This window comes from Saccharomonospora cyanea NA-134, assembly GCF_000244975.1.
GTDB classification, from domain to species: Bacteria; Actinomycetota; Actinomycetes; order Mycobacteriales; family Pseudonocardiaceae; genus Saccharomonospora; species Saccharomonospora cyanea.
This window is the reverse complement of record NZ_CM001440.1, coordinates 1,573,775-1,686,211: the sequence shown is the minus strand read 5'-3', so window position 1 is coordinate 1,686,211 and position 112,437 is coordinate 1,573,775. Positions and strand designations below refer to the sequence as shown.

Here is a 112,437-nt window from a genome sequence, read left to right as displayed (position 1 = left end):
GTGCTGCTCGTCGTGTTCCTGGAGTCACAACGGCAGGAGATCGTCGATGTCAGCTACGGGAGGTCGCCGTCGTCGGCCGACAAGGTCGTGGAGGGCGAAGCCGGTGAGCTGAACGAGGCCACCGTGCCCTCGGTCGAGGAGATGACCGAGATGGTCGCGGCCGAACCGGTCGTCCGATTGCCGGGCTCGGTCGCGTGGTGGGACGAGGAGGTCGTGCGCGAGGCGATCGGCGACGCCGACGTGCGCATCCTCGTGGCGCCGCCGGGACTGGACGAGGACGAGCGGCGCCGGATACGCGAGGTCGAGAACGCGACGATCACCGTCGTCGGCACCACGGTCGGTGGTGGGATACTCCAGGCCGCCGCCGACACGGTTCCCGAGTGGCGTGCCCAGTTCGCTTCCGGTGACGTCACGTCCTTGCTGGTGACGATGATCAGCCACCTCCAGGAGCGGGAGTCGCCGGAGGTGACCGACGCGTTCCGCTGGCGGGAGCCGACCGAGGCCGAGCTCGACGCCGTCGCCACCGATCTGCGCGCCGACGGGGTGCACGTCGCGGAGGGCGCGACGCTGGAGAACGTGCCGGAGAAGTCGTCGGCGACGGCCTTCCCGGACGCGGGCGCGCTCTACGTGGCGTTGCCGCAGCAGCCGTTCGGTGAACCGGTTCCCCGGTACGGCCCGGCGCTGACCCGGCTCTTCCCCGACAGGCCCGTCGTGGTGATGTACGGCTCGTGGATCGAGTACGACGGTCCGAACGCGACGGACTTCGTCGAGCTGGTGCACGCCATCTTCTACTCCCAGCTCGGTGATCGGCTCAGCACCTACGACTACCCCCAGGACAACATCCTGAACGCGTGGCTGAACCGCGTCACCGACGTCCGCTACGCGGGTCTGTTCGACCGGCCGCTCCCCTACCTGCCGTTCGATCCGCTGAAGGTGACGATGCCCGCGCTGCCGTGGCTGTTCGCGGCCTGTGTGGTGGGTTTCCTCGCCCTGTCGGTGCGGCCGCTGAGGCGCGCCAGGTCGGCGCCCGAACCGGGGCACCACGCCCGCCTCGCGGGGCTCACCGCGCTGGCCATCGAGGTGTCGGGGTTGACCACCGAGCAGAGTGACCCTTCGCTGACACGCGGCATCGGCAAGCTGCGGGCGGCCACCGAGGCACTGGACTCCGACCTGCCCGGGGAGCAGGTGCGCGCCCTGCTCGACGACGCCGAGAGCGAACTCGACGAGACCGCCCGGCTGCTCGGCCGCACCGACTACCGTCCGTTCAACTACCTCGAGGGCAGGCTCGGATGAAACGGCTCGGCCGATTCTTCAGCACGTTGTTCGGGATGGCCGTGCTCGGTTGCACCGTGCTCGCGGGGTGGGCGCTGTGGACGGGCGGGTTGTTCGAGGGGGCGGTCGCGAAGGAGTTGCGCGGATCCTCCGTGTACGTCGCGCCCGGTGTCGAACTCGACGAGGCCGCCGCGGAACGGGTCGTCGGTAACCGCAGGCTCGCCGTGGCCTTCCTGGAACCGGGGGCCGACCTGCGGGAGGTCTGCGACGACATCGGCCACGCCGCGAACGGCACCGTGGTGGTGCCGCTCAGCGCGGCGGAGGACGACTACGACCGCTACCCGTGCACCCGGACGACCGACGACATCGGCACCGGCGTGGTCATCGAGACGACGATCGTCAACGGCATCGACCAGTTCCTCGACAAGCCGATCGAGGCGCTGAAGGTCATGGCGGTGAACTACGACCAGCTCGTCAAGGCGGGGCTGGTCCCCGACGGTGCGCGCACGATCAGCCCGTCCCTGCCCCGCTACCTGGTGGCCGCGGCCGCGATCGGTGCCGTGGTGGCCGGGTCCGCGTTGCTCTACTTCGGAGCACGCAGGGCGGGCAAGCTGGAGGCGGCGCGCCGGGAGAGGCTGGACGCGGCGGGCGACGCGCGCAGTGTGCTGAGCGCCGGCGCGGCGGTGTTGGCCCAGCAGATCATCGATCTCGACGGCCGGTACGCGCGGCTGAGCCGCGGCCGGAAGGCCGGAGTGGCCACCAGCGAGCAGCGGCAGTTCCTGAACAAGTACCGCAGGCTGGTGGCCGACTACACCGAGCTGTTGACCGAGATCACGACCGCCGACGAGGACCGGGCGGCCGAACTCGCCGACAGGGTCGAGGCGCTGAGCGACCGGGGCCGGGCACTGGCCAGGATCGCGGCCGAGGCGGAGGCGAACTAGGGTCCGCGCCCGCCGTCTCCCGGCGACGCGATCGTCGTCACCGGGAGACCCGTCGAGCCGACTCGCACCCCGCGCGGGTTCCGTCGCCCCGGCGGACGGCGGGACACCGCGAACCGGGCACCCCTCAGGGTGTGCCTCCCGCGGGTGCGTTGTGGACGGTGAGGTGCAACGTCGATCCGGCGGCACCCGTCCGCACCTCCACCCGGCCGGGCGGCGCGCTGGAGTCGATCGCCGGGTAGTCGTCGCTGGAGACCCGCAGCACCAGGCGGTGTCCCGCGGGCAGCCGGTAGTGCGTCGGCCGGATGTGCACGTCCAGGTCGTAGACCCGCCCCGGTTCCACCGGGGAGAGGCCGGTGTGCGTGTCGCGGTGGCTGGCTTTGAGCCAGCCTTCGGTGATCCTGGTGCTGGTGCCGTCGGGTGCCTGGTCGTAGAGCACCGCCGCGAGGTGCCCGTCCTCGGCCCCGAAGGACACCCTGATGCGTGCGCTCGCGTCCCCGGCGAGTACCAGGTCCCGGCGCAGCGGTGAGGTGCCGAACACCAGTCGTTCATCGCCTTGCGGGGGCTCCGGCTCGGTGTTGACGTCGAAGGTGGCCGTGCCGGGACGTCCCACCGCCCGGCTCAGAGCCCCGTCCGTTCCGAGCCGCAGGGTCAGCTCGCGGGCGTCGCGTGGGGGCCACTGCTCGAACTGCTGCCAGCCGTGGCCCGCGCCGGGTCCCGGTACCTCGTACGAGGTGACGTGCGTGGCCGGCAGTGGGGCGTCGGGGTCCTGCGCCAGCCAGTGGTCCCACCAGGCGAGGTAGGCGCCCCTACCGATGTCGGCGTGCTGGCCCTCCGGGTAGCCGTGCTCCCACGGGCCCGAGATCAGCCACACGTTGTCGGGCCGGGCCCGGTAGTTCTTCACCATGCCGTCCCGGTAGCGGTCGTACCAGCCGTTGATCTCGAGCGTGGGGATGGTGAGCCGGTTCCAGCGGGACATGACACTGCGGTCGCGCCAGAAGTCGTCGTAGAGCGGGTGCTCCGCGTAGGTTCGGAGGGTGTCGGGTGCCACCTGCCGCTGCCAGTCGCGGATGCGGGCGGAGTAGATCCCACCGTGGTAGATGGTGTCTGCGTACCAGTCGTGAATGCCGTTCATCGGGATGATCGCCTCAAGGTGCGGCGGCTGGTTCACCGCGACCAGCAGCGCGCTGTGACCTCCGTAGCTGACACCCATCTGGCCGATGCGTCCGGTCGACGCGGGGTGCGCGGCGAGCCACTCGACGACGTCGTAGTTGTCCCGCTGTTCCTGGGGGCCGAACGGGTCCAGCGAGCCCGGTGATTCGCCCGAGCCACGGGCCTGGCACACGAGTGCGTTGTAGCCCCGGCGGACGAAGTAGGCCGCACCCTCGCCGAAGGTTTCCGCGTTGTCGGCGTAGGCGGTGTACTCGTAGACGATGCCGGGGAACCGCCCTGCCGCCGGTCGTGTCGTCGTGTCCCCCGGCCGGTACAGCCGGCACACCACGTGGCTGCCGTCGCGCAGCGGCACGTCCACGTCCTCGCGCACCACCTGGTACTCCGGTGGGCGGTCGTAGGAGAAGAAGGGGTCGTCCGGGAGTGCGGCGGGGGAAGGGGCGGCAGGCTGCGGTGCGGCCCTGGCCACCGGGGCCATCGGGGCCACCACGGACACCGTCACCGTCAGTGCCGTGAGGATGCTCGCGACGCGGGCGAGAGCGCGACGCGGTCGGGGCAGGGGGTGAGCACGTCCTCGGTGAGCTGAGCTCATTCCGGCCTCTCCTTCGGTGGTGGGTCAGATCGTCAGTTCCAACGTGAGCAGGTGGTAGCTGAGCGTCTTGCCGTGTCCGTCGAGGACGGTGGAGCCGGTGACACCGCCCGCGAGGACACCGGGGATCGCGAACACCAGAGCGGGAAGCCGCGGCAGCACGGTGCGGGTCACCGGACCGGTGACGGCGGTGCCGAAATGCCGCGCCACGACATCCTCCGTGAGGTGGGTGACCAGCAGGTCGACGTCGGCCGGGCGACGCGGGAACACCGACAGCATCAGCGCGTCACCCTTGTCTCCTGCGCGGACGTCGGCGAGGTCGTCGAGCAACACGGTGGACATCACGTCTCCAGCAGGTGAGCGGAGGGGGTCACGAGACGGCGCGGCAACAGGCATGAGCGGACGACGACGGTCTCGCGCTTGGACCTGGTGGCGCCGCCACCCGCCGCGGGGCCGTTGGTGTAGAGCGACTCCACCTCCCAGCCGATCACCTCGGCGTGGTCGGGGTCGGGGACCCGGGCGGACACCCGGAGGCGCACCTCGAACGGCCGGGTGTCGGCCGCGAGCCCGCGGAACGCCGCGCCCGCGCCGATGTACTCGACCCGGATCGCGCTTTCGTCGACTCCGTGCACCCGGACGAGCCGCTCGCGCACGATGTCGGCGGCCAGGCGGGCACGGTCCAGAGCGCGGGGGCCCGCGTAGCTGATCTGTCCTTCCCCCAGCCAGCCTCCCCGGAATCCGAGGGTGACCTTGAGCTGGTCCGGCCGGGGCCGCCCGGTGGCGCCCGCCACCCGCACCCGGTGCTCGCCGATGTCGGTGAAGGTCACCCCGGAGAAGTCCGCGACCACGTCGGGAGTGAGGTACGCGGTGGGATCGTCCACTTCGTACAGCAGTTGCTCGGCGCAGGTCCGGGTGTCCAACCGGCCACCGGTGCCCGCCAGCTTGCGGAGTTCGGCGGTGCCGTCCGCGGCGACGTCGGCGAACGGGAAGCCGAGGCGGGCCAGGTCCGGGACCGGTTTCGTGACGGGGTCGGCGAAGTAGCCGCCGGTGAGTTGTCCCGCGCACTCCAGCAGGTGTCCCACCGCGGTGCCCGCACCGAGCAGTTCCCAGTCGTCGGTGTCCCAGCCATGCGTGTGCAGCAGGGGCCCCAGGAACAGAGCCGGGTCGGCCAGCCGCCCGGTCACGACCACGTCGGCACCCTGGTCGAGGGCCTCCACGACGGGTGCCGCGCCCAGGTAGGCGTTGGCCGAGATCAGTTCCTCGGGGCAGGCGGACAACGGCGCGGCGGTCTCCCACACCACGGGGTCGACCCGGCGCACGGTGTCGAGCACGTCGTCACCGCCGACGACCGCGATCCGGGCTGGCACGCCGAGTTCGGTGGCGACGCGAGCGGCGAGCTCGCCCGCCGCCTCCGGGTTCGCGGCCCCGGAGTTGGTGACCACCCTGGTGCCGCCGCGAGCGGTGTGGGGCAGGACCGCACGTAGCCGCGCTCCCAGCAACGGGTCGTAGCCCGTGCTCGGATCGCCCAGCCTGCGAGCGTGTGCGGCGGCGACGGTCCGCTCGCCGAGGCACTCGAAGACCAGGAAGTCCAGCTCGCCCCGGCGGGCCAGGTCCACGGCCGGGTCGATCCTGTCCCCTGCGAATCCGGCTCCGGCGCCCAGGCGCACCGTCCCGCTGCTCATGCCGCCCACAGGGGAACCGCCCCGGTCGCGACGGCGACGAGCAGCATCACGATGCTGACCAGCCAGGCCCAGCCGAGAAGATGCCGGATATGTCGCCCGATCTCCACCCCTCCGAGGCCTACCAGCAGATAGAACGAACCGGTCAGCGGACTGATCGGGAAGCCGACGGTCTCCTCGCCGAGCAGCGACGCCGAAGCGATGTCGACGCCTGCCACCGCGAACTGCTCGCCCACCCCGATCAGTACCGGCATGACTCCGAAGTAGTACGCATCCGGTCCGAACAGAAGACTCAGCGGCACCCCGAGGACACCGACGATCAGTGGCAACGCGGGAGCGGCTCCGTCCGGGATCAACCCCGCGGCCGTCGACGCCATCGCGTCGATCATGCCGCTTCCTTCGAGGATGCCGAGGAACACGCCTGCGGCGAGCAGGGTGGTGGCCATGAGCATGGCGCCCTTGGAGTGCGCCTCGATGCGGGCGGTCTGCCGCTTCAGCCCCGGGTAGTTCACCAGTAACGCGACCAGTGCCGCGACCAGGAACAACAGCTCCGGCGGCGCCACCGCGGCCACGAGGCAGGCGATGACCGCGACCGTCAGGGCGACGTTGAACCAGAACAGCCGCGGGCGGCGCAGCTCCTCCGCTTCCCCACCGGCTGGTCCTTCCCCGCCGGTGCTGACGGACGCGGGGCCCGTGGCACCACCGACTGTCCGGGAGCCCCCGCCCGTGACGGCGCCCTGCGCCTGTTGCGTGTGCTCGGGAATCCCGGCGAGCCTGCGCTGCTCCCGACGTCCGAGCAACCACGCGACGGCCAGAACCGCCACCACCCCGGTGACCTGCGCCGGGATGAGCGGAACCCACAGGTCGTTGACGGGGACGCCGGTCACGGCCGCCGCCCGTGCGGTCGGCCCACCCCACGGCAGGAGGTTCATCACGCCGGCACCGAGACCGACGCACGTGGTGAGAACGAGCCTGCTCATTCCGAGCCGGTCGAACAGCGGCGCCATCGCCGGGATGGTGATCAGGAAGGTCGTGGCTCCGGCGCCGTCCAGATGCGCCGCACACGCCAGCAGCGTGGTCGCCACGCACACCGTCGCGGGCGCGTTCCCCGCGAGCGACACGATGCGGTCGACGATCGGGTCGAACATGCCCGCGTCGCGCATGAGTCCGAAGTAGATGATCGCGAACACGAACATGGTGGTGACGCCGACGACGCCGCCGAGTCCCTCGGAGACGAACCCGCCGATCTCCCCGGGGGAGAAGCCTGCGACCAACCCACCCAGGATCGGGACTCCCGCCAGCGCGACCACCGCGGCCACCCGGTTGGTCAGCAGCACAGCGAGGATCACGCCGATGGTCAGAAAACCCATCAGGGACAACATCGACCCGGACCTCTCACTCGGCGACTCGGAGTGCGGCGTTCACCGGAGTGCTCCGGCAGCGCGCCTCGGCTCACGAGTGTGAGGCCGAGCACTATTCAAGTCCACCATCGATTTCGGATACATTGATGCGCTGTGGGCATGGAAATCGGCATACGCCACCTGCGTGCCGTGGTCGCTGTCGCCGACGCGGGCGGCTACACCGGTGCGGCCCGGGAGCTCCACGTCGCCCAGTCGTCGATGAGTCGCACGGTGCTCGAAGTCGAGCGCCGGCTCGGGGTGAGCCTCTTCGAACGCACGACCCGCAGGGTGCGCCCCACGGCGGACGGCGAACAGTTCCTGACCATCGCCCGCAGACTGCTGGCCGAGTTCGACACCGCCATGAACCACTTCGAGGGTTACCTGGCCGGGACGCGGGGATCGGTGTCGATCGCGGCACTGCCCTCGCTCGCCGCCACGATGCTGCCGCACGCGCTCGCGGCGTTCCGGGCGACACGGCCCGACGTGGCCGTGACCGTCCGCGACGGACTCTCCCAGGACGTCCTCGACCACGTCGCGCGGGGCAGCGCCGACATGGCGGTCACGGTCGCCGCGACCGTGCCTCCCACGTTGCACGCCCGGCACGTCGCCGTCGACCGGTTCGTCTGCGTGTTCCCGCCGGGGCACCGGTTCGCCGGACACGACGAGCTCACCTGGTCCGACCTCACCGGCGAGGACTTCGTCGCGTTCGACCCGACCAGCAGCATCCGCGCCTACGTCGACCGGACGCTGTCCCGGTGCGGCGTGCGACTCGGCCCGGTGACCCAGGCACGCAACGTCGGCGCCGTCGCCGGACTCACCGCGTCGGGCCTCGGCGTCTCCGCCGTCCCCGGGCTCGTCCTGCCCATGATGAAGTTCGCCGAGATCGACTCCCGCCCCCTGGTCGAACCAGTCGTGGAACGCGACATCTGCCTCGTCCACGACCCCGCCAGGCCACTGTCCCGCACCGCGCTGGCCCTCATGGAGCTACTCGCGAACGCCCGCTCCCAGCGACTGGGGTTACCCGCCGGTGCGCGCTGGGTGTGAGGCAGCGCGTCGACCGTGCCCGCTGTCCTGACTCGGCAGGGCCACGGTCGACGCTGTAGCCACGAGCCGCTCCCCGACCAGGCGCAGTCCCCACCCAGCGAGAACCGTTCGCCGGACCACGTCGTCCAGTCCCCGGTCATCGCAGTGCCGCTCCCTCCTCCAGTGCCAGTAGTCCCAGTTCGCTCCTCGTCGGCAGGCCCTCCCAGTCGCCCGAGGTGGCGACGGCGAACGCGCCGGCCCGGTTGCCTCGGTCCAGCCGCGCGGCCGGGTCGAGGCCGTCCCGCAGTGCGGAGAGGTATCCCGCGGTGAAGGCGTCGCCCGCGCCGACCGAGTCCACCACCGGGACGCGGTGTCCGGGCGCGTGCAACTCGCCGTCGGCGGTGGTGACGGAGGCACCGTCGGCGCCGAGCTTGGTGACCACCTCGCGCACGCCCGCGTCCAGCAGCGCCTGGGTTCCACCGACGAGGTCGAGCTCGTCGGTCGAGCCGATCACCACGTCGACAGCGTGGGCGAGCGGCGTGAGCACCGAGGAGGCCTGCTCCTCCGCCCACAGCTTCGCGCGGTGGTTGACGTCGAACGACACGGTGGCGCCACGCTCGCGGGCCTGTGCCAGCGCCGCTTCGACGGCCTCGCGCGGGCCGTCGCCCAATGCCGGAGTGATACCAGTGAGGTGCACCAGGCGCACGTCGTCGCCCAGCGCGACGTCGTCGGCGCGCAACCGGGAACCGGCCGAGCCCGCGCGGTAGTACCGCACACGCGTGACGCCGGGCAGCCGCTGCTCGAACAGGATCAGCCCGGTGGGTGCGGCCTCTTCATGCTCCACTGTGGACACGTCGACGCCCTCGGCACGCAGGGTGCGCAGCACCAGATCGCCCGGCTCGTCGTCACCGACGCGGCCGAGCCAGCGCACGTGGTGTCCGAGCCTGCTCAGCCCGATCGCGACGTTGGACTCCGCACCGGCGATCGACGAGCGGAACGACGTGCCCAGCCGCACCAGTCCGTCGGCTCGCAACGACACCATCGTCTCGCCGAGGGTCACGACCTCAGGCACCGGCGACCTCCACGAACCGGGTGGCGCGTTCGCGCAGCGCCTCCAGGTTCCCGCCGTGGGGCGCGTCGCCGCTCAGCGGACTGCCGACGCCGACCGCGAGGGCGCCCGCGCTCAGGTACCCGGGCACGTCGGTCAGCCCGACACCGCCGACCGGCACCAGGCCGATGCCGGGGAACGGGTCGCCGAGCGCCTTGACGTAGCCGGGTCCGAGGCTGCTCGCGGGGAACAGCTTCACCGCCGTGGCACCGGCGCGGTGCGCGGCGAGCACCTCGGTGGGCGTCATCGCGCCTGCCAGGACCGGCAGGCCCAGTTCCAGTGCGGCGTCCACGCCCTCACCGATCGCGGGCGTGACGGCGAAGGTCGCGCCCGCGTCCCGGGTGTGCTTCGCGTCCTCGGCGGTCAGTACCGTGCCGGCGCCGACGTGGGCCGCCGAGCCCAGCTTCGCGCAGATCCGGGTCAGCACCCCGACGGCGTCGGCCGAGGTGAGCGAGACCTCCAGCAACCGCACTCCGGAGTCCACCAGCACCTCGGCGGTGTGCTCGCACGCCGCCGGGTCGGTGCCTCGGATGATCGCCAGCAACCGGTGCCTGGCCAGAAGTTCCTTCAGGTCCATGGTTTCCCCTCTCGCCTCACCACTCGGCGAACGATCCGTCCTCGTGCCGCCGCACCGGAGGCCGCCACCGGTGCCCGCGCGCATCGGCGGCCCGCACGGCGTCCTCGTCGATGTCCACACCGAGACCGGGCGCCTCCCAGCGGCGGATGACACCTTCGGGGAAGGCGAACGGCGCGCGGTCGAGCACGTAGTCGAGCAGTTCCGCGTCGACGTTGTAGTGGATGCCGATGCTCTGTTCCTGGATCAGGAAGTTCGGGGTCGCGAACGCCACCTGCAGGCTCGCCGCGAGCGCGATCGGCCCGAGTGGACAGTGCGGGGCGAGCAGTGCGTCGAAGGTCTCGGCGAGCGCGGCGATGCGGCGGACCTCCGAGATCCCGCCCGCGTGCGACAGGTCCGGCTGCGCCACGGCGATGCCCGCCTGCAGCACGGGCAGGAAGTCGGTGCGGGAGTACAGGCGCTCGCCGCAGGCGATGGGCACGCCGCTGGTGGCGACCACGTCGCCGAGGCGGTGCGCGTACTCGGGCAGCACCGGCTCCTCCACGAACAGCGGGTGCAGCGGTGCGAGTTCACCGATCACCCTGCGCGCGGCGGCGACGGTGAACCGGCCGTGGAAGTCCACGGCCACGTCGCGGGAGTCGCCGAGGACCTCGCGCACGGCGGCCAGCCGCGTGACGACGCCGTCCACTTCCTCGCGGGTCGGCATGCGCCCGATGCGGCCGGATCCGTTCATCTTCACCGCGGTGAGGCCGCTCTCCACCTGCCTGGCGGCGGCTTCGGCGACGGCCGAGGGTTCGTCGCCGCCGATCCAGCCGTAGACCCGGACCTCGTCGCGCACGGCGCCGCCGAGCAGCTGGTGCACGGGCACGCCGAGCGACTTGCCGAGGATGTCCCACAACGCCTGGTCGAGCCCGGCCACAGCGCTGGAGAGCACCGGGCCGCCACGGTAGAAGGCGGCCTTGGTCATGAGCTGCCACAGGTCCTCGACGCGGCGCGGGTCCTGTCCCACGAGCAGGTCGGAGAGCTCGTCGACGGCGGCGCGCACGGTCTCGGCCCTGCCCTCCACCACGGGTTCGCCCCAGCCGACGATGCCCTCGTCGGTGGACACCCGGCAGAACAGCCACCTCGGCGGTACCAGGAACGTCTCCACAGAAGTGATCTTCACTCGGTGACTGCCTCTTCCTCTTCGGTGTGCCTGCCGCCGAGCACGCTCGCGGCGTCCTGGGCGGCCTTGTCCAACAACGAGGTCATCGCGGCCGCGGCCGCCTCGGGGTCCTGTCCGCGCACGGCTTCCACGACGGCGGCGTGGCTCGGCACGGGGTCGTCGGCGGCGGTCTCGTGCACGAGCGCGTCGCGCAGGCTCAGTGCGGGCTCGATGAGCACGTCCATCCTGGCGAGCATCTCGTTGTGCGTGGCCCGCAGCATGGCGCGGTGCCAGCGCAGGTCGGCCGCGACCTCGGCCGCCGCGCCCGCGCCCACGGCGTCGGCCATCCCGGCGAGCGCGGCGTCCAGCTCGGCGAGGTCCCGGTCGTCACGGCGCAGCGCGGCCATCGACGCGGCGGCCGGTTCGACCACCGCGCGCACCTCGGCCAGGTCGCGCAGCACCGCGACGGTGTCGCCCGCCTGACTGCGCCAGCGGATCACATCACTGTCGAGCAGGTTCCAGTGCTCACGGTCGCGCACGTAGGTGCCGCGTTTCTGCCGCGCCTCCACGAGTCCCTTCGCGGCGAGCACCTTCATCGCCTCGCGCAGCGCGGTCATGCTGACGTCCAGATCACGACCGAGCGCGGCGAGGTCGATGACGTCGCTCCTGCCCAGTTCTCCCGACACGATGCGGGCGCCGAGCTCGGCCACCAACTGCCCGTGCACACCACGGCCGCTGTAGCCGCTCATCGAGCCTTCCTCCCGTTGGTGCGGTCCCTCGCCACGACGAGGTCCTGTCCACGCCCCAGCCACAGTCCACAGTCAGCGCGGCGGCCCCGCGCACAGTCTGGGTCCCCGAGGACCTTGCCGTCAAGATTAAATATTAATTAATGACATACTTGAGGCATGAGGTCGAATGCCGCCGAACCGACCAGTCATGAGTCGGTGCCCTCGCGAATGACGGCACCATCCCGTCGGACACGGAGGGACCGCCGCGGATTGTCGTCACCCGCGGCGGAACCGTTGAGCAACTGCCGAGCGCGCCGTCGCGACCTTTGCGGTCGACCGGGTGGGCCCCCTCACGAAGCACGGTACCGGACCTCCCCCACCCGTTCACACGAGTTGATCACGACGTCGGCGTGAAGTAGCGGCGCGGGTTGTCCACCAGCATGGTCGTCAGCTGCTGTTCGGTGACCCCCGCCTCGCGGAGGGCGGGGAGGACGTCGTCGTGCAGGTGGGTGTAGTGCCAGTTCGGCAGCACCTGCTCCCGCACTCCGGGCTGGAGCCAGTCGATGTGGCACGACGCGTCGTGAGCGAGCACCATCCGCTCGGCCAGCCCCTCGGCGGCGAGTGCGGCGACCGTCGCGAGTCGCTCGTCGCCCGGCAGCAGGAAGTCCAGGCCGAAGCGGTCCATACCGAGGTAGGAACCCGCGTCGGCGAGCCTGCGCAGGTAGTCCAGGTCCGTGGTGTCACCGCTGTGTCCGATCACCACCTGGCTGAGATCCACGCCGCGGTCCCGCAACACCTTCTGCGCCACCAGACCCGTTTCGCTCTTCGGGTTCGTGTGCACGGTGATGGGCACGCCGGTGCGGTGGTGGGTCTCGGCGACGGCGGCCAGCACCCGCTCGACGCCGGGGGTGAGCGCGTCCTCGATGGCGCACTTGAGGAACGCGGCCTTGATGTCGGTTCCCGCGATGCCTTCGGTGATGTCCCGGACGAACAACTCGACCAGCGGTTCCTCTCCGCCCAGGGGTGTTCCGGGGCCGTGCATGGAGAAGCAGAAAGGCACGTCGCCGTAGGTGTAGAGACCGGTGGCCGGAACGATGTTGAGGTCGACCTGCGCGTTGATTCGGGCCACGCGCTCGATGTCGCGGCCGAGCCCGATCACCGTGGGATCGACGATGGTGTCCACCCCGCGCTCGGCCAAGGCGCGTAACCTCGTCACGGCCGACTCGACCTGGGCCTCCTCGTCCCACAGGTGCGGGTAGTTGCGGCGGACTTCCTCGTTCAGCACGAACACGTGCTCGTGCATCAGGACCGTACCGAGCACCTCGACGGCGATGGGTCCACGAACTGTCTGCACTGTCGTCATGAGAAGCCTTTCCCAGCCGCCTCACCGCTTGTGAAGTCCGCGCCTCGGACCCTAGACCGCTGTGGACTGAAGGCACAACGGTGTCGATCTCTGCCTCGAAACCCGGCACAGCGGTCGGGCCGGGTGAACCGGCACCGCACCCGGCCCGCTCTGTGCACTCTGATCGGCTGCCGTGCAACCCCCACGTGGAAAGGATCCACATGACCACCGCCTCGCGCACGACCGCTGCCGGATGCCTGAGCTGATCCTCGTGACCAACCCCGAGACGCCCGCCGCACGTTCCCCCGCGTGTACCAGCTCACCGGACGCCACGCCGGCCGGTTTGCCCCGGTTCGTCCCGGGTATGTCCGCCGGATGACGAGTGCGCACGCACGGGCCGACGGTTTCGCCGCCGCGCTGCGGAGTTTCGAGGACACCGGCGACAGCTCCCGGCTGCGGGAGCTGTTCGGGCCCGACCCGGAGCTGGTGAGGCCGCAGGTGGCCACCAGCGACGAGGGGACCTCCGACGTGACCCGGTTCTGGGAGGAGTACCGCTCACAGTTCTCCCAGCTGTCCACCGAGTTCGTCCGGGTGGTGGAGTCCGGCGATCTGGGTGTGCTCGAATGGGTCTCGCGCGGCACCCTCACCACCGGCCACCCGATCGAATACCGAGGGATCTCACTGCTGGACTTCGACGACCAAAACCGGATACGCCGGTTCGCCACGTACTTCGACACGGCGGCCTTCCTGCGGTCGGAGGCTCCGAGCAAGTGATCAGAAAGTCTCGCGGTGCCCGAGGGACACGTCGTTCACCGGCTGGCTCGTGACCTGGCTGCGGACCTCGGCGGTCGGCGGCTGACGGTGAGTTCGCCCCAGGGCCGGTTCACCGCGGAGGCCGCCCGGGTGGACGGCACGGTGCTGCGACACACCGAGGCGTACGGCAAGCACCTCTTCGTCGGGCTCTCCTCCGACGACGAGATCCACGTCCACCTCGGCATGCAGGGGAAGTGGCTCCGTGTCGCGGACCCGGCGAGACCGGCACTCCCCCAGGTGCGGCTGCGCCTCGCGACCGAGGCCGTGGCCTGGGATCTGATCGCGCCGGCCCGATGTGAGCTCCTGACGGAGGCAGCGGTGGAGGACCTCGTGCGGGGATTGGGCCCGGACCCGCTGCGCTCGGACACGGACGCCGAGGCCGCTGTCGCGGCGCTGCGGGCGGCACCCGGAGCCATCGGCGCGGCGCTGCTCGACCAGTCCGTCGTCTCCGGCGTGGGCAACGTCTTCCGCAACGAGGCGCTGCATGCCGTCGGCATCGCCCCGAAGCGGCCGTGCCGGGAGTTGAGTACCTCCGAGGCCCGGGCGCTGTGGGCAGAGCTGCGACGGATGATGGCACAGGCCGTCGAGGACGGACGCATCGTCACCGTGGACGCCACCGACCGTGCGGCGGTTCCCGAGGCCGAGGCCCGGAAGGTCTACAAGCAGCAACGCTGCCGCGACTGCGGCACTCCGGTGGTGACCAGCACGGTGGGTGGACGCACGGCGTACCACTGCCCGCGCGAGCAGCCGGGGTGAGGCTCACACCTGGCGCGCGGCCGCGTACGCGGGTTCCCGGATGCGCGCCAGCGCCGGTGGCCAGGACAGGCCGGGCAGGAGGTGGAGTACCGGGTCGAAGCGGATCGGCTGGTCCGGTTCCGGGCCGGTGCGTCCGGTCAGTTCGAGCGTCGCGAACTGCCGCCAGCGTCCGGCCGGGGCGGCGGCGAGCAGCCGGAACTCCGCCCGGGTCGACGGCATCGCGGCGAGCAGCACCAACCCGCGCGGTGTCCGGTACGGCAGCAGCGAGCCGTACGGCACGGCGCACGGGTCCTGCCAGCGGGGCAGCAACACGAACCGGGCTCCCGGCCGCAGGCCGGTGGTCGCGAGCAGCAGGTCGTGGCGGTCACCGGCCGGACCGCTGAAGGTGAACGCGAGACCGAGCACGTCGGGCAACGGCCTCGGCAGCCCCATCGAGCGGGAGAGGCGGACCAGACCGTGGTCCTCGCCCGGATCGTCCAGCCACTCCGCGCCCCACGGCTCGGGCGATCCAGTACGGCGCAACACGGCGTCGTACACGGTGCCGCGCGGGTGCAACGGCTTGCCGTGCCTGATCCTGGCGAGTGTCCCGAAGACGTCGCCCAGCACCGAACCGACGGCGGAAGCCCACATCCACGGCGGAGTACCCGGCATCGCCGGCCACTACACGGGACTACCGTGCTCACCCGCCGTGCTACCTGCAGGGGCGTCAGCCGGCGGTGGGAGTCGTGCGGCAGCGCGAGCTCTCGCCGAAGGCGGACGAGCCGATCGACGACAACGACGCCGCCGACTCCGCGAGCGGCCGGCTCAAGCGGTTCAGCGCCCTGCCGCCCGGTGGCTCGCCGGAGTCGCGCGGTGTCACCTCCGGCACCCACCCGATAGCTGGTACAGACCACTCCTTGACATTCATCGGACAGCGGATCACGGTGAATGCTGATCGTTCCAAGGTGGAACCGATCACATTCGAGCATCGGGGGTCCGATGAAACGGTCAATCCTCGCGCTGACCGCCGTGGCATCTCTGGCACTGGGACTACTGACACCCGCAGCGGCCGACCCGGCGGAGCCCACCCTCCCGGAACGGTCCACGGCACCCGCGGCGACGTCGACCGGGACCACCACGTCCGGCGGGCTCCCGGTGACCGACCTCGCGTCACGCTACGGGGGAAGCCACCCCCGCTATCGCATTCCCGCGCTCACGACGCTGCCGAACGGGGACCTGCTGGCGGTGTACGACGGTCGGCCCACGATGGCCGACCTGCCCTCCAACATCGCACTCCTCATGCGACGGAGCACGGACGGCGGCAGGACGTGGGGCCCACAGCGGGTGATTCGCCAGGACCCCGCACCCAACGGCTACGGCGACCCGAGTCTGCTCGTGGACCGCGAGACCGGCCGGGTCTTCGTGTTCCACGCCGCCTCGATCAACCGGGGCTTCGGTGACTCCGAGACCGGCAACGACCCGTCGAATCCCGACATCCTGCATCCCGACTACAGCTACAGCGACGACAACGGCCGGACCTGGCAGCACCGCCGGATCACCGCCATGCTGAAGAACCCCGCATGGGGCGGCATGTTCGCGGCGTCCGGCGAAGGCATCCAGTTGCGCCGGGGTGCCCACGCGGGCCGGTTGATCCAGCAGTACACGGTCCGTTTCAACGGGAAGAACTACGCGGTCAGCGCCTACAGTGACGACCACGGCGAGACCTGGCAGGCCGGCGAGCTGGTCGGCCCCGGAGCCGACGAGAACAAGACCGTCGAACTCTCCGACGGCCGGGTGCTGCTCAACAGCCGGGCGGCGCCGTACCGCCGGACCGCGGTGTCCGAGGACGGCGGTGAGACCTACACACCGTTCGAGCAGGACACCGAACTCGTCGACCCGGCCAACAACGGTTCGGTCATCCGAGCCTTCCCGGACGCCGAGCCGGGCGACCCGAGGGCCGAGTGGCTGCTGTTCAGCAACACCGAGGACTCCGGCATCCGGCGCAACCTCACGGTGAAGCTGTCGTGCGACGACGGCGAGACCTGGCCCGTGCGCAAGGTGGTGGAGCACGGCGCCGCCGCCTACTCCACGCTCACCCCGCTCGGCGACGGCTCCTCCGACGACGCTCTCGGCGGGGAGTACGGCCTGTTCTTCGAGCGCGAGGGTTACCGGCACCTCTCCTTCACCCGCTTCGACCTCGACTGGCTCGAAGGGGCCTGCGCGCCGGTGACCGTCGAGACCGAAGGCGCGCTGCCCGCCGGCACGTCGTCGGAGCTGTCCGTGACGGTCAGCAACCAGTCCGAGCGCACCCTACCCGCCGGGAAGGTCACCCTCGACGCGAAGGACGGCTGGTCGGCGCGCCCCGTCACCGTGCCCGCGTTGGGTCCCGGACAGTCCCGCACGGTCACCCTCTCCGTGACCCCGGCCGACGAGGTGGCGGCCGGGCGGCACGAACTGTCCGTCCGGTACGCCGTCACGGGCGCGAGTTCGTCGGCGCGAGCGACCGTGTCCGTCGACAACCCGTCGCCCCCGGCGCGGGCCGACCTCGACGTACTGCCGGTGCTCGACGCGGTCCACACGATGGGCGCCGACGGGCTGCTGGGCGACGAGATCGCGCCGTGGATCCGGGTGACCAACACCGGGAACGTGCCGCTGACCTCCGTCCGGGTGACCGGTCCCGACAACTCGGCGAGCTGCGACCACGCCGGCCCGCTCGCGCCCGGCGACTCCTACGTCTGCAAGTCGGTCCGGCACACGGTCACCGAAGCCGACCTGGCCGCCGGGGAGTGGGCTCCCGAGTTCCGCGCTCGCGCCGACGGCCCCGGCGGTGCCGTCGCCGACCGCACGGTCGCCATGGAGCCGGTCGACCTGTCCGAGCCTGCGCCTCCGGAGGCGGCCACATCGGTCTGGGTTCCCTCCGGCGCCTTCGAGGCGTCCTCGTTCGTCCGTGTGCCCCGCGTCGGCGGTCAGGGTCAGCCGCTGGCGGCCGACCGCACGCTCCGCCTGCAGGTGCCGGTGGCGGGCCGCGCGTCGGCGCAGCTGGCGGTCACCGCCCCGCACGGCGCCGAGAATCTCCAGGTCTTCGTGTCGAGACTGCGGGGGCCCGGCCGCCCCCTGCCGCCGAACGCCGTCACGGTGCGCTATCCGCAGTACGTCCCGGATGAGGTGCACGGCGGCGTGGTGGCCGACCCGCTGCGCGAGGCCGACACCGTGGACGTCGCCGAGGGACGGAACCAGGCGGCCTGGATCACGGTCGAGATTCCCGCAGGCACCGCTCCCGGCGCCTACACGGGCAGCGTCGTCGTCCGCGACGCGGACGGTGAGCTCGGTCGTTGGCCGCTGCGCGTCGACGTGCCCGACTTCGCCCTGCGCGACATGGCGGATCGGCCCTTCGTGCTGGATCTCTGGGCGCACCCGGACGCGGTGGCCGACCACCTGGGTGCCGAGCCATGGAGTGAGGCCCACTGGCGGGGCCTGCGCCCCTACCTGGAGGACCTCGCCGACCACGGGCAGCGCGTCGTGGACGTCGCGATCACCGAAGATCCGTGGATGGTCCAGCACGAGGGTGAGTGGCGTGCGCAGACTCAGTCGAGCTATCGCTCCGCGGTCGAGTGGCGCTGGGACGGCTCGACGTTCAGCTTCGACTACACCGCCTTCGACCGGTATGTCGAGGAGTCACGGAAGGCGGGCATCGACGGGTCGATCCACGCCTTCGCGATGCTGCAGTTCCGTGGTCCGGAACTGCTCAACTACACCGACACCCGCACCGGTGAGCGCGTCCGGGAGGAGGTGAGCCTCGGTGGTGCCCGCTACCGCGAGGCGTGGACGGCGTTCCTGCGCGACTTCCGAGCCCATCTGGAGGAGAAGGGCTGGTTCGACCGGACCCGCCTCGCCTTCGACGAGCGCCCAGCGGCGACGATGGAGGTGGCCTTCGACGTGATCGCCGAAGCCGACCCGGCGTGGTCGGACAGGATCGCGCTGGCGGCCAACTCCCTCGCCGAGGCCGACCTCTCGGAGTTCGTCAGCTTCAACTACTCGTTCCTCGACGACGTGCCCGACGAGCTGATCCAGCGGCGACGCGCCGACGGCAAACCCACCCTCTACTACACCTACTACGAGCCGCGGCGGCCCAACACGGTGACCGCGTCGCCTCCCGTCTCCACCCGCGCGCTCGGCTGGGTGGTCGAGCAGCGCGACCTCGACGGCTACCTGCGGTGGACCTACAACTCCTGGCCGAAGGACGTCTACCGCGATCCGAGTTTCCGCTACGGGCAGGGCGACGAGTACCTCGTCTATCCCGGTGACGACGGCCCGGTGTCGTCGGTCCGCTGGGAGGTGTTCCGCGACGGGCAGGACGACGCCGAGGTGCTCGACCTGGCCCGCACCGAGCTGGGTGAGGACTCCGCGGTGCTGCGGGCGGCACTCGACGGTGTGGACGCCGACGCGCAGGACGGGCCGGCCACCTGGGCTCGGATGCTCCAGCAGCGAGCCAACGTGACGGACGCCCTGGGCAGCCACGGCGCGCGCATCGCGGTCGACGCGCCGGACGGCTCCGTGGCCTACGGGTCGGCGGCCGAGTTCGAGGTGACGGTGACCGCGACCGGCGAGGCGCTGGACGACGTGGAGCTGACGCTCCCGGCCTGGCCGTCCGAGTCGGTCGAGATCACCGTCCCGGAGTCGACCGACGTGGCGGCGGGTGAGTCGAGAACCTGGCGGGTTCGTGTCGATGTGCCGTCGGAGGCACGCAACCTGGCGGTCGTCGCCGGAGACGTCCTCGCCGACGGCGATCGGGTGGGCTCGTTCACCTGGGTACCGACCGTGGGCGCGCCGGTGGCGGCCGACGGCCCGATCACCGTCGACCGTGCCGGCTCGCCCGACGCCACGGCGCCGGTGACCGTCTCCGTGCCCGTCCGCAACGCCTCGGCGACCCCGGCGACGGTGCGGCTGGACCTCACCGGCCTGGACTTCTGGCGCGTGGAGCCCGCCGACCTCGAGGTGGAGCTCGCCCCGCGCTCGACGACGAAGGTGACCGTGCCGCTCCACCCCGACGGACGGACCGGCTGGAGCACGGTGACCGCGAGCCTGTCCTTCGAAGGCGAGCAGCTGTCCGGGCCCACGACGTTCGACCTCGTCTCCGGCGGTGTCCATGTCTCCGACCTGGCCTGGTCGGACGAGGTGAACGGCTGGGGCCCGATCGAGCGGGACCGTTCCAACGGCGAGGACGAGGCGGGTGACGGCGCGACCATGAGCATCGCAGGACGGACCTACTCCAAGGGCGTCGGGGCGCACGCGGTCTCCGGACTCACCGTCGACCTCGACGGAGGTTGCTCGCGGCTGATCACGGACTACGGCATAGACGACGAGATCGGTGGCGCCGCCCGGGTCGTGTTCGAGGTCGTCGGCGACGGCCGGGTGCTGTGGACCAGCGATGCGGTGACCCCGGCCTCCCGGCGACAGTACGTCGAGGTGGACGTCACCGGCGTCGACCAGCTCCGGCTCGTGGTCGAGGACGGCGGCAACGGTGTGGGCCAGGACCACGCGGACTGGGCCGGCGCCTGGCTGGCCTGCGCGCGGCCACCGGCGGCGCTCGAACCGGCGGGCTGAACAGCCGAGCGTGGGCTCGGCTGGTGACGTGGCGGAGTGTGTCATGGGCGGCCAGGCCGCGGCACCGCGTTCGGTGGTTCGCTCCACGGCCGAAGCGACCGTCCTCACCGAGGGCTACACCGTCCGGCCGTCGACCTGACCCGCACGCGGCCGCCGGACCGTGTCAACCACCGCGCCGCCGGTACCACGGTCGATCGGCCGGCTGGCCAGCCAACGAAAATCCTGGTCATCTCGAACGTCGGCGTAACGGACCAAGGCGGTCGCCTCGGCGTGCTGATGACCACGCGACAGCGCCCAACGAGAGAGGCCACCGGCTTCGTTCCGAAGCGGGTCGACGAGGCCCAGCTCGCCGATCCGCTCTCACCTCCCTGCGCCACCACAGGCGTGATCATCGTCGTGACGGTCAACGCGGTGCCGCCCGTGATCCCGGTAAGGCGCCCTCGGCTGGTTGCCAATGTCATGAGTTGCCCCCTTCGACTGGGAACCGCGACTCCACAGGCCTCGATGTGGTACGGCGGTGACGGTATGGATTCCGGGGCGCACCGAGAAGGTCACAAGGCGGCCAAATCTGGCCGGTACCGCTGAACAGCGAAAATGTCCGGTTCAGGGCGAGACTGGAAACTGACCGGGGTCCACACCATGACGACCGCGCTAGCCAACCACCCGACCAGCGTCGAGATCGCCACGAGGGGGGCGGGCACGTCACTCACGACCCTCGGGCCGGGCTTCCTCTCATGCGTGGATGGTGATGCGGCGGCAGGTGTGCGTTCCGCCGTTCGGAGAGTTGAGGACCACGCCGTGCAGGTGCGCCCGCCCGACCAGCGCTTGGTCGCCACTGGTGAGGGTGTGGTCGATGACCAGTTCGTCGTCGAGGTAGCAGCGCACCAGCGGGCCGCGCGCTTCCACCCGGTAGCGGTGCCAGACGTTCGCGGCGGTGTCGCCGTAGACGCCGGCGAGTTTGGTGACGGTGCCGCCGTGTCGCTTGTACAGGCGCAGCACGGTACCGCTCGACTCAGCGGTGAACCACAGATAGTTCTGGGCGTCGATGGCGCGGATGGCCACGCCGGTGCCGGACATGCCCGTCCAGCGCAGATCCGCGCTCACGGTGACATCGGCCGAACCGGTGGGCAGTACGGCCACGTCGGGGTTGCCGTCGGCAGTGGTGGAGGCCAGCAGGCCATCGCGCACGATCGCGGAGCCGCGCAGGTTCCGCCATCCCGGTGGCGGGCCGTCGGGGCGGTCGAACACCTCAGCGGCCAGAGTGGTGTCGTAGTCGGTGAGCACGGCGAGGGTGCCGCTGGGAACCCAGCCGAGCGGGGTCTGCCCGCCCGTGGACAGGTAGGTCAGCCGCAGCTCGGACTCCACACCCTTGGAGTCCTCTGTACACAGTGGGCAGAACAGTCCACCGTCGACCACGAGCGGGTGGGCGTAGGTCATCATGCCGCCCGGTGCGGCCCGGTGGATCACCCGCGGTGCGGAGACCACGTCGCCGTGCAGGTAGCGCATCGTCGTGTGCCCGCGCTCGCCGCGGTAGACGATGACCAGCCGGTCGCCGTCCCAGCAGGCCGAGGGCCGGCCGGTGCCCGTGAACAGGCGGGTGGGTGTGCCCCACGTCGTGCCGCCATCGACCGACTGGATGCCGCCCACGCCGTCCGAGCCGCCCCACCGGAAGGTGACGGTGATCTCGCCCTCGCGCCGTACCGCCCACGGCTCTTGGTAGGCGCGCGCGACACCGGCGACGAGCCGCTGTGACGTCCACGTCTGCCCGTCGACGCTGGTGGCCGCCCACACGCTGTCGAACGTCTCGCCGGAGTGGCGACCGTAGTAGACGGCCAGCAGCCGCCCGTCGGGAAGTTCGAGGAGGGGCGCGCAGATCGCGGCCTGGTGCATGTCCGGGTCGATCCGGTACTCAGGACCCCACGTGGTTCCCTGGTCGTCGCTGCGGCGCACGAACGCCCCGTCGGCGCGGGAGTCGCGCCTGCCCTTGAAGTACGTCAACCACAGTGCGCCGCCGATGTTCGCGATGCACGGGTCACGCAGGTCTGCGGGGTCGGCGAGTCCGCCGATCTGGGTCCAGGTCGCGCCGAGGTCGCTGCTGACAGCGGCCTCGATCACCCCATCGCGGGCCAAGAAGTGGTCGCTGCCGCGGCGCCATACGAGAAACAGGCGCCCGTCGTCGAGCTGCGCCACGGACGGGAACGCGAGATGGCCGCGAGGTAGGTCCAGGGACAGGGTGGGCAGTACAGGTCGGTAGATCACGGGTCTCCTCGTACAGGGCCAGATCGGCGCCCGTGGGCGCGGTACTCGACTCGTGCGCACAGTACGCAGCGGCGCGTGAGGTATCCGTGCCGTTGATCGTCTCGGTTAGGTAAAGCTCCCTGCCGGTCACCGGGTCGACACCCGAGTAGACCGCGCCTGCAGCGAGTTTCCCGCTTTCCGATGTGCGGCGGGCGGTGTCCCCAGCTGATCAAGCCATGGCGGCGGCATCCAGCCGGCTCAGCGGACACATGAGCGCGCTGTCCATGGACGAAACCATGGACATTCGACCATCTAGAACACAGGGCCGGTAGAACGAAACCCCAGGTCACACGCGTGGGCCGGGTGGGACTCGAACCCACGGCCAAGGGATTATGAGTCCCCTGCTCTAACCGACTGAGCTACCGGCCCAGGCTGGTAGCTCCGTGCGGCCGCAGTCGCCGCGACGGGCCCAGCGTGTGGTCACTATATCGTGTCGGGTCGGTCTGCCATCGGGATCGTTGCCCGTGTCCCGTGAGGCGCCCGGACTCGATCACCGGCGCTCTCCGCGGGAGACGCGTCCGCCTCACTCGCGCACGGCGTTTGTACGCTCACGACATGAATCCGCGCCAGGAGCACCGAGTCGTCCTGCGTCCCGACACTGCGCGGGCCTGGGCAGGCGTTCTGTTGGCCGCGATTCCGCTGGGACTCGTGTTCGCCGTGACGATCGTGGCCGGGTCGGCGGCGGGCGCCGCCGGGGTGGCCGGGCTGTCGGTGCTGTGCTTCGGCGTCGTCGTCGGGATCATCCGCGCCCGCCACGTCGAGGTCACGCCGCACGAGGTGGTGGTGCGGGAGCCGTTCGCGGGTACTCGCCGGGTACCTCGGCGTCTCGTGGCACGACTGGTGCGCGTCGATCTGGTTCCGCTCCGGGGGCCCGCCGCCGACACGCTGTTCCTCCTCGACGCGCATGGCGCCGTGCTCGCCCGAGTGCCCGCGCAGGTCTACCCGCGCGCCGACATCGACCGGCTGGTGCACCTGCTCGGGGTACCGTGCGAGCGCCCGGGCGGGCCCGTCACTCCGCAGCAGCTCTCCGGCCGGTTGCCGGGGGCGGTCGGGGTGGCCGAACGCAGGCCCGTCGCGGCGTACCTCGCGCTCGCTGGTGCCGCGCTCCTGGTGATCGTGGTGGCCGCTGCCATCGGGGTCGCCGCCCTGTGATCGGGGTCGGTTCACCGACCGGCCTCCTGCTCGCGCACTGATCCACCTGGATCGATCACTGAAACCCGGGTCTTGCGCGACTCGCTACTCGCCACTTAGGTTTACGGTTAACCGTTGACCGAGTAATCGTTTTCCCGAAGGGACCACTCACTGGTGAGCACAGCGAGTGCCGAATGGCAGAGCTTCGTCGCGACGGCACGACCGGCGCCCGCGCTGGGTCGCCACGTGGTCGACTACCTCCGGCGAATGATCATCGTGGGCAAGCTGCGACCCGGAACACACCTGGTGGAGTCCCAACTCTCCAAGACCTTCGACGTCAGCCGCGGTCCCGTGCGCGACGCACTAAGGCAACTGGAGGTCGAAGGGTTGGTGGAGTCCCGGAGGCGCGGCGTGTTCGTCATCGGCCTCACGCCCGGCGACATCGACGAGCTCTACGACCTGCGCACCCTGCTGGAGTCCCACGCGGTCCGGTCGTGCCTGCGCGGCACGGCGCGCGACTTCGCCGAAGCGCGCGAGCACCTCGCCCGCATGGAGGCCGCGGCGGACGCGCAGGACCCCGCAACGTTCGCCGAGGGCGACCTCGACTTCCACTCGGCCTTCTACAAGCTGTCCGGCAACCGCCGGCTCGACAACGTCTGGCAGCAGTACCGGCCCACCTTCGCCGACATGCTGTCGGTCACCAACGCCGAAGACCGTGATCTCGGCCCCACCTACCGCGATCACGTTCACCTCCTCGACGTCATCGTCGACGGCGACCCCGCAGCGCTCGACCTGCTCACCGAACACATCGAGGGCTCTCGGCGCCGCATGCACACCGCCTACGCCAGGTTCCTGGAGCAGGCCACCAACTGAAGTTCCCCGCTCTGCCCCACCCCGCAACAAAGGAGTTGTTCATGATCTCCCGGACCGCAGTGGTCGTCGGCGGCCTCGCCGCCACCGCAGCTCTCACCCTGTCCGCCTGCACCGGCGGCGGTGCGGAGGGATCGGCGTCCTTCCCCGAGGACGACATCACGTTCATCGTCCAGGCCGCCGCGGGCGGTGGCTCGGACCTGAGTTCCCGCGCGCTCGCCGAGCAGATGGAGAAGGAACTCGGCGTGTCCATCATGGTCGAGAACCGGCCGGGCGCGTCCGGCTCCACGGCCATGCAGTACGTCGCCGAGCAGGACCCCGACGGCTACACCATCGGCTTCTCCCCCGTGGAGATCTCGATGCTGGGACACCAGAACTTCGACGTCGATCCCACAAACTACGACTTCCTCGGCCAGATCATGCTCGCCCCGGGCGTGCTGTCGGTGCCCGCGGACAGCCCCTACAAGACGCTGGACGACTTCGTGCAGGCGGCCAAGCAGAAGGAACTGTCGGTGGCCAACGCGGGCGCGGGCTCGATCTGGGAGGCCACCGCGTTCGGCCTTGCCCAGGAGGCCGGCGCGAAGCTGGCGTCGGTGCCGTTCGACGGCGGGGCGCCGGCGATCACCGCGGCCGTCGGCGGCCAGGTGGACGCCGCCGTCGCCGGTGCGGGCGAGACGATGAGCGCCTACAAGGAGGGACAGCTGCGGCCGCTGGCGGTGTTCCACAACGAGCGGCACCCCGACATGCCGGACGTCCCGACCGCCGCGGAGGCGGGTTACGACCTGGAGTTCGGTGGTTGGGGCGGCGTGTACGCGCCGGCCGGGCTGCCCGAGGACGTCCACACCACGCTGGAGAACGCGGTGAAGAAGGCCGCCGAGTCCGAGAGCTTCGTCGACACGATCTCCAAGCCCGGCAACCTTCCCGTGTACAAGAGCGCGGAGGAGTTCACGAAGTTCGTCAACTCCGAGCACGAGCGGTTCGGGCAGATCCTCGGAGCTCAGTGATGGGTCGGCCCGGACAACAGTCGGCCGGGGTGGACGTGACCGGGGAGCCGGACACGTCCACCCCGCCGACCGGTGACGTGGACAACGACATGGTGACCGCGCCGCGCTCCCGCCCACTGGAGATCGTCTGCGCGTCGCTGGCCGTGGCCGGGACCGGCGCGCTGGTCCTGCTGGCGCGGGCGATCGAGCTACGCAGGGAGACCGGCGGCATCGACCCGAGGTGGTGGCCGCAGGTACTCGGGTTGGTCGGGCTCGCCCTGGCCGTGCTGCTGCTTCTCGTGGCACTCGTGCGGCCACCGGCGCAGCGCGACGTCGAGCCCGCCACCCGGCCCGGGTGGATACGCCTGGGTGCCGCGGTGTCGCTGGCGGTGGTGTTCGTCGTCCTGTGGCCCGTCGCCGGGTTCCTCCCGACGGCCCCGGTCTTCCTCTGCGCCGCGACCTACCTGTTCGGCGGGCGCGGCTGGAAGTCGCTCGTCCTCTACCCGGTCGTCCTGTCCGGGCTGGTCTTCCTGCTGTTCCACACGTTGCTGAAGGTGCCGCTGTGAACACGATCGCCGACGGCCTCGGCGTCCTGCTCGATCCCACCGTCGGGGTCTGCCTGCTGCTCGGTCTCGCCATCGGCACGCTGGTCGGAGCCTTCCCGGGCATCACCGGGACGATGGCGGTCGCTCTGGCGTCGGGCTTCACGCTGACGCTCGAACCCGAGCAGGGCCTGGCCGTGCTGCTGACCATCTACGTGGGCGCCAACTTCGGCGACCGCATCCCGTCCATCCTGGTCAACACCCCGGGCACGCCCGCCTCGATCGCGACGACCCTCGACGGCTACCCGCTGGCCAAGCAGGGCAAGGCCGGGCTCGCACTCGTGACCTCGGCCCTCGTCACCACCGGCGGAATCCTCGTCTCGATGCTGGTGTTCCTCTTCGCCGCCCGGCCCATCGCACAGGTGGCGCTGGAGTTCGGACCCGCGGAGATGTTCTCCCTGGTCCTCTTCGGTCTCACCGTGATGGTGTCGGTGTCGTCGAAGTCCGTGCTGAAGGGTGTCCTCTCCGGTATCGCCGGGTTGGCCATCGCGACGGTGGGCCGGGACCCGATCACCGGGGACGAGCGGTTCACCTTCGGCCTGAACGACCTCAGTTCCGGACTGCCGTTCATCGCCGTCATCATCGGCCTGTTCGGCATCGCCGAGTTGTTCGACCAGTTGCTCACCCACCGGCGGGGGCAGACCAAGGCCGCGTCCACGTTCGGGCGTTGGCGTCCCAACCGGTCGGAGTACCGGCAGATGGCTCGCCCCTTCGCGGTCAGCAGCGTGCTCGGCACGGTGATCGGGGCGCTCCCGGCCGCGGGTGGCGACATCGCGGGTCTCATCGGCTGGGACCGCGCCAAGCGAATGTCGAAGCGCCCGGAGAAGTTCGGCAAGGGCTCCCTGGAGGGCCTGACCGCCGCGGACACCGCGTCCAGCGCCACGCTCGGTGGGTCGCTGACCACCACCATGGCACTCGGCATCCCCGGTGACTCCGTGATGGCCGTGATGATCGGCTCCATGGTCATCTGGGGCCTGCAGCCCGGGCCGTCGCTGTTCACCGACAGCCCCGACCTCGTGATCACCATCGGGGCCATCATGATCGTGGCGACGCTGCTGTCACTGCTGATCAGCCTGGTCCGCACCAAGGGGATGGTGCGCCTGCTCGACCTGCCCCCGCACTACCTGTGGACCGGCGTGCTCCTGTTCTGCCTCGTCGGCACCTACGCGACCACGAACGACATCTACACGGTGTGGGTCATGCTCGTCGCGGGCGTGCTCGGAGTGATCATGAAGCGCACCGGGTTCCCGGCGGGTCCGATGGTGCTCGGGCTGCTGCTCGGGCCGCTCGCGGAGGCGAACCTGCGCCGCGCCCTCATCATCGACGGGCCGTCGGTGCTCGTGACCAAACCGATCTCGGCAGTGTTGCTCGCACTGGCGGTGCTGGGCCTGCTCACTCCGATTCTCGCCCGCGCCCGCGCGTCCCGGCGCGAACGGCGGGCCGCAGCCGAGGCCGAGTCCGCCGCCTCCCACTGACCGTTGTCCGACGAAAGGAATCCCGTCCCGATGCCTGCGCAGATCGTCAGCGCCGTTCCGGTGCCGTTCACCCGCGACGGCTCGATCGACCTCGCCGAGTACGAGAAGACACTCACCTCGATCGAGGAACACGTCACCGGCGTGCTGATCGCCGGCACCACCGGGGAGTTCCCCGCGCTGGAGGACGACGAGCGGGTGGAGCTCTTCCGGGTTGCGGCCGGGTTGCTGGGCGCCGACCGCGTCATCGGCCACGTCGGCCACGCCAGCAGTCGCCAGGTGCTACGGCTCGCCGACGCGGCGGCGAACACTGGCATCACCCGGTTCGCCCTGCTGTCGCCGTACTATCTGCCGTCCGACGACGACGGTGTGATCGGGTTCTTCCGCTCGCTGACGGAGGCCCATCCGGAGGCAGACGTCTACGCCTACGTCTTCCCCGAACGCACGGGGATGGAGATCTCCGTGGAGCTGCTCCGTGAGGTGTTGCGGCTGCCGGGCATGGTCGGGGTGAAGTTGTCCGGTGGGGCGGCGGACCGGCTCCCCGAATACGCCACGGCGCTCGGCGACGGCCAGGAGCTGTACTCGGGCGACGACGGCCGTCTGCCGTGGGTCGTCGAGCACGGGGGCACCGGTGTGGTGTCGGGGGTGTCGTCGGCTTTTCCGGAGACGTTCGCCGCGCTCGCGCGGGCCCTCGACGACGGCGACACGGACCGGGTGGACGAACTCCAGCGGACCGTGACGCGGCTGGTGGGGTTGACGGGCCCCACGATCACCCGGCTCAAGGCCGCGCTCACGGTACGGACGGGTGGCGAGTGGGCGTGCCGCATGTCCCTGCCTGGCGTGCCGGCCGAGCTTCGGAAGGACATCGACGAGGTCGTCGCCCGCTTCCGGTGAGGCCGCGCTGGCCGGAAAGGCCCGCCGCCTACCCTTCTCGCGTGACCAATTCGGGTGAAGGGACGGTGCTGGCGGGCCGCTACCGGCTGCAGCGTGAGATCGGCAGCGGCGCGATGGGCACCGTGTGGCAGGCCGTGGACGAGCGGTTGGGAAGGCAGGTCGCCGTCAAGGAGCTGCTCCTGCAACCCGGCCTGGACGCCACGGCGGCGGCGCAGGCCCGGGAGCGCGCGCAACGTGAGGGCCGCATCGCCGCGCGCCTGCACCATCCGAACGCGGTCACCGTCCACGACGTCGTCGAGCACGACGGGCTTCCCGTGCTGGTGATGGAGTACTTCCCCGCGCGCAGCCTCGCGGACGTGCTGGCCACGGACGGCCCCCTGTCACCTCGCGCAGCCGCCGCCATCGGGGCCCAGGTGGCCGCCGCGCTCGCCGCCGCGCACGACGCGGGCATCGTGCACCGCGACGTCAAACCGGCCAACGTGCTCCTCGGCGGGGACGGCACGGCGAAGCTGGTCGACTTCGGCATCGCCCATGCCGGGGGCGACGTGACGGTCACCCAGACCGGGGTCGTCGCGGGCACCCCCGCGTATCTGGCTCCCGAGGTGGCGCGCGGGCGGCCGTCCTCTCCGGCGTCGGACGTGTTCTCGCTGGGCTCGCTGCTGTTCGCGGCGGTCGAGGGCATCCCACCGTTCGGCGAGAGCGAGGAGAACACCCTCGGGGTGCTCTACCAGGTGGCCGCGGGCGAGGTGGCGCCCGCACGCCGCGCGGGCCCGCTGACTCCGGTGCTCGAAGGAGTCCTCGTCCCCGATCCCGCGGCGCGGCCCTCGGCAGCCGTGGTGCGCGACCAGCTGAAGGCGGTCGCCGAAGGCCGGACCCCGGTGCTCGCGCCCGCGCCGGAGGAGTTGACGCAGCCACTCCGGGCCGTCGCCGTGAACACCCCTCGCGGTGGGACGCGGCTCGATCTGCACCCGTTCGACACCCCGTCGAGCCCGAATCCCGCCGGCGCGCCGGCTCCCCCACCACCACCGCCACCACGGCGTTCCCGCCGCACGGGGCTGTTCGCCGTCGGCGGTGGCCTGGCGGTGGTCGCCGCGGGCATCACGATCGCCATCGCGTCGGGCGGCGGGGAAACCACCACAGCGGAGCCGACACCCGGTCCCTCGACCACCGCGTCGAGCCTCCGACCGCTGTCCGCCGCCGAACTGCTCGACGTGGTCGGCGACTACTACGGACACCTGCCCGGCGACCCGCAGGCCGCGTACGCGCTGCACGGTCCGACGCTGCGCGCGCAGGGCGAGTCGGAGTTCGCCGGGAAGTGGGCGGAGGTCCGCTCGGTCACGGTGGTCTCACCACCGCGTGTGAACGGCACCGACACCGTGCACGTCGGCATCCGACTCGTGCTGCGTTCGGGGGCCACGGTCACCGAGTACCACCAGCACGGAATCGGGCGCCACGACGGTGCGGTCGTGATCACCTCCGACACCGTCCTGCACTCGGAGACGGCCGCCCCACCGCCCCAGGACGACCGCCGTGGCGAGGACGATCGGAAGGAAGAGAAGAAGGAACGCGAGAAGGAGCGGGAGGAGGAGAAGAAACAGCGGGAGAAGGAGCGGGAGGAAGAGAAGAAGCGGCGCGAGAAGGACGACGACTGACCGAGGCGTCCCCGCGGCACCGGCCTGCGCGGGCCGCGGGTGGGCCGCGACCGCGCCACGCGCCCGTCGGCCCACCCGCGGAACAGGCTCTCAGACTCCCGCGCCCCGGCCGAGTCCGCTGATCAGTTCCTGGCACGCCTGCTCACAGCGGCGGCACGCCTCCGCGCACACGCGGCAGTGCTCGTGGTGGTGGGCGTGGGCGCCACACTCGTCGGCGCACGACCGGCACACCGTCGCACAGGCCTCCAGCACCGCCCGCGTGAGGTTGGCGTCATAGCCGGTGTGCCGCGAGAGGACGCGCGCTGTCGTGTCACACACGTCGGAGCAGTCCAAGTTGGTCCGGATGCACTTGCGCAGCGACGGCAACACATCATCCGGTTCGGACAGACATGCGTCGGCACAGGCCGCGCACGCCTGAGCGCAGGCGACACACTCCTCGATGCACCGCACGAGTGCGTCGCGGTCGACACCTCCGAGGTCTGCCGGGTAACTGCGGACCATTTCGGCGACAGGCATGTTCGCTCCTTGGCTCGACGTCCGTTCCTCGTCACGGGAATGGCCGTCGGAACGCGACACCAAACCTCAGTTCCAGAGGTCGCCGATCCCGCTGAGCGAGTTCCACCCCAGGTACACGGTGAGCAGCCACGCGGCCACCCCGATCACGAGCAGCCAGCGCGGGTAGCGGTAGCCGCCGAGCAGGTCGCGGCGCCGGACCGCCACCCACATCAGCACACCGAAGCCCACGGGCAGGATGAGGCCGTTCAGCGCTCCCGCCAGCACCAGCAACGTCGTGGGGGCTTGGTCGAGCAGCAGGAAAGCGGTGAGCGACACCGCGATGAAGGCGATCACGAGCCAGTTGCGGCGCCGCTGGAGCACTGGCGAGAACGACACGAGGAACGACACGGACGTGTACGACGCGCCGATGACCGACGTCACCGAGGCGCCCCACAGGATGATGCCGAACAGGCGCAGCCCCACCTCCCCGGCGGCCTGGTGGAAGGCGTCGGCGGAGGGGTTGTCCGCGGCGAGCGTGGCACCTCCGGCGACGACGCCGAGCACGGCGAGGAACAGCACCGCGCGCATCACCCCGGTCACCAGCAACGCGGTGACCGAACTGCGGCTGACGTGCGCCACCTGCTCGGGCCCGCGCACACCCGCGTCCACGAGCCGGTGCGCGCCGGCGTAGGTGATGTAGCCGCCGACGGTGCCGCCGATCAGTGTGGTGACGACGAGGAAGTCGACCGTGTCGGGCACCACGGCCTGCCGTAGTGCCTCACCGACGGGAGGCCCGGACACGACGGCGACGTAGGCGGTGAGAGCGATCATCACGAGGCCGAGCACCACGACGAGCCGGTCCATCGCCACACCCGCCCGCTTGCTGAGGAAGATGCCGACGGCGACGAGCGCGGAGATCGTGCCCCCGAGCTTGACGTCGAGCCCGAACAACGCGTCGAGCCCGAGGGACGTGCCCGAGATGTTGCCGATGTTGAACACCAGCCCGCCGAACACCACGAGGGCGGCCATGAGGTAGCCGACACCGGGGAGCACCCGGTTGCCGAGGTCCTGAGCACGCAGGCCCGAGACCCCGACGACTCGCCAGACGTTCAGCTGCACGGCGATGTCGACGAGGATCGACAGCAGGATGGCGAAGGCGAACGCCGCGCCGAGCTGCGCGGTGAACGTGGTGGTCTGGGTGATGAAGCCCGGGCCGATGGCGCTGGTGGCCATCAGGAAGACGGCGCCGAGCAACGTGCCTCTCGAGACCGTCGAGGTGGGCTTCGCCGAGTCGAGCCGGTCGGTCATCGCAACTCCGATCCTCGTGGTTCGGCACAAGGTACAGAGTTGTTCAACAATCCCGCAAGACTCTCGTCCAACGTTCAACGCCACGCCAGAGACAGGACTCCGTCCACGCTGTCGACGCGGGTACCGAAGGGTGTGCTGCATCGGGTGAGCACCGACCGCAACCACTCCTCGTCACGCGAACCCGCGCGTTGCAGGCGCAACCGGCGGGACTGCACCGGCACCATGCGCAGGGCGAGCAGCGCCCCGGTCTCCGGATCGAGGGACGGGAAGTAGAGCAGCCGCAGATCGCCGCGATAACGCTCGAAACCGCTGATGCCCTCGTAGTCGTTGACGAGATCACCGCAGCCGTAGAGGACGAGCCTGCCCCGGTACACCTCGATGGGTCGAGGGTGGTGCGAGGAGTGCCCGTGCACGACGTCCGCCCCGGCGTCGATCAGGCGGTGAGCGAATCCCATCTGCCCGGAGGCGACGCCGTAGCCCCAGTTCGACCCCCAGTGCAACGACACCAGCACGAGGTGTCCGGCCCGCTTCGCGGCGGCGACCTGTTCGACCAGCTCGGGCGCGTCCGAATCCAGCAGGCGCACACCCGGCGTCGCCGGACCCGCCGCCCACTCGGCGGGCACCCCGCTGGAGCTCGCCGCCGCCGCGAACACGGCGAGACGGGTCTGGCCTGTCCCGACGACGGCGGGACTCGCCGCCTCGGCGACGTCGTGTCCCGCGCCGGCCACCCGCACGCCCGCGCGGGACAACACCGCGAGGGTCTCCAGCAGGCCGGCCCGCCCGAAGTCGAGCACGTGGTTGTTGGCCAGCACACACACGTCGGGTCTCGCGGCGAGCACCGCGGGCAGGTTCTCCGGCCTCATCCGGTAGTGCACGGGCTTTCCCGGCGCGAACGCCCGCGCCCGCGTCACGCTCGTCTCCAGGTTCAGGATCCGCGCCGAGGGCGCCGCCGCCTCGATCGCCCGCAACGCACTGCCCCACGGCCACGAGAACGGCACCGGGCGTGGCAGCGGGCCGTTGCGCTCCTCGACGGCGTGCACGTAGTACCGCGCATCCCGCACGAACGATTCGCGCAGCCGGTGGTCGCCGGGATGGGGAAGGATCTGGTCGATTCCCCGTCCCGTCATCACGTCACCGGCAAGGAAGAGCGTGATCGCCGCCATCGTCGGAAAGTCCCATCCGGCTGGGCCTCCGACGTCCATCATGAGCACGGGGCACAGGCGGGCGAAAGTCGCGCGCACCGACGATGAGCCATTGGACTCTGTGCCGTTCCGGCGAGCTTTTCGACACTGACAGGCGAGTGGACGCCACCGCCCGACGCCCCTCACGCGGGAGGACCACATGACGCACAACAGCGACCCACTCGCCCGAGCTCAGAACACCGCCCACGAATGGCTCGCCGCCATCGGCGAAGCGCTGGGCACCCACGACCGTCGATACACCTACCGGGTGTTGCGGGCGTGGCTGCACACGTTGCGCGACCGCCTCACCGTGGAGGGAGCCGCCCACTTCGGAGCCCAGCTACCCGAACTGTTGCGCGGCACCTTCTACGACGGCTGGGTGCCGAGCAAGGTCCCCATCCGCTACGGCTGCGACGACTGCATCGACCGTATCGCGGCCGAGGCCGGCATCCGGCGCACCGACGTACGCTCGGCCATTCGCGATGTCTCTGAAGGGATGCGGGAGTTGCTCTCCCCCGGTTCGCTGGCCCACGCACTGGAACACCTGCCGCGCGATCTGCGCGAGATGTTCACCCCCACCGCACGGGAACTGGTACCGAGCACCGCCTCCAAGGAGGACGAGGAACTTCGGGAACTGCGCCGCAAGGTCGAGTTCCTCGTCGGTGCGGTGATGGATCTGAGCCGGGAGGTGTCCGACCGAGGACTGTCGCACCGCGCCGACCGCGACCCGGAGGCGCTGGCCACCGCCGACGACATGGTGTTGCCCCAGCAGGGCTTCTCCTGAGGTGGTCCGGCTCCGGAAAACCGGCTGATCGGCCGAGGCATCCGGTCGATCAGCCGAGGTGGGCGGCTCCTGAGTCACCTTAACGTCGTCAATACACTGAGTCGACGTTCGATTACTCAGGAGTTGCCAGCATGCCCTTCCCGGTCCCCGAGGCCGTCCCCGTCACACGTTCCACCCCTCCCGCCGCCCCCGACGGACAAGCCGGGCAGGAGGAGGTGCTGGAAGTCGACGGCGTTCCCGATCTGTCAGCCGAGTGGTACCGGGCGGTGCTCGACGCCGCGAACGCCGCGCCGGGCTGGCTGGGGGACTTCGCGGTGTTCTTCACCGAGGCCGGGGTGGTGGTGCTCGGTCTGCTGCTGGTGTTCGGGTGGTGGCAGGCGCGGCGCGGCTCGGCCGGTGCCATGGCGGCGGCGGTGTTCGCCCCGGTGGCCACACTGTTCGCCTACGGGATCAGCGAACTCGCCAAGCTGGTGATCGAGCAGGACCGTCCGTGCCGGGCGGTGCCGGGAGCACGGCCGCTGACGGAGTGTCCCGAACTGGGCGACTGGTCGTTTCCGAGCAACCACTCGACCATCGCCGGGGGCGCGGCGATGGCGGTGTTCCTGTGCCGGCGCGGGGCGGTCGGAGTGGCCGCGCTGTGCCTGGGCGCGCTCGTGGCGTTCTCCCGCGTCGTGGTCGGTGTGCACTACCCGCACGACGTGCTGGTGGGGTTCACTCTCGGCGTCGCGGTGGTCGCGGCGGTGATGACCCTGGCCGCCCGGTGGACCACTCGGCTTGTCGAGACATACCGGCCGCACCAACTCTTCGGCCTGCTCCTGGGCCCCGGCGCGACACAGGTCGCGCTCCCGCGGACCGCGGACCCCGTGGTGGACACGGACCCGGTGGAGGACACGGACGACGACACCCGCGTACTCGTCGCCACGCGGGCATCCGTCGACGAAGCACCGACCCGCCCGATCCCCCGCACTCCCCACTGGCCCTCGGGGAACGATCAGCGGCGCCGGCTTCACGGGCCGCGGCCACCGCGCGCACCGCGGCCACCCCGACGCCGCTGATCGCGGAGAAGAACCTCAACTCGGTTCGGACTCCGACTGCCGTCCGGACTCCTCCGACTGCCGGGCCGTGCGTTGCCGCTCCAGCATCAGCCTGGCCCGGCGCGGCAGTAGTTCCTCCTCGGGAACGTCCTTCCGCATGGCCTTCACCAGGCAGTACATCATCACGAACGCGATGAGGAAGAACGGCAGCCCGAGCACCGTGATGACCTGTTCGAGCGCCTGCAACGCCTCCTGCCCGGTGGCGGCGATGAGCGTCGCCGCCACGACACCCGACAGCACCGCCCAGAACACGCGCTGGCGGACCGGCGTGTTCACGGTGTTGCCCGACGTCAGCATGTCGACCACGAGTGACGCCGAGTCGGCCGACGTCGTGAAGAAGATGACGACGATCAGCACCGAGAGCGCCATCAGAAACTCGCTGGCCGGGAAGTGCTCCAGGAAGGCGAACAACGCGGCGGCGGTGTCGCCCTCCTGCACCACCGGACCGACCAGCGAGCCGGGGTCGCTCCACTCGATGTTGATCGAGGACATCCCGAAGACGCTGAACCAGATGATCGAGAACGCGACCGGCGCACCGAGCACACCGAGCACGAACTCGCGGACGGTGCGGCCCTTGGAGATACGAGCGACGAAGATACCGACGAACGGCGCCCACGTGATCGTCCACGCCCAGTAGAACACCGTCCAACTGCCCTGCCAGCCCCACTCACCCGCGGGCAGCGCGTCGTTCCAGAAGGACAGCGGCACGATCATGCTCAGGTAGTTGCCGGTGCTCTCGATGACGCCGCGAAGCAGGAACACGGTGGAACCGGCGAACAGAATGAACAGCAGCAGCGCGACGGCCATCCCGATGTTGATATTGGACAGCCATTTCACGCCCTTGTCGAGACCGGTCACCACCGAGATGGTGGCGATGGTGGTCACCACCGCGATGATGAGGATCTGCACCGTGCCGCTGATCTCGATGCCGAAGAGCCCGTTCAGCCCACTGTTGATCTGCAACGTGCCGAGCCCGATGGACACGGCGACCCCGAACAGGGTGCCGACCACGGCGATGACGTCGATGACCTTGCCGATCGGTCCGTTGATCCGGTCGCCGAGGATCGGATGGAAGATCGAGCTCACCCGGAACGGCAGTCCACGCTTGTACGCGAAGTAGGCGAACGCCAGCGCGGGCAACGAGAAGATCGCCCATGTGTGGAAACCGAAGTGGTACAGCGCGAATCCGACGGCCTCGTTCGCGGCTCCCTCGCTCAACGGAGCCGTCGCTCCACCGTCGACCGGCAGCTCCCTGAGACGCTCCGCGAACTGCTCGGAAGTGCCCGCACTCTCCGCCAGTTCTCCCACCTGGTCGTGGGCTCCGCCGAAAGGCGGGTTGGCGAAGTGGTTGATGGGCTCGGCAACACCCCAGAACATCAGGATCGTCCCGATGCCCGCCGCGAAGAGCATCCCGAACCAGCTCAGATTGCTGTACTCCGGCCTGGAATCCTTGCCGCCCAACCGAACGTGTCCGTAACGGCTGAACGCGATCCACAACAGAAAGCCGAGGAAGGACGTCACACCCAGGATGTAGAGCCAGCCCAGATTGGTCTTCACCGCGTCGGACGCAGCCCGGAAAATACCGTCGACCTCGTCCGTGAACGCGATGGAGGCCACGACGAAGACCAAGGCCAGCAATGCCGAGCTGAAGAAGATGACGGGATTCGTCCTCAACCCCAGCGCCCGTTCTAGCTTCTTCAGAATGATGATCTCCCTCCGTGCAGGCCCGGCAAGTTATCGGCGATCACTTCCCATGTCAAACAAATGTGAGGGCGACGAACCCGGGTTTCGGGCGAAGAGATATCCCTGAGCCGCTGGTGGGAAACCTGTGGCGAGTCGGCGTGGACCCGTGATGTCGGTGTGGTCACACAACGGTGGAGCGAGCGGGATTCACCGCAATGCCCCACATCGGAACAGGCCGCACGCTACTGTCGCCGTATGGCATCGATGACTCGCCTGTACAGCGGCGTGCCGGTGACCGACCGCGCTGCCGCACGCGACTGGTACGCGGCGTTCTTCGGGCGCCCGGCGGACGAGGTCGTCGGTGGTGAGGAACTCTGGCGGATCAGTGACACCGCGTGGGTCTTCGTCGACGAGATTCCCGACCGGGCGGGCCATGCGCTGCTCACTCTGGAGGTGGAAGGTCTCGACGGCATCCTGGCTCGGCTGGCCGCACACGACATCGGGCACGAACCGGTGGAGACCTACGCCAACGGGGTACGTCACGTCACCGTCGTGGACCCGGACGGGAACAGCCTCTCCCTCGCGGAGGCTCCCGCAGAACCGGCGGGGTGAACCCGGGGCCACAGAAGAACGATCCCGGGGCGTGGGCGTGTGTGACTCCGGTCCGGACCGGCCGACTCGGCATGCCGTTGTGGAAGCGGTCGAGCCGACCGGTCCGTTCGTGGACGGTCACGATGATCTCCGGGTGCGCGTGGCCCAGGATGGCGCTCGGCTGCGTCTCCTTGCCCGAGGGGCGTGGTCAGCGTTGCGCGGCCGGGCGAACGATGATCTCGTTGACGTCGACGTCGCTCGGCTGGGAGATGGCGAAGCTGACTGCGCGGGCGACGGCGTCGGCCGGGATGGCGGCCTTGCGGTAGTCGACCATGGCGTCGGCCGCGTGGGCGTCGGTGATGTGGTCGGCCAGTTCGGACTCGGTCACGCCCGGGGAGATGGTCGTGACGCGGATGGTGGGGTCGGATTCCGTCCGCAGTCCTTCGGTGAGCGCCCATGCCGCGTACTTGGTCGCCGAGTAGACCGCCGAGGTCGGGACGACCTCGTGCGCACCGATCGAGGCCATGGTGACGACGTGTCCCGCCCCCTGCGCCCGGAAGTGCGGCAGCACCGCCGCGATCCCGTTGTACAGCCCACGGACGTTGACATCGACCATGCGGTCCCACTCCTCGACGAGCAGCGCGTCGAGGCGTGACAGCAGCATGACGCCGGCGTTGCCGACCAGGACGTCGAGTCTCCCTCTCGTGGCGACGACGTCGTCGACGAGAGCCTGGAACGCCGCCCTGTTCACCACGTCCAGGGCACGGGCCTCCGCGCTGTGCCCGGCCTTCCTGATCTCCTCGACGATGACGTCGAGGCGGTCCGTACGCCTCGCCGCCAATACGACGTGGTGCCCATCGCCTGCCAGGCGGCGCGCCGTCGCCTCACCGATCCCGCTGGAGGCGCCCGTCACCAGGATCACTCGGGGCTCGTCTCCGACGGTGTTGCCGGTGTTGTTGGTGGTGTCGTTGGTGGTCATGGCCTCCACTGTCATCGGCGCCGCTCGGCCGAGGAAGGCAACCGTGTGCCTGGGAGCAGCACACCCAGGCAGCGGGGCCGAGCCTCGCCCTAACCTGGCTGTATGCCTGAGAACCTCCTGGGCGACTACCTGCGGGCCCGGCGCGCGCGGATCAGTCCCCATGCCGCCGGCATTCCGGCCCACGGAGTCCGCCGCGTGCCGGGCCTTCGCCGTGAGGAGGTGGCGACGATGGCGGGCGTGAGTGTCGACTACTACGTGCGACTGGAGCAGGGACGCGAGCGCAACCCCTCGGCTCAGGTCCTCGCGGCTCTCGGTGACGTGCTGCAGCTCGACGACGACGCGCGCCTCCACCTCTTCCGCATCGCCGGGCTGACGCCGGGCACCCCGCACAGCATCGCCCCCGAGCGGGTCGATCCCGAGTTGCTGCGGCTGATGGACATGTGGCCGGACAACCCAGCGATCGTCCTGGGCCGGGCGTACGACGTGCTGGCCGCGAACCGGCTGGCGCACGCACTGTTCGACGGGTTCGGCCACGGCCCGAACCTGCTGGCGCAGATCTTCCTCGCCCCGGACGCGCGGGCCTTCTATCCCGACTGGGACCGGGTCGCGGCATACGCGGTGGCCGGGTTCCGGGTGCTGCACGGCCGCTCACCGCGCGACCCCCGCATCACCGAGGTGCTGGACTCGCTCACGGCGCGGAGCGAGGAGTTCGCCGCCCTGTGGCAGCGCCACGACGCTCGCGGCAAACGCTTGGAACGCAAGCGGTTCCGTCACCCGGAGGTCGGGGAACTCACGCTGCACATGAACGCTTTCGAGGTGAAGTCCGTTCCCGGACAGGAACTGATCGTCTATCACGCCGAGCCCGGTTCGGTCAGCGCCGAGGCACTCACCCTGCTCGGCACCCTCGCGGCGACCCACAGCCGGGACAGGGAGCCGGCTGACCCGTGACGTCGGGAGCGGTTCGGGGCGCCCGAATACCGCCGACACTGACGACGCTGACGACACTGACGGTGGGGAGGACGAGCCGGGCGGGCGTGGTCTCGGTGCCCGGGCCTGCCCGCCATGGAGGATCGTCGAGAACCGAGGGAACCGTTTCGTTCTCGGGGAACCGCGGGAGTGGGATCCGAACACAAAACAACCCCAGGTCGACGACCTGGGGTTTTGGCTCCCCCGGCTGGACTCGAACCAGCAACCCTTCGGTTAACAGCCGAATGCTCTGCCAATTGAGCTACGGAGGACCGCTTCGCCTGGCCGGATCACTCCGGCCTGACGCTGACTACTTTAGCGCACCCGGGAACAGCCGCTCACACCACCCCCTCGTTGACTGCGCGGCACAGCGGCGGGCCCTGCGGGACAATGAGGGGACCTGATCCGCCGACGAGGAGGTCCGCGATGAAGATGTTCCTGGTGGGCGCCGCAGCGGGTTACGTCCTCGGAGCCCGTGCGGGACGCGCCCGCTACGAGCAGATCGTGCGCAACTACCGCAAGCTGGCCGACCACCCCGCCGTGCAGGGCGCCGCCGGGGTCGTGCGCGCGAAGCTGGGTGAGAAGGTCGGCGATCGGCTGCCGTTCACCCATCGCAAGCACGGGGTGATGCACGGCCACGACGGCTACGCCGCCTCGGAGTCGCGCAGCGGCGGCTGAGGCCGCGCCCTCAGGCGGGGGTGCGCGCCACCACGAAGATCCGCCGGAACGGGAACCACGTCGTACCGTCGCGCCGTGGCGGGTACGCCTCGTCCAGCAAAGGCGCCAGGTCCCGGCGGAACCCCTGCCACTCCTCGTGGTCGAGCGCGGCGGCGATCGGTCGCAGGGCCGTGCCGGTGACCCATTCCAGCACGGCGTTCTCACCCGTCAACCGCTGCACGTAGGTGGTCTCCCACGCGTCCACCTCGCAGCCCAGGTCGGCGAGCAGTTCCGCGTAGTCCAGCGGCTCGTACACGGCGTCGACGCCACGCAGCCGCACGTCCCGCAGCCGGTGGGCCCACGGCTCGCTCGCCGCGAGTTCGCGCACGATGCGATGCGACGGCGCCTCCATATTGCCTGGCACCTGCACCGCCAACCACGCCCCGCCCGGAAGCTCACCCACCCAGCGGCGCAGCAACTCCTCGTGGCCCGGCACCCACTGCAGCACCGCGTTGCTGACGACCACGTCGGTGTCGGGTTCGGGCCGCCAGTCGCTCACGTCGCACAGGCGCGCGGCCACGCCCCGCTCCCGGGCCGCGGCCACCATCTCCGGTGAGTTGTCGAACGCCTCCAGCCTCGCCTCCGGCCAGCGGCGCGCGAGCTCGGCGGTGAGCGTGCCCGGCCCGCAGCCGACGTCCACGACCCGGCGTGGCCGCTCGGCGCCGACGCGGGCGACGAGTTCGCGGAACGGCCGCGCCCTGAGCTCCCCGTAGTCCAGGTACGCCTGCGGATCCCACACGTGCCGACCTCCTCCACGACTGCGGTACGACCGTACTATCCGGCCGCCCGGACGGCTTCGGCCCACGCCGCGGGGGTGAGACCGTAGGCGCGCTTGAACATCCGCGTCAGGTGACTCTGGTCGGCGAAACCCGCCAGCGCCGCCACGTCGCCGAGCCGACCTCCGGCGCGTATCAGTTCCCGCGCCCGGTCGACCCTGCGCATGGTGCGGAACCGCGTGGGACTGGTGCCGAACGCGGCACGGAACTGCCGGGCCAGTGTCCAGCGGTCGAGCCCTGACACGCCTTCCAGGTCCGCGGCGGAGTGCGCGCTCTGCGGATCGTCGAGCAGCAGGGCACGCACGCGCAGCAGCGCGGGCAGGTCGAGCGGTGCGCGGCGCCGGAAACTCCGGTCGGCGTGACGGACGAGGAGATCCGCGACCGCGGTGGTGAGTTCGGCCGCCCTGAGATCGTCGAGGGTCTCGTCCATGTCGGCCAGGTATTCGGCGAGCGGGTGCCCGCCGTCCCGGATCACCGGGTCGGCCACGAACGGCAGCGGCTGCCCGCCGAGTGCCTCCTGGACCAGCACGGGATCGAGGTGGACGATGCGGTAACCGAATCCGTCGGCGGTTCCGGGCACGCCGTCGTGCACCTCGTCGGGATGCAGGACGTGCCACTCACCGGCGAGGCAGTACCGCAACCGCCCCCGGTACCGGAACGTCTGCGTCCCGCTCAGAGTCACCCCGACGGCGTACGTGTCGTGCCGGTGCGGGGAGAAACCCTCGCCCACCAGGACGGCTTCGAGTCGCTCGATGCCGCACGCACCACCGCCGTACCGCAGCCGGTGGCCGGGTGACCGGGTCCGCGCCGCCCACGTCACGGGTCGGCACAGACGTTCAAGACTTCCGCCGTCCGCTCGGTCTACGTTCGGCCGCACACGCCGAGACTAGCCCGAGGACGGGAGACACGATGGAGCCGAGCGGAGTACGGATGGGTTTCGCCGGGCTGGGTGTCATGGGCCTGCCGATGGCGCTCAACCTCGCCCGGGCGGGCACACCGCTGCTGGTGTGGAACCGGACCGCCTCCCGCTGTGATCCGGTGGTCGCGGCCGGGGCGCGGCGCGCGGACGACGCCGGGGAACTGTTCGCGCGCTCGGACGTGGTGGTGCTGATGCTCGCCGACGAGGTCGCCGTCGACGCGGTACTGGCGCGCGGCACCACGTCGTTCGCCGCTCGGGTCCGGGGCCGCACCGTGGTGCACATGGGCACCGTGTCGGCCGAGTACTCGCAAGGACTCGGTGAGGAGATCGCGGCGGCGGGCGGCGCCTACGTCGAGGCTCCCGTGTCGGGTTCGCGTGGCCCCGCGGAGTCGGGCGACCTCGTGGCCCTGCTCGCCGGTTGCGACACGGACGTGGCGCGGGTGCGGCCGCTGCTGTCGCCGATGTGCTCGGCGACGGTCGACTGTGGTCCCGTGCCCGGCGCGCTGCGCATGAAGTTCGCGGTCAACCTCTTCATGATCACGATGGTGACCGGGCTCGCCGAGGCGTTCCACTTCGCCGAGGGGCACGGCCTCGATACGGGGACGCTCGAACGCGTTCTCGACGCGGGACCGATGGCGTCGGTGGTGTCGCGGGCCAAGGCGGCCAAGCTCGTCTCCGGCGATTCGTCGGTGCAGGCGGCAGCGGCCGACGTACTGAAGAACACCCGGCTCATCACCGAGTCGGCCTGCTCGGCGAAGGTCGCCTCGCCCCTGCTGGACGTCTGCCACGCCCTGTACGAGCAGACCGTGGAACTCGGGCACGGCGGCGTGGACATGACCGCCGTGATCAGAGCCCTCGAAGCTCGCACGGAGAGCCGCGACACCACGCACGCGGGCTAGCCTCGCGTACGGGAACGGACGCTCGACAGCGCCCACGCCACCACACCCGTCACCGCGCCCACGGCGAGGCCGGTGACCAGGCTGCTCACGCACGCGAACCCGCGCACCACGACCTGCTCCCACACCGGTGACAACGTCCCGGCGAAGTTGCCACCCAACGTGGGAGCGTCACCGTCGAACGCGTGTGACCACAACAGCTGGTGCGTCACCGCCAGTAGCACGCCGTAGGCGAGGCCGATCACCGAGAGGGTCGCCAAGGGCGAGGGCACCCGGCGGGCGAGCACCACGACCAACCACACCAGCGGTGGTGCGAACACGAGCACCGTGTTCAGCTCCGGCCCGACGAGGTCCAGGTCGTGTGCCACCACCCGAGGGACGCCCAACGCCGCCAGGCCCCAGACGGCCGACGGCGACAGCCCGAGCCGCCGGGTATGTACGGAGTTCCGGTCGACAGTCCTGTTCTCACTCACGATCGCAACGCTAGGAGCGGACACGGTCGCTGTCGTCGGCCTCAGCGCGCCTTCTGCCCTCGCCTGTCGACGTAATCCGCCCGCCCCGCACTACGTCACAGGGCGAGGTGCTACTCGCCGCGCCCGCCCACGAGTTTCGCCGCCGCCTCCTCGGCGATGCCGCGTACGACGTCGGGTTCGGTGCCGGGATCGGGCCGCACCTGGAGCACCACGCCGTCGGTTCCCGGAAGCTTGCGCACCACGAACCACGCGCCGCCACCCGGCAACTCCTTGCGGTAACGCGAGCGGATGGAGCTCTCGACGCGTTGCCGCACGAGGTACGGGATCCGCCCCGGTTTCGGCAGGACGTGGCGCACGGGCGGCAGGTCGCGCAGCACCACAGCCTCGCCCGCGCGGTCGACCACCTCCACCTCGGTGACCGTCAACGCGTCGCCGCCCCACACGGCCTTGCTGATCAGGTCCCACCCGACACGGCGGGCGCCGTCGCCGTCGGGAACCCACAGGCCGAGCGCGGAGACGGCGACGTGGCCGCCGTTTCCGGTGACCGCGGCGGCGAGCACGTGTTCGTCCGCGGCGAGCCGCTCCCGCACCTCGTCCGGTACGGCGGGACCGAAGATCCTGCGCCACACACTCACGCGATCAATCCCATCGGTTCGCCGCCTGTTCCCGCAACGCAATACGGTACTGCTCCAGTGCCACGAGGTCACCGAAGAGCGCGCGGTACTCCTCTGCCGCGTCCACCGGAGACAGTCGCTGCAACCGCGACTTGAGTTCTCCGATCTGCCTGCCGACGAGGCTCTCCTGCACGGCGGCGAGCACGCTCGACACGTAGCGGACGTCGGCGTCGCTCTGGGACCTCAGTGGTTCCACCGCCAACTCCGAGAGCAGCGACGCGACCGTGCGGTCGTCCGCGTGCGCGGCGGCCGCCTCGATCAGCGCGGGACCGGTGAGACCGCTGCTCGTGCCGCCCGCCTTCACGATCGCGCGATGCACCCCCACGTAGGCGGGGTGCACGAACGCGTCCTCCGGCAGCGCGTCGTACTCGGGCCCGGCGAGCGCGGGCTCCTGCAGGGCGGCCTTCAACGCCTCCCGCTGTGCCTCCAGGTCCGGGTTCCGCGGGTCGGGGCGCTCCAGTTGCGCCGGACGTCGCCCCCCGTCGGCGCCGTTCGCACCGCCGCCGCTGCGCACTGGTGCGCGCCGGGCACCGTTCGCCTTCACGGGCGCGCCGGCGGTCTCGCGCACGCGCCGCACCACCATGGCCTCGTCCTGCCAGCCGACCCACCACGCGAGTTTGGTGGCGTAGCCGTCGCGTTTGGCGCGGTCCTTGATCTGCGCCACCAGCGGCACGGTGCGTTGCAGGGCCGCCACCTGGCCGTCCACCGAGTCGAGGTCGTACTCGGAGAGCAGGCTGCGGATCGCGAACTCGAACAGCGGGGTGCGGCGGGCCACGAGGTCGCGCACGGCGGCGTCGCCCTTGGCCAGCCGCAGCTCGCACGGGTCCATCCCGTCGGGCGCCACGGCGATGTAGGTCTGACCGGCGAACGTCTGATCACCCTCGAACGCCTTGAGGGCGGCCTTCTGCCCCGCCGAGTCACCGTCGAAGGTGAAGATCACCTCACCGCGGAAGGTGTCGTCGTCCATCATGATCTGCCGGAGCACCCGCATGTGCTCCTCGCCGAACGCCGTGCCCGACGACGCCACCGCCGTCGGCACCCCGGCCTCGTGCATGGCCATCACGTCGGTGTACCCCTCGACGACCACCACCTGGTGCCGCCGCGCGATCTCGCGCTTGGCCTGGTCGAGCCCGAACAGCACCTGCGACTTCTTGTAGATCGGGCTCTCGCTCGTGTTGAGGTACTTGGCCTGGATCGGGTCGTCGTCGAACAACCGCCGCGCGCCGAACCCGACGACGTCTCCGCCGCGGTCCTTGATCGGCCACACGAGCCTGCGGTGGAACCGGTCGATGGGACCGCGCCTGCCCTCCTTCGACAACTGTGCCTTGTAGAGCTCGTTCAGCTCGAAGCCGCTGCGGATCAGGTGTTTCGTCAGCCGGTCCCAGCCGCCGGGCGCGAACCCGCAGCCGAACTTCGTCCACGCCGCCTGGTCGAAGCCCCGCTCGGAGAGGAACTTCCTGGCCGCCTCCGCCTCCGGGGTGGCGAGCTGCTCGGCGTAGAACGCCTGGGCGGCCTTGTGTGCCTCCACCAGGCGCAGCCGCGTCCCTCGGTCGCGGCGGACGGAGGTCCCGCCGCCCTCGTAGGTGAGTCGCAGTCCGATGCGGTCGGCGAGCCGTTCGACGGCCTCGACGAACCCGAGGTGTTCGATCCGCATGACGAACTTGATGACGTCGCCGCCCTCACCGCAGCCGAAGCAGTGGAAGGTGCCGTGCGTGGGACGCACGTTGAACGACGGCGTCTTCTCCTCGTGGAAGGGGCACAGGCCCTTCAGCGCACCGCCGCCGGCCCTGCGCAGGGCCACGTACTCGCCGACGACCTCGTCGATCCGATTGCGGTCACGCACCTGTGCGATGTCGCTCTCCCGGATCCGTCCCGCCACCGCCCCACTGTAGAACACCGGCTGTGACCGGGATTCTCCCCTGGCCCATACTCGGGCGATGGAGACCGAACGCCCCGACAGCTCCGGCGACTCCGACAGCTCTCATGCGTTCTCCTCCCTCCGCGCCCACCTGCTCGCGGTGGGCTACCGGCTCACCGGGTCGCTGGCCGACGCCGAGGACGCCGTGCAGGAGACGTGGCTGCGCTGGGCGGGTCTCCCGGACGCCCGCCGCGAGGCGGTCCGCGACCTGCGCGCCTGGTGCACGACGGTGGTCGGGCGCGTGTGCCTGGACCGCCTGCGCTCCGCGGCGGCACGTCGCGAACGCTACGTCGGCCAGTGGCTGCCGGAACCGATCGTGACGCCGCTGGGCACGGCGCGCCCGGACGACCCGCTCGACGTCGTGGTGCGTGACGACGCCGTGCGCATGGCGGCCATGGTGGTGCTGGACACGCTCACCCCGCAGCAGCGGGTGGCGTTCGTACTGCACGACGCCTTCGACGTGCCGTTCGACGAGATCGCCGACATCCTGGACTGCTCCGTCGCCGCGGCACGGCAGCACGCGTCGCGGGGCCGCAGGGCCGTGGCCGACGCCGAGCCACCGCCGAGGGAGAGCCTGGAACACCAGCGGCTGGTGGTCGAGCGGTTCCTGGCCGCGGTGAGTTCCGGCGACGTGCGGGCGGTCGCCGAAGTCCTGCACCCCGACGCCCGCTTCGTCGGCGACTCCGACGGCAAGGCGCGGACGGCACTCCGCGTCCTCGTCGGCGTCGACAAGATCGCCCGCTTCGCCGTCGGTCTGGTCGCCACCTACCGGCCGGGGGCGCTCATGGCCGCCCGGCCGGTACTGGTCAACGGCGATCTCGGCTTCCACCTCGCGGCCGAACCCGGCGAAGGCCGCTACCGCGACCTCCACGAGCGCGTGCACACGATGGCCGTGCGTGACGGCCGGATCGTCGCAATCTACGACATCGCCAACCCCGACAAGCTCACGCGGATACCTCGGTGACGGTCTGCCGGTCCGAGGGCACGGGCACCCGGCACGCGTCGCCCGAGGTGAACCCCTGGTCGGTGATACCCAGCGCGCTGTTCATCCGGCCTCGGGAGTTCTCCAGGGCCACGAGGTAGGTCAGCTCGACCAGCCCGTCACGACCGAACTCGCCCTCCAGCTCCGTCACCTGCTCGTCGGTGACGCCCACCGGCGTGTCGGTCATCGCGTCGGCGTAGGCCAGCGCGAGCCGCTCCTGCCGGGTGAACAGCGGTGAGTCGGCGTAGTCGTCGATGTGCTTCAACCGGTCGATGTCGAGTCCCGCGTGCTTCTGCAGCATCGTTCCGAAGTCGATGCACCACGAGCAGTTCAGGCGCACCGCCGTGCGGTACACGGCCAGCTCGGCGACGTTGCGGGGCAGCACGCGGGCGGCCCGCTCGACGAGCAGCTCGTGCACCCCGGATGCCAGGAGCAGCCGGGGGTGGTGCGCGACGACGGTGATCGGCTCGGGCACAGCGCCGTAGCGGCGTCGCGTGAACCGGTACACCAGTCGCAGGAGCCGGGAAGCCCTGGCCGTGGGCACACCGGGGATGCGGGGCATGGTCTGTCTCCTCCTCGTCGGGAATCCTTCACCCTGGGGACGAGACAGCCTCCTCCGGTGTGACAGCGTCGGCGGTCAACCTCCGCACGTCCCACACCCACACATCCCGGTGCACCTCGCCCGGCTGTCCGAGCAGAGCCTCGATGGTCTCCCGCAACTGCACCTGGTGCGGCGAGTCGCCGATCGGCAGCACGACGACGTCCGCCCGCCAGTACCGCAGGTCGGCCACGGCATCGTCCCGGTGGTCGACGGTGATCTCGGGTACCTCCCCGCTCGTGTGCACCTCGGCGAGCAGGTACGTGGTGGGCCGGTACTCCGGCCCGTACCGGCCGTTGCCCTCACCGTCGGGGCCGACGAAGTACCCGCCTGCCAGCGGGAACTCCAACCCGGACTCCACCTGCCAGTGCAGGGCGTCGGCGTCGCCGGGGTTCGGCAGCGGTGCCACGACGACGGACCCGTCGTCCACGTACCGGCGCCACTCGCCGCTCGTGAAGAACGCCGGTGTCTCGCCGCGCTCGGCGACCTTCAGCTCCGTGGGCGCGATGGGCAGCAACGCGAGGACGAGCGCGCTGAACCACACGATGCCCGCCGTGTAACGCCAGTCCGGCCGCACCCGCAGGCGCAGCACCTTCTCGGTAGCCCTGGCCAACAGTATTCCGATGACGGGAACGCAGCCGAGCGCGAAGCGCGACTCCAGCACGGAGTCGAACAGCGGCACGTCGAACAGCAGCATCCACGGACCCGGAATCGACGTGCCCTCGCCGTCCACGATCAACAGCGCGCCCATCGACAGCCACGCCATGACGAGCATCGTCACCGCGAGCGCACGCGAGACCACGTCACGCCACAGCGCCACCACGAGCCCCAGCAGCAACACCACCAGCGGCCAGCCGAAGAACGCGTTCTCCTCGGTGCGGTTCATCGACAGTCCCACCGCGCTGTCGTCGGTGCCCGCCACGGACTCGGTGGCGAACGCGGTGAAGGCGGCGACGTCGTTGCCCCGCATCCCGTGTTCGATACCCGGATAGCTCTGCGGGCCGAAGAACTGCCACCACAGCGGCACCGCCACCAGGACCAGCGACACCGCCGCGCCCACGGCGACGCCCTTGCCCAGCGGTCGCACCATCGACAACGCCTGCTCGGGCCGCATCACCGTGTAGGCGAGCGCGAACACGGCCAGTGTCGTGGCCGCGATGAGCAGGGACTCCTCACCCAGCAGGATCTGGTAGGTCACCAGCAGCCCGAGGATCACCCCGTTCCGGACCACCCGCTCGCCCCGGGCGAGCTTGAGCAACCACAGCACGATGAACGGCAGCACGAACAACGCGACGAAGTTCGGGTGCGCGTTGGCGTGGGAGATGATCGGGGGCGCGAACGCGGCGAACGCCGCACCCACGGCCGAGCCCGCGCGCGTGCTCACCAGGTGGCGCGACAGCACCCAGTACCACGCGACGGCTGTGCCGGCGAGTCCCCCGGTGAGCGCGATAGCCCACGTCACCGTGGGTCCGAACAACACCGTGACCGGCGTCAGCGGGACACCGACCCCGAACATGGCCGTGTTGGCCATGAGGTTCACGCCGAGGGGGTGGTTCTGCAGGGTGGAGAAAAGCGGGTTCTCGAAGTTCAGCACGGAGTGGGCGGTGACCGCGAAGAACCACTCCCACATGTTCTGGTCCTGCCCGCTGTGCTGCAGGTAACCGCCCGACAGGTTCTCCCACAGTGGACGGTAGAGCAGGAAGGCGGCCAGCACGAAGAACGTCATGACCGCCGCGTCCGCCAGCAGCGGCCACGGAACCCGCCCACGCGGCCGGGCCGGCTCCGGCGTCTCCGCGCGGACGGGCTCCCGGGTCGGTGCGCTCACGGCTGGACGACCCTGGCCAGGAAGTAGACCACGCCACTGGCCCGGTGCCGCACGAGGAACAAAAACGGCCGGTCCACCGTCACGGTGACGGGCTCCGCCGCGGGAGCCGACACCAGGCGCATCATCGCCGCGGTGGCGGCCGCGCCCTCCAGCCCGGTCTCGTCGACACGCAACACCGACTGGTGCAGCATGTCCGACACCACCATCCGCGGATCGTCGGTCAGTTCCCCGAAGTCCGCGCCCGGCCGGAACATCCTGCGTACGCCCAGCGCTTCGAGCGTGTCCTTCAACGCACACCGGAGGTCCAGGGACAGGCGAGGCAGGCTCAGCCGCACCATCGTCTCGCGCCGCGCGGCCAGCAACGCCGCCAGCGTGTCCGCGTCGAGACCGGGTTCGGCCTCCTCCAACGGGCGGTCGGGCAACAGCACCGACGCGGAGACGCCACCGACCGCGGGCAGGTCCACGAGCTGCCAGCCGCCGACGGCGGCGTGGCCGAGGCGTTCGGCCTGGCGCATCATCGGCACTCTCACGACACCCGACGGCGTGTGGAAGTCACCGTCGGCCGTGTCCGCCTCCCGGAACGGGAACGTCCATCCCACGCGCAGGTACAGCGCGTTGACGAGCCCCGCCACGGTGTCGTCACCGACCGTGCCTGCCGGCAGCAGTTCGGGGACGAGGTCGCGGGTCGTGCGGGCGACGTCGGCGTTGATCGCGGTGCGGGCGCCCTCGGGGTCGTCCACGAACGGCGCCGTCCGCACCGCCCCGGAAGGCCATTCGCTCAGGGCCTCGGTGAAACCCTGTCTGATCCCGAGTTCCCGCCACACCCACAGCGTGTTGGACACCGCGAGCGAGGGGGTGTCCTCACCGCTGCGCGCGGCGTCGAGCACGGCAGCCTTGTGCAGCAGCTCCGTCAGCTCGGCGACGTGATCGAGCGACCCCGCGAGGAGCCCTGCGGGCTCGGCGGCGGTGTCCCCTCTGGCCGCGCGGGCGACCAGGGCGAGCGCGCTCGCCACGGAATAGGGCGAGAAGCACGCGTTGCCGCCGGGTGCGGCCAGAGCCCGGTGCACGGCCAGTGTGAAACCCAGGTGAGTCCGGACGACATCGGAAGCGGGCATTCCCCGACGTTACCGTGGCCGGTCAACCATGCCGCCCCAGATGCCAGGAATGCCAGGCCCTCGCCTGGGCGTCGGTGAGCGAGGCGATCTGGTCGATCACCACGCGCAGGCGGGCGGCGTCGTCCGGTGCCGCGTCCCACGCCGGGCGCAGACCGGCGTCGAGCACCTCGGGCGCCCGCAGCGGCAGCACCTCCACCAGCTCGCCGAGCAACTGCCGCTGCCCCTCCTGAAGGGCCAGCCGCCGCCGGTCGCTCATCACGTAGCGCAGCGCTAGCGCCTTCAGCAACGCCACCTCGGCCGCCACCTGGTCGGGCACCACCAGCCGAGCGCCGTACCGGGACAACGGTCCCTCCCCGTGGACGGCGCGGGTGCCGGTGACCGCCGCCGACACGAACCGGCCGACGAGTTCACTCGTCATGCGCTTGAGCGCCGCCTGCGCCGCCGGGGAGCCGTCGTAGGGGGTACGGACTAAGTCGGCCACGGCGGGCAGCTCCAGCAGACCGAGCGCCGCGCCCTCGACCGTGGACACGGACAGGGCACAGAAGTGCTCCGCCGCGAGCCCCGCCAGCGCGGCGCGCTCCTGCGCGTCCGCGAGCACCGGCAGCGAGATGCGGTCGGCCAGCACGCCGTCCTCGACGTCGTGCACCGAGTACGCCACGTCGTCGGCCCAGTCCATGATCTGCGCTTCCAGGCACGTGTCCTCGCCGGGCGCCTCGCTGCGGATCCAGGTGAACGCGTCGAGGTCGTCGGCGTAGACGCCGAACTTGCGCTGCCCGTCCCGGCGCGGCCACGGGTACTTCATCGTGGCGTCGAGGCAGGCGCGGGTGAGGTTGAGTCCGTAGGGTTCGCCGGAATCGCCCACCACCTTGGGCTCCAGCCGCGTGAGGATGCGCAGCGTCTGCGCGTTGCCCTCGAAGCCGCCGCACGCCCGCGCGGCCTCGTCGAGTGCCGCCTCGCCGTTGTGCCCGAACGGTGGGTGCCCGATGTCGTGGGCGAGCCCGGCGGTGTCGCAGAGATCGGGGTCGGCACCGAGGTCGGCGGCGATCCCGCGACTGATCTGGGCCACTTCCAGGGAGTGTGTCAGCCGGGTCCGCGGCACCCCGCTCACCTCGGCACCCTCACCGGGACCGACGACCTGCGTCTTCCCGGCGAGCCTGCGCAGCGCGGCCGAGTGCAGCACCCTGGCGCGGTCGCGCGCGTACGGCGTCCGCCCGTCATCTCGCGCGCCGGGCAACGTGGAGGACTTCGGCCGCTCGGTGAACCGCCGCTGCACGTCGTGCATGGTGTAGCCCATGCCAAGGGAGCTTACGGGCGAGCGGGCGGGTTCCGGGCTCACCGACCGGTACCTCCCGCTCCACAACCTCACGTCAGACTTTCACCACGGTCACGTGACGACTCTCGACCAAGACCGAAAAGTCGTCGGGGTCCGACGTCAGCACGGTTACCGGCCTTGGGGAGGCCAACGCGGTCGCGGCCACCATCGCGTCGATGGCGTACTTGTGCCCGTGGAGTCCCGCCTCCGCCAGAAGACTCGCCGCCCGCCTTCCGATCTCGGCCGTCACCGGCTCGACCACGAGCCGCGACAAGGTCCAGTCGAGGGCTTGCCGGTTGGTCCGAGGGTGCATGACCTCCACGAGCGTGGCCGCACTGGTGACGACTCGAAAGTCGTCGGCGTGCGCCACGCCGAGCCACGCGGTCAGCTCCCGGTCACGCGCGACGACCTTGGCGAGGCCTTCGCCGTCCAGGACGAGCGTGCCGTTGGGTGTCGCCTGCCGCCTCACTGCGTGGTCCGGCCTTCCCGGTGCACCCGCTCCTGCGCCTGCCGAAGCGTTTCCCGCTTGTCCCGGATCTCCTCGTCACTCACCGGGCCGTGCTCCGCCTCGGCGACGGCGATGATCTCAGCCAGGTTGTCCCGTTCGAGCTGCCGCGCCACCGCGGCCGTGACATAGGACGACAGGCCGGACGAACCGCCGCGGGCACGCGCAGCCTCCGCGATGTCCCGCGGCATCGTGATCGAGTACTTCTGGGTGGCATCTGCCATGCTATACATGCTACCGCTTATGCCACCACGTCAGTCCCCCAGCAGCTCCTTGACCAGCGTCGCCACCTGCTCGGTCTCGACGAGGAACGAGTCGTGCCCGTACGGCGAGGAGATCTCGGCGTAGCGGGCGGTGGGAATGCCGTCGGCCAGCTCCCGCACCTGCCCCGGCGGGTACAGCCGGTCGGAGTCGACGCCCACCGCGATCGTCCGGGCCGTCACCCGCGACAGGGCCTCGCCGACTCCCCCACGGCCGCGTCCGACGTCGTGTCCGTTCATCGAGCGGGTCAGCAGCACGTAACTCGCCGCGTCGAACCGCCGGACGAGCTTGTCCGCGTGGTGGTCCAGATAGGACTCGACGGCGAACCGGGGGTCCCCCTCACCCTGGGGGCTGCGGCCGAACCGTTCGTTGAGCTCCTCGGCACTGCGGTAGGTGGCGTGGGCGATCCGCCGCGCCACACCCAGGCCGAGGTGCGGCCCCTCACCGGGCCCGCCCGCGTGGTAGTCGCCGCCCTTCCAGTTCGGGTCGGCGAGGATGGCGTGGAGCTGCGGCGCCGACCACGCGATCTGGTCCGCCGACGACGCGGCGGGACTCGCCAGCACCATCAACGCCCGCACGCGCGAGGGTTCCATGACCGCCCACTCCAGCGCGCGCATCCCGCCCATCGACCCGCCGAGCACCGCGGCCCACCGTTCGACGCCCAGCGCGTCCGCCAGCGCGACCTCCACGGCCACCTGGTCGCGGACGGTGATCCGGGGAAACCGGCTCCCCCAGTACCTGCCGTCCTCAGCGGGCGAGGCGGGGCCCGTCGAACCCTGACACCCCCCGAGCACGTTGGGCACCACCACGAACAACTCGTCCGTGTCCAGCGCCTTACCGGGCCCGATCAGGCCGTCCCACCAGCCCGGGCTCGGATGACCGGGCTCGATGTCCCCCGCCGCGTGGCTGTCACCCGTCAACGCGTGTTCGATCAGCACCGCGTTCGACGCGTCGGCGTTGAGCGTCCCCCACGTCTCGTACGCGATCTCGACGCCGGGCAGCTCCTGCCCCGACTCCAGTCGCAGCACGGCCTCGGGCCGGAACCACTGCCTGCGCCCGGGCGGGTCTCCCGCCCGCCACGCGCCGGTGGCAGGCGGGAGACCGGTACTACCCGACGAGCTCACAGAGCGGCCTTCGCCGCCCGGAACCCGGCCTCCAGGTCGGCCTGCAGGTCCTCGAGACCCTCCAGACCCACCGCCAGCCGCACCAGTCCCGGCGTCACACCACCCGCGAGCTGCTCCTGCGGGGTGAGCTGGCTGTGCGTGGTGCTGGCGGGGTGCACGATCAGGCTGCGCACGTCACCGATGTTGACGAGCTGGCTGTGCAGCTCGGTGCCGTCCACGAACGCGCGCCCGGCCTCGACCCCACCACGCAGCTCGAACGACAGCACCGCGCCCGCACCCTGGGGAAGGTACTTCTGCGCCGCCTCGTGGTGGGGGCTCGACGGCAGGCTCGCGTAGTAGACCCTCTCCACCTCGTCGCGCTGCTCCAGCCACTCCGCCAGGGCCTTGGCGTTGGAGACGTGCCGCTCCATGCGCAGCGACAACGTCTCGATGCCCTGCAGGATCAGAAAGGCGTTCAGCGGGGCGATGGCCGCGCCCGTGTCACGCAGCAGCTGCACACGCGCCTTGGCCGCGAACGCGCCCGGCCCGAGGGCCTCCCAGAACTTGAGACCGTTGTAGCTGGGGTCGGGCTCGTTGAAGCCGGGGAACCGCTCCGGCTGCGCGCCGAAGTCGAAGGTTCCGCCGTCCACCAGCACACCCGCGACCGTGGTGCCGTGCCCGCCGAGGTACTTGGTGGCCGAGTGCACCACGACGTCCGCGCCGTGCTCGATCGGCCGCAGCAGGAACGGCGTCGGGATGGTGTTGTCCACCACCAGCGGCACACCGATCTCGTGCGCCACGTCGGCCACGCCACGGATGTCCAGGACGTTGCTGCCGGGGTTGGCGAGTGTCTCCGCGAAGAACAGCTTCGTGTTCGGCTTGGCCGCCGAACGCCACTCGTCGAGGTCGTCCTGGTCGGAGAGGAACGTGACCTCGATGCCGAGCTTGGGCAAGGTGTGCCGGAACAGGTTGTACGTGCCGCCGTACAGGGCGGGGCTCACCACGACGTGGTCACCCGCGCCGGCGAGGTTCAGCACCGCCGCGGTGGTGGCCGCCGAGCCCGAGGCGAACGCCAGCGCGGCAACGCCACCTTCCAACGCGGCGACCCGCTGCTCCAGGACGTCCTGGGTGGGGTTCATGATCCGCGTGTAGATGTTGCCCGGCTCGGCGAGGCTGAACAGGTCGGCGCCGTGCTGGGTGTCCCGGAAGACGTAGGAGGTCGTCTGGTAGATCGGCGTGGCGCGCGCGCCGGTGGCCGGGTCGGGCTGCGCTCCCGCGTGGATCTGCTTGGTCTCGAACGACCATCCGTCGGTCACTGGACTCACTCCTTTGCGGCTCGGTGTCCTTGCCGACGCTAGTGAGGCATCGGGGACGTCCCAACCGCCTCCCACTGCGTGGGACGGCCATGCCACACCTTCGGGTGATACGCGTCCTACAGTCCGAGATCCACGTGGTCCGCCGGGTTCTTCGACACCCGGTAGTACAGCAGTGCCGCGGTCTCCCGCAGGATGTAGCGGACCTGCGTGCTGCGGGTCTGGACGATCGGGCCGGAGTGCGTGGGTGACGTCCACACCGTCAGGCCCGCGTCCTCCGTCATGATGCCCGCCCGCAGCGAGTGCCACGGATCGCTCACGATCACGACGTCGCTCCAGCCCCGGCTCTTGATCACTTCGGCGGCCGCCCGCACCGAGCGCAGGGTGTCGTTGCCCTCGCCGACGGGTACCAGCGCCTCCGCGGGAACCCCCTGGCCACGCAGCCAGTTCGCGCCCGCCTGCGCCTCGGTGTAGGCGTCCCCGGCGCGCATACCGCCGGTGGTGACGATCGTCCCGGCGACCCCCTGCGCGTAGAGCTCACGGGCATGCGCGAGACGTGCCTGGAAGATCTCCGAGGGTCTGCCGTTGTACTGGGCCGCACCCAGCACGACGATGGCGTCCACCCTCGGCCGTTCGTCGGCCCGCGCGACGTGCCACACGCGAAAGGCCGTTCCCCCCACGATCAGCAGCCCGACGAGGACGATCCCGGCGACCGTCCTCGCGAGCCACTTCCTCACCACGGCCCGCACGGTTCAGCAGCCGATCAACCGGGCCGCGAGGTACGACTCCAGCTTGTCGATCGCGATCCGCTCCTGCGCCATCGAGTCGCGTTCCCGCACAGTGACGGCGTGGTCGTCGAGGGTGTCGAAGTCGACCGTCACGCAGTACGGCGTGCCGATCTCCTCCTGCCTGCGGTAGCGCTTGCCGATCGACTGCGCGTCGTCGAAGTCGGTGTTCCAGTGCTTGCGCAGCGCGGCGGCGATGTCGCGGGCCTTCGGCGTCAGGTCGGCGTTGCGCGACAGCGGCAGCACCGCCACCTTGTACGGCGCCAGCCTCGGGTCCAGCTTGAGCACGGTCCGCTTGTCCACACCGCCCTTGGCGTTGGGCACCTCGTCCTCGGTGTAGGCGTCGACGAGGAACGCCATCATCGGACGGCCGACACCCGCGGCCGGTTCGATCACGAACGGCCGGTAGCGCTGGCCGGAAGCCTGGTCGAAGTACGACAGGTCCACACCCGAGTGGTTCGAGTGGGTGGTGAGGTCGAAGTCCGTGCGGTTGGCGACACCCTCCAGCTCACCCCACTCCTGCCCGGACGAGAACCCGAAGCGGTACTCGATGTCGACCGTGCGCTTCGAGTAGTGCGACAGCTTCTCCTTCGGGTGCTCGTAGAGCCGCAGGTTGTCCCGCCGGATACCCAGGTCGACGTACCACTCCATGCGCTCGTCGATCCAGTACTGGTGCCACTTCTCGTCCTCGCCGGGCTCGACGAAGAACTCCATCTCCATCTGCTCGAACTCGCGGGTGCGGAAGATGAAGTTTCCGGGCGTGATCTCGTTGCGGAACGACTTGCCGATCTGGCCGATGCCGAACGGCGGCTTCTTGCGCGAGGTCGTCTGCACGTTGAGGAAGTTGACGAAGATGCCCTGCGCGGTCTCCGGGCGGAGGTAGTGCATCCCCTCCTCCGACTCGACCGGGCCTAGGTGGGTCTTCAGCATCATGTTGAACTCGCGCGGCTCGGTGTACTGGCCGCGGTTGCCGCAGTTCGGGCACGGCACCTCGGACAGGTCGTCCTCGGAGGTCTCCGTGCCGGTGCGCTCGGAGTACTCCTCGGCGAGCTGGTCGGCGCGGAACCTCCGGTGACAGGACAGGCACTCCACCAGCGGGTCGTGGAACGCGCCCACGTGACCCGAGGCCACCCACACCTGACGCGGCAGGATCACCGACGAGTCGAGGCCGACCACGTCCTCGCGGTTCTGCACCATGGTCTTCCACCACTGGCGCTTGATGTTGTCCTTCAGCTCGACGCCGAGCGGTCCGTAGTCCCACGCCGACCGGGTACCGCCGTAGATCTCCCCCGAGGGGAAGACGAAGCCACGGCGCTTGCACAGGTTGACGACGGTCTCAATGGTGTTGGCGGGCACTCCACGCTCCGAAGCATCCGGAATTGGGTTGTCTTGGAACTCACAGCGTATCCGGCGAGACGGGCGACGGCTCCGGTGGGGAGGTGGCCCCTCAGGGCCCCCCTCAGTGCCCCCCTCAGTGCCCCCTCAGCGCCCTCAGCGCCCACTGACCAGCTTCGCGGTGACGATGTGGTTGTCCGAGTAGCCGCCCGTACCACCGAGGTAGTCACCGCCGCACGTGACGAGCAGCAGTCGGTGCGGCCCGTCCTGGGCGAACAGTTCCGGCGCGTACCGGGCCAGCCTGCTCTTGTGCAGGGTCGTCGCCGAGGCGACGCGGTAGGTCCACGTCCGGCCCGCCGCGTCGCGGACGGTCACCTCGTCACCGGCCTCCAGCCGGAACAGGCTGGTGAACGGCCCCGAACGGCCGTACCAGTCGACGTGCCCGGCGACGAGCGCGGCACCACGGTCGTCGCCGAATCCGGCCCCCCACCAGGCCGCGCGGTCGACTCCGCCGGGAATCGGCAGCGTGCCGTCGGCGGTCAGTTCCGTGCGCACGAGCGTGGAGGTGGCTCCGCCCGGAAGGCGGACACTGTTGGGCGGCTGCGGGCCCGGGCGCGGTGGGGCGGCGCGGGGCTCGCGCGGGGGTTCGGTTTCCGCCGTGCCCGGAACCCTGGCCGTCACCTCGGGAACGGCCGGGGCGGGGGCGACGGCGCCGGGCTCGCTCGGCCGCGCACTCGGTGCGCTGCGCAACACCGCTGTCCCCGCCGTCACGGCGAGCACCGCCAGCACCCCGAGCGCGGTCGCCGTCCTGCGCTGCCACACCGGCGAGCGCCACCAGGAGGTCACGGACGGGTCCGCGACGAGGAGGCCCTGCGCGCCAGGAATAGTGCGGCGAGCCCGAGCACCCCACCACCGGCCAGCAGAGCCGTCCCCCACACGGTGGTGGCGGACCGCGCGTCGGACCCCTCGGCCCGGACCTCCGCCCGCGCGGGGTGCCCACTCGGCGCACCGACACCCGCCGGGATCGTCACCGGAACCGACGGCGCGCCCGGCTCGGCCTGCCCACCGCCTCCGCTCACGAAGTCGCGCGGCACCGAGCAACTCACGCCACCCAGCACGAACGTGGTCTCGACGGTGCGGGCGGAATGCCGCTCGCCGTCACCGGCCGCCGGTACTTCCGGTGTGCCTTCCGTGACCTCGGCGGGCACCGGGAGCTCGAAACGCTCGTCACCGTCGGACTCGGCGGGCCGTACGTGGGTGTGGATCTCGACGAGCCAGCCCGAGGCGGCGGTGACCTCCCCGTCACGCCACTGCCGCTGCCGCAGCAACTGGTCGAACTCGGTCACCGGCCGGATCCGGAGGTCGGAGGTCGCCACCTCGTCCTCGCCGATCTCCACGGGCGCCCCGAAGGGCAGGTCCTGCCTGCGCACCTCTTCACCGGGCTTCGGCAACGACACCGGCCGCAGGACCCCGTCCGCGCCGGTGACGGAGAGCCGGGACGCCGATGCGCCGGACTCCGGCTCCGCGGTCGAAACGCACTCCACCGAAGTCCTCGCGCTTTCGAACGCCAGCACCGTGACGTCGGTGGCGAGGTCGGTGAGGGCGAAGTCCGCCCGCGCGCTCGCCTCGGGCACCCGGCTCTCCCCGAGCCCGGCGGCGACGTCGTGGTGTTCGATGCCGAGCCGGTAGTTCGGCCCCACGGCGGCGCGCTCCCCCTCGGAAGCGGGCAGCGCCGACCGGCTTTCCCCGAGCCGCGACACACCCGGGGTGAGGGGCGAACGCTGGGTCTCGCTGATGACCGAGCCGCCCGGCCTGCCGTAACCGTCGTCCGCGATCGCCATCGACGCGACGTTGGCGAAGGCCACCGGCCCCGTCTCGGGGTCCACGGGCCGGGGTAGAGCGGCGGCGGGCACCGTGGCACCGGCCCAGAGAACGGTCAACGCCGCCGTCGCCATCGTCACCGTCGTCACCGCAGCCGCGCTCAACCTCGACACGACACGACTCACGCTGCCCCCTCGCCCTCGTCGGCACCGCCACGTGCCACACGGGATCACCCGCCGCGCACGAGCACTAGGATGGTAGTGCACTCCCCGAACGCTGCAGGACGACCAAGGCTGGAGAGCGACATGGCGACGGCGGGTTCCGACGCGGCGCGTTCTCCGGCGCCCGACCCCGTTGACGTGGGTGAACAGCAGGAGCACTCCGCCACGAGACGGCCACCGGCCGTCGCCGCGCCCCCACCGGCGGCGACCCTCACCGATGCGGGTGAACTCCTGCGTGCGCTCGCCGCGCCGGTGCGCATCGCGATCGTGCTGCAACTACGGCACGGCCCTCGCTGCGTGCACGAACTCGTGGACGCACTCGACGTGACCCAGCCCCTCATCAGCCAGCATCTCCGGGTACTGAAGGCCGCCGGTGTGGTACAGGGTGAGCGACGAGGTCGCGAAGTGGTGTACCACTTGGTGGACGACCATCTCGCACACATCGTCGTCGACGCCGTCGCACACGTGCAGGAGGACGCGCAGCCGGTATGAGCACCATCGAGACCCGCGGTCGGGCCCCGCTTCCGGGACGCAGGGCGACCAAGCAGCGCGCCGCGGTCGTCGACCTCCTCGCCGAGGTCGACGACTTCCGTTCGGCTCAGGAACTGCACGACGAACTGCGCAAACGCGGTGAGGGCATCGGCCTGACCACCGTCTACCGCACGTTGCAGTCGCTGTCCGAGGCAGGCGAGATCGACGTGTTGCGCACCGACTCGGGGGAGGCGCTGTATCGGCAGTGCTCGGCCCACCATCACCATCACCTGGTGTGCCGTCACTGCGGCTACACCGTCGAGGTGGAGGGCCCGGCGGTGGAGCGCTGGGCCGAGCGCATCGCCCTTGGCAACGGGTTCTCCGACATAAACCACACGGTGGAGATCACCGGCACGTGCTCCACGTGCGCGGCGAAGAAGTAGCCGCGCGGAGGCCCTGGGACCGCGCTCAGGACCGGGGCCAGTGTGGCCCGAGGTAAGGCCGTGGGTTGGCCTGTGCCCACGCGTCGAGAAGCTTCGCCAAAGCCTCGGCCTGCCCTCCCCCTGCGGTAACGTCCGCTCCAGCACGAACACCAGCACGACGTCGCGTTCGCCGGCGAAGTCAGCCACGTTCTCCGTCACCACGGCGCGCCCTTCGGTGCGAGCGGCCGCCGCAACCATGACGTCGTCGACTGCGCGCAGTCCCACCTCAAAGACGTGGACGGCATCGTGACCGTACTGTTCCCGCAGAATCCGAGCCACCGCAGGCGGGAACATCTCATCGACCAGAAAAAGACTCACGCGATGGGATCCCTGCGGTGCTGGGCGGCGAGGCGGCTGCGTTCAGCGAGCCGGCGATTGCGTTCGATCCGGGCACGGACATCCTCGACGTGCTCGACCGCATAGTCGACAGCCAATCGGATCAGTCGGGGGTGGAGCTCCGTCTCCTCGCTCAGGACCGCGATCCGCTCCTCCTCCTCCGTTCCCTCCAACTCCTGCAACCGCGAGATCACTTCCCACACGTCCGGTCCGGCGGCCAACGCTGCTCGCCGGTCGTGAGCCGGGCCCCGGAACACGATTCCCGGGTGATCCAACTGCTCCACGCCTTCCAGGATCAGTCGTTCGAGAAGAGCCGTCGCACTCGTCCCTTCCTGTTCAGCGCGCGCCGCCAACACCCGCTTCGCCTCCGCACTGATCCGAAACGACGTACTCGCTGCCATACCAGAGTCCCTTCCAGCGTGTAGCGCACGTGTAGCTCACGAGCGCTACATCGCCGTCAGTACTCGTACGGGTCAGCGGGTTCGTTCACCTCGCGCACGGTATGCACGGTGAGGTCGGGGCGGAACCCGGTTTCCCGTGTCGCCGTGCCCGGTACGACGGTGCCGGTGACGGCGAGCCACGTGTCCTCCGGCGTCTCACCCAAGGTCTCGGCGACATCACCCACCAGGCGCACGAGTACCGGGGACGCGTCCGCGGCGCAGCATCCGATCACCATGCGGGCGAGCATCGTGTCGCCGCTCTCGTGGACCACGAATCCCGTCAACGACACCGTGCGGCCCGTGAGGCTGTTCGCCGCGTCCCATCCGGCGCGCGTCACGAACTCGGTCACCGTCAGCGGCACCACGTCCCCGGCGGGCAGCGGCGGGAACGGCGACTCCGGTTGCCGCGCGCCCTGCACCGCCCCGGCCGCCGCGTCGCGCTTCACCGAGTCCGCGCCCAGTGCGGGCGGCGCGACCAGGAACACGGCCAGCACCGGCAGCACCAGCAACCACGCCGACCGCGCGTCGTGATGGTGCCCCGTGTGGTCGACCACCGCCGCGCGGCGCGCGGCCACCACGTCACGGACGATCGCGACGGTTCCCAGTGCCAGCATCACGGCCGCGGCGCCGAGCAGCCACGGCTGGTGCGACGGTTTGACGTAGCGCAGGTAGTCACCGCTCAGCCCGATCTTCAGCAACGCCCCGCCGAGCAACACCAGCAGCACGTTCTGCGTCTCGCGCCGCATCAGCCCTCCCCCAGCAACAGCGTCCCCGCCAGCACGGCACAGCCCACCGCGACCACGAACGTGGCGGGCGCGAAGCGCACCGCGAACGCCCGGCCGAACGTGCCCGCCTGCAGCGCGAACAACTTGAGATCCACAGCGGGCCCCACCACCAGGAACACGAGCTTCGGCAGCAACGGCACCGGCGCCAGCGAGGCGACCACGAACGCGTCGGCCTCACTGCACAGCGACAACACCACCGCGAGCACCGCCATCACCACGACACCCAGCACGACGTCGTCCGACAACGCCGCGAACCACGACGGCGGCACCAGCACCCCGAGCACCGCCGACACCAGTGCCCCGAGTACGAGGAACCCGCCGGCGTCCACGAGATCGGCGCGCGCGGTCTCGGCGAACCTCGCCCAGCGGTTGCCGCCGGAATCGGGCATCCGCCGCCACACCCGCTCGGCGATCCACTCCGTCCGGCCCCACCGAATCCACAACAGACCCATCACCACCGACGTGGCCAGCGACGCCACGAACCGCGCCACCACCATGCCGGGTTCCCCGGGGAAGGCCACCGCCGTCGCCACGATCACGACCGGGTTGACGGCAGGCGCGGCGAGCAGGAACGTCAACGCCGCCGCGGGCGCGACACCCTGGCCGATCAGCCGCCTCGCCACGGGCACCGACGCGCACTCGCAGCCCGGCAGCGCCACACCGGACAGTCCCGCCACCCCCACCGCGGCGGACTGCCTGCGCGGCAGCACGGCTCGCAGCGCGCGAGCCGGCACGAAGGCGGCCAGCGCACCGCTGATCAGCACACCGAGCGCCAGGAACGGCAGCGCCTGCACACACACGGCCACGAAGACCGTGGACGCGGTGCGCAGCACGGGAACGTCCAGAACGGACACCAGCCACGACTGCCCGACGATCGCCACGAGCAGCACGGCACAGAGCACCTCGATCGAGGTGACCGGCCTGCGCCTGTTCGGCTCGACCGGCGCCGCGGTGCTCTCGCTCATGCCTTCACGAGCTCGGAACGCACCTGGGAGGCGGTGGACACCACGAGCATCAGCAGCGTGCCCAGCGCGGTGTCGTCGAGTCCCTGCGCGGGGAAGGCGTAGCGCAGGGTGAGGTCCATACCGCGCTCGGTGTGGACGATGCCGAGTGTGCCGAACAGGCCCTGACCGGCGCGCTCCGCGACGTCCGCCGCGAGCGCGGGCTCGTCGGGCAGGTCCCACGCGACCACGCACGTCAGGCTCAGCACCGACAGCCCGTCGGCCAACCGCATGGCCTGCACCACGCACGGCACGTCGGCGTGTGAGAAGGTCAGCGTCCCGTCGTCGTCGACGCGAACGTCGAGGAACCGTTCGAGCGCCTGGCGGGCCGATGTCAGCAACTCGGCGGTGTCGGCGGCCTCCGAACTCACGCCGGACCACCCCCTGCGGCCGCGGCAGCGGCGGCGTCGACGGCGGCACCGAACCGGCGGTCCCGCTTGGCGTACTCCAGGCACGCCTCCCACAGCTTCCTGCGGTCGAAGTCCGGGAACAGCGTGTCCTGGAACACGAACTCGGCGTAGGCCGACTGCCACAGCAGGAAGTTGGAGGTCCGCAGTTCCCCGGAGGGACGCAGGAACAGGTCGACGTCCGGCATCTCCGGCTGGTAGAGGTACTTCGCGAGCATGCGATCGTCCACCTTGTCCGGGTTGATCTTGCCTTCGGCCGCGAGCTGCGCGATCCGCCGTGCCGCGTCACCGAGTTCGGCACGCCCGCCGTAGTTCACGCACATCGTCATGTTGAGCCGCGTGTTGTGCCGGGTCTTCTCCTCGGCGTCCTTCAGCTCCTTGATGACGCTGCGCCACAACCTCGGCGTACGGCCCGCCCAGCGGATGCGCACCCCGATGGATCCCAGGTAGTCCACCTGCCTGCGGATCGTGTCGCGGTTGAAGCCCATGAGGAAGCGCACCTCATCGGGGCTGCGCTTCCAGTTCTCCGTGGAGAACGCGTACACCGACAGCCACTTCACACCCAGCTCCACGGCGCCGCTGGCCACGTCGATCATCACGGCCTCGCCGCGTTTGTGCCCCTCGATGCGGGGCAGCCCGCGCTGGTTGGCCCACCGGCCGTTGCCGTCCATCACCAGGGCGACGTGGTTCGGGACCAACTCGGGCGGGATGCTCGGCGGCCGCGCGCCCGACGGGTGCGGATCAGGCTCCCGTAGCTCCATGTGCGCTCTCGCGGCTTCGCGTCCCCTGCGCCGCACTCGTTACCTCCGTCTCGCCGGACACCGAGTCCGACCCTAACGTGTCCACGATCGGTGCCTCACGGGCACGGCGTTCCACGAACGGCAGCGACCGCAACTGCCGCTCCAGGTGCCACTGGAGATGCGCCGCGACGAGGCCGCTCACGTCACGCCGCACACCCTGGACACTGCCCTCGGCGGTGTCCCAGTCGCCGTGCAGCAACGCGTCGAGCAGTACGAGGACCTCGGGTGCCGGATGCACCGAACCGGGCACACGGCACTGCGCGCACAGCGAACCGCCCGCCTGGATGTTGAACGCGGCGTGGGGTCCGCGCCTGCCGCAGCGTGCGCACTCGGTGATCGCCGGAGCCCAGCCCGCGAACGCCATCGACCGCAGCAGGAACGCGTCGAGCACCAGCGACGCGTCCCGCTGCCCTTCCGCCAACGCCCGCAACGCCCCGACCACGAGCAGGTACAGCTTCAGTACCGGCTCGCCCTCCTCGGCGGTGAGCCGGTCGGCGGTCTCGGCGATGGCGCTGGCGGCCGTGTAACGCTGGTAGTCGCCGACGATGGGCAACGCGAACGCGTCGACCGTCTCGACCTGGGTGATGACGTCGAGCGTGCGGCCCGTGTAGAGCTGCACGTCGACGTGACCGAACGGTTCCAGCCGCGCACCGAACCGGGACGTGGTGCGCCGGACCCCCTTGGCCACGGCACGGACCTTGCCGTGCCGCCGGGTGAGCAGGGTGATGATGCGGTCGGCCTCACCGAGCTTGTGGACCCGCAGCACCACTCCCGTGTCCCGATACAGACTCACCGCTCCATCGTCCCACCGAGGGGATGGGGGCTCACCACCGCACCGCTCCGAGGACCGAGGCGACCAGGCACGGCGTCTTCACCTACTGCGACACCCGTTGGTCGGCGGTGACCTCGTTGGACCTCATGACGGCGCGGCTGCTGAGCGTGCGGACACGCGTGCACAGGCTGCGGACACGGTGTCAGAAGCCGAGTTTGCGGAGCTGCTTCGGATCGCGCTGCCAGTCCTTCGCCACCTTGACGTGCAGGTCGAGGTACACCTTGCTGCCCAGCAGCGCCTCGATCTGCTTGCGGGCCCTGGCCCCGACCTCCTTGAGCCTGCTGCCCCGGTGGCCGAGCACGATGCCACGCTGGCTGGCCCGCTCCACGTACACGTGCGCGTAGACGTCGATGAGGTCGTCGCGCCCTTCACGCGGGAACATCTCCTCGATCGTCACCGCGATGGAGTGCGGAAGTTCGTCGCGCACCCCCTCCAGCGCCGCCTCGCGGATCAGCTCCGCCACCAGCGTCTGTTCGGGCTCGTCGGTGAGATCACCGTCCGGGTACAGCTCCGGTCCCTCCGGCAGCCGCGCCACCAGCAGGTCGGCCAGCGTGTCCACCTGGTAGGACTCGACAGCCGACACCGGAACCAGGTCGGCGAAGTCCATGACGTCCTGGAGTTCCAGCAACTGCTTGGCGACCTGGTCCTTGCTCACGAGGTCGGTCTTCGTGACGATGCCGAGCACTGGAGTGTGACGGGCGATCTTCGCCAGCTCGGCCGCGATGAACCGGTCACCCGGACCGATCTTCTCGTCGGCCGGCACACAGAACCCGACCACGTCCACCTCCGACCACGTCGCCCGCACGAGGTCGTTGAGACGCTGCCCCAGCAGCGTGCGCGGACGATGCAGGCCCGGCGTGTCCACGATGATGAGCTGTGCGTCGTCGCGGTGCACGATGCCCCGGATGGCGTGCCGCGTGGTCTGCGGCTTGCTCGACGTGATGGCGATCTTGGACCCCACCAGCGCGTTCGTCAGCGTGGACTTGCCCGCGTTGGGCCTGCCGACGAAACACGCGAACCCGGACCTGTGCTCGACGTCGTTCACCGCAACGTCTCCTGAACGGTCCCCGACGGATCGGCGCGCAGAATCGGAGCGTCCGCCGCCAGATCACGCACCGCCTGCACCGAGGCACCCAGCACCATCGGTTCCTCGGTCACCACAGCCGCGGCCTCGAGGCTCTCGGCCCCGCTCGACACCGCCGCCGCCACCGCGGCCTGCAACGCGGTCAGCTTCAACGACGGCAACCGCACCGTCGCGGCGGCGTACGTACGACCGTCGGTGTCGCGCACGGCCGCCCCCTCCGCCGCCTGCGTCCTGGCGCGGGTCGTGCGTGCCAGGATGACGATCTTCTCGTCCTCGGGGTCGAGCTCAGGCATGTTCCACTCTCCTGTCGCGGTCGTCGTGCTCGTCGGCGTCGTCGCTCGGGGAAGGCGTGCCGGGCCCGATCCGGCGGCCGTCCGCGGCCCGAGCGACCACCGTGGTGATCCTCATGCGGCCTCGCCGATCCTTGCCGCCCTCGGCCCGCAGCCGCAGTCCGTCGATCTCCGCCTCGGCACCCGGCAGCGGCACGCGGCCCAGCCGCTGCGCGAGGAGGCCGCCGACCGTCTCCACGTCGTGTTCCGACAGGTCGACGCCGAACAACTCACCCAGGTCGTCGACACCCAGCCGCGCGGACACCCGCACCACCTGGTCGTCGACGTGTTCCACGGGCGGCCGATCGTCGGTGTCCGACTCGTCGGTGATCTCGCCGACGATCTCCTCGAGGATGTCCTCGATGGTCACGAGCCCGGCCGTGCCACCGTACTCGTCGACGGCGATGGCCATGTGGTGCCGTGACCGCTGCATGTGCTTGAGCAGGCCGTCCAGGTGTTTGGAGTCCGGCACGAAGTCGGCGGGCGTCATGAGTTCCCGGACCTCGCGCGTCGTGCCGTCCTCGGCGAACGACACCCGCACCAGGTCCTTGAGGTTCACCACGCCGACGATGTCGTCCACCGACTCGCCGATCACCGGGATACGCGTGAAACCGGTCCGCATCGACAGCGCCAGCGCCTGCCGCACGGTCTTGTTCTGCTCGATCCACACGATCTCGGTGCGCGGCACCATCACCTCGCGCGCCACCGTGTCGCCGAGCTCGAACACCGAGTGGATCATCTCCCGCTCGTCGGTGCCCACGACACCGCGCTCCTGCGCGAGGTCCACGAGTTCCCGCAGCTCCACCTCGGTGGTGAACGGACCTTCCCGGAAACCCCCACCCGGTGTGATGGCGTTGCCCACCACGATGAGCAACCTGCTGAGCGGCCCGAGAACGGTGCCCAGCACCCGCACCGGCCCGGCCGCGACGAGACCCACCCGGTACGGGTGCTGCCTGCCGATCGTGCGCGGTCCGACACCCACGATGACGTAGCTGACCAGCACCATGATCAGAGCGGCGAGCAGCACCGCCAGCCACTCCGGGTGCACCCAGCGGAGCATGACCACGGTGACGAGCACGGTGGCCGTGAGTTCACAGCCCATGCGCAGCAACAGCAGCAGGTTGATGTGCCGGCTGCGTTCACGGAGCACCAGCACGAGCCGGCGCGCCCCGAACCGTCCCATGCGCTCCAGGCCCTCGGCCCTGGCCTGCGACGCCGTGCCGATGGCCGCGTCGGCGGCCGCGAACACACCGCCGAGCAACACGAGAAGGACTGCCACGACCAGGACGATGGCAGAAGAGGTCACGATTGCTCCGTATCAGACCTTCCGTCGAGACCGGCCGCTCCCAGCAACCGGTCGTCGTTGCTGCGCTGCGCGTCCTGCTTGCGTGCGGCAGCGAGCGTGTCACGGAATTCGCCGAGGATGCGGTTCTGCAGGCCGAACATCTCCCGCTCCTCCTCGGGCTCGGCGTGGTCGTACCCGAGCAGGTGCAACACGCCGTGCACCGTGAGCAGGTGGAGTTCGTCGAGCAGGGAGTGTCCGGCCTTGCGCGCCTGGTCCTTGGCGAACGCGGGACAGAGCACGATGTCACCGAGCAACGCGGGGGACGGCTCCACCGCGTCGGGACGGCGGCCCGCCTCCAACTCGTCCATGGGAAACGCCATCACGTCGGTGGGACCGGGAAGGTCCATCCACCGCACGTGCAGGTCCTCCATCACGTCGAGCGTGACCAGGACGACCGAGAGTTCCGCGAGCGGGCTGACCTCCATCCGGTCGAGCGCGAACCGCGCGGCCGACACGATCGAAGCCTCGTCGACGTCGATCCCGGACTCGTTGGCGATCTCGATGCTCACCGGTGTCCCCGCCCGCTCACCGCGCGGCCGTCACCGGCCGCGGCGTCCTGCGTCGCCTGCCACTTCTCGTAGGCGTCCACGATGTCCCCGACGAGCTTGTGCCGGACCACGTCGTGACTCGTCAGCGTGGCGAAGTGCAGGTCGTTCACGCCTTCGAGGATCTCACGCACCACACGCAGACCACTGCGCTGCCCGCTGGGCAGATCGACCTGGGTCACATCGCCGGTGACGACGACCTTCGACCCGAACCCGAGCCGGGTGAGGAACATCTTCATCTGCTCGGGCGTCGTGTTCTGCGCCTCGTCGAGGATGATGAAGGCATCGTTGAGGGTCCGCCCGCGCATGTACGCGAGCGGAGCGATCTCGATCGTGCCCGCCTGCATCAGCCTGGGGATCGAGTCGGGATCGACCATGTCGTGCAGCGCGTCGTACAGCGGCCTCAGGTACGGGTCGATCTTCTCGTAGAGGGTTCCGGGCAGGTAACCCAGCCGCTCCCCCGCCTCCACGGCGGGACGGGTGAGGATGATCCTCGTGACCTGCTTGGTCTGCAACGCCTGCACGGCCTTGGCCATCGCCAGGTAGGTCTTGCCCGTTCCCGCGGGCCCGATGCCGAACACCACCGTGTGCTGGTCGATCGCGTCGACGTAGCGCTTCTGGTTGAGCGTCTTGGGGCGGATGGTGCGGCCCCGTCGCGACACGATGTCCATGCTCAGCACGTCGGCGGGCGACTCGGAGCCCCCGGACGACAGCATGGCGACCGTGCGGCGCACCGTGTCGGGGCCGACCTGCTGGCCGCGTCGGGCCAAGGTCACGAGTTCTTCGAACACACGCTCGGCGAACGCCACGTCACCCGGCGCACCCGTCAGCGTGACCTCGTTGCCCCGAACGTGGACGTCCGCCTCCAGGATGTCCTCGGCGACCCGCAGGTTCTCGTCGCGGGAGCCGAGCAACACGAGCGCGGCGGCGTCGGGGATCTGGAACTTCGACTGAGCCGAAGATTCCTGTGACGCAGTGGCATTGGGTTGCAGCGGTTCGGTTCCGGCCACGTGGCCTCGGGCCTGCTTTCTGCACAGTCGTGCTGGTCGACAACGGTGGTGAACACGTCGATGTTAACGGCATCGACCGCCTCGGGGCAGGTGAGTTTACCCGCCACCTGGGCTCACTGGGAATAACGTCCGAAGTGGCCGAGCTGTTCCCCTCCGACGACGTGGGCGTGCACGTGGAAGACCGTCTGTCCGGCGTCGGCGCCGGTGTTGAACACCAGCCGGTAACCGTTGTCGAGGCCTTCCAGCTCGGCGACCCTCGCGGCCGTGGCCACGACGTCCGCGAGCAACGCCGGGTCGGCGGCCGCCAGCTCGGCAACGGTGCGGTAGCGGGTCTTGGGGACCACCAGGACGTGTGTGGCGGCCTGCGGGCTGATGTCGCGAAACGCCAGTGTGGTGGCGGTCTCGTGGACGATGTCCGCCGGAATCTCCCTGGCGATGATCCGCTCGAACAGCGTCTCGGCGGAATCGTCGGTGGCTTCGGTGGGATCGTGCTCGCTCAAGGCCCCTCCCGGCGTCGATCGTGGTCCGCGGTCTGCCAACTCGCTGTGTTCACAGCGTTCACAGCCATCTTCGCCCACGACCGGCACGAGGGCGCCGCGGGGCGGTGCAGCCTGGGGGTCGCTCCACTCGCCACCGCGGCTCCGCCGGACCGAGGGGGGAGACGTCCGGCGGGTCCTCGTCCTGCACGACGCCGTCGGTCACCCGCGCGTTCTCCGTGGCACGCCACGCAGGTCCCGCGTAGGTCGGGCAGGTTGCGCCTCAGCGTAGGGCGATCACCTTCACCGCGAAGCGAAAACCGCGCAGAAACCCGTGGACTTGTGCCACCGGCGCTAGCGGGCACGTCCGTTCGGCCTACGCCCAGCGCGCGGTCAGCGCACCCAGAGCGCCCAGAGCCACCGCCGCCGCCGTCGACGTACGCAACACCGTCGGTCCCAACCGGACACTCCGCGCACCCGCGTCGGCGAACGCGGCGAGTTCCTCGGGAGCGACCCCGCCCTCGGGGCCGACCACGAGTACGAGTTCGCCCGCCTCGGGCAACGCGAGGTCGGTGAGCGCTTCGGTGGCGGTGCCGTCGAGCACCAGGGCGAGGTCCGCGGTCGACAGCACGGTGGCGAGTTCCCGCGTGGTCACGGGTTCGGCGACCTCGGGCACCCATGCCCGGCGTGCCTGCTTGGCCGCCGCCCGGGCCGTGGCCCGCCACTTGCCGAGCGCCTTGGCTCCTCTCGGGCCGTCGTCCCAGCGGGCGACGCTGCGGGCGGCCCGCCACGGCACGATCGCGTCGACCCCCGCCTCCGTGGCCAACTCCACCGCCAGCTCACCGCGATCACCCTTCGCCAGCGCCTGCGCGACGGTCACCCGCAGTGCGGGGGCGGGCACGCTGCCCGTGCTCCGGACCCGCAACTCCACGGTGGGCCTGCGCCCCGGATGGACGGCGCGGGCAACGCAGTCGGCCGTCCCGCCACGCCCGTCCGACAGCGTCAGTCGCTCACCCTCGCGCAACCGGCGCACGGTGACGGCGTGGTGTGCCTCCTCGCCGTCGAGCACGGCGAGGTCGCCGTCCGGCAACGCGGGCACGAGGAAGATCGGTGGAGTGGTGTCGGTTGCCTCGCCCATGACGACTCGTCGCTTCCCGCGTCCGTGGCGTCAGCGGCTCTTGGAACGCAGCTTCGAGAACAGCCCGCCCGGCTTGTGGCCGTTGCCCGCCAGGGTCGGGACCTCTTCCCCACGCAGCCTGGCCAGCTCGCGCAGCAACTCGGCCTGCTCGTCGTCGAGTTTCGTGGGCACCACGACCTCGACACTGATGTGCAGGTCGCCACGGCCGTCGACGCGACCGGACGAACGCAGCCGCGGCATGCCGAGGCCCGGCAGCACGATCTCGGTGTTCGGCTGGGTACCCGGCTGGATCTCCACGTCGGTCTCGCCGTCCACCAGCGTCTCCATGGGGATCACCGCGCCGAGCGCGGCCGCCGTGACGGGCACGCGCAACCGGCAGTGCAGGTCGTTGCCCTGCCGCTCGAAGTCCTCGTGCGGAGCCTCGTCCACCTCGACGTAGAGGTCACCGGCGGGCCCGCCGCCGGGGCCGACCTCGCCCTGGCCGGACAGCCGGATGCGCATTCCGTCACCCACACCCGGCGGGATCTTCGCCGTCACGTCCCTGCGGGCCCGCACCCGGCCGTCACCGCCGCACTGCTGGCACGGGTCGGTGATGACCTCCCCGTAGCCGCGGCAGGTGGGGCAGGGACGAGCCGTCACGACCTGGCCGAGGAACGACCGCTGCACGGACTGCACCTCGCCCTGGCCACCACAGGTGTCACACGTGACGACACTGCCGCCTTCGGCCGTGCCCGCCCCCCGGCACCGGTCGCACAGGATGGCGGTGTCGACCGTGATCTGCTTGTTGACGCCCGTGGCGCACTCCTCCAGCGTCAGCTTCAGCCGGATGAGGGCGTCGGAGCCGGGCTGGACCCTGCTGCGCGGGCCCCGGCCTCGCGCACCTCCGGTGGCGGCGCCGAAGAAGGCGTCCATGATGTCGCCGAGGCCACCGAAGCCGGCGAACGGGTCGCGCGCACCGGCGCCCGCCCCGTTGCCCATGGGGTCGCCGCCCAGGTCGACGATCTTGCGCTTCTGGGGGTCGGACAGCACCTCGTAGGCGGTGGTGACCTCGCTGAACTTGTGCTGCGCGTCCTCGGAGGGGTTGACGTCGGGGTGCAGCTCACGCGCGAGCTTGCGATACGCGCGCTTGATCTCCTGTTCGGTCGCGTTCTTCGACACGCCGAGGATGCCGTAGTAATCCTTGGCCACCGTCTGCCGTCCTCCTAGAAAGCCTGCACAAGCTTGTCATCCGCGCTTCGAGCCCGGTCGGGCGGCCTCCTACCGCCCGGACAGGATCCGGCCCACGTACGTCGCGACCGCACGTACCGCAGCGATCGTCCCGGGGTAGTCCATCCGGGTGGGGCCGACCACGCCCATGCCCCCCAGTAGTACCTGGTCCGATCCGTACCCGATCGACACGACCGAGGTACTCCGCATCTGCTCGTCCTCATTTTCCTCCCCGATCCGCACCGTGACGGCACCGGGGTTGCGGGCGGCGGCGAGCAGCTTGAGCACGACGACCTGTTCCTCGAGCGCCTCCAGCACCTGGCGCAGTGAACCGGGGAAGTCCGCGACGTTGCGCGTGAGGTTGGCCGTACCCCCGAGCACGAGCCGCTCCTCGGGGTGTTCGACCAGCGACTCGACGAGCACCGTGCACACCCGCGTCATCACGTCGCGCAGGTCGGAAGGCGCCTGCTCCGGCAGCTCCGACACCTTCGCCGCCGCGTCGGCCAGCCGGTGTCCGGACAGGGTGCCGTTCAGCACTTCGCGCAGCCGGGCCACGGTCTCGTCGCCGACGACGTCACCGAGATCGACCGTTCGCTGGTCGACCCGGCCGGTGTCGGTGATGAGCACGATGAGAAGCCGGGCCGGCGTGAGCGCCACCACCTCCACGTGCCGGACGGTGGAGGAGGTCAACGTGGGGTACTGCACCACCGCGACCTGGCGCGTGAGCTGGGCCAGCAGCCTCACCGACCGCCGCAGCACGTCGTCGAGGTCGACGGCGCCCTCCAGAAACTGCACGATCGCTCGCCGCTCGGCGGCGGACAGCGGCTTGACCTCCGACAGCCGGTCGACGAACAACCGGTAACCTTTGTCGGTGGGGACGCGGCCCGCGCTGGTGTGAGGCTGGGTGATGTAGCCCTCCTCCTCCAGCGCCGCCATGTCGTTACGTACCGTGGCGCTCGACACACCCAGGTTGTGCCGGTCGACGAGGGCCTTCGACCCCACCGGCTCCTGGTTCGACACGTAGTCGGCGACGATGGCACGCAGGACCTCGAACCGACGCTCCTCCGCGTTGGCCACCAGCACCTCCTCTCGACGCTTGACCACGAGTTTACGTGCGGCCGAGTCCGCCCAGGTGCTCACGCAGGGTCAAAACCCCTGGACAGCCGCCCGGAACAGCGGCTACGCGACCGGCCCCGACGCACCGAGTGATCTCAAACACATACCGCGAGACGCCGAACCCCACAACGAGTGAACACGATCAGCCGATCGAGTAAACAGGTCTCCTCCGGTGCGAGCCGATAGTCAGGGCATGCCCATGTTCGGAGCGACATCCCTCGCCGCCTGCGTGGTCGCGGCCATGTGCACGGGTGGCCCCGCCACCGCCGCGCCCGACTCCTCCTTCGTTCTGAGCCTCACCGACGCCAGGGGCGCCACCACGTTCGTGGAGCTGACGTGCGGCCCCGCGCAAGGCAGCCACCCGCAGCCGGACACGGCCTGCCAAGCGCTGGAGCAGGCCGACGGCGACTTCGCGCGACTCCCCGCGAAGGAGCAGCTCTGCACGATGATCCATTCGCCGGTACTGGCGAGGGCCAGCGGCGACTGGCACGGCACCCCGGTCGACTTCACCGCCGAGTACTCCAACCGCTGCTTCGCCGACGCTCGGTCAGGCGGCGTGTTCTCCTTCTGATCCCGCAACGAGAAGGCCACCGCCCCCACCCGGGGGACGGTGGCCTTCGTCGTGTGGTCCGCGAAACGGTCGGGCTCGGCACCGGTCGGCACAGTGAGGCACCGGACCGGCTTCGGCTCCTGGGCGAACGGGACCACGCTTCCGTGACACGGCGTCACCGATGCCGGCGGTACCGTTCCTCGGCGGCGTCGAGCGCGGGGACGAGAGGTGCGAGCGCGGCGCGGAGCAGGTCCGGCAGCGCACCGGAGGGCACGACGAGTCCGCCCGTCGCGGGTGATGTGGCGGCCGGTCGTAGCCATCGTTCGAGGGCGACGCGGACCGCGGCGGTCACGCTGGCCGCGAGCACGCGGGGGGTGTGCGGATCGGTGTCACCGAGACGCCGGGCGATCGCGTCGGTGAGGGGGTGTTCGATCGCCGTGGCGGCATGGAGGAACGCTTCGCGCAGCGTGGGGCTGGTGGTGATCAGCGGCATCGCGTCGTGGTCGGGGTCGCCCGCGTCGGTGTACTGAGCCACGACCGCTTCGACGACGACGTCGGCGAGACGCACGCCGGCGGGGTGGTCGGCCACCGCCGCCGCGATCCGTGCTTCCCGTTCGGCGGTGACGGCGGAGACGATGGCCTGCTCACGGCTGGAGAAGTAGTTGTTGTAGGTCCGCGGTGAGACACCGGCGGCCTCGGCGATGTCGTCGACGCGCACGTTCTCCGGCCCCCGTTCGAGCGCCAGCCGCAGTGCCGCCTGCCGCAACGCCTCCCGGGTGGCCTGCTTCTTCTGCTCGCGCAATCCCGCCCGTCGTGCTGCCATCGTGCCAGCATCCCACCTTTCTTGCACTCGCGCAAGTTTGCGTGCACGCAAGTTTTGTGGCTAGCCTGAGGCCGTTGCCGGGCTGGTTCGTCCTGCCCTCTTCCATGCGAACGAAGGAGAATCCAGTGACCACTGATGTCGTTGTCGTCGGCGGCGGCCCGAACGGACTGATGCTGGCCTGCGAGCTGGGTCTGGCCGGGGTCCGGCCGATCGTGCTGGAACGCCTGCCGGAACCGAACAGGGAACCGAAGGCGAACGGGTTGCTCGGCCAGGTCGTGAGGATGCTCGACCGCCGTGGGCTGCACGAGCGGCTCAGCGGTAGCGCGGAGCCGCCACAGCCGAACTCCGCGTACTTCATGTTCGGCGCGCTGAGCCTGGATCTGAGCCTGCTGGAGGACAGCCCGGTCCATGCCCTGCCCGCACCACAGCACCGGATCGAACAGGTCCTGCAACAGCGTGCCCTCGAACTCGGTGCGGAGATCCGGAGAGGACACGAGGTCGTCGGTATGTCACAGGACGACGACGCGGTCACCGTCGAGATCGCGGGTCCGGCCGGGGCCTACCGGTTGCGGGCTCGCTACCTCGTCGGCGCGGACGGAGCGCACAGCGTCACGCGCAAGCTGTCGGGCATCGGTTTTCCCGGCGTCACCTACGACCGGATGACCGTCCGATCAGCGCACGCGACGGTGCCGACGGAGTGGGTCGATCCCGATACCGGCACCCTGGACGTGCCCGGATACGGCACTGTTGCGCCGTTCCTGCCCCATCGCACCGAGCACGGAGGGTTCTCCTACGCACCACTGCCCGGCCATCCGCCGCTGCTCAGCACCACGGAATGGGACCAGCCCGAGACCGGCACCCCTATGAGCCTCGACGAGTTGCGAGCGAGTGTCCGCCGCGTGCTCGGCGTCGACGTGCCGCTCGGTCCGCCCGAAGGCGAGGGGCCGCACGTGCTGCGCCGGTTGACCGGCGGCAACACCCGCGTGGCCGAGCGGTTCTCCGAGGGCCGGGTCTTCCTGATCGGCGACGCCGCTCACGTGTTCTCCGCCACCGGAGGCGGGCCCGGGCTCAACCTCGGCCTGCAGGACGCGGTCAACCTCGGCTGGAAGCTCGCCGCCGAGGTCCACGGCGGCGCCCCACCCGGTCTGCTGAACAGCTACGGGACCGAACGGCGAGCGGCCGCCCACCGCATGGTGCTCAACGCGCAGGCACAGTCGGCCCTGATCGCCCCCGGCGGCGACGTCACCGGGCTGCGCGAAGTGTTCGGCGAACTGCTCCGCGACCGGAACGCCGTGCGGCGACTCGCCGAACTCACCACGGGCGCGGACGTCCGCTACGACATGGGCGGAGCCGCCACGCACCCGCTGGTCGGCCGGTTCGCGCCCGAGCTGGCCCTGCGCACTTCGACCGGAGTCGTCCGGCTGGCGGAGCTGACCAGAACGGCACGCCCACTGCTGCTGGACCTCACCGAGGAGGCCACACTGGCGCGGACGCTGTCCGAGTGGCACGACCAGGTCGATGTCGTCACCGCCCACCCCCAGACCGGCGCGCCCACCGCCCTGCTCCTCCGCCCGGACTGCCACGTCGCCTGGGCGACCGCGTCACCCCACCCGGACGCCGCGGACCGGCAGGCACTCAGGGCGGCGCTGCGGCGCTGGCTCCGTCCCGTCGAACTCGTGCGCACCTGACCGCCGGGGACTTCCTGGACGGCGCGCCTCAGGCCATGAACGCCTTCTTCTCCTTGCGCCAGGACTCGTCCGTGCGGCCCTGCCGCCAGTAGCCCGAGATCGACAGCAACTCCCGGTCGAGTCCCCGCTCGCGCAGCAGGTGTCCTCGGAGGTCACGCACCATCCCGGCCTCCCCGTGGACGAACGCCTGCACGGACCCGGAGCCGACATCGAGTGCGCGCACCTCGCTCACGAGGTCGTCCCCGTCGGCACGGTGCAGCCACCGGAGATCCACGGCACCCTTCGTGGACAGGGCCTGCTGTTCGTCCTGGTTCTCCACGAGCAGGCGGACGGTGGCGGGGGCCCCGGCGGGCAGCGCCTCCAGCGACGCGGCGATCGCGGGCAACGCGGACTCGTCGCCGACGAACAGATGCCGGTCGACGTCGACGCGCGGGGCGTAGGCGCCGCCGGGGCCGCGCAGGAGCACCTCGTCACCGGGCCGCACCCGCGACGCCCACGGTCCGCCCAGTCCCTCGTCGCCGTGGACGAGGATGTCGAGTGCGAGTTCCCCGGCGTCGGCGTCGTGGTAGCGGACGGTGTAGGTACGCATGCGCGGCCATTGCTCGCGCGGAAGGGACTCCTGTACGGCGGCGAGGTCGAACGGCTCCGGGTAACGCACGCCCGGGACTCGGAACAGCACCTTCACGTACGAGTCGGTGAACCCGTTGTGCCGGAACGAGGCGAGTCCCTCGCCACCGCACACGACCCTGATCATCTGCGGGGTGAGGCGCTCGGTGCGCACCACCCGCGCCTGGATCGTCGGCTTGCCGTTTCGGCCCCGCTCCGCCATCCGAACTCCCTGAGTACGTTTGTTAGGTATGCCTTTCCTACCCTAGTTCACCGCCGCCGAACCACCCGATCGCTTCATTGCCAGATTGCCAACACCTGGTCGACCGTGGACGCATGGTGCGATTCGACTACGACGTCGTGGTCATCGGGTCCGGCTTCGGTGGCAGCGTCAGCGCGTTACGGCTCACCGAGAAGGGCTACCGGGTAGGCGTTCTGGAGGCGGGCAGGCGCTTCGCCGACCACGAGTTCGCGCGGACGTCGTGGCACCTGCGCGACTACCTGTTCGCCCCCCTGCTCGGCTGCACGGGGATCCTGCGCGTCACCCCCTTCCCGGACGTCCTCGTGGTGACCGGAGCCGGGGTCGGCGGCGGTTCCCTCGGCTACGGCAACACGCTGTACGAGCCGCCCGGCACGTTCTTCGCCGACCGGCAGTGGGCGGACATCACGGACTGGAAGACCGAGCTCGCTCCCTACTACGACCAGGCGAAACGCATGCTCGGCGTGACCACCAACCCGTGGACGTCCCCGGCCGACGAGGTGATGCGGCAGGTCGCCGAGGACCTGGGCGTCGGCCGCACCTACCGCCCGACACCCGTCGGCGTGTTCTTCGGAGACGGCGACACACGACCGGGGACGAGGGTGCCCGACCCCTTCTTCGGCGGGTTGGGCCCCGACCGGCGTGCCTGCACGCACTGCGGCGAGTGCCTCACCGGTTGCCGGCACGGCGCCAAGAACACCCTGGTGAAGAACTACCTCCACCTCGCCGAGAAAGCGGGCGCGACCGTGCACCCGCTCACGACGGTGACCGAGGTCCGCCCACTACCCGGTGGTGGCTACGCCTGCTCCTCCGTTCACACGACACAGCGCTGGCGCAAGCGCGTCTTCACGGCCGAGCAGGTGGTGTTCGCCGCTTCCTCCCTGGGCACCCAGCGACTCCTGCACCGCATGCGCGACCGTGGGCTGCTGCCCCGGCTCTCGTCGCGGCTCGGCCTACTCGCGAGAACGAACTCCGAAGCCGTCCTGGCCGCGCGCACGACTCGCCGCGACGCGGCGTACCACCGCGGTGTCGCGATCAGTTCGTCCTTCCATCCCGACGAGGTCACCCATGTCGAACCGGTGCGCTACGGCAAGGGCAGCAACCTGCTGGGCCTGCTCGGGACCGTGCTGGTCGACCCCGTCCCCGGCAAACCCCGGTGGCGGGCCGGGCTCGCGGAGTTGGCACGTCAGAGGCGGAGGTTGCCCGCGTTGCACAACCCACGCCACTGGTCGGAACAGACGATCGCGCTGTTGGTGATGCAGTCGCTCGACAACTCCGTCACCACCTACACGCGGCGGGGCCTGTTCGGCAGGCGCATGCTCACGAAACAGGGCGTGGGCGAGCCGAGCCCCACCTGGATCCCGGCGGGACACGACGTGGTGCGCCGGATCGCCGACCGCATCGGCGGCATCGCGGGCGGCGGCTGGAACGACCTGTTCGACCGCCCGTTGACGGGCCACTTCATCGGTGGTTGCGTCATCGGGGACTCCCCGGACACCGGCGTGGTGGACGCCTACCAACGGGTGTACGGCCATCCGGGACTGCACATCATGGACGGTTCGGCGGTGTCGGCCAACCTGGGTGTCAACCCGTCGCTCACGATCACCGCGCAGGCCGAACGCGCCATGGCCCTGTGGCCCAACAAGGGCGAGCCGGATCCCCGCCCACCACTGTCCGCCCCCTACGAACGGATCGCACCCGTCGCACCGGACCACCCGATCGTGCCCACCACGGCCGTCGGGGCCCTCCGGCTGCCGATTTTCCCGGCGAAACGCGGGTCCGCGTGAGAAACTCCACCGCATGACCACGGAATCCGTGCCGAAGTGGCGGCGGCTGGAACCCGACGAGCGTAGAGAGCAGATCTTCGCCTGTGCCGCCGAACTGTTCGGAGAACGCCCGTACGCCGATGTGTCCACGTCGGACATCGCCGCACGCGCGGGCGTGGCCCGGGGGTTGATCAACCACTACTTCGGCACCAAACGCGAGCTGTATCTGGCCGTGGTACGGCGCGCCCTCAACATCCCCTACGACGTCGCGACGGGGCTGCCCGAAGGTTCCACCGAGGAACGCGCCAAGGCCGCGGTCGACTGGTTCATGGACATGGTGAGCAAGCAGGAGAAGACGTGGCTCGCCGTCATCACCCCGGAAGGCATCGGACGTGACCTCGAAGTCGAACGCATCCTCGACGACGCCGACCGCCACGCTGCCGACCGTGTCCTGGAAGCCATGGGTTTCGCCCGCGACGACCCGCGGTGGGAACAGTTCAACGCCGTCATCCGCGCCTACGGCGGCATGGTGAAGGTCGCGGGCCGCGAGTGGCTCGTACGCGGCACGCTCGACCGCGCCCAGGTGCACACGCTGCTCAGCCAGGTACTCCAGTCGCTCGTCGACGACGTGCTCCCCGAACTCGCGACCACGTGAGCGCCGCTCAACGGTAGGTCAGCAGACCCGTCGCCTCACCGTCGAAGTGGCCGTGCTCGTTGAACGACACCAGCGTGGTGCCGGAGCGCCCGGTGACCACCTTGGTCAGTCCCGCGTTCACCGTCACCCGGTTCAGGGACAGCATTCCCCTGGCGGCATCCCCCAACAGGTCACCACACAACGCCGAGATCACCCCGCCCGACGTGAAGACCACGGCCCGCTCCCCCTTGCCCAGGCTCGAGGAGACCTCGTCGAACACCGCGCGCACGCGGGCCAGGAACATCGGCCACGTCTCGGCGCACGGGCCGTCCGCCCCCGCCTCGATCCACGCCGTCAACGCCTTCTCCAGCGCGTCCTGGTAGGCCCTCGGGTCGGCACTGTCCTGCGCTGCCCCTCCGCCGTGGTGCGCCGCGATGTCGACGTGGTCGTACTCGTTCCACCGGGCGTCGGGCTCGACGGGTGTGCCGGAGCCGGACTCCGCGAGCGCCAGTTCCGCGGTGGCACGCTGTCGCGCCAGCGTGCCGCACCGTGCCGCGGACACGCTCACGCCACGGCGGGCGAGTTCGACTCCGACGGCCCGAGCCTGGGCACGCCCGAGGTCGGACAACACGTCGTAGTTCGCCGCACCGAACGACGCCTGCCCGTGCCGGACCAGGTAGACGGCTCCCATCCGCGGGTCCTTCCCTTCTCGTTCAGGCGAACCTGCGGAACAGGCTCGTCGGCAACACACGCACGAGCACGCTGAGCGGCGTCCACGGCCAGGTCGGCACGTAGGCCCTCGCGGGCTCACGTTCGATCGCCTTGACCAGTGCCCGCGCGCCCGCGTCCGCGCTCGCCAGCAGCGGGGTCCGCCCCGAGGTTCGTCGGGTCATCTCCGACTCGATGTAGCCGGGCAGCACGGTGGTGACGGCGATCGGTGTGGTCGACAGGTCCGCACGGATGCCGTCGGCGAGCGTGGCGATGCCCGCCTTCGAGGCCGCGTAGGCGGTGAGGTTGCGCGGCATGCCCCGCACGGCGCTGAACGACGACACCACCACGAGGTGCCCCGCGTTCTGCTCCCGGAAGATCGACACAGCGGCCTCGCACTGCGCCAGCCCGGCGACGAGGTTCGTCTCCACGGTCTGCCGGTTGGCGGTGAAGTACCCCGTGCCGACGGGCTGCCCCTTGCCGAGACCCGCGTTGACGACCACCCGGTCGAGGACACCGAGTTCCGAGCGGAACTCGTCGAAGACCGTGAAAACCCGGTCGTGGTCGTTGACGTCGAGCTCACGGACGACGACACGGATGCCGGGGTGCCGCTCGGTGAGTTCCGCGGCGAGGGCGTCGAGCCGGTCGCGACGACGGGCACACAGCGCGAGGTTGCGCCCCTGTGCGGCGAACTTCCGGGCCATTCCCTCACCGAGACCGGCGCTGGCACCGGTGATCACGATGTTCTTCCGTACGGCCATACGCAGACCCTACCCGGACCTTACCCGACAGTAACAAGGCCGGCCCGACGCGAGGTGCGCCGGGCCGGCCTGTGCAGGAGGAGAAATGACGTGCGAGTGCACGCGGTGTCGCGTCAGCCGCCCACGTAGAGCAGGCGGTTCGGGGTCTGTCCCGTCGGGTTGGAGATGACGTCCGGCGTCGCCGAGGAGGTCAGCGCGTCGGCGACCTCGGCGGGCGAGGCGTCCGGGTTGGCGGCCAGGTGCAGCGCGGCCGCACCGACCACGTGCGGAGTCGCCATCGAGGTACCGCTGATGGTGTTCTCACCGCCGTCGTGCCACGCCGAGGTGATGTTCACACCGGGAGCGTAGATGTCCACCACGTCGCCGTAGTTGGAGAAGTACGCCTGGCTGTCGTCCTGGTCGCTGGCCGCCACGGTGATCGCCTCGGTGACCCGGGCCGGCGACGAGTTGTTCGCGTCGGACGACTCGTTGCCCGCCGCGACACCGAACGTGACACCGGCCTCGATGGCACCGAGGACGGCCGCGTCGAGAGCCGCGTCGGCGCCACCGCCCAGGCTCATGTTCGCCACGGACGGCCCGGACGCGTTCTCGGCGACCCACTCGACACCCGCGATGACGCCGGCGGTGGTGCCGCTGCCGTTCGCGTCGAGCACCCGCACCCCGACGAGGTTCACGTCGGGCGCCACACCGTAGGTCGAGCCGCCGATCGTGCCGGCCACGTGCGTGCCGTGCCCGTTCTCGTCGGTGGCGTCGTCGTCGTTGTCCACGAAGTCCGCGCCCGGCTGGAGGCGGTCGCCGAAGTCGCTGTGCTCCGACACGCCGGTGTCGATGATGTACGCCGTGACCTCCGAGGCCGAGGTCGGCGGCGTGTAGCTGTCGTCCAGCGGCAGGTCTCGCTGGTCGATCCGGTCGAGGCCCCACGACGAGACGGCCTGCGTACCCGACTCGTCGGCGATGTGGAACCGCTGGTTCTGGCTGACGAACGCGACGGACTCGTCGGCGGCCAGCCGCTTCGCCGTCGCCTCGTCGGCGGCGACGGCGAAACCGTCGATCGCCGTGTCGAACGTCTGCTTCACCGTGGCGCCGTAGTCGGCGGCGAGTGTGCGCGCCTGCGCGGACACCGCCGAGGCCGACAGCGAACCGGCCTTGTCGTCCTTCAGCACGACGATGTAGCTGCCGTCGATCGCGCGTGCCGACTCCGCGTGGACGATCTGTCCCGTCTCGGCGTGCGCGGGAGCCACCGCTGCGGCGAACAGTCCCGTCACACCCACCGCGACGGCACCGGTCAGGGCCGCCCGTGTGGTTTTCTTGGAGGTGCCCATCAGTAACCTTTCCGTGTCAGGCGACAACGTGGTGTGACCATGAGAGCCCTGACCGTGGAACATGGGCAATGATTCACATTTACCAGTTCTGAGCCATTCGACGGAGTGAGCATTAGCCCGTTTGGGCTAACTCTTTCGCATCAGCTTCCTCACCAGGCGTTACAGGTGCTGCTAACGTGTTCCCATATCGTTATTCAAGGGTAGTCGGGGGAATACGATGAGTAGCGCGACGGCGTTTTCCGAAGAGCTTCGGTCGGCGATCTCCACGAGTGGCCTGAGCCTCGACCGCATCCAGGTGAGGTTGCAGGAACGCGGCGTCCCCGTGAGTGTCACCGCGCTGAGCTACTGGCAGTCCGGCAAGCGTCAGCCCGAACGGCAGCGGTCACTGCGCGCGGTGCTGGCGCTGGAACAGATCCTCGACGTCCCGACGGGCTCCCTGCTGAGCCTCCTCCCACCGCCGCGCCCGCGCGGTATCGCCTCCCGCCGCCACCTTGCCTGACACCGTGTCCGCACTTCCCGCACGCGTGTCCGCAGCCTACGGCGCGAACACCGAACCCCACGTACCAGAACTGCCAACACCCGTGCACCACCTGCGGACACGGTTGCTTCAGAGCTACTCCAGCGCCTTGCGGAGGACCTTTCCGGTGGAGTTGCGGGGCAGGCTGTCGAGGAACTCGACGTCGCGGGGCACCTTGAACCGCGCCAGGTTGTTCCGCACGTGCTCGCGCAGGAGCTCCGCGTCCGCCTCCGCCCCGTCACGCACGACGACGAACGCCTTGAGCCGCTGCCCGAACTCCTCGTCGGGCACTCCGATCACAGCGGCCTCGCGCACGTCGGGGTGCTCCACGAGCACGTTCTCGACCTCGACGGGATAGACGTTCTCCCCGCCCGAGACGATCATCTCGTCGTCGCGGCCGTCGATGAACAGCAGCCCGTCGGCGTCGACGTGCCCGACGTCTCCGGTGGCGATCAGGCCGTCGACCGTGTCCCTGGTCGCGCCGTCGGTGTAGCCCTTGAACGCGAGGCCACTGCCGACGAACACCCGGCCGGTGACGTACGGCGTGGTGATGCGCCTGCCCTCGTCGTCGTAGAGCGCGACCCGGCACCCCACGGGCGGCCGCCCCACGGTGCCCGGCGCCCTCACCCAGTCCTCGGGTGTCGCGACGGTGGCCACCGCGACCTCCGTGGAGCCGTACACGTTGTGGACCACGTCGCCGAACGCCTCCCTGGCACGGTTGCCCACTTCGGGCGCGAGCGCCGAGCCCGCGACGAAGATCACGCGCAGGCTGGACGTGTCGTACCTGGCCAGCACGTCCGCCCCGAGGTCGAGGATCCGCTGGAGCATGGTCGGCACGAGCACGACCGCGGTGCACCGGTGCTCGGCGACGCCGCGCAGCGTGGCTTCGGGGTCGAACCGCCTGCGCAACACCACCGTGCAGCCGAGCGCGCACGAGAGGATGAACTGCGAGATGCCGGTGGCGTGGAACAGCGGCGCCCCGAAGTACGTCGCCTCACCGACCCGCAGGGGAATGCGGTCGAGGAACTCCGCGGAGTGCAGCGCCGAGACCTTCGGCCGGGGCGCGCCCTTCGGGGTGCCCGTGGTACCGCTGGTGAGCAGAACGAACCCGCCGGGTTTGGCGGGTGCGGGCAGCGGGTGGTCGTCACTGCCCGCGATGACGTCTTCGAGCAGCGGCGAGTCGGCGGAGTCGGAGTCCGTCCACGCGAGGTAGCGGTCGACGCCGACGATGTCGCCGAGCAGGCCCGTGAACTCCTCGTCGTGGACCAGCACGCCGACCTTCTCGCGCGCGACGACGTCGGTGAGCTGAGGCTTGGCGAACCCGGTGTTGAGCAGCAGCACCGGAACCCCGAGCTTGCCCGCGGCGAGCAGGGTGAGCACGAGGCCGCGATGGTCGCGACAGAGCACGGCCAGCGTGGTTCCCGGCCGCACACCGCGCTGCGACCAGGCCCGTGCCAGCGCGTTCGAACGCAGGTCGAGCTGGGCGAACGTCATCGATCCTCGTTCGTCGACGAGGCCGACGGCGTGCGGGGCGCGGCGCGCGGCGATGCGGACGGAACCGGCCAGCGGCCCGTAGCGTCGGGTGGCGACGAGCGACCGGACGGCCTCGTCGAGGCGGGGCACCGGCACGAGCCCCGCGCGATACAGCACCGCGATGCTGCGGGCGGTCCGTGCCACCGCACTCGCGACGTCGACCAGCGGTGATGGCCGCATCAGCACCTCCTCGTTCCCGTGGCACCCTCAACCTACCCGCAAGTAGGTTAAGGCGTCGAGCCCGGAATGTCGGTGTCCCGCCGCACAATTCCTTCGTGCACATCACCGTGGCACGGCAACCGGACGGCAGATACCTGCTGCGGCCCTCGGTGTCCGTGTCCGGTGTACCCACGAGTGGTCTCGGCACGGCCGAGGCCGCCGCACTGGTACACACCTGGGAACGCGAGTACGCACCGCGGTGGGTGTTCACGTCCGTCGAGCACGACTACCCGCCGTTGGTCGCCCACGGCGTGCGCGTGGGCCGGTGCACCGATCTCGCTTTGACCGAGTACCTGCTGCTCGGCCACGCGGGTCGCCACGGCGAGTCACGCACGCTCGCCGCGGCCTACGCCAGGGCCCGGGGCCTGCCACCGCCGCCCGAAACCGGCGGCGACCATCACGAGACGGGTGACGAGCCGACCCTGTTCGAGCTCCACGACTCGGGCCTGCCCCCGGACGTCGACGTGAGCGAGGCCGCCGACGTCGTGCACGACGACCAGCGACAGCGGTTGCGTGGCCTGCCCCACCCCGATCGGACACGGCTGCTCACGGCGGCCGAGTCGGCCAGCGCGCTGGCCGCGGTGGAGATGTCCGCCGACGGGTTGCCGTGGCGGGCGGACGTGCATCGGGAACTGCTCACCGACCTGCTGGGCCCGAGGGTGCCGTCGGGGCAGCGGCCCCGCAGACTCGCCGAACTGGCCGAACGCATCACCGCCGCGTTCGGTGGCCGGGTCGTGAACCCGGACCATCCCGGCAGCATCGTGAGAGCACTACGCGGGGACGGCGTCGACGTGACGTCCACCCGCGCGCACGTACTGCGCCACATCGATCACCCCGCCGTGCCACCGCTGCTGGAGTACAAGGAGCTCGCCCGGCTGCACTCCGCCCACGGCTGGTCCTGGCTCGACCAGTGGGTGCGTGACGGCCGGTTCCGTCCGGTCTACGTCGTGGGCGGCGTGGTGTCGGGCCGGTGGGCGAGTCGCGGCGGGGCGGCGTTGCAGATCCCGAAGGTGCTGAGAGAGTGCGTGCGGGCCGACGAGGGTTGGACGCTCGTCGTGGCCGACGCGGCGCAGCTCGAACCTCGGGTGCTCGCCGCGTTGTCCGGCGACCGCGGGCTCGCCGAGGTCTCGGAGTCGGCCGACCTCTACACGAGCCTGGCCGGTGCCATGTTCGGCCGCGAACCGGACGACGACGACCGGTCGCGGGCGAAGATCGCGATGCTGTCGGCGATGTACGGCGGCACGGCAGGGGAGGCGGCCTCGCTGCTCGCGTTGCTGCGGCGGCGCTTCCCCCACGCGGTGTCCTATGTGGAGCACGCTGCCCGCGAGGGTGAGCGCGGCGGGCTCGTCCGGTCCCGGCTCGGCCGGACCTCCCCTCCCCCGTCCGAGGCGTGGCGCGCGCTCACGGGCGGCCCGGGGGACGAGAGGAACGCCCGCCGTGCCGCGCGGGAATGGGGCCGGTTCACCCGCAACTTCGTGGTGCAGGCCAGCGCAGCCGACTGGACGGCGGTACTTCTGGCCACGCTGCGCAGACGCCTGCCCTCACCGGCACACCTGGTGTTCTTCCAGCACGACGAGGTGATCGTGCACTGTCCCGCCGAGCTCGCCGAGCGGGTCGGTGACTGCCTCGCCGACGCCGTGCGCGAAACCACCTCGCTGGTGTTCGGACCGTCGTGCCCCGTGCGGTTTCCGATGCCCTCGGCAGCGGTGAGGGTCTACTCCGAGGCGCCGTGACGCCCGACGCGTGCAGGAAATGCGGACACGCGTACGCAGGCTGCGGACACGGCGTTACGGCGCCGCGGCGTCCAGGGCCTTGAGGACACGCTTGAGCGACACCGGGTAGGCCGTGCCGAGGGTCTGGGCGAAGAAGCTCACCCGCAGCTCCTCGATCATCCACGGGATCTCGGCCAGCTCCGGACTTGGATCCGTCCTCGGCGGCAACGCGTCCAGCGCCGCCCGGTACTCCTGCCGCAACCACGCGATGTCGCGCAGTCGCTCGACGTCCCGCGCCGGGTCCGAGGGCAGCTTGTCGAGCCTGCGTTCTATCCCCCGGACGTAGCGCACGAGGTCGCCGAGCCGGTCGTAGCCGGTCTCGGTGACGAACCCGGCGTGGACGAGTCCGGACAGATGCGCGCGGATGTCGTCGAGCGATTCGGCGAGGGCGTCACCGCGCGTGGCCTGCAACCGCGCCTCGACGTCGTGCGCCGCGCGCAGGACGTCCTCCACGGCACGCAACACGTTGAGCACTGTGCCGTTCAGCGCCCCCCGCACCCGCTCCAGCAGCGGCGCGAACCCCCGCTCGTCCCACGCCGGGCCGCCAGCGTCGGCCATCAGCTTGTCGACCGCGCAGTCGACGCAGTCGTCGACCAGAGCCGCCACCCCACCGTGGGGGTTGCGGGTCAGCACCAGCTTCGACTGGTTCGACAGGTTCCGGTTGACGTACTTGGCGGGCGAGGGGACGTTGAGCCGCAACAGCTTGCGCGTGCCGCGCCACATCTCCGCGCGCTGCTGCCCCGGCGTGTCGAGCATCCGCACAGCCACACTGTCGCCCTCGTCGACCAGCGCGGGATAGGCCTTCACCTCGTGCCCGCGCCGCCGGGCCGAGAACTCCTTCGGCAGGGAACCGAAGTCCGGGGTGCGAAGCCCCGACCGCTCCATGTCGTCGGCGGCGGCGGAGATGGTCTTGCGCAGGCGATCGCCGAGCCGGTCGCGCAACGCCTCCAGGTCCTTGCCCTCGGCGAGCTTCCGTCCGCGCTCGTCGAGCACCCGGAACGTCATCTTGAGGTGGTCGGGTACGGCGGACCATTGCCACGCGTCGGCCGGCACGTCCACGCCGCGCAACCGTTCCAGCTCCCGTCCCAGGACCTGCAGCAGCGGACCGTCCGCGGGTCCGGCTGCCGCCAGGACCTGCCGCGCGGTGTCGGGCGCGGGCACCAGGTTGCGCCGCAGTGGCTTCGGCAACGACTTGATCAACGCGGTGACGAGCTCCTCGCGAAGGCCGGGAACCTGCCATTCGAATCCGGCGGGACCGACCTGGTTCAGCACTGCGAGGGGAATGTGGACGGTGACGCCGTCCTCGTCGGTCCCCGGCTCGAACTGGTAGGTCAGCTTGAACGTCAGGGAACCCTGCTGCCAGGTGTCGGGGTAGTCGGCCTCGCGCACGTCGTCGGCAGCCTCGTTGACGAGCATGGCCTTCTCGAAGTTGAGCAGCTCCGGCTGCTCCCCACGGGTCTTCTTCCACCACGTGTCGAAGTGCCGTGCCGAGGTGACCTCGGCCCCGATCCGCTGGTCGTAGAAGTCGAACAGCGTCTCGTCGTCGACGAGCAGGTCGCGTCGCCTCGCGCGGTTCTCGAGGTCGGTGACCTCCTCGAGAAGCGCGCGGTTGTCGTGGAAGAAGCGGTGGTTCGTGTCCCAGTCGCCCTCCACGAGGGCGTGACGGATGAACAGCTCCCGCGAGGTCTCGGGGTCGATGCGGCCGTAGTTGACCTTTCGGCCCACCACGAGCGGGATGCCGTACAGCGTCACCCGCTCAAGGGCCATGACCGCACCGCGCTTGCGTTCCCAGTGCGGCTCGGAGTACGTGCGCTTCACCAGGTGCTGGGCCAACGGCTCGATCCACTCGGGTTCCACCCGGGCGTTGACCCGCGCCCACAGTCGCGAGGTCTCCACGAGCTCCGCCGACGCGACCCACCTCGGCTGCTTCTTGAACAGCGACGAGCCGGGGAACACGGCGAAGCGGGCGCCTCGGGCTCCCAGGTAGTCGCCCTTGGCCGGATCCTTGAGCCCGACGTGGGACAGCAGTCCCGCCAGCAGCGCGGTGTGGACCCGCTGCGAGTCGGCGGGCACGTCGTTGAACGTGATGCCGAGCGGCTTGGCCATCTGACGGAGCTGCCCGTGGATGTCCTGCCACTCGCGGATGCGGAGGTAGTTGAGGTACTCGGCGCGGCAGAGCTTGCGGAACTGGTTGTTCGACAGTGCCTTCTGCTGCTCGCGGACGTAGTTCCAGAGGTTGAGGTAGGCGAGGAAGTCGGAGTTGGGGTCGGCGAACCGCGCGTGCAGCTGGTCGGCGTGCTGCTGCTTCTCCGAGGGCCGCTCGCGCGGGTCCTGGATGGACAGTGCCGCCGCGATGATCATGACCTCGCGCACGCAGCCGAGCGAGGCGGCCTCCACGATCATCCGCCCCATGCGGGGGTCCACGGGAAGCTGCGCGAGTTTGCGCCCGACCGGCGTCAACGTCTTGCCGGACGCGTCGAGCGCTCCCAGCTCCGTGAGCAACTGCACCCCGGCCGTGATCTGCCTGCGGTCGGGCGGCTCCACGAAGGGGAACGCGCCGATGTCACCCAGCCCCAAGGAGATCATCTGCAGGATCACCGAGGCCAGGTTGGTCCGCAGGATCTCGGGGTCGGTGAACTCGGGCCGCGAGAGGAAGTCGTCCTCGGAGTACAGGCGGATACAGACACCGTCCGAGGTGCGGCCACAGCGCCCCTTGCGCTGGTTTGCCGACGCCTGCGAGATCGGTTCGATGGGCAGCCGTTGCACCTTGGTGCGATGGCTGTAGCGGGAGATGCGGGCGGTGCCGGGGTCGATGACGTACTTGATTCCCGGCACGGTCAGCGACGTCTCCGCCACGTTGGTGGCGAGCACGATGCGCCGTCCCCGGTGCGGTCTGAACACACGGTGCTGGTCGGCTGCGGACAACCGCGCGTACAGCGGCAGGATCTCGGTGTTCGGCAGCTCCATCGCCGTCAGCGCCTCGTCGGTGTCCCGGATCTCACGTTCCCCGGAGAGGAACACCAGGATGTCGCCGGGCCCCTCCGCGCTGAGTTCGGTGACGGCGTCGCAGATGGCCTGCACCTGGTCGCGATCGGGGTCGGCGCCGGGGTCGTCGGGGTCGACGACGGGCCGGTAGCGCACCTCCACCGGGTAGGTGCGGCCGGAGACCTCCACGATCGGGGCATCGTCGAAGTGCCGCGAGAACCGCTCCGGGTCGATGGTGGCCGAGGTGATGATCACCTTGAGGTCGGGCCTGCGCGGCAGGACCCGCTTGAGGTAGCCGAGCAGGAAGTCGATGTTCAGGCTCCGCTCGTGAGCCTCGTCGATGATGATCGTGTCGTACTGCCGCAGCAGCCGGTCGTGCTGGATCTCGGCGAGCAGGATGCCGTCGGTCATCACCTTGACCAGCGTGTCGTCGCCCGAGGTGTCGGTGAACCGCACCTTGTAGCCGACGCTCGTCCCGAGGTCGGTCCCCAGCTCCGCCGCGATGCGCTCGGCCACGGTCCTGGCCGCGATCCTGCGCGGCTGGGTGTGCCCGATCTGCCCCCGCACGCCCAGGCCCAGTTCGAGGCAGATCTTGGGCAACTGCGTGGTCTTGCCCGACCCCGTCTCCCCCGCGACGATCACCACCTGGTTGTCGCGGATCACCTCGGCGAGGTCGTCCTTGCGCCTGCTGACCGGCAGTTCGTCCGGGTAGGTGATCTCGGGCCGTGACTCGCGGCGCCGACGAACGCGTTCCTCGGCCCGCTCCACGTCCGCGGCGATGCCCGCCAGGACGCCCTGCTTCGGCCGGCGAGCCCTGCGCAACCCGTCGAGCCGACGACCCAACCGGTGCGCGTCGCGCACCATGAGCTCGGACAGGCGGGAACGCAGCTCGCCGACAGCAACCTGTGGAGTAGACGTGGAGGACATACGGCAGCCAGCTTAACCGGCCGCCCTCGCACCGAGGCCACCTGTTTTCCGGGGAGCACACCGGTGTTCCCACCGATCGCGCCTCACCGGTGCGCGGCGGTGGGAAACGGCGGGCGAGTTCGCGGAGCCGTTCGTCGGTCCGTTCCGCTTCGCTCGGCGGGGTCCGGCCGGTAGGGTGCGACGCCATGGGGCAGCCGTGGCCGGGGAATCCGGCGGGACAACAACCATACCGACAGCCACAACAAGGACATCCCGGACAGGCGCCGTATCCGTCGCAACCAGCGGGCTATCCCTCCCAACCCACCGGCCACCCGCAGCAGTTCCCGGGACATCCGCCCGCCTACCCACAGCAGCCGTACCCGGGTGGCGCCGCGCCCGGCATGGGCCCGGGCTTCGGTGCGCCCGGACCCGTGCCCGGTGGCCCGCTGACGGTCGCGGGCTGGGGCGCGCTACCCGCCGCGCTCGGCGTCGTCATGACATTCGTCGGGATGTTCGCCCTGCCGTGGGCGAGCGCCATGGGTAACTCGGTGTGGTTCCTGGATCTCTGGGAGGCCACGGACTGGGAGATGGACCTGCGTCCGCTCTACGTCGTGTGCCTGTCCTTCGTACTGCTCGCCGTGCTGCCGCTGGCCGTCCTGCCGTGGACTCTCGGCGCACTGCGCACCGACAGGTCGGCCCGCTGGTTGAGCGGCATCCTCCGCAACAACCTCAGCCGTCGGACGTTCGTCAAGTACCGCGTCGTGTTCGCGGGCCGGGCGTTCGCGGCCACGGTGCTCCACGGCATGGGGATCGCCTACATCTTCAAGGGCGACTTCGAGGCATCCTCCGCGGGTCCGTGGGTGTTGCTCGCAGGCTGTCTGCTGACCGTGGTGGGCGCCCTCGTCGGTCCTCGCAAGGGCCCGGGCCTGCCGCAGACGTCCATGTGAGCCTCAGCGCCGTACGAGTGACCCGGGTCCGAGTTCGCGCACACCGCGGTGGCCGGACAGCGCCAGCGTGAGGTCGAGGTCGGCGAGCAGGCTCCGCAGCACGTGCCGCACGCCGTCCTCGCCCCCGAGGGCCAGCCCGTAGACGTACGGGCGTCCCACGAGCACGGCCTTCGCACCCAGCGCGAGGGCCTTCACCACGTCGGCGCCCGTGCGGACCCCCGAGTCGAACAGCACGTCGAGCCGGTCGCCCACAGCCGTGGCGATCTCGGGCAGCATGTCCAGCGACGCGACGGCGCCGTCGACCTGCCGTCCGCCGTGGTTCGACACCACGATGCCGTCGACCCCGGCAGCCGCCGCCCGACGGGCGTCGTCGACGTGCTGGATACCCTTCAGCACGATCGGACCGTCCCAGTGTTCCCGCAGGAACGGCAGGGCGTCCCAGTCACGGTCCGTCCCGGTGATCATCGAGATCCAGCGCAGCACGGCCATCGCGAGGTCCTCATCCGGGGCGGATTCGAGCCGTGAACGGAACACCGGGTCGGTGAACGGCACGGCCGTCCCCTCACCCTTCAGAAACGGCAGGTAGCCGTTGTCGAGGTCGCACGGCCGCCAGCCGAGCGACCACGTGTCGAGCGTGACCACCAGTACGGAGAACCCGGCGGCTCGCACCCTCGCGAGGATGCTGCCGCACACGTCGGGGTCGTTCGGCCAGTACAGCTGGAACCAGCGCGGCCCGGGTCCGGACGCGGACGCGACGTCCTCGATGCTCGTCGAGGAGGCGGTGGACATCACCATCGGCAGCCCGAGCCCGGCAGCCGCCTTCGCGGTGGCCCGCTCGGCCTCGGGGTGCACGATCGACTGCACACCCACCGGCGCGAGCACCACGGGTGCGGGCAGCGTCTCACCCAGCACCGTGGTGGCCAGCTCGCGCTCGGTGGCGTCGGTGAGCATGCGCGGCACGAGGGCCCAGCGGTCGAACGCCTCCCGGTTGGCGCGACTCGTCGCACCCGACCCCGCTCCCCCGGCGACGTAGGCGAACGGCCCCGGTTCCAGCACCCGCTCGGCGACCGCCTCCAGCCGGGTGAGGTCCGTGGTGAACGCCGGTGTCGTGCCGCCGTAACCGGAAAGGTAGATCTCGCTCTGGTAGTGACCGAACCGCTCGCTCATCCGCGCCTCCTCGCGCCGTGCCGCCGACTCGCCGGGCATCCTACGGTTGACCTTCGAGTCGCTCGAAGCCCCAGACTCGGCGCCATGGACACGATCAGTACCTTCGCGCGACGCGTCGGGCTCACTCCGAGCGCGCTGCGCTTCTACGACGACTGCGGCGTCCTGCGGCCCGCGCACGTGGACCCGGACTCCGGCTACCGCTACTACAGCGCGGACCAGGAACGCGATGCCGCGTTGCTGCGCGCCCTCCGGCAGGCCGAGGTGCCGCTCGCCGACATCACCGCCGTGCTCGCAGGCGATCCGGCCTCCGCACGCGAGGTGCTGACGGCGCACGCCCGGCGGCTGCGGTCCCGCGCCGACACGGCCCACGCCGCGGTGGAGGCCGCTCTGCGGATGGTGGAGCAGCCGTCCCACGGCGAGGTGAGCGTCGGCGGAGCGGAACTCGCCAGCGCGATCCGCCAGGTACATCCGGCCGCGGCCCGCACTCCCGAGGTCCCGGAACTCGGGTGTGTGCTCGTCGAGTGGACCACCGAAGTGCTGCGGCTCGTGGCCACCGACCGCTACCGCCTCGCGGTGCGGGAACTCGTCCCCCACCGCGTCGTCGGGCCGCCGAACCGGCTGCTGGTCCCGGTCGACGCGATGGTGGCCGCACTGCCGTGGGCCGTGCGCCACGACGCCGTGCGGCTGGTCGCCGAGGCTGACGACGCCTCACTGGTGGCGGACCACCCCGGGGACGACGCGGCCACGGGCGAAGTGCCACTGCCCACACGAGACGGGAACTATCCCGATTACCGCCGGGTGCTCGACACCCTGGCCCCGCACACCTGCCGGATCGTCACCACCCGGACCGCGCTGCTCGACGCGCTGGCCGCTGCCGGGAACCCGGTCGTGCTGGAGACCGGTGGGGACACGGTGCACGTGGGCGATGCCACCGTGTCCGCCGTGTGCTCGGGCACCGCCCGCCTGGCGTTCGATCCCGCCGTGCTCGCGCCCGCCGTGGCCGCCGGGGTCGGCCCCGACGTACTGCTGGAGATCACCGCGGCCGACCAGCCGACGGTGGTCCGCTCCGCCGACCAGGGCAGTTTCACGACGCTCGTCATGCCCGTCCGCATGGACCAGTGAAGGGAAGAACCACAGTGGCCCCCCTGGACCCCGAGAACCCCGTCATTCGCCTGTGTTCCGAGGGAATGCGGGCCGAGGTCGAAGGTCGGTCCGGCGACGCGAAGACGCTGTTCGAACAGGCCTGGGAGCGGGCGAGCGACGACTACGAGGCATGCGTCGCCGCGCACTACCTCGCCCGTCACCAACCGACGGTCGCCGACGAACTGAGCTGGAACGAGGTGTGCCTGGAGCGCGCCGACGCCGTGGCCGACGCCAGGGTCGCCGCGTTCTACCCGTCGCTGCACGCGTGCCTCGCCCGCTGTCACCGCGAGCTGGGCGACATCGAGAAGGCCGGGACTCATTTCCGCCTCGCCGCCGACCATCTCGACGCGCTGCCTCCGGGCTCGTACGCCGACTGGCTCCGCTACGTCGTGGCCGAGGGGCTGCGAGACACCGGCGTCCTCGTCCGAAGCCCCGGCGAGGAGAGGGTGGCGGACCTGCTGGCCGTGCTCTGCGAGGACCGCGACCTGCGGTCGCTGGCCCTGCTGCTGCCGGCGTTCCTCGGTCACACGGGCACCGCCGCCGACCGGCAACGGCTCGTCGAGGCGGCGCACCAGCTGCACGCCGGACGGCGGTTGTCCGTCCCGGCACAGGGAATCCTGCGCGACGCACTGACCGCCTTGGCCTGAGCCGTCCGGAAACCACCGCGGTCAAGGCCGCGGCGGTTCCCGCCCACGGTGACCTCGCCGATCCGCCCGGCGTGGTCGCCGTCACGGCCACGTCGGCCGACGGCGTCCCGAATCCGGCACGAGACCATGGCACACCCCCTCCGACCAGCGAACTTGAATACCCGGGGGGGTATATGCCAGAGTGGAGAGGTACCCGGACACGAAGAGGGAGACGCCATGTTGCTCGAACGCATTTACGACGAGGACCTCGCCCAGGCCAGCTACTTCATCGGCTGCCAGGCGAAGGGGGAGGCCGTCGTGGTCGATCCTCGCCGCGACGTCCGCGAGTACCTCGACCTGGCGCAGCGGCACGGGATGCGGATCGTGGCGGTGACGGAGACGCACATCCACGCCGACTACCTCTCCGGCACCCGAGAGCTGGGCGCGGCGACCGGAGCGCAGGTGTACGTCTCGGGGGAAGGCGGGCAGGACTGGCAGTACGGCTTCGACGCCACCCGCCTGCACGATGGTGACACCATCACCGTCGGCAACATCACGGTGCGGGCCAGCCACACCCCGGGGCACACACCCGAGCACCTCTCGTTCCTGGTCACCGACGGCGCGTTCAGCGACGAGCCGGGGTACCTGCTCTCCGGGGACTTCGTCTTCGCGGGCGACCTCGGCCGCCCCGACCTGCTCGACGAGGCGGCCGGCGCGGTGGACACCCGCTTCGAGGGTGCCCGCCAGCTGTTCGCGAGCCTCCGTGACACCTTCCTGACGCTTCCCGACCACGTGCAGGTCTACCCCGCGCACGGGGCGGGCAGCGCGTGTGGCAAGGCCCTGGGCGCCCTGCCCTCGACCACGGTCGGCTACGAACGCCTCAACGCCTGGTGGGCCCCGTATCTGCGCGACAACGACGAGCAGGGCTTCGTCGAGGCGCTGCTCGACGGGCAACCGGACGCCCACGCGTACTTCGCCCGGATGAAGCGCCAGAACAGGGAAGGGCCGCGGATCCTGGGGTCCCTGCCGCCGCTGCCGGAGCTGGGCAACGACGAGATCGCCCGGTCGCTCGACGCGAACGAGTCGGTGTTCGTCGACACCCGTCCCCACACCGAGGTGCACGAGGGCACCGTGCGGGGTGCACTGAACATCCCCGGACCCGCCAAGGCCGCGAGTTTCGGCGCCTGGGCGTACGACCCCGAAACCGAGAGCACACCGCTCGTGTTGCTGGCGCCCGACGGGGACACGGCACGGGCCGTGCGGGACCACCTCCTGCGCGTCGGCATCGACCACGTCGCCGGCTACACCACCAGCCTCGAAGGCCTGCCGAGCACCCGGCCCGCGCTCGTCGCACCCGCCGATCTGGAGCGCTCCGGCGCCGCGCTCGTCCTGGATGTTCGGAACAGGACCGAACACGCCGCCGGACACATCCCCGGTTCCAAGCAACTCAGCGCGGGACGCCTGCTCTGGCACCGCGACGAGCTGCCCACGAACGGCACCATCGTGACCTACTGCCAGGGCGGGGTGCGCAACTCGGTGGCCGCCAGCGCCCTGCGCCGGGCGGGCTACGACGTCGTCGAACTCGACGGCAGCTACGCGGGCTGGACGGCCTGGAACGAGGCCCGGCACGGCGCCGACCGCGCCGAGTCCGCAGCCGCGGGAGCCTGATCCGGCTGGTCGCGACCCGATTCGGCACCACTTCCCCTCCCGGTGGCCGCCGGCTGCCGACCGGTTCGCCGAACGCCGGTCCGGAAAAGCCGGCGACCACCGCCGACCACCACTGATCACCTCGACCGGAGACGACACATGGACAAGACCGTCATCGACGCACCCACGTTGAAACAACGAATCGCCGAGGGCGACGAACTCACGATCATCGACGTACGCACACCGGCCGAGTTCCGCTCGACCCACATTCCCGGGTCCCACAACATCCCGCTGCAGCTGCTCTCCGAGAACACCCGTGACCTCGCCGAACGCCTCGGTGGCAACGTGGTGCTCGTCTGCCAGTCCGGAGCCCGGGCCGCCCAGGCCCAGCAACGGCTGACAGCGGTGGGCTTCGACAACGCCGACGTGCTCACCGGTGGTGTCTCCGCCTTCGAGTCGGCCGGAGGCGACGTGGTCCGTGGCGCCCGGCGCTGGGCCATGGAGCGCCAGGTCCGCATGGCAGCGGGCTCCCTGGTGCTGCTCGGCTTCCTCGGGTCCAGACTGATCGATCCCCGGCTGGGCTACCTGTCCGCCGCGATCGGTGGCGGGCTGACGTTCTCGGCGCTGACCAACTCCTGTGGCATGGCGGCGGTACTGGCGAAGATGCCGTGGAACAGGACGGCCGCGAACCCCACGCTGGAGGAGGCCGTCTGCAACCTCCCGACGGCGCTCCGGAAGGACTGAGGCGTTCACCATGCCGTGTGACACCGGCACCGACGAGGCGGCGAGACGGCTGCCGTGGCAATCCCGATGAGCGGGTCACCGGGACCCGGGCACCGTAACGGGGAGGAAAGATGGAGACCGGCCTGATCATCGTTCTGGTTCTCGCCGTGGCCGTGGGCCTCTCGCTCGGGCTGCTCGGAGGCGGGGGTTCCATCCTGACCGTCCCTCTACTCACCTATGTCGCGGGCATGGGAGCCAAGGAAGCCATCGCCGCGTCGCTGTTCGTGGTGGGAACGACCTCACTGATCAGCGCGGTCGCGCACGCCAGGAAGGGCAACGTCCGCTGGCGCACCGGGCTCGTCTTCGGAGCGGCGGGCATGGTGGGCGCCTTCGCGGGAGGGCTTGCCGGCGGGTACCTTCCGGACACCGTCCTGATGATCGCTTTCGCCGTCATGATGGTGGCCACCGCCGTGGCGATGATCCGGGGGAAGAAGAAAACCACCGCCGATGCCAGCGGAGGACCGCAGGGGCTTCCACTGAAACGGGTCATCCTCGACGGGCTCGCCGTCGGCCTTGTCACCGGACTCGTCGGTGCCGGTGGCGGCTTCCTCGTCGTCCCCGCGCTCGTGCTGCTCGGCGGCCTGTCCATGCCGGTCGCGGTGGGTACCTCGCTGGTGGTGATAGGGATGAAGTCCTTCTCGGGCCTCGCCGGCTACCTCACCACGGTCAGCCTCGACTGGTCCCTGGTCGTCGGAGTCACCGCCGCGGCCGTCGTCGGATCGCTGCTCGGCACGCTTCTGACCTCCCGGGTGCCGGAGGTGGCGTTGAGGAAGGGTTTCGGCTTCTTCGTACTCGTCATGGGCGTCTTCGTGCTGAGCCAGGAGCTCCCGTCCCCGGCCGGTCTCGTGGTCGTGGTCGCCGCGACGGTGCTCTCCTGCCTGGTCGCCGTCTGCCGCCTGACCTCAGTGCGCTGCCCCCTCGTGCCGCGCCCACAACCGCGGTAGCGGCGTGACATCCTTCCCCGTTGGAAGGGACGGAACCCAGATGGCCACATTCGACCTCACCGATGAGGACTTCATGCCGACGATCCCCGGCATCGTCCTCGCCGACTTCTGGGCGGGCGGTGCGGACCGTGCCGTGCTGGACGCCCGCCACGCATCACGCAGAAAGTGAGTGCTCCCCATGAGAAACGCAGACCCCGAGACCCAGCGCCGCATCCTCAACCGGCTCAAGCGCGCCCGCGGTCAACTCGACGGCGTGATCGCAGCCGTGGAGAACGGCGGTTCCTGCCGGGACGTCGTCACCCAGCTCGCCGCCGTCTCCACCGCGCTCGACAGGGCCGGCTTCACCATCGTGTCGAACGCCATGAAGTACTGCATCACCGACCCCGAGGAGACGGCCAAGGTCGAGGACGGCCTGACGACCGAGGAGCTGGAGAAACTGTTCCTCGCACTCTCGTGACCACGGGCGCCGGTACGCGACACACCGCCGACCGTGGACGGCGCGGACAGCCCGGGGGCGGGAGTGCCCCACCCGTTGTCGCCGGACCCGCCGCACCGGCGTCGACGCACTGACCGCCTTGTCCCGATTCGCCCGGAACTCGACAACATCACATCTGCCGCGGAACACTTAGGGTCCCTAAGCGGTTGTGCGTGGTCGAGACCAGAGACCACGACGCAACACAGGAGGTCAGGTGGCCACGAGCGTGGCAGGAACCGCACCGGCTACGGCATCCACGGCATCCACGGCATCGGCCACCCGGCCCCATCGCACCGCCCGCTACGCGCTGCTTCTCGGCGGCCTCACGGCGTTCGGACCGCTGTCCATCGACATGTACCTGCCCGCCCTGCCCGTGATGGCGCGTGAGTTGCACTCCACCGACACCCAGTTGCAGCTCACCCTTGCCGTGTTCCTCGTCGGACTCGGTGTCGGCCAGCTCGTCGCCGGGCCGCTGTCCGACGCGTTCGGCAGGCGCAGGCCGATGCTCGCGGGCGTGGTGGTCTTCGCGGTGGCGTCCGCGGTGGCCGCGCTCAGTCCCTCCGTTCCGGCCCTGATCGCGGCGAGGGCGGTGCAGGCGCTGGGTGCTGCCACCGGCATGGTGATCGCCAGGGCCGCGGTGCGCGACCTGTACTCGGGTGTGGCGATGGCACGGTTCTTCTCCACGCTCATGCTCGTGACCGGCGTCGCCCCAGTGCTCGCGCCGCTGATCGGCGGTCAACTGCTGCGGTGGACGTCCTGGCGGGGGATCTTCGTCTCCCTCACCGTGTTCGGCGTCGTCCTGCTCGTGGTCGCCGCGCTCGCGCTGCCGGAGACCCTGCCCCGGCACAACCGGCGTTCCGCTCACCCCGGCCGCATCGCCCGCACCTACGCCGCGCTGTTGCGCGACCGCGTCTTCACCGGGTACGCGCTCACCGTCGGGCTGGCCTTCTCGGCGATGTTCGCCTACATCTCGGGGTCGAGCTTCGTCCTGCAACACACCTACGGCCTCTCCCCGTCCGAGTACGGCCTCGTGTTCGCGGTCAACGGTGTCGGTCTCGTGCTCGTGGGGCAGGTCAACGGCAGGCTGGTGGGCCGCTTCACCCCGAGGACACTGCTGTGGACGGGGTTGACGAGTGCGTTGACCGGCGGGCTCGGCGTCGTGGTGGCGGCGGCGGTCGAAGCGCCGTTACCGCTGCTGCTCACGCCGCTGTTCGTCACCGTGTCGTCGGTCGGCATGGTGGGCCCGAACGCCACCACCCTCGCCCTGGCCGACCACCCCCACACGGCCGGCTCGGCGTCGGCGCTGCTGGGACTGGTGCAGTTCCTCGTCGGTGGCGGGACGTCACCGGTCGTCGGGCTGTTCGGTGGGTCCGCGCTGGCGATGGCCACCGTGATGGCGACGGCGGCCGCGGCGGCGCTGCTGGTCTTCGCTCTGCTCACGCGCGCGGCGACCTCCGGTGAAATCGGTCGAATCGATCACCAGAAGTGATGTTTGCGGCTACAGTTTCCCCGGGTGGACGAAGGGGGGAGCTGGATGAGTTCGCGAGACGAGTGGACCGTCGCCTGCCGTGATCTGGCCGGGCGACGCCGGGAGTTGACCGTGTTCGTGAACGCGGGCCGGGTGGTGCTCGTCGCGCCCCCCGGCGAAGCTGCCGTACTGACGTCCCTGGACGTGGGCAGGCTGAGAGCGGCTCTGCGCGAGGCGGTCATGCAGGTCGACGACATCCCCGAGGACGAGGACGCCCCGGACGACTGACCGACATCGTGTCCGCAGTCTGCGCACGCGTGTCCGCACCTGACGTACGAGTGTCCGCGATTCCCGTACGCGGCGGCTAGTCTCACGTCATGGACCAAGACCGGTGGACCGCCGTGGACTCCTACTTCGACCAGCACCTCGCACCACACGACGACGCACTCGACGCCACGATGCGGGCATGCGCCGAAGCGGGGCTGCCGGACATCGCCGTGGCGGCCAACCAGGGCAAGCTGCTGCAACTCCTCGCCCGCATGGTCGGCGCCCGCCGCATCCTGGAGATCGGCACGCTGGGCGGCTACTCCACCATCTGGCTCGCGCGTGCGCTACCGGCCGACGGGCGGCTCGTGACGATCGAGGCAGACCCCGCCCATGCCGACGTCGCCCGCTCCAACATCGAGCGCGCCGGGCTGGCCGACCGGGTGGAGGTCCGCGTCGGGCAGGCGCTCGACATCCTGCCCACACTCGACGCGAACACGCCGTTCGACCTGGCGTTCATCGACGCGGACAAGGCCAACAACGCGAACTACGTCCGTTGGGCGCTGGAACTCGGAAGGCCGGGCGGCGTCATCGTCGTGGACAACGTCGTGCGCCGCGGCCGGGTGGTCGACGCCGACAGCGACGACCCGTCGGTGCGCGGTACCCGCGAGGCGATCGAGCTGCTGCGCAGCGAACCTCGCCTCGACGCCACCGCGCTTCAGACAGTGGGGGTGAAGGGCTACGACGGACTCGCCGTGGCCCTTGTCACCTCCTGACATCGTGTCCGCACCTCACGTACGCGTGTCCGCACTTCCGGTACGGCACAACGCCTGGCCCGCCTCCCGGCGTGTCCACGAACTGCGGACACGCGTGCACAACCTGCGGACACGCCGGGGAGGGTCAGGACTTGTCGGCGTACAGCGGGTGCTTCTCCGCCAGCGTCGTGACGCGGGAGCGCAGCTCCTCGCGGGTGGCGTCGTCGAAGTCCGGCCGCAGAGCCTTGGCGATGACGTCGGCGACCTCGGCGAAGTCGTCCGCGCCGAACCCGCGGGTGGCCAGCGCCGGGGTACCGATGCGCAGACCCGAGGTCACCATCGGCGGGCGCGGGTCGAACGGCACCGCGTTGCGGTTGACCGTGATGCCGATGCTGTGCAGCCGGTCCTCGGCCTGCTTGCCGTCGAGTTCGGAGTTCACCAGGTCGACGAGCACCAGGTGCACGTCGGTGCCGCCGGTCAGCACCCGAACACCCGCCGAGACGCAGTCGTCCGCCGCCAGCCGCTCCGCGAGGAGCCTCGCACCGTCGAGCACGCGCTGCTGCCGCTCGCGGAACTCCGGCGTGGCGGCGATCTTCAGTGCCACGGCCTTGCCCGCGATGACGTGCTCCAGCGGCCCGCCCTGCTGGCCGGGGAACACCGCCGAGTTGATCTTCTTGGCGTACTCCTGCTTCGACAGGACGATGCCGCCGCGCGGGCCGCCGAGCGTCTTGTGCGTGGTGGTGGTCACGACGTCGGCGTACGGCACGGGGTTCGGGTGCAGGCCGGCCGCCACGAGACCCGCGAAGTGCGCCATGTCGACCATGAGCCTGGCGCCCACGGAGTCGGCGATGCGCCGGAACTCCGCGAAGTCGAGCCGCCGCGGGTACGCCGACCAGCCCGCGATGATCAACTTGGGCTTGTGCTCGGTGGCGAGCCGCTCGACCTCCGCCATGTCCAGTCTGCCGGTCTCGCGGTCGACGTGGTAGGCGACGACGTTGTAGAGCTTGCCGGAGAAGTTGAGCCTCATGCCGTGGGTGAGGTGCCCGCCGTGCGCGAGGTCGAGACCGAGGATGGTGTCGCCGGGCTCCAGCAGCGCGACCATGGCGGCGGCGTTGGCCTGCGCACCCGAGTGCGGCTGCACGTTGGCGTGCTCGGCGCCGAACAGCTCCTTGGCCCGCTCGATGGCGAGGGTCTCGATCACGTCGACGTGCTCGCAACCACCGTAGTAGCGCTTGCCGGGGTACCCCTCGGCGTACTTGTTGGTGAGCACCGAACCCTGCGCCTGGAGCACGCTGGCGGGCGCGAAGTTCTCCGACGCGATCATCTCCAGCGTCGACTGCTGTCGATGCAGCTCGGCGGCGACCGCCGCGGCGACCTCCGGGTCGACCGTGGCGAGGTCGGCGTCGAACGAGTTCATGTCAGCCCTCCTGAATCAGCGCGGCGTAGGCGTCGGCGTCGAGCAGCTCCGGCACCGACTCGGCGCGGACCGTGAACAGCCAGCCCGCGTCGTAGGGGTCGGCGTTGACGGTCTCGGGCGAGTCCGCGACGGACTCGTTGACCTCGACGACCTCACCGGTCACCGGTGCGTACAGCTCGCTGACGGACTTGGTCGACTCGATCTCGCCGCACACCTCACCCGCTGTGACGGTACTACCCGCCTCGGGAAGCTGGACAAAGACCACGTCACCCAGCGACTCGGCGGCGAACGCGGTGACGCCGACCGTCACGACCCCGTCACTTCCCGTGCGGATCCATTCGTGCTCGCGGCTGTAACGGAGGTCCTGCGGAATGTTCGTCAACGGAGTCAGCCTTTCGTTCGCTGGTAGAAGGGCAGGGACACGACATCGACCGGAGCCTTGCGGCCCCGGATGTCGACCGACAGGGTGGTTCCGGGCTCGGCGACCTCCGGCGTGACGTACGCCATCGCGATCGGGTAGCCGAGTGTGGGCGACAGGGCGCCGCTGGTGATCTCGCCGACCTCACGGTCGCCGTCGAGCACGCGGTAGCCGTGGCGCGGGGCACGGCGTCCCTCACCACGCAGGCCGACGAGCACGACGTCGGGGTCGCCGGCCCGTTCCAGGGCGGCGCGGCCCACGAAGTCGCCGGGCTTGTCGAACTTCACGACCCGCCCCAGGTTCGCGTGGAACGGCGTGCGCGCGGCCGTCAGCTCGTTGCCGTACAGCGGCATCCCCGCCTCCAACCGCAGCGTGTCCCGGCAGGCGAGGCCCGCGGGCAGCAGACCGTGGGAGGCACCGATCTCGGCGAGGCGCCTCCAGGTGGCGACGGCGGCGCCGGTGTCGGTGCCGGTGTCAGTGCCGGTGTCAGTGCCGACGTCGACGAACAGCTCGAAGCCGTCCTCCCCCGTGTAGCCGGTGCGCGCGAGCAGCACCTCGTGGCCGTCGACGGAGGCGGGCATGCTCGCGTAGTAGCGCAGCGAGTCGAGGTCGACGCCCGTCGCCTGGGCCACGATCGCCGCCGACGCGGGGCCCTGCACGGCGATGAGCGCGGTGCGCTCGCCCACGTCGGTGACCGTCGCGTCGAACTTCTCGCTCCGCTCCCGCAGGGCGCCAGCCACGAGCGCGGCGTTGCCCGCGTTGGCGACCACGAGGTAGCGGTCCTCGGCCAGGCGGTAGACGACGAGGTCGTCCAGCACCCCGCCGTCGGTGTCGCACAGCATGGTGTAGCGCGCCCGCCCGACCTTCACGCCCGACAGGTTGCCGATCAGCGCGTAGTCCAGCGCGCGGGCGGCGTCGGCACCGGTCACCTCGATCTCGCCCATGTGGGAGAGGTCGAACTGCCCGGCCGCCTCACGCACGGCGCGGTGCTCGGCCAGTTCGCTGGAGTACCGGACGGGCATCGACCAGCCCGCGAACTCGGTGAACGACGCGCCGAGTTCGACGTGCACGTCGTGGAGTGGGGTGGTCAGTGGCGTGGCTGTCACGACGCGGAACCTGCGCTTTCGTAGGAGGAGACGGGCGGGCAGGAGCAGACGAGATTGCGGTCGCCGTAGGCACCTTCGATACGCCGCACCGGCGAGAAGTACTTGCCCTTCGGCGACGTACGGCCCGGGTAGACGGCGGTGCGCCGGTCGTAGGGCAGGGTCCAGTCCCCGGCGAGCTGTTCGACCGTGTGCGGTGCGTTGCGCAGGGGGCTGGCCTCGACGGGCCAGACACCGTCCGCGACCTGGTCGATCTCGTGGCGGATGGCGATCATCGCCTCGCAGAACCGGTCGAGCTCGGCGAGGTCCTCGCTCTCGGTGGGCTCCACCATGAGCGTGCCGGGCACGGGGAACGACATCGTCGGCGCGTGGAAGCCGTAGTCGATGAGCCGCTTGGCGACGTCGTCGACCGTGACGCCGGTCTGCTTGGTGAGGCCGCGCAGGTCGAGGATGCACTCGTGGGCGACGAGCCCGTTCTGACCGGTGTAGAGCACCGGGTAGTGGGGGGCCAGCCGCGCGGCCACGTAGTTGGCGTTCAACACGGCGACCTTGGTGGCCTCGGTGAGTCCCCGCGCGCCCATCATGCGCACGTAGGCCCAGGAGATCGGCAGGATCGACGCCGAGCCGAACGGCGCCGCCGAGATCGGTCCGACGCCCGTCTCGGGGCCCGCCTCGGGTGTCAGCGGGTGGTTCGGCAGGTACGGGGCGAGGTGGGCGCGCACCGCCACGGGACCGACGCCCGGCCCACCGCCGCCGTGCGGGATGCAGAACGTCTTGTGCAGGTTCAGGTGCGAGACGTCACCGCCGAACTCTCCCGGTTTGGCCAGCCCCAGCAACGCGTTGAGGTTGGCACCGTCGACGTAGACCTGGCCGCCCGCCTCGTGCACGATCTCGGCCAGCTCGCCGATGCCGGTCTCGTACACGCCGTGCGTGGACGGGTAGGTGACCATGATCGCGGCGAGCGTGTCGCGGTGGGCGTCGACCTTGGCGCGCAGGTCGTCGAGGTCCACGTCACCGTCGGACGTGCACGCGACCACGACCACGCGCATCCCGGCCAGCACGGCGGACGCCGCGTTGGTGCCGTGTGCCGACGACGGGATGAGGCACACGTCCCGTTCGGGTTGCCCGTTCGCCCGGTGGTAGGCCCGGATGGCCAGCAGCCCGGCGAGCTCACCCTGGCTACCGGCGTTGGGCTGCAGGGACACGCTGTCGTAGCCGGTGACCTCGGCCAGCCACCGGGAGAGCTGCCCGACGAGCTCGCGGTAGCCCTCGGAGTCCTCGGCGGGCGCGAACGGGTGGATGTTCGCGAACTCCGGCCACGTGATCGGCTCCATCTCGGTGGTGGCGTTGAGCTTCATCGTGCACGAACCGAGCGGGATCATGCCGCGGTCGAGGGCGTAGTCGGAGTCGGCGAGCCTGCGAAGGTAGCGCAGCATCGCGGTCTCCGACCGGTAGGAGTGGAACACCTCGTGTGTGAGGTAGTCGCTGGTGCGCCGCAGGCCCTCGGGCAGTGTCGAGGACGCCGATCCCGCCGAGGACGCCGCAGCCCCCAGCTCCGGTGCCCCCTCGACGCCGAACGCGCCGAGCACCGCGGCCAGCACCTCGGGGGTGGTGACCTCGTCGCACGCCACGCGCACGTGGTCGGCGTCGACGCCACCGAGGTTCACGCCCGCCTCTCGGGCGGCGGCCAGCACCGCCTCCGCACGGCCCGGCACGCGGGCGAGCACGGTGTCGAAGAAGCGGTCGTGCACCACCTCGACGCCGCCCGCGCGCAGCGCGTCCGCCAGCGCGACGGCGTGCCCGTGCACCCGCTCGGCGATCCGCCGCAGCCCGTCGGGGCCGTGGTAGACGGCGTACATCGACGCCATCACGGCCAGCAGCACCTGGGCGGTGCAGATGTTGCTCGTGGCCTTCTCGCGCCGGATGTGCTGCTCCCGCGTCTGCAACGCCAGCCGGTAGGCGGGCGCGCCGGCGGCGTCGATCGAAACCCCGACGAGCCTGCCGGGCAGCGACCGCTCCAGCCCCGAACGGACCGCGAGGTACCCGGCGTGTGGTCCGCCGTAGCCGAGCGGGACGCCGAAGCGTTGCGTGGTGCCCGCCGCGAGGTCGGCCCCGAACTCGCCCGGGGCCGCGAGAAGGGTGAGGGCGAGCAGGTCGGCGGCCACGCAGTAGAGCGCCTTGGCCTGCTTGGCCGCCTCGCCGATCTCGCGGTAGAAGTCCGGTGCGCGCAGCACACCGGAGGCCCCCGGGTACTGCACGACGACGCCGAAGAACTCCTCGGGCAGTCCCTGCGACAGGTCGCGGACGTCGACCTCGACCCCCACCGCCTGCGCGCGGGTGCGCACCACCGCGACGGTCTGTGGCAGGCACTCGGCGTCGACCACCACGGTGTGCGACTTCGACTTCGACGCACGCTTCATCAGCATCACGGCCTCGGCCACGGCCGTGCCCTCGTCGAGCAACGACGCGTTCGCGGTGGCCAGGCCCGTGAGGTCGGAGACCATGGTCTGGAAGTTGAGCAGCGCCTCCAGCCGTCCCTGCGAGATCTCCGGCTGGTACGGCGTGTAGGCCGTGTACCAGGCGGGGTTCTCCAGCACGTTGCGGCGGATGACGGCGGGGGTGACGGTGTCGTGGTAGCCGAGGCCGATCATCTGGGTCATCGGCCGGTTGCGCCGCGCCAGCTCACGCAGCTCCGCGATGGCCTGTTCCTCCGACGCGGGCGCGGGCAGCCGCAGCTCGCCCTCGGTGCGGATCGCGCTCGGCACAGCGGCCGCGACCAGCGCGTCGAGACTGCCGAAGCCACACTCGGCCACCATCTTGGCCCGCTCGGACGGCCCTGGGCCGACGTGCCGGGAGACGAACGGCGAGGTTGAGGGGGACATGGGAGCTCCTTCTCGCAGTACCACAGGACTACCCGCCCTGTGCTGGAACTCCCCCTCTGTCATGGGCACCTGAGAGTTTCACCGCGCGAACGCACGGCTTACACCTTGGGTGAGGCACACGTGGTGCCTGCTCTCCAGAGTGGCCTCGCCGAAGCGGTGGGTGGACCTGAGAGATTGTGGGGCGTTTACTCCTTCGGTGCCCCGCCGACAGCACGGGGACTCTCCCGCTCCGGCTCGATCGGCCGCGATATCCGGTTGGGTGTTTCGGTTGTCGAGTTACAGACCGTACCGACCGGAACGGGGCCAGTCCACCACGCGCGGCGAACGTGACCAAGACCGCCGACCGGCTACCGCGTGGCGACCACCCTCAGTGTGGCGCCGCTGTCCCGGACGCGGCGTTGCTCGGCCACGGGAAGCCCGTCGTCGGCCAGCACGAGGTCGAAGTCGGCCAGCGGCGCGAGCGCGTAGAGGCCGTCGCGGGTGAACTTCGTGTGGTCGACCATCAGCACCGACCGGGACGCCGAGGCCAGCATCGCGCGCTTGACCTGCACCGTGGCCTGCGAGTGGTGGTAGCAGCGGTTGGCCGCGACGGCCGTGGTGGACATGAAGAGAGTGTCGGCCCTGATCTTGGCCACGCCTTCGGCGGTGTAGAGCCCGAGGAACGCGTCGTAGGCCGGGAAGTACTCCCCGCCGAGGGCGATGAGCGTGACACCCGGGACACCGGCGAGCATCGTCACCACCGGCTGGAAGTAGGTGATCACGGTCAGCGGGGCGCGTTCGACGAGGCGCTCGGCCAGGTGCAGGCACGTCGTGCTCTCGTCGAGCATCACGGTGTCGCCGGGCCGGACCCGCTCGAGCGCCGCGCGGGCGAGTGCACGCTTGGCCTGCGCCATCGTGGTCCTGCGCTGGGCGATGTCGCCGTGGAACGTCTCCGAGGGCACGGAGGTCGCGCCGCCGCGCACCCGGGCGAGCCAGCCCTGCGCCTGGAGGGCGTCGAGATCGCGGTGGATCGTCATCACGCTGACACCGAACTCCTCCGCGAGCACGGACGCCCTGACGAAGCCGTCGGCGCGCACCCGGTCGCGGATCAACGCACGCCGCCGCGACCGGATGGTGCCGTTCATGCCGCTCCCCGATGTGAAGAAATGTGAGGTCCTGATCCCCTTCGACCACTGCCAAGCGACTTTACCAGGCAAAACAGCCGTTGTTCACGGAACTTTTTCACATGACCCTCGCACAGAAGGCCGTGAGAATGGGCGTCGGCCGTTGCTCGGCGGCCCCTTTTGCGGGTGTGCTGGAAACCTTCGCGAATGTGCGGTTCGACAGGAGGAGGGCGGGATGTCGGCGATCGCGATCGACGCCGGAACCTCGCTGATCAAGGCCGTCGTCTTCGACGACGACGGGCACGAGGTCGCGGTGGCGCGGCACGCGACGGAGGTCCGCAGGCCTCACCCCGGCTGGGCGGAGCAGGACATGGACTCCGTCTGGCAGGCGGTGGCCGCCGCGATCCGCGAGGTGCTCCCCCAGGCACGCGACGGGGTGCGGTTCGTCGCGCTGACCGCACAGGGGGACGGCTGCTGGCTCGTCGACGAGCATGCGGAACCGACGGGCCCGGCGATCCTGTGGTCCGACGGGCGCGCCGCACCGGTGGTCGACCGGTGGCTGCGCGACGGCGTGGCGCAGGAGGCGTTCCGGATCAACGGCTCCCTCGGGTTCGCCGGACTCCCCCATGCGATCCTCACCTGGCTGCGGGAGCACGACCCGGACCGCGTCGCCTCGTCGGCGACGGCGCTGACCTGCGGCGGCTGGCTGTTCTCCCGTCTCACGGGGGTGGTGGGGGTGGACCTCTCCGACGCCTCCGTGCCACTGCTCGACCCGAGGACGTCGGCGTACTCACCCGAACTGCTGTCGCTGTTCGGCATCGAGTGGGCCCGGCCGCTGCTGCCCCGCGTTCTCGACGGACCCGACGCCACGGCGGGCCTCACCCGCGCGGCGGCGGCGGAACTCGGGCTCGCCGAGGGCACCCCCGTGGTGCTCGCCCCCTACGACGTGGCCTCGACGGCGCTGGGCGCGGGCTCCACCGCCGCGGGGCTGGCGTGCACGATCCTCGGCACGACCCTGTGCACGGAGGTGTTCACACCGACCGTGGACACCTCCGGTGATCCGTCCGGGCTCACGCTCGTCCTCGGATCCGGCGCCGACCTCGTGCGTGCTTTCCCGACCCTCGCCGGCACCGAGGTGCTCGGCTGGGCGAGTGATCTGCTCGGCCTGGCCCACCCGCGGGAGTTGAGCGCCCTGGCGGAGCAGGCCCCTCCGGGGGCGGGCGGTCTCGTGTTCCTGCCCTACCTCTCTCCCGCGGGAGAGCGGGTGCCGTTCCTCGACACGTCGGCACGGGGCACGTTCTGGGGCCTGAGCCTGGAGCACGGGCGCGACGCGGTGGCGCGGGCCGTGTTCGAGGGCCTCACCATGGTCGTCAAGGACTGCCTTCTGGCCGCGGGAGCACGGACCCACGAGCTGCGGGTGTGCGGGGGCGGCTCGAACAGTGAGATGTGGTGCCGCCTCATCGCCGACGTCACGGGCCTGCGTGTGGTGCGTCCCGCCGACGGCGAGGTCGGAGCCAAGGGCGCCTTCCTCACCGGGCTCGTGGCCACCGGTAGCGAACCCGACCTCACCCGTGCCGCGCGACGGCACGTCCGCCTCGACCGCACCTACGAACCCGAGCCCGACCTCGTCGAGGGCTACGCCGACCAGTACGAGCGGTTCGGCTCCCTCCGGCGGATCGCGACGCGGGGATGGCACCTCGATCGGCAAGGCCGGCAAGGACGGCAAGGACACCGGCAGGCGACACAGGAAGACCCGGCATGACGACCAGCGCGCACACTCCGACAGGCACCGACGAAGGCGTGTGGCTCGGCCTCGACATCGGCACGCAGAGCGTGCGGTGCGTGGCCGCAGACCGCACGGGAACCGTCGTGGCGAGTGCGGCACGTCCCCTGCGCAGTCACCGCGAAGGGCGACGACACGAGCAGGACCCGGCACAGTGGTGGTCCGCGCTGACCGCCGCGTGCGGGAAGACGATGTCGACGGTGGGCTCCCGGCCGGTACGCGGGTTGTCGCTGTGCGCGACGTCGGGGACCGTGCTGCTCGCGGACACCGACCTCCGCCCGCTCACGCCCGGACTGATGTACGACGACGCGCGCGCCGCCGACGAGGCCGCACACGCCGTCGAGGTGGGCGCCGAACTGTGGCAGGCGCTGGGATACCGGCCGCAGGCGTCGTGGGCGCTGCCGAAGCTGTTGTGGCTGCTGCGCCAGCACCCCGCCACGGCGGAGACCCGGCTGCTGCACCAGGCCGACTACCTCACCGGAAAACTCGCGGGCCGCCTCACCGCCGTCGATTCGAGCCACGCCCTCAAGACGGGGTACGACCTGGACGGTGAGCGCTGGCCCACCGACGTCGTCGCCGCGCTCGGCATCCCCGAGGGCGTGCTGCCCGAGGTGGTCCGGCCGGGCACGCCGATCGGCGAGGTGTGCCGGGCCTCGGCCGACGCCACCGGTATCCCCGCGGGCACACCGATCATCGCGGGCATGACCGACGGCTGCGCGGCGGCACTGGGTTCCGGCACGTTCGCCGTCGGCTCGTGGAACACCGTGCTGGGAACCACGCTGGTGCTCAAGGGCGTCACCGACCGCAGGCTGCACGACCCGCTCGGCGTCGTGTACTCCCACCGCGCGCCCGACGGCAACTGGCTTCCCGGCGGGGCTTCCAGTGTCGGCGCCGGGGTCCTCAGCGACCTGTTCGGAGACTCGGACCTCGACCGGCTGACCACGCTGGCGTCCGACCGTCCGACCACGACGGTGGTGACGTATCCGCTGGTGTCCCGTGGGGAACGCTTCCCGTTCGTCGCGCCCGACGCCGAGCGGTTCACCCTCGGCACGCCGAAGGACGAGGTGGACGCCTACGCCGCCGTACTGCGGGGTGTCGCGTTCGTCGAGCGGCTCTGCTTCGACTATCTGGACCTGCTCGGCGCACCCGTCGACGGAACCCTCACCACGACCGGGGGCGGCGCACGCAACCACTACTGGACCCGCGTGCGCGCGACCGCCCTCGGCAGGCCCCTCACCGTGCCGCGCGACGCCGACCCCGCCGTCGGCATGGCGCTGCTCGCCCGGTCGGCAGAGTCGTCGCTCGCCGAGGCCGCGCGGGAGTTCGTCCGCGACACCGAGACCGTGGAACCCCAGAATGCGGACGCGGACGTGCTCACCGAGGGTTACCTGACACTGGTCGACGCGCTGCACGAGCGCGGCTGGCTGCCCACCGAACTGACCGACCACGCCCGGAACCGGAGCACTCGATGACCGATCTCGTCCTGGTCCGCCACGGAGAGACCGTGTGGCACCACGGCAACCGTTACGCCGGACGCACCGACGTGCCACTCACCGACCACGGCAGGCAGCAGGCCGAGGTGCTGGGCCGCTGGGCCGCCACGGCCGGTCTCGACGCGCTGTGGGTGTCGTCGCTGTCCCGTGCCCGCGACACCGCCGCACCGGCCGCGCGCGCGACGGGCCTGGAACCGCATGTCGACGACCGGATAGTGGAACTCGACTTCGGGCACGGCGAGGGGCTGACCGCGCAGGAGATGTCCGCCCGGTTCCCGGAGGCTCGCGCCGCGTTCACCGCCGACCCGGTGGCGAACCACCTGCCCGGTGGGGAGGATCCGGTACTGGCGGTCGAGCGGATGACCGACTGCGTGAACGACATCGTGAAGGCGCATCCGGACGGACACGTGCTCGTGGTGGGACACTCGTCCGCCCACCGGCTGCTGCTGTGCCACCTGCTCGGTCTGCCGCTGAGCGCCTACCGCCGCGCGTTTCCCGTGTTCCGCAACTGCGCGATCACCACGGTGCGCTGGGACGGCACCGGCCCGGCGGCGCTGATCGAGTACAACGTCCCGGTGGGTGGCTGAGCCGGGTCGCGGACGCCGCGGCGGGCGCCCGCGACCCGTCGCTCACCGCGCCGCGGCGTACATCTGCTCGAAGTTGTCCCGGTAGGCGTCGTACACCGACCGCAGGTTGGTCGCGATCATCGCCTCGTCGTTGCGCCGCAACGACGTGTGGTTGAAGTTCGGACTGCCGGTGAGCACTCGACGCGCGTCGGCCTCGCCGTCGATCTCTCCCTCGACGACGAGGTACTTCGAGTGGATCCGGCCGGGAAGCCGGCTCGAATCGTCGAGCGTTCGCATGGCGATGTTCTCGTGGCTCGACAGCAGTGCCTCCACGTCGCCGTCCATCAGCCCCCGCACGATCCGGACGCCGCAGCCCTGCTCGGCCAACTCCACGAGCCGCTCGGCGATGCCGATGCGGTAACTGTCCCATTCGGACATTCCGATGCGGATGGTGGTCTCGCCGGAACATCCGACCTCGGCGAGGAACTCCTCGATCGGGTCGCCCTCCGCCCTCGGGAAGAAGTGAGCCTTCACGAAGCCGCCTCGCATCCCCGTGGTCACGGTGCGGTAGTAGTCGCCGTCCTGGTGCTGTTCCGCGAGGTCGGCGAAGTACGAGGCGTAGGCGTCGTACAGGCGGCGGTTCTCCACGAGCGTCGTGGCGTTGTTCCAGTACACCGACGAGTTGAGGTCGGTGAAGTTGGCCGACGACTGCACGACCACGTTCGACCGGCCGCCCGTGCGCGAGAACAGGTAGAACTTGTTGTGCTGCCCCTTGGTGCCGAGGCACGAGGACGTGTTGCCCTCCGGTGAGAGGTTGTCGCAGACGTGCAGCCAGGAGTCCCGCGCCTTGTCGGTGCCGATCTCCTCGCGCAGGGCGGTCGCGGCGGCGCTGTCGTCCTGCCAGCCGTCGAGCACCACCTGCACGTCGACACCACGCCGGTGTGCGTTCACCAGCTCGTCGACGAAGTCCTCCCCCGCGTCGCCGGAGATGACGAAGTGGGCGAGCCGGATGGTCGACCCCGGCTCCGCCTGCTTGACGAGTGAACAGATCTGTTCGACCACGCCGGTCGGCTGCCCCGCGTCGGGGTTGTTGAACACGGCGGCGGTCCTGACCGGGACCGTGGGAGCGTCACCGCACGGCCGCTGTCCCTCCGCCGCCGCGGCAGCGGCCGTGGGAGCCGAGACCAGTGAGACCGTGAGGGCGGCTGAAGCGAGAACTGCCCTGACACGCATGGGATCTCCTTCGCGAGATGATGCGCCGTTCGGCTCCCCGACCCTGCCGTGACCGGCGCGTGGAGTACTGCGTCGAGATGCGGACCGTGGTCGTTCCGCCGCCGCGGCAGCGGACGTCGCACTGTGGTGCCACCGTAAGCATGAACGTTAACGGGAGCGTTAACGCTATGTGTCGCACGCACCGCCGTCAAGCCTCGGTTTTCCTTTGGTCCACACCGTTGACTCGGTGACCCCAGCCGGGTTAGCTTTCCCACCACGGAGCCAGATGATCGCTCACGTTAACGTTAATCCTTCCCCGGACGCCCTGTCCTCAGGAGCTGAAAACCTTGGTTAACACCACTGACACGGACCTGTCCGCACAGCTGCGGCGGGCCATGCTCGACGCCGACCCGGCGTTGTCCCGGTACAACCCACTGTCCCGCATCCTCGTGTTCGACCAGTTCAACTCCGGAACACACGGTTGGACCGAGCTGATCGGCAACCACGACGGCAAGGGCGACCTCGACACCGTCGACGCCCACATGAAGGACTTCCGCCCGCCACAGCTCAGTTCCTGCACGTTCTTCGACACCGGAACCCACGGGGCGATGACGGGCACCTACGCGCTGAAGGTGGCGACCCGCCCGCTCACCGGACACACGGGCGTGGCGATCCGCAGGCTCACCATGGCCAAGAAGGGCCGCGTGCAGTTCGAAACCTACTTCACCTACAAGGCCG

At 70.6% G+C, this 112,437-nt stretch carries 105 protein-coding genes, 2 tRNA genes, 1 pseudogene and 2 riboswitches (2 of these 110 only partly in view); of the genes and pseudogenes, 43 read left to right on the top strand and 65 right to left on the bottom strand.

Annotated features, from left to right (window positions below; all coding sequences use genetic code 11):
- Positions 1-1,293, top strand: the 3' portion of a protein-coding gene (locus tag SACCYDRAFT_RS08180) for a hypothetical protein (RefSeq protein ID WP_005455273.1). 66 nt of this gene lie to the left of the window's left edge; only the last 1,293 of its 1,359 coding nucleotides appear in the window; its start codon lies beyond the left edge, outside the window; it ends in the stop codon at positions 1,291-1,293.
- Positions 1,290-2,213: a hypothetical protein gene (locus SACCYDRAFT_RS08175; protein WP_005455272.1), complete on the top strand. Its 924-nt coding sequence runs from the start codon at positions 1,290-1,292 to the stop codon at positions 2,211-2,213. Before SACCYDRAFT_RS08180 ends, SACCYDRAFT_RS08175 begins: the two co-directional genes overlap by 4 nt.
- A gap of 124 nt (positions 2,214-2,337) precedes the next feature.
- Here SACCYDRAFT_RS08175 and SACCYDRAFT_RS08170 read toward each other — a convergent pair whose 3' ends face one another.
- Genes SACCYDRAFT_RS08170 through SACCYDRAFT_RS08155 form a run of 4 tightly spaced genes read right to left on the bottom strand, consistent with a single transcriptional unit; the run spans position 2,338 to position 7,030 of the window.
- Positions 2,338-3,972: a CocE/NonD family hydrolase gene (locus tag SACCYDRAFT_RS08170; RefSeq protein ID WP_005455271.1), complete on the bottom strand. Its 1,635-nt coding sequence runs from the start codon at positions 3,970-3,972 to the stop codon at positions 2,338-2,340.
- Between the two features lie 24 nt (positions 3,973-3,996).
- The gene (locus SACCYDRAFT_RS08165; protein WP_005455268.1) at positions 3,997-4,311 is read right to left on the bottom strand and encodes an AtuA-related protein; all 315 of its coding nucleotides are present in this window, start codon (positions 4,309-4,311) and stop codon (positions 3,997-3,999) included.
- Entirely contained in the window at positions 4,311-5,651 is a 1,341-nt protein-coding gene (locus SACCYDRAFT_RS08160) for an acyclic terpene utilization AtuA family protein (RefSeq protein ID WP_005455267.1), read from the bottom strand. The genes SACCYDRAFT_RS08165 and SACCYDRAFT_RS08160 overlap by 1 nt, the downstream gene beginning before the upstream one ends.
- A complete protein-coding gene (locus SACCYDRAFT_RS08155) occupies positions 5,648-7,030 on the bottom strand; it encodes a CitMHS family transporter (protein ID WP_005455265.1) in 1,383 nt (460 codons plus the stop codon). The genes SACCYDRAFT_RS08160 and SACCYDRAFT_RS08155 overlap by 4 nt, the downstream gene beginning before the upstream one ends.
- Positions 7,031-7,168: 138 nt before the next feature.
- Here SACCYDRAFT_RS08155 and SACCYDRAFT_RS08150 point away from each other — a divergent pair, with 138 nt between their 5' ends.
- Entirely contained in the window at positions 7,169-8,092 is a 924-nt protein-coding gene (locus tag SACCYDRAFT_RS08150; RefSeq protein WP_005455263.1) for a LysR family transcriptional regulator, read from the top strand.
- A gap of 136 nt (positions 8,093-8,228) precedes the next feature.
- Here SACCYDRAFT_RS08150 and SACCYDRAFT_RS08145 read toward each other — a convergent pair whose 3' ends face one another.
- From SACCYDRAFT_RS08145 to SACCYDRAFT_RS08125, 5 genes are all read right to left on the bottom strand, one after another.
- A complete protein-coding gene (locus SACCYDRAFT_RS08145) occupies positions 8,229-9,143 on the bottom strand; it encodes a sugar kinase (protein ID WP_005455261.1) in 915 nt (304 codons plus the stop codon).
- Positions 9,136-9,756 carry a bifunctional 4-hydroxy-2-oxoglutarate aldolase/2-dehydro-3-deoxy-phosphogluconate aldolase gene (locus tag SACCYDRAFT_RS08140; protein ID WP_005455260.1) on the bottom strand — a complete coding sequence of 207 codons (621 nt, stop codon included), beginning with the start codon at positions 9,754-9,756 and terminating at the stop codon, positions 9,136-9,138. The genes SACCYDRAFT_RS08145 and SACCYDRAFT_RS08140 overlap by 8 nt, the downstream gene beginning before the upstream one ends.
- A gap of 16 nt (positions 9,757-9,772) precedes the next feature.
- Positions 9,773-10,918: a galactonate dehydratase gene (dgoD, locus tag SACCYDRAFT_RS08135; protein ID WP_005455259.1), complete on the bottom strand. Its 1,146-nt coding sequence runs from the start codon at positions 10,916-10,918 to the stop codon at positions 9,773-9,775.
- A complete protein-coding gene (locus SACCYDRAFT_RS08130; protein WP_005455258.1) occupies positions 10,915-11,646 on the bottom strand; it encodes a FadR/GntR family transcriptional regulator in 732 nt (243 codons plus the stop codon). The genes dgoD and SACCYDRAFT_RS08130 overlap by 4 nt, the downstream gene beginning before the upstream one ends.
- Positions 11,647-12,022: 376 nt before the next feature.
- Positions 12,023-12,988 (bottom strand): phosphotriesterase family protein, encoded by a 966-nt coding sequence (locus SACCYDRAFT_RS08125; protein WP_005455256.1) that lies wholly within the window; start codon positions 12,986-12,988, stop codon positions 12,023-12,025.
- Between the two features lie 354 nt (positions 12,989-13,342).
- On the opposite strand from SACCYDRAFT_RS08125, the gene SACCYDRAFT_RS08120 reads away from it, so the two are divergent.
- A complete protein-coding gene (locus SACCYDRAFT_RS08120) occupies positions 13,343-13,741 on the top strand; it encodes a nuclear transport factor 2 family protein (protein ID WP_005455255.1) in 399 nt (132 codons plus the stop codon).
- A gap of 15 nt (positions 13,742-13,756) precedes the next feature.
- Positions 13,757-14,536 carry an Fpg/Nei family DNA glycosylase gene (locus SACCYDRAFT_RS08115; RefSeq protein WP_005455254.1) on the top strand — a complete coding sequence of 260 codons (780 nt, stop codon included), beginning with the start codon at positions 13,757-13,759 and terminating at the stop codon, positions 14,534-14,536.
- A 3-nt stretch (positions 14,537-14,539) separates the two neighbouring features.
- Here SACCYDRAFT_RS08115 and SACCYDRAFT_RS08110 read toward each other — a convergent pair whose 3' ends face one another.
- The gene (locus tag SACCYDRAFT_RS08110; protein WP_005455253.1) at positions 14,540-15,166 is read right to left on the bottom strand and encodes a hypothetical protein; all 627 of its coding nucleotides are present in this window, start codon (positions 15,164-15,166) and stop codon (positions 14,540-14,542) included.
- A gap of 348 nt (positions 15,167-15,514) precedes the next feature.
- Here SACCYDRAFT_RS08110 and SACCYDRAFT_RS27165 point away from each other — a divergent pair, with 348 nt between their 5' ends.
- A complete protein-coding gene (locus SACCYDRAFT_RS27165; RefSeq protein ID WP_005455252.1) occupies positions 15,515-20,119 on the top strand; it encodes a glycoside hydrolase domain-containing protein in 4,605 nt (1,534 codons plus the stop codon).
- A gap of 732 nt (positions 20,120-20,851) precedes the next feature.
- On the opposite strand, the gene SACCYDRAFT_RS08100 is transcribed toward SACCYDRAFT_RS27165, so the two are convergent.
- Both SACCYDRAFT_RS08100 and SACCYDRAFT_RS08095 read right to left on the bottom strand, forming a co-directional pair.
- Positions 20,852-22,378, bottom strand: coding sequence for an exo-alpha-sialidase (locus SACCYDRAFT_RS08100; protein ID WP_005455249.1), 1,527 nt, complete (start codon positions 22,376-22,378; stop codon positions 20,852-20,854).
- Between the two features lie 334 nt (positions 22,379-22,712).
- Positions 22,713-22,786: transfer RNA gene (locus SACCYDRAFT_RS08095), tRNA-Ile, on the bottom strand.
- Positions 22,787-22,972: 186 nt separating this feature from the next.
- On the opposite strand from SACCYDRAFT_RS08095, the gene SACCYDRAFT_RS08090 reads away from it, so the two are divergent.
- The 7 genes from SACCYDRAFT_RS08090 (at position 22,973) to SACCYDRAFT_RS08060 (ending at position 30,021) form a co-directional block, all read left to right on the top strand.
- Positions 22,973-23,569, top strand: coding sequence for a hypothetical protein (locus SACCYDRAFT_RS08090; protein WP_005455247.1), 597 nt, complete (start codon positions 22,973-22,975; stop codon positions 23,567-23,569).
- 153 nt (positions 23,570-23,722) lie between these two features.
- Positions 23,723-24,421 carry a GntR family transcriptional regulator gene (locus SACCYDRAFT_RS08085; RefSeq protein WP_005455246.1) on the top strand — a complete coding sequence of 233 codons (699 nt, stop codon included), beginning with the start codon at positions 23,723-23,725 and terminating at the stop codon, positions 24,419-24,421.
- 41 nt (positions 24,422-24,462) lie between these two features.
- A complete protein-coding gene (locus SACCYDRAFT_RS08080; RefSeq protein WP_005455245.1) occupies positions 24,463-25,422 on the top strand; it encodes a tripartite tricarboxylate transporter substrate binding protein in 960 nt (319 codons plus the stop codon).
- Positions 25,422-25,967 carry a tripartite tricarboxylate transporter TctB family protein gene (locus SACCYDRAFT_RS08075; protein WP_005455244.1) on the top strand — a complete coding sequence of 182 codons (546 nt, stop codon included), beginning with the start codon at positions 25,422-25,424 and terminating at the stop codon, positions 25,965-25,967. The genes SACCYDRAFT_RS08080 and SACCYDRAFT_RS08075 overlap by 1 nt, the downstream gene beginning before the upstream one ends.
- A complete protein-coding gene (locus SACCYDRAFT_RS08070; RefSeq protein ID WP_005455243.1) occupies positions 25,964-27,478 on the top strand; it encodes a tripartite tricarboxylate transporter permease in 1,515 nt (504 codons plus the stop codon). The genes SACCYDRAFT_RS08075 and SACCYDRAFT_RS08070 overlap by 4 nt, the downstream gene beginning before the upstream one ends.
- A 30-nt stretch (positions 27,479-27,508) precedes the next feature.
- Positions 27,509-28,369 (top strand): dihydrodipicolinate synthase family protein, encoded by an 861-nt coding sequence (locus tag SACCYDRAFT_RS08065; protein ID WP_005455242.1) that lies wholly within the window; start codon positions 27,509-27,511, stop codon positions 28,367-28,369.
- 41 nt (positions 28,370-28,410) lie between these two features.
- Positions 28,411-30,021: a serine/threonine-protein kinase gene (locus SACCYDRAFT_RS08060; protein WP_043536284.1), complete on the top strand. Its 1,611-nt coding sequence runs from the start codon at positions 28,411-28,413 to the stop codon at positions 30,019-30,021.
- A 90-nt stretch (positions 30,022-30,111) separates the two neighbouring features.
- Here the strand turns inward: SACCYDRAFT_RS08060 and SACCYDRAFT_RS08055 are convergent, their stop codons facing one another.
- The 3 genes from SACCYDRAFT_RS08055 to SACCYDRAFT_RS08045 form a co-directional block, all read right to left on the bottom strand.
- Positions 30,112-30,537: a four-helix bundle copper-binding protein gene (locus tag SACCYDRAFT_RS08055; protein WP_005455238.1), complete on the bottom strand. Its 426-nt coding sequence runs from the start codon at positions 30,535-30,537 to the stop codon at positions 30,112-30,114.
- 66 nt (positions 30,538-30,603) lie between these two features.
- Entirely contained in the window at positions 30,604-31,824 is a 1,221-nt protein-coding gene (locus SACCYDRAFT_RS08050) for an NRAMP family divalent metal transporter (RefSeq protein WP_005455237.1), read from the bottom strand.
- 74 nt (positions 31,825-31,898) lie between these two features.
- Positions 31,899-32,987 carry a CapA family protein gene (locus SACCYDRAFT_RS08045; RefSeq protein WP_005455236.1) on the bottom strand — a complete coding sequence of 363 codons (1,089 nt, stop codon included), beginning with the start codon at positions 32,985-32,987 and terminating at the stop codon, positions 31,899-31,901.
- A 178-nt stretch (positions 32,988-33,165) separates the two neighbouring features.
- Between SACCYDRAFT_RS08045 and SACCYDRAFT_RS08040 the strand changes: the two genes are divergently transcribed.
- Together SACCYDRAFT_RS08040 and SACCYDRAFT_RS08035 are read left to right on the top strand one after the other, a co-directional pair.
- The gene (locus SACCYDRAFT_RS08040) at positions 33,166-33,789 is read left to right on the top strand and encodes a DUF2267 domain-containing protein (RefSeq protein WP_005455235.1); all 624 of its coding nucleotides are present in this window, start codon (positions 33,166-33,168) and stop codon (positions 33,787-33,789) included.
- A 131-nt stretch (positions 33,790-33,920) separates the two neighbouring features.
- On the top strand, positions 33,921-34,844 hold the full coding sequence (locus SACCYDRAFT_RS08035; RefSeq protein WP_005455234.1) for a phosphatase PAP2 family protein: 924 nt from the start codon (positions 33,921-33,923) through the stop codon (positions 34,842-34,844).
- A gap of 15 nt (positions 34,845-34,859) precedes the next feature.
- On the opposite strand, the gene SACCYDRAFT_RS08030 is transcribed toward SACCYDRAFT_RS08035, so the two are convergent.
- The gene (locus tag SACCYDRAFT_RS08030) at positions 34,860-36,587 is read right to left on the bottom strand and encodes a BCCT family transporter (RefSeq protein WP_005455233.1); all 1,728 of its coding nucleotides are present in this window, start codon (positions 36,585-36,587) and stop codon (positions 34,860-34,862) included.
- A 234-nt stretch (positions 36,588-36,821) separates the two neighbouring features.
- Here SACCYDRAFT_RS08030 and SACCYDRAFT_RS08025 point away from each other — a divergent pair, with 234 nt between their 5' ends.
- A complete protein-coding gene (locus SACCYDRAFT_RS08025) occupies positions 36,822-37,178 on the top strand; it encodes a VOC family protein (protein WP_052309081.1) in 357 nt (118 codons plus the stop codon).
- Positions 37,179-37,365: 187 nt separating this feature from the next.
- Here SACCYDRAFT_RS08025 and SACCYDRAFT_RS08020 read toward each other — a convergent pair whose 3' ends face one another.
- A complete protein-coding gene (locus SACCYDRAFT_RS08020) occupies positions 37,366-38,136 on the bottom strand; it encodes an SDR family oxidoreductase (RefSeq protein ID WP_043536282.1) in 771 nt (256 codons plus the stop codon).
- Positions 38,137-38,238: 102 nt separating this feature from the next.
- Here SACCYDRAFT_RS08020 and SACCYDRAFT_RS08015 point away from each other — a divergent pair, with 102 nt between their 5' ends.
- Positions 38,239-39,084, top strand: a complete 846-nt coding sequence (locus tag SACCYDRAFT_RS08015) for a helix-turn-helix transcriptional regulator (protein WP_005455230.1) — start codon at positions 38,239-38,241, stop codon at positions 39,082-39,084.
- A 214-nt stretch (positions 39,085-39,298) separates the two neighbouring features.
- On the opposite strand, the gene SACCYDRAFT_RS08010 is transcribed toward SACCYDRAFT_RS08015, so the two are convergent.
- A tRNA-Asn gene (locus SACCYDRAFT_RS08010) sits at positions 39,299-39,374 on the bottom strand.
- 154 nt (positions 39,375-39,528) lie between these two features.
- Here SACCYDRAFT_RS08010 and SACCYDRAFT_RS08005 point away from each other — a divergent pair.
- Positions 39,529-39,780 (top strand): hypothetical protein, encoded by a 252-nt coding sequence (locus SACCYDRAFT_RS08005; protein ID WP_005455227.1) that lies wholly within the window; start codon positions 39,529-39,531, stop codon positions 39,778-39,780.
- Positions 39,781-39,790: 10 nt separating this feature from the next.
- Here the strand turns inward: SACCYDRAFT_RS08005 and SACCYDRAFT_RS08000 are convergent, their stop codons facing one another.
- Positions 39,791-40,558 carry a trans-aconitate 2-methyltransferase gene (locus SACCYDRAFT_RS08000; RefSeq protein WP_005455223.1) on the bottom strand — a complete coding sequence of 256 codons (768 nt, stop codon included), beginning with the start codon at positions 40,556-40,558 and terminating at the stop codon, positions 39,791-39,793.
- A gap of 35 nt (positions 40,559-40,593) precedes the next feature.
- Positions 40,594-41,415, bottom strand: coding sequence for a helix-turn-helix domain-containing protein (locus SACCYDRAFT_RS07995; RefSeq protein ID WP_005455222.1), 822 nt, complete (start codon positions 41,413-41,415; stop codon positions 40,594-40,596).
- On the opposite strand from SACCYDRAFT_RS07995, the gene SACCYDRAFT_RS07990 reads away from it, so the two are divergent.
- Positions 41,388-42,413 carry an NAD(P)-dependent oxidoreductase gene (locus SACCYDRAFT_RS07990; protein ID WP_332306970.1) on the top strand — a complete coding sequence of 342 codons (1,026 nt, stop codon included), beginning with the start codon at positions 41,388-41,390 and terminating at the stop codon, positions 42,411-42,413. The two genes, SACCYDRAFT_RS07995 and SACCYDRAFT_RS07990, sit on opposite strands and share 28 nt — an antisense overlap.
- Here SACCYDRAFT_RS07990 and SACCYDRAFT_RS07985 read toward each other — a convergent pair.
- The 3 genes from SACCYDRAFT_RS07985 to dnaG all read right to left on the bottom strand — a co-directional run bounded on the left by SACCYDRAFT_RS07985 (position 42,410) and on the right by dnaG (position 45,436).
- Positions 42,410-42,778: a hypothetical protein gene (locus SACCYDRAFT_RS07985; protein ID WP_232283796.1), complete on the bottom strand. Its 369-nt coding sequence runs from the start codon at positions 42,776-42,778 to the stop codon at positions 42,410-42,412. The genes SACCYDRAFT_RS07990 and SACCYDRAFT_RS07985 overlap by 4 nt on opposite strands.
- A gap of 215 nt (positions 42,779-42,993) precedes the next feature.
- Complete coding sequence (locus SACCYDRAFT_RS07980; RefSeq protein ID WP_005455213.1) at positions 42,994-43,518, bottom strand: hypothetical protein; 525 nt, start codon at positions 43,516-43,518, stop codon at positions 42,994-42,996.
- A gap of 4 nt (positions 43,519-43,522) precedes the next feature.
- Positions 43,523-45,436 (bottom strand): DNA primase, encoded by a 1,914-nt coding sequence (dnaG, locus tag SACCYDRAFT_RS07975; RefSeq protein WP_198284977.1) that lies wholly within the window; start codon positions 45,434-45,436, stop codon positions 43,523-43,525.
- 58 nt (positions 45,437-45,494) lie between these two features.
- Here dnaG and SACCYDRAFT_RS07970 point away from each other — a divergent pair, with 58 nt between their 5' ends.
- Complete coding sequence (locus SACCYDRAFT_RS07970) at positions 45,495-46,439, top strand: sigma-70 family RNA polymerase sigma factor (RefSeq protein WP_005455209.1); 945 nt, start codon at positions 45,495-45,497, stop codon at positions 46,437-46,439.
- Here SACCYDRAFT_RS07970 and SACCYDRAFT_RS07965 read toward each other — a convergent pair.
- The 12 genes from SACCYDRAFT_RS07965 to SACCYDRAFT_RS07910 all read right to left on the bottom strand — a co-directional run bounded on the left by SACCYDRAFT_RS07965 (position 46,420) and on the right by SACCYDRAFT_RS07910 (position 58,615).
- Positions 46,420-47,019 carry a carboxymuconolactone decarboxylase family protein gene (locus SACCYDRAFT_RS07965; protein ID WP_005455208.1) on the bottom strand — a complete coding sequence of 200 codons (600 nt, stop codon included), beginning with the start codon at positions 47,017-47,019 and terminating at the stop codon, positions 46,420-46,422. The genes SACCYDRAFT_RS07970 and SACCYDRAFT_RS07965 overlap by 20 nt on opposite strands.
- Before the next feature lie 28 nt (positions 47,020-47,047).
- Positions 47,048-48,880 (bottom strand): hypothetical protein, encoded by a 1,833-nt coding sequence (locus tag SACCYDRAFT_RS07960; RefSeq protein WP_005455207.1) that lies wholly within the window; start codon positions 48,878-48,880, stop codon positions 47,048-47,050.
- Positions 48,877-49,995, bottom strand: a complete 1,119-nt coding sequence (locus SACCYDRAFT_RS07955) for a serpin family protein (RefSeq protein ID WP_005455206.1) — start codon at positions 49,993-49,995, stop codon at positions 48,877-48,879. The genes SACCYDRAFT_RS07960 and SACCYDRAFT_RS07955 overlap by 4 nt, the downstream gene beginning before the upstream one ends.
- A 22-nt stretch (positions 49,996-50,017) precedes the next feature.
- Complete coding sequence (locus SACCYDRAFT_RS07950; RefSeq protein ID WP_043536280.1) at positions 50,018-51,289, bottom strand: deoxyguanosinetriphosphate triphosphohydrolase; 1,272 nt, start codon at positions 51,287-51,289, stop codon at positions 50,018-50,020.
- 73 nt (positions 51,290-51,362) lie between these two features.
- Positions 51,363-51,776: a type II toxin-antitoxin system VapC family toxin gene (locus tag SACCYDRAFT_RS07945; RefSeq protein ID WP_005455204.1), complete on the bottom strand. Its 414-nt coding sequence runs from the start codon at positions 51,774-51,776 to the stop codon at positions 51,363-51,365.
- A complete protein-coding gene (locus tag SACCYDRAFT_RS07940) occupies positions 51,773-52,036 on the bottom strand; it encodes a hypothetical protein (RefSeq protein ID WP_043536278.1) in 264 nt (87 codons plus the stop codon). Before SACCYDRAFT_RS07940 ends, SACCYDRAFT_RS07945 begins: the two co-directional genes overlap by 4 nt.
- A gap of 30 nt (positions 52,037-52,066) precedes the next feature.
- Positions 52,067-53,197 (bottom strand): homoserine O-acetyltransferase MetX, encoded by a 1,131-nt coding sequence (gene metX / locus SACCYDRAFT_RS07935; RefSeq protein ID WP_005455200.1) that lies wholly within the window; start codon positions 53,195-53,197, stop codon positions 52,067-52,069.
- A complete protein-coding gene (locus tag SACCYDRAFT_RS07930; RefSeq protein ID WP_005455198.1) occupies positions 53,194-54,492 on the bottom strand; it encodes a bifunctional o-acetylhomoserine/o-acetylserine sulfhydrylase in 1,299 nt (432 codons plus the stop codon). Before SACCYDRAFT_RS07930 ends, metX begins: the two co-directional genes overlap by 4 nt.
- 116 nt (positions 54,493-54,608) lie before the next feature.
- Positions 54,609-55,238 (bottom strand): YdcF family protein, encoded by a 630-nt coding sequence (locus SACCYDRAFT_RS07925; RefSeq protein ID WP_005455196.1) that lies wholly within the window; start codon positions 55,236-55,238, stop codon positions 54,609-54,611.
- Between the two features lie 3 nt (positions 55,239-55,241).
- Entirely contained in the window at positions 55,242-56,630 is a 1,389-nt protein-coding gene (locus SACCYDRAFT_RS07920; protein WP_005455194.1) for a glycine--tRNA ligase, read from the bottom strand.
- A 135-nt stretch (positions 56,631-56,765) separates the two neighbouring features.
- On the bottom strand, positions 56,766-57,455 hold the full coding sequence (locus SACCYDRAFT_RS07915; RefSeq protein ID WP_005455193.1) for a class F sortase: 690 nt from the start codon (positions 57,453-57,455) through the stop codon (positions 56,766-56,768).
- A complete protein-coding gene (locus SACCYDRAFT_RS07910) occupies positions 57,452-58,615 on the bottom strand; it encodes a hypothetical protein (protein WP_005455192.1) in 1,164 nt (387 codons plus the stop codon). The genes SACCYDRAFT_RS07915 and SACCYDRAFT_RS07910 overlap by 4 nt, the downstream gene beginning before the upstream one ends.
- Before the next feature lie 120 nt (positions 58,616-58,735).
- Between SACCYDRAFT_RS07910 and SACCYDRAFT_RS07905 the strand changes: the two genes are divergently transcribed.
- Together SACCYDRAFT_RS07905 and SACCYDRAFT_RS07900 are read left to right on the top strand one after the other, a co-directional pair.
- Positions 58,736-59,143: an ArsR/SmtB family transcription factor gene (locus SACCYDRAFT_RS07905; protein ID WP_005455190.1), complete on the top strand. Its 408-nt coding sequence runs from the start codon at positions 58,736-58,738 to the stop codon at positions 59,141-59,143.
- Entirely contained in the window at positions 59,140-59,565 is a 426-nt protein-coding gene (locus SACCYDRAFT_RS07900) for a Fur family transcriptional regulator (RefSeq protein ID WP_005455188.1), read from the top strand. The genes SACCYDRAFT_RS07905 and SACCYDRAFT_RS07900 overlap by 4 nt, the downstream gene beginning before the upstream one ends.
- Positions 59,566-59,796: 231 nt before the next feature.
- Here the strand turns inward: SACCYDRAFT_RS07900 and SACCYDRAFT_RS26805 are convergent.
- From SACCYDRAFT_RS26805 to hrcA, 16 genes and pseudogenes are all read right to left on the bottom strand, one after another.
- Positions 59,797-59,898, bottom strand: a pseudogene (locus SACCYDRAFT_RS26805) (DUF5615 family PIN-like protein); the annotation flags it as partial.
- 20 nt (positions 59,899-59,918) lie between these two features.
- Positions 59,919-60,341: a hypothetical protein gene (locus SACCYDRAFT_RS07895; RefSeq protein WP_005455186.1), complete on the bottom strand. Its 423-nt coding sequence runs from the start codon at positions 60,339-60,341 to the stop codon at positions 59,919-59,921.
- A gap of 56 nt (positions 60,342-60,397) precedes the next feature.
- Positions 60,398-61,126 carry a TIGR03943 family putative permease subunit gene (locus SACCYDRAFT_RS07890; protein ID WP_005455184.1) on the bottom strand — a complete coding sequence of 243 codons (729 nt, stop codon included), beginning with the start codon at positions 61,124-61,126 and terminating at the stop codon, positions 60,398-60,400.
- Entirely contained in the window at positions 61,126-62,130 is a 1,005-nt protein-coding gene (locus SACCYDRAFT_RS07885) for a permease (RefSeq protein WP_005455183.1), read from the bottom strand. The genes SACCYDRAFT_RS07890 and SACCYDRAFT_RS07885 overlap by 1 nt, the downstream gene beginning before the upstream one ends.
- Positions 62,127-62,537, bottom strand: coding sequence for a YbjN domain-containing protein (locus SACCYDRAFT_RS07880; RefSeq protein ID WP_005455182.1), 411 nt, complete (start codon positions 62,535-62,537; stop codon positions 62,127-62,129). Before SACCYDRAFT_RS07880 ends, SACCYDRAFT_RS07885 begins: the two co-directional genes overlap by 4 nt.
- Entirely contained in the window at positions 62,534-63,370 is an 837-nt protein-coding gene (locus SACCYDRAFT_RS07875; protein ID WP_005455181.1) for an isoprenyl transferase, read from the bottom strand. The genes SACCYDRAFT_RS07880 and SACCYDRAFT_RS07875 overlap by 4 nt, the downstream gene beginning before the upstream one ends.
- On the bottom strand, positions 63,315-64,166 hold the full coding sequence (gene recO, locus SACCYDRAFT_RS07870; protein WP_005455180.1) for a DNA repair protein RecO: 852 nt from the start codon (positions 64,164-64,166) through the stop codon (positions 63,315-63,317). Before recO ends, SACCYDRAFT_RS07875 begins: the two co-directional genes overlap by 56 nt.
- Before the next feature lie 181 nt (positions 64,167-64,347).
- Positions 64,348-65,250 (bottom strand): GTPase Era, encoded by a 903-nt coding sequence (era, locus tag SACCYDRAFT_RS07865; RefSeq protein WP_005455176.1) that lies wholly within the window; start codon positions 65,248-65,250, stop codon positions 64,348-64,350.
- Positions 65,247-65,582, bottom strand: a complete 336-nt coding sequence (locus tag SACCYDRAFT_RS07860; RefSeq protein WP_005455174.1) for a hypothetical protein — start codon at positions 65,580-65,582, stop codon at positions 65,247-65,249. The genes era and SACCYDRAFT_RS07860 overlap by 4 nt, the downstream gene beginning before the upstream one ends.
- On the bottom strand, positions 65,575-66,924 hold the full coding sequence (locus tag SACCYDRAFT_RS07855; RefSeq protein ID WP_005455173.1) for a hemolysin family protein: 1,350 nt from the start codon (positions 66,922-66,924) through the stop codon (positions 65,575-65,577). The genes SACCYDRAFT_RS07860 and SACCYDRAFT_RS07855 overlap by 8 nt, the downstream gene beginning before the upstream one ends.
- Positions 66,921-67,472 (bottom strand): rRNA maturation RNase YbeY, encoded by a 552-nt coding sequence (gene ybeY / locus SACCYDRAFT_RS07850; RefSeq protein WP_005455172.1) that lies wholly within the window; start codon positions 67,470-67,472, stop codon positions 66,921-66,923. The genes SACCYDRAFT_RS07855 and ybeY overlap by 4 nt, the downstream gene beginning before the upstream one ends.
- The gene (locus tag SACCYDRAFT_RS07845) at positions 67,469-68,518 is read right to left on the bottom strand and encodes a PhoH family protein (RefSeq protein ID WP_005455171.1); all 1,050 of its coding nucleotides are present in this window, start codon (positions 68,516-68,518) and stop codon (positions 67,469-67,471) included. The genes ybeY and SACCYDRAFT_RS07845 overlap by 4 nt, the downstream gene beginning before the upstream one ends.
- Before the next feature lie 113 nt (positions 68,519-68,631).
- On the bottom strand, positions 68,632-69,018 hold the full coding sequence (locus SACCYDRAFT_RS07840) for a histidine triad nucleotide-binding protein (protein WP_005455170.1): 387 nt from the start codon (positions 69,016-69,018) through the stop codon (positions 68,632-68,634).
- 352 nt (positions 69,019-69,370) lie between these two features.
- Positions 69,371-70,132 carry a 16S rRNA (uracil(1498)-N(3))-methyltransferase gene (locus SACCYDRAFT_RS07835; protein WP_005455168.1) on the bottom strand — a complete coding sequence of 254 codons (762 nt, stop codon included), beginning with the start codon at positions 70,130-70,132 and terminating at the stop codon, positions 69,371-69,373.
- A gap of 30 nt (positions 70,133-70,162) precedes the next feature.
- A complete protein-coding gene (gene dnaJ, locus SACCYDRAFT_RS07830; RefSeq protein ID WP_005455167.1) occupies positions 70,163-71,320 on the bottom strand; it encodes a molecular chaperone DnaJ in 1,158 nt (385 codons plus the stop codon).
- A 69-nt stretch (positions 71,321-71,389) separates the two neighbouring features.
- Complete coding sequence (gene hrcA, locus SACCYDRAFT_RS07825; RefSeq protein ID WP_005455164.1) at positions 71,390-72,415, bottom strand: heat-inducible transcriptional repressor HrcA; 1,026 nt, start codon at positions 72,413-72,415, stop codon at positions 71,390-71,392.
- Between the two features lie 232 nt (positions 72,416-72,647).
- Here hrcA and SACCYDRAFT_RS07820 point away from each other — a divergent pair, with 232 nt between their 5' ends.
- Entirely contained in the window at positions 72,648-73,025 is a 378-nt protein-coding gene (locus tag SACCYDRAFT_RS07820) for an SSI family serine proteinase inhibitor (RefSeq protein WP_043536275.1), read from the top strand.
- Positions 73,026-73,179: 154 nt separating this feature from the next.
- On the opposite strand, the gene SACCYDRAFT_RS07815 is transcribed toward SACCYDRAFT_RS07820, so the two are convergent.
- Positions 73,180-73,827 carry a TetR/AcrR family transcriptional regulator gene (locus tag SACCYDRAFT_RS07815; RefSeq protein ID WP_005455162.1) on the bottom strand — a complete coding sequence of 216 codons (648 nt, stop codon included), beginning with the start codon at positions 73,825-73,827 and terminating at the stop codon, positions 73,180-73,182.
- Between the two features lie 125 nt (positions 73,828-73,952).
- Between SACCYDRAFT_RS07815 and SACCYDRAFT_RS07810 the strand changes: the two genes are divergently transcribed.
- Positions 73,953-75,515, top strand: a complete 1,563-nt coding sequence (locus SACCYDRAFT_RS07810; RefSeq protein ID WP_005455161.1) for an FAD-dependent monooxygenase — start codon at positions 73,953-73,955, stop codon at positions 75,513-75,515.
- A 28-nt stretch (positions 75,516-75,543) separates the two neighbouring features.
- Here the strand turns inward: SACCYDRAFT_RS07810 and SACCYDRAFT_RS07805 are convergent, their stop codons facing one another.
- Positions 75,544-76,344, bottom strand: coding sequence for a siderophore-interacting protein (locus SACCYDRAFT_RS07805; RefSeq protein ID WP_005455160.1), 801 nt, complete (start codon positions 76,342-76,344; stop codon positions 75,544-75,546).
- 113 nt (positions 76,345-76,457) lie between these two features.
- Here SACCYDRAFT_RS07805 and SACCYDRAFT_RS07800 point away from each other — a divergent pair, with 113 nt between their 5' ends.
- Together SACCYDRAFT_RS07800 and SACCYDRAFT_RS07795 are read left to right on the top strand one after the other, a co-directional pair.
- Positions 76,458-78,167: a GMC oxidoreductase gene (locus SACCYDRAFT_RS07800; protein ID WP_005455159.1), complete on the top strand. Its 1,710-nt coding sequence runs from the start codon at positions 76,458-76,460 to the stop codon at positions 78,165-78,167.
- A gap of 13 nt (positions 78,168-78,180) precedes the next feature.
- A complete protein-coding gene (locus tag SACCYDRAFT_RS07795; protein ID WP_005455158.1) occupies positions 78,181-78,801 on the top strand; it encodes a TetR/AcrR family transcriptional regulator in 621 nt (206 codons plus the stop codon).
- Positions 78,802-78,808: 7 nt separating this feature from the next.
- On the opposite strand, the gene SACCYDRAFT_RS07790 is transcribed toward SACCYDRAFT_RS07795, so the two are convergent.
- The 3 genes from SACCYDRAFT_RS07790 to SACCYDRAFT_RS07780 all read right to left on the bottom strand — a co-directional run bounded on the left by SACCYDRAFT_RS07790 (position 78,809) and on the right by SACCYDRAFT_RS07780 (position 81,571).
- The gene (locus SACCYDRAFT_RS07790) at positions 78,809-79,471 is read right to left on the bottom strand and encodes a histidine phosphatase family protein (protein ID WP_005455157.1); all 663 of its coding nucleotides are present in this window, start codon (positions 79,469-79,471) and stop codon (positions 78,809-78,811) included.
- 22 nt (positions 79,472-79,493) lie between these two features.
- Entirely contained in the window at positions 79,494-80,249 is a 756-nt protein-coding gene (locus tag SACCYDRAFT_RS07785) for an SDR family oxidoreductase (RefSeq protein WP_005455156.1), read from the bottom strand.
- Between the two features lie 113 nt (positions 80,250-80,362).
- The gene (locus SACCYDRAFT_RS07780) at positions 80,363-81,571 is read right to left on the bottom strand and encodes a S8 family peptidase (RefSeq protein ID WP_005455155.1); all 1,209 of its coding nucleotides are present in this window, start codon (positions 81,569-81,571) and stop codon (positions 80,363-80,365) included.
- Between the two features lie 217 nt (positions 81,572-81,788).
- On the opposite strand from SACCYDRAFT_RS07780, the gene SACCYDRAFT_RS07775 reads away from it, so the two are divergent.
- Complete coding sequence (locus tag SACCYDRAFT_RS07775) at positions 81,789-82,070, top strand: hypothetical protein (protein WP_005455154.1); 282 nt, start codon at positions 81,789-81,791, stop codon at positions 82,068-82,070.
- Between the two features lie 114 nt (positions 82,071-82,184).
- On the opposite strand, the gene SACCYDRAFT_RS07770 is transcribed toward SACCYDRAFT_RS07775, so the two are convergent.
- The gene (locus SACCYDRAFT_RS07770) at positions 82,185-83,801 is read right to left on the bottom strand and encodes an acyl-CoA synthetase (protein ID WP_005455153.1); all 1,617 of its coding nucleotides are present in this window, start codon (positions 83,799-83,801) and stop codon (positions 82,185-82,187) included.
- Between the two features lie 95 nt (positions 83,802-83,896).
- On the opposite strand from SACCYDRAFT_RS07770, the gene SACCYDRAFT_RS07765 reads away from it, so the two are divergent.
- Positions 83,897-85,573: a bifunctional 3'-5' exonuclease/DNA polymerase gene (locus tag SACCYDRAFT_RS07765; RefSeq protein WP_005455151.1), complete on the top strand. Its 1,677-nt coding sequence runs from the start codon at positions 83,897-83,899 to the stop codon at positions 85,571-85,573.
- Between the two features lie 54 nt (positions 85,574-85,627).
- Here the strand turns inward: SACCYDRAFT_RS07765 and hrpA are convergent, their stop codons facing one another.
- A complete protein-coding gene (hrpA, locus tag SACCYDRAFT_RS07760) occupies positions 85,628-89,524 on the bottom strand; it encodes an ATP-dependent RNA helicase HrpA (protein ID WP_043536270.1) in 3,897 nt (1,298 codons plus the stop codon).
- A 185-nt stretch (positions 89,525-89,709) separates the two neighbouring features.
- Between hrpA and SACCYDRAFT_RS07755 the strand changes: the two genes are divergently transcribed.
- Entirely contained in the window at positions 89,710-90,450 is a 741-nt protein-coding gene (locus SACCYDRAFT_RS07755; protein WP_232283795.1) for a hypothetical protein, read from the top strand.
- 3 nt (positions 90,451-90,453) lie between these two features.
- On the opposite strand, the gene SACCYDRAFT_RS07750 is transcribed toward SACCYDRAFT_RS07755, so the two are convergent.
- A complete protein-coding gene (locus tag SACCYDRAFT_RS07750; RefSeq protein WP_005455145.1) occupies positions 90,454-91,617 on the bottom strand; it encodes an alpha-hydroxy-acid oxidizing protein in 1,164 nt (387 codons plus the stop codon).
- A gap of 84 nt (positions 91,618-91,701) precedes the next feature.
- Here SACCYDRAFT_RS07750 and SACCYDRAFT_RS07745 point away from each other — a divergent pair, with 84 nt between their 5' ends.
- The 10 genes from SACCYDRAFT_RS07745 to SACCYDRAFT_RS07705 all read left to right on the top strand — a co-directional run bounded on the left by SACCYDRAFT_RS07745 (position 91,702) and on the right by SACCYDRAFT_RS07705 (position 99,743).
- The gene (locus SACCYDRAFT_RS07745) at positions 91,702-92,739 is read left to right on the top strand and encodes a DNA polymerase III subunit beta family protein (RefSeq protein WP_005455143.1); all 1,038 of its coding nucleotides are present in this window, start codon (positions 91,702-91,704) and stop codon (positions 92,737-92,739) included.
- Between the two features lie 14 nt (positions 92,740-92,753).
- Positions 92,754-93,407 (top strand): hypothetical protein, encoded by a 654-nt coding sequence (locus tag SACCYDRAFT_RS07740; protein ID WP_005455141.1) that lies wholly within the window; start codon positions 92,754-92,756, stop codon positions 93,405-93,407.
- Between the two features lie 216 nt (positions 93,408-93,623).
- Positions 93,624-95,054, top strand: coding sequence for an MBL fold metallo-hydrolase (locus SACCYDRAFT_RS07735; protein ID WP_005455138.1), 1,431 nt, complete (start codon positions 93,624-93,626; stop codon positions 95,052-95,054).
- Positions 95,055-95,192: 138 nt separating this feature from the next.
- Positions 95,193-95,777, top strand: a complete 585-nt coding sequence (locus SACCYDRAFT_RS07730; RefSeq protein ID WP_005455136.1) for a rhodanese-like domain-containing protein — start codon at positions 95,193-95,195, stop codon at positions 95,775-95,777.
- Between the two features lie 110 nt (positions 95,778-95,887).
- The gene (locus tag SACCYDRAFT_RS07725) at positions 95,888-96,760 is read left to right on the top strand and encodes a sulfite exporter TauE/SafE family protein (protein WP_005455134.1); all 873 of its coding nucleotides are present in this window, start codon (positions 95,888-95,890) and stop codon (positions 96,758-96,760) included.
- 40 nt (positions 96,761-96,800) lie between these two features.
- Positions 96,801-96,929, top strand: coding sequence for a hypothetical protein (locus SACCYDRAFT_RS27160; protein WP_269728750.1), 129 nt, complete (start codon positions 96,801-96,803; stop codon positions 96,927-96,929).
- Between the two features lie 9 nt (positions 96,930-96,938).
- The gene (locus SACCYDRAFT_RS07720) at positions 96,939-97,217 is read left to right on the top strand and encodes a metal-sensitive transcriptional regulator (RefSeq protein ID WP_005455132.1); all 279 of its coding nucleotides are present in this window, start codon (positions 96,939-96,941) and stop codon (positions 97,215-97,217) included.
- A gap of 232 nt (positions 97,218-97,449) precedes the next feature.
- Positions 97,450-98,724: a multidrug effflux MFS transporter gene (locus tag SACCYDRAFT_RS07715; protein ID WP_005455131.1), complete on the top strand. Its 1,275-nt coding sequence runs from the start codon at positions 97,450-97,452 to the stop codon at positions 98,722-98,724.
- Positions 98,725-98,769: 45 nt separating this feature from the next.
- The gene (locus tag SACCYDRAFT_RS07710; RefSeq protein ID WP_005455130.1) at positions 98,770-98,991 is read left to right on the top strand and encodes a hypothetical protein; all 222 of its coding nucleotides are present in this window, start codon (positions 98,770-98,772) and stop codon (positions 98,989-98,991) included.
- An 89-nt stretch (positions 98,992-99,080) separates the two neighbouring features.
- Positions 99,081-99,743, top strand: a complete 663-nt coding sequence (locus SACCYDRAFT_RS07705) for an O-methyltransferase (protein WP_005455129.1) — start codon at positions 99,081-99,083, stop codon at positions 99,741-99,743.
- Between the two features lie 124 nt (positions 99,744-99,867).
- Here the strand turns inward: SACCYDRAFT_RS07705 and glyA are convergent, their stop codons facing one another.
- The 5 genes from glyA to SACCYDRAFT_RS07680 all read right to left on the bottom strand — a co-directional run bounded on the left by glyA (position 99,868) and on the right by SACCYDRAFT_RS07680 (position 106,666).
- Complete coding sequence (gene glyA, locus SACCYDRAFT_RS07700) at positions 99,868-101,139, bottom strand: serine hydroxymethyltransferase (protein WP_005455128.1); 1,272 nt, start codon at positions 101,137-101,139, stop codon at positions 99,868-99,870.
- Between the two features lies 1 nt (position 101,140).
- Positions 101,141-101,521, bottom strand: coding sequence for a glycine cleavage system protein GcvH (gene gcvH / locus SACCYDRAFT_RS07695; protein WP_005455127.1), 381 nt, complete (start codon positions 101,519-101,521; stop codon positions 101,141-101,143).
- 5 nt (positions 101,522-101,526) lie between these two features.
- Positions 101,527-102,663, bottom strand: coding sequence for a glycine cleavage system aminomethyltransferase GcvT (gene gcvT / locus SACCYDRAFT_RS07690; protein ID WP_005455126.1), 1,137 nt, complete (start codon positions 102,661-102,663; stop codon positions 101,527-101,529).
- Entirely contained in the window at positions 102,660-105,542 is a 2,883-nt protein-coding gene (gene gcvP / locus SACCYDRAFT_RS07685; RefSeq protein WP_005455125.1) for an aminomethyl-transferring glycine dehydrogenase, read from the bottom strand. Before gcvP ends, gcvT begins: the two co-directional genes overlap by 4 nt.
- A 46-nt stretch (positions 105,543-105,588) precedes the next feature.
- Positions 105,589-105,686, bottom strand: a riboswitch (glycine riboswitch).
- A riboswitch (glycine riboswitch) is annotated at positions 105,687-105,779 on the bottom strand.
- A 110-nt stretch (positions 105,780-105,889) separates the two neighbouring features.
- Positions 105,890-106,666: a DeoR/GlpR family DNA-binding transcription regulator gene (locus SACCYDRAFT_RS07680; RefSeq protein ID WP_005455123.1), complete on the bottom strand. Its 777-nt coding sequence runs from the start codon at positions 106,664-106,666 to the stop codon at positions 105,890-105,892.
- A 214-nt stretch (positions 106,667-106,880) separates the two neighbouring features.
- Between SACCYDRAFT_RS07680 and SACCYDRAFT_RS07675 the strand changes: the two genes are divergently transcribed.
- The 3 genes from SACCYDRAFT_RS07675 to SACCYDRAFT_RS07665 are packed head-to-tail and all read left to right on the top strand — an operon-like array spanning position 106,881 to position 110,508.
- Entirely contained in the window at positions 106,881-108,407 is a 1,527-nt protein-coding gene (locus SACCYDRAFT_RS07675; RefSeq protein ID WP_005455121.1) for an FGGY-family carbohydrate kinase, read from the top strand.
- The gene (locus SACCYDRAFT_RS07670; RefSeq protein WP_005455120.1) at positions 108,404-109,900 is read left to right on the top strand and encodes an FGGY-family carbohydrate kinase; all 1,497 of its coding nucleotides are present in this window, start codon (positions 108,404-108,406) and stop codon (positions 109,898-109,900) included. The genes SACCYDRAFT_RS07675 and SACCYDRAFT_RS07670 overlap by 4 nt, the downstream gene beginning before the upstream one ends.
- Positions 109,897-110,508 (top strand): histidine phosphatase family protein, encoded by a 612-nt coding sequence (locus SACCYDRAFT_RS07665; RefSeq protein ID WP_005455117.1) that lies wholly within the window; start codon positions 109,897-109,899, stop codon positions 110,506-110,508. Before SACCYDRAFT_RS07670 ends, SACCYDRAFT_RS07665 begins: the two co-directional genes overlap by 4 nt.
- 42 nt (positions 110,509-110,550) lie before the next feature.
- Here the strand turns inward: SACCYDRAFT_RS07665 and SACCYDRAFT_RS07660 are convergent, their stop codons facing one another.
- The gene (locus SACCYDRAFT_RS07660; protein WP_005455115.1) at positions 110,551-111,720 is read right to left on the bottom strand and encodes a phospholipase D-like domain-containing protein; all 1,170 of its coding nucleotides are present in this window, start codon (positions 111,718-111,720) and stop codon (positions 110,551-110,553) included.
- A 326-nt stretch (positions 111,721-112,046) separates the two neighbouring features.
- Here SACCYDRAFT_RS07660 and SACCYDRAFT_RS07655 point away from each other — a divergent pair, with 326 nt between their 5' ends.
- Positions 112,047-112,437 carry the start of a DUF6772 family protein gene (locus SACCYDRAFT_RS07655; RefSeq protein ID WP_005455112.1) on the top strand. 575 nt of this gene lie beyond the right edge of the window, so only the first 391 of its 966 coding nucleotides appear in the window; its start codon is at positions 112,047-112,049; the stop codon falls past the right edge of the window.

Coding starts and splice junctions, on each gene's coding strand:
- SACCYDRAFT_RS08175 (WP_005455272.1), top strand. CDS start 1,290: ATGAAACGGCTCGGCCGATTCTTCAGCACGTTGTTCGGGATGGCCGTG.
- SACCYDRAFT_RS08170 (WP_005455271.1), bottom strand. CDS start 3,972: ATGAGCTCAGCTCACCGAGGACGTGCTCACCCCCTGCCCCGACCGCGT.
- SACCYDRAFT_RS08165 (WP_005455268.1), bottom strand. CDS start 4,311: ATGTCCACCGTGTTGCTCGACGACCTCGCCGACGTCCGCGCAGGAGAC.
- SACCYDRAFT_RS08160 (WP_005455267.1), bottom strand. CDS start 5,651: ATGAGCAGCGGGACGGTGCGCCTGGGCGCCGGAGCCGGATTCGCAGGG.
- SACCYDRAFT_RS08155 (WP_005455265.1), bottom strand. CDS start 7,030: ATGTTGTCCCTGATGGGTTTTCTGACCATCGGCGTGATCCTCGCTGTG.
- SACCYDRAFT_RS08150 (WP_005455263.1), top strand. CDS start 7,169: ATGGAAATCGGCATACGCCACCTGCGTGCCGTGGTCGCTGTCGCCGAC.
- SACCYDRAFT_RS08140 (WP_005455260.1), bottom strand. CDS start 9,756: ATGGACCTGAAGGAACTTCTGGCCAGGCACCGGTTGCTGGCGATCATC.
- SACCYDRAFT_RS08130 (WP_005455258.1), bottom strand. CDS start 11,646: ATGAGCGGCTACAGCGGCCGTGGTGTGCACGGGCAGTTGGTGGCCGAG.
- SACCYDRAFT_RS08125 (WP_005455256.1), bottom strand. CDS start 12,988: ATGACGACAGTGCAGACAGTTCGTGGACCCATCGCCGTCGAGGTGCTC.
- SACCYDRAFT_RS08120 (WP_005455255.1), top strand. CDS start 13,343: ATGACGAGTGCGCACGCACGGGCCGACGGTTTCGCCGCCGCGCTGCGG.
- SACCYDRAFT_RS08110 (WP_005455253.1), bottom strand. CDS start 15,166: ATGTGGGCTTCCGCCGTCGGTTCGGTGCTGGGCGACGTCTTCGGGACA.
- SACCYDRAFT_RS27165 (WP_005455252.1), top strand. CDS start 15,515: ATGAAACGGTCAATCCTCGCGCTGACCGCCGTGGCATCTCTGGCACTG.
- SACCYDRAFT_RS08090 (WP_005455247.1), top strand. CDS start 22,973: ATGAATCCGCGCCAGGAGCACCGAGTCGTCCTGCGTCCCGACACTGCG.
- SACCYDRAFT_RS08080 (WP_005455245.1), top strand. CDS start 24,463: ATGATCTCCCGGACCGCAGTGGTCGTCGGCGGCCTCGCCGCCACCGCA.
- SACCYDRAFT_RS08075 (WP_005455244.1), top strand. CDS start 25,422: ATGGGTCGGCCCGGACAACAGTCGGCCGGGGTGGACGTGACCGGGGAG.
- SACCYDRAFT_RS08065 (WP_005455242.1), top strand. CDS start 27,509: ATGCCTGCGCAGATCGTCAGCGCCGTTCCGGTGCCGTTCACCCGCGAC.
- SACCYDRAFT_RS08055 (WP_005455238.1), bottom strand. CDS start 30,537: ATGCCTGTCGCCGAAATGGTCCGCAGTTACCCGGCAGACCTCGGAGGT.
- SACCYDRAFT_RS08050 (WP_005455237.1), bottom strand. CDS start 31,824: ATGACCGACCGGCTCGACTCGGCGAAGCCCACCTCGACGGTCTCGAGA.
- SACCYDRAFT_RS08045 (WP_005455236.1), bottom strand. CDS start 32,987: ATGGCGGCGATCACGCTCTTCCTTGCCGGTGACGTGATGACGGGACGG.
- SACCYDRAFT_RS08040 (WP_005455235.1), top strand. CDS start 33,166: ATGACGCACAACAGCGACCCACTCGCCCGAGCTCAGAACACCGCCCAC.
- SACCYDRAFT_RS08035 (WP_005455234.1), top strand. CDS start 33,921: ATGCCCTTCCCGGTCCCCGAGGCCGTCCCCGTCACACGTTCCACCCCT.
- SACCYDRAFT_RS08025 (WP_052309081.1), top strand. CDS start 36,822: ATGGCATCGATGACTCGCCTGTACAGCGGCGTGCCGGTGACCGACCGC.
- SACCYDRAFT_RS08020 (WP_043536282.1), bottom strand. CDS start 38,136: ATGACCACCAACGACACCACCAACAACACCGGCAACACCGTCGGAGAC.
- SACCYDRAFT_RS08015 (WP_005455230.1), top strand. CDS start 38,239: ATGCCTGAGAACCTCCTGGGCGACTACCTGCGGGCCCGGCGCGCGCGG.
- SACCYDRAFT_RS08005 (WP_005455227.1), top strand. CDS start 39,529: ATGAAGATGTTCCTGGTGGGCGCCGCAGCGGGTTACGTCCTCGGAGCC.
- SACCYDRAFT_RS07970 (WP_005455209.1), top strand. CDS start 45,495: ATGGAGACCGAACGCCCCGACAGCTCCGGCGACTCCGACAGCTCTCAT.
- SACCYDRAFT_RS07965 (WP_005455208.1), bottom strand. CDS start 47,019: ATGCCCCGCATCCCCGGTGTGCCCACGGCCAGGGCTTCCCGGCTCCTG.
- SACCYDRAFT_RS07955 (WP_005455206.1), bottom strand. CDS start 49,995: ATGCCCGCTTCCGATGTCGTCCGGACTCACCTGGGTTTCACACTGGCC.
- SACCYDRAFT_RS07950 (WP_043536280.1), bottom strand. CDS start 51,289: ATGGGCTACACCATGCACGACGTGCAGCGGCGGTTCACCGAGCGGCCG.
- SACCYDRAFT_RS07940 (WP_043536278.1), bottom strand. CDS start 52,036: ATGGCAGATGCCACCCAGAAGTACTCGATCACGATGCCGCGGGACATC.
- SACCYDRAFT_RS07905 (WP_005455190.1), top strand. CDS start 58,736: ATGGCGACGGCGGGTTCCGACGCGGCGCGTTCTCCGGCGCCCGACCCC.
- SACCYDRAFT_RS07900 (WP_005455188.1), top strand. CDS start 59,140: ATGAGCACCATCGAGACCCGCGGTCGGGCCCCGCTTCCGGGACGCAGG.
- SACCYDRAFT_RS07895 (WP_005455186.1), bottom strand. CDS start 60,341: ATGGCAGCGAGTACGTCGTTTCGGATCAGTGCGGAGGCGAAGCGGGTG.
- SACCYDRAFT_RS07890 (WP_005455184.1), bottom strand. CDS start 61,126: ATGCGGCGCGAGACGCAGAACGTGCTGCTGGTGTTGCTCGGCGGGGCG.
- SACCYDRAFT_RS07885 (WP_005455183.1), bottom strand. CDS start 62,130: ATGAGCGAGAGCACCGCGGCGCCGGTCGAGCCGAACAGGCGCAGGCCG.
- SACCYDRAFT_RS07860 (WP_005455174.1), bottom strand. CDS start 65,582: ATGCCTGAGCTCGACCCCGAGGACGAGAAGATCGTCATCCTGGCACGC.
- SACCYDRAFT_RS07835 (WP_005455168.1), bottom strand. CDS start 70,132: ATGGGCGAGGCAACCGACACCACTCCACCGATCTTCCTCGTGCCCGCG.
- SACCYDRAFT_RS07820 (WP_043536275.1), top strand. CDS start 72,648: ATGCCCATGTTCGGAGCGACATCCCTCGCCGCCTGCGTGGTCGCGGCC.
- SACCYDRAFT_RS07815 (WP_005455162.1), bottom strand. CDS start 73,827: ATGGCAGCACGACGGGCGGGATTGCGCGAGCAGAAGAAGCAGGCCACC.
- SACCYDRAFT_RS07805 (WP_005455160.1), bottom strand. CDS start 76,344: ATGGCGGAGCGGGGCCGAAACGGCAAGCCGACGATCCAGGCGCGGGTG.
- SACCYDRAFT_RS07800 (WP_005455159.1), top strand. CDS start 76,458: ATGGTGCGATTCGACTACGACGTCGTGGTCATCGGGTCCGGCTTCGGT.
- SACCYDRAFT_RS07795 (WP_005455158.1), top strand. CDS start 78,181: ATGACCACGGAATCCGTGCCGAAGTGGCGGCGGCTGGAACCCGACGAG.
- SACCYDRAFT_RS07790 (WP_005455157.1), bottom strand. CDS start 79,471: ATGGGAGCCGTCTACCTGGTCCGGCACGGGCAGGCGTCGTTCGGTGCG.
- SACCYDRAFT_RS07785 (WP_005455156.1), bottom strand. CDS start 80,249: ATGGCCGTACGGAAGAACATCGTGATCACCGGTGCCAGCGCCGGTCTC.
- SACCYDRAFT_RS07780 (WP_005455155.1), bottom strand. CDS start 81,571: ATGGGCACCTCCAAGAAAACCACACGGGCGGCCCTGACCGGTGCCGTC.
- SACCYDRAFT_RS07775 (WP_005455154.1), top strand. CDS start 81,789: ATGAGTAGCGCGACGGCGTTTTCCGAAGAGCTTCGGTCGGCGATCTCC.
- SACCYDRAFT_RS07770 (WP_005455153.1), bottom strand. CDS start 83,801: ATGCGGCCATCACCGCTGGTCGACGTCGCGAGTGCGGTGGCACGGACC.
- hrpA (WP_043536270.1), bottom strand. CDS start 89,524: ATGTCCTCCACGTCTACTCCACAGGTTGCTGTCGGCGAGCTGCGTTCC.
- SACCYDRAFT_RS07755 (WP_232283795.1), top strand. CDS start 89,710: ATGGGGCAGCCGTGGCCGGGGAATCCGGCGGGACAACAACCATACCGA.
- SACCYDRAFT_RS07750 (WP_005455145.1), bottom strand. CDS start 91,617: ATGAGCGAGCGGTTCGGTCACTACCAGAGCGAGATCTACCTTTCCGGT.
- SACCYDRAFT_RS07745 (WP_005455143.1), top strand. CDS start 91,702: ATGGACACGATCAGTACCTTCGCGCGACGCGTCGGGCTCACTCCGAGC.
- SACCYDRAFT_RS07735 (WP_005455138.1), top strand. CDS start 93,624: ATGTTGCTCGAACGCATTTACGACGAGGACCTCGCCCAGGCCAGCTAC.
- SACCYDRAFT_RS07730 (WP_005455136.1), top strand. CDS start 95,193: ATGGACAAGACCGTCATCGACGCACCCACGTTGAAACAACGAATCGCC.
- SACCYDRAFT_RS07725 (WP_005455134.1), top strand. CDS start 95,888: ATGGAGACCGGCCTGATCATCGTTCTGGTTCTCGCCGTGGCCGTGGGC.
- SACCYDRAFT_RS27160 (WP_269728750.1), top strand. CDS start 96,801: ATGGCCACATTCGACCTCACCGATGAGGACTTCATGCCGACGATCCCC.
- SACCYDRAFT_RS07720 (WP_005455132.1), top strand. CDS start 96,939: ATGAGAAACGCAGACCCCGAGACCCAGCGCCGCATCCTCAACCGGCTC.
- SACCYDRAFT_RS07710 (WP_005455130.1), top strand. CDS start 98,770: ATGAGTTCGCGAGACGAGTGGACCGTCGCCTGCCGTGATCTGGCCGGG.
- SACCYDRAFT_RS07705 (WP_005455129.1), top strand. CDS start 99,081: ATGGACCAAGACCGGTGGACCGCCGTGGACTCCTACTTCGACCAGCAC.
- glyA (WP_005455128.1), bottom strand. CDS start 101,139: ATGAACTCGTTCGACGCCGACCTCGCCACGGTCGACCCGGAGGTCGCC.
- gcvP (WP_005455125.1), bottom strand. CDS start 105,542: ATGTCCCCCTCAACCTCGCCGTTCGTCTCCCGGCACGTCGGCCCAGGG.
- SACCYDRAFT_RS07680 (WP_005455123.1), bottom strand. CDS start 106,666: ATGAACGGCACCATCCGGTCGCGGCGGCGTGCGTTGATCCGCGACCGG.
- SACCYDRAFT_RS07675 (WP_005455121.1), top strand. CDS start 106,881: ATGTCGGCGATCGCGATCGACGCCGGAACCTCGCTGATCAAGGCCGTC.
- SACCYDRAFT_RS07670 (WP_005455120.1), top strand. CDS start 108,404: ATGACGACCAGCGCGCACACTCCGACAGGCACCGACGAAGGCGTGTGG.
- SACCYDRAFT_RS07665 (WP_005455117.1), top strand. CDS start 109,897: ATGACCGATCTCGTCCTGGTCCGCCACGGAGAGACCGTGTGGCACCAC.
- SACCYDRAFT_RS07660 (WP_005455115.1), bottom strand. CDS start 111,720: ATGCGTGTCAGGGCAGTTCTCGCTTCAGCCGCCCTCACGGTCTCACTG.